Source organism: Rhodococcus sp. IEGM 1372, from assembly GCF_030056835.1.
Classification (GTDB): Bacteria; Actinomycetota; Actinomycetes; order Mycobacteriales; family Mycobacteriaceae; genus Rhodococcoides.
Genome location: NZ_JASHKS010000018.1, coordinates 1 through 83,391, shown reverse-complemented (window position 1 = coordinate 83,391; position 83,391 = coordinate 1). Strand labels below are relative to the sequence as shown.

General features: G+C 64.5%; 84 protein-coding genes, 1 tRNA gene and 1 riboswitch. Of the genes, 31 read left to right on the top strand and 54 right to left on the bottom strand.

The genetic code is table 11. The features are described 5' to 3' along the window. Positions 1-609: 609 nt before the first annotated feature. Positions 610-1,305 (bottom strand): pyridoxamine 5'-phosphate oxidase family protein, encoded by a 696-nt coding sequence (locus tag QM590_RS15875; RefSeq protein WP_269595652.1) that lies wholly within the window; start codon positions 1,303-1,305, stop codon positions 610-612. A gap of 100 nt (positions 1,306-1,405) precedes the next feature. On the opposite strand from QM590_RS15875, the gene pdxR reads away from it, so the two are divergent. Next, on the top strand, positions 1,406-2,803 hold the full coding sequence (gene pdxR / locus QM590_RS15870; RefSeq protein ID WP_269595651.1) for a MocR-like pyridoxine biosynthesis transcription factor PdxR: 1,398 nt from the start codon (positions 1,406-1,408) through the stop codon (positions 2,801-2,803). On the opposite strand, the gene murA is transcribed toward pdxR, so the two are convergent. Then, positions 2,796-4,049: a UDP-N-acetylglucosamine 1-carboxyvinyltransferase gene (gene murA / locus QM590_RS15865; protein WP_094614651.1), complete on the bottom strand. Its 1,254-nt coding sequence runs from the start codon at positions 4,047-4,049 to the stop codon at positions 2,796-2,798. The two genes, pdxR and murA, sit on opposite strands and share 8 nt — an antisense overlap. Before the next feature lie 54 nt (positions 4,050-4,103). Between murA and QM590_RS15860 the strand changes: the two genes are divergently transcribed. Further along, positions 4,104-4,706 carry a cob(I)yrinic acid a,c-diamide adenosyltransferase gene (locus QM590_RS15860; protein ID WP_269595650.1) on the top strand — a complete coding sequence of 201 codons (603 nt, stop codon included), beginning with the start codon at positions 4,104-4,106 and terminating at the stop codon, positions 4,704-4,706. On the opposite strand, the gene QM590_RS15855 is transcribed toward QM590_RS15860, so the two are convergent. The 22 genes from QM590_RS15855 to argS all read right to left on the bottom strand — a co-directional run bounded on the left by QM590_RS15855 (position 4,707) and on the right by argS (position 27,414). Then, the gene (locus QM590_RS15855; protein ID WP_068048245.1) at positions 4,707-5,144 is read right to left on the bottom strand and encodes a DUF2550 domain-containing protein; all 438 of its coding nucleotides are present in this window, start codon (positions 5,142-5,144) and stop codon (positions 4,707-4,709) included. It lies immediately after the preceding gene. A gap of 29 nt (positions 5,145-5,173) precedes the next feature. Further along, positions 5,174-5,533 carry a F0F1 ATP synthase subunit epsilon gene (locus QM590_RS15850; RefSeq protein ID WP_037193376.1) on the bottom strand — a complete coding sequence of 120 codons (360 nt, stop codon included), beginning with the start codon at positions 5,531-5,533 and terminating at the stop codon, positions 5,174-5,176. Positions 5,534-5,563: 30 nt separating this feature from the next. Beyond that, on the bottom strand, positions 5,564-7,012 hold the full coding sequence (gene atpD, locus QM590_RS15845; protein ID WP_094638681.1) for a F0F1 ATP synthase subunit beta: 1,449 nt from the start codon (positions 7,010-7,012) through the stop codon (positions 5,564-5,566). 3 nt (positions 7,013-7,015) lie between these two features. Continuing rightward, positions 7,016-7,987 (bottom strand): F0F1 ATP synthase subunit gamma, encoded by a 972-nt coding sequence (locus QM590_RS15840; RefSeq protein WP_094638680.1) that lies wholly within the window; start codon positions 7,985-7,987, stop codon positions 7,016-7,018. Positions 7,988-8,039: 52 nt separating this feature from the next. Continuing rightward, complete coding sequence (gene atpA / locus QM590_RS15835; protein WP_037193380.1) at positions 8,040-9,683, bottom strand: F0F1 ATP synthase subunit alpha; 1,644 nt, start codon at positions 9,681-9,683, stop codon at positions 8,040-8,042. A gap of 88 nt (positions 9,684-9,771) precedes the next feature. Then, complete coding sequence (locus tag QM590_RS15830; protein ID WP_269595649.1) at positions 9,772-10,599, bottom strand: F0F1 ATP synthase subunit delta; 828 nt, start codon at positions 10,597-10,599, stop codon at positions 9,772-9,774. Between the two features lie 8 nt (positions 10,600-10,607). After that, a complete protein-coding gene (locus QM590_RS15825; protein ID WP_032393521.1) occupies positions 10,608-11,168 on the bottom strand; it encodes a F0F1 ATP synthase subunit B in 561 nt (186 codons plus the stop codon). A gap of 7 nt (positions 11,169-11,175) precedes the next feature. Then, positions 11,176-11,415: an ATP synthase F0 subunit C gene (locus QM590_RS15820; RefSeq protein ID WP_008715092.1), complete on the bottom strand. Its 240-nt coding sequence runs from the start codon at positions 11,413-11,415 to the stop codon at positions 11,176-11,178. Positions 11,416-11,493: 78 nt separating this feature from the next. Next, the gene (atpB, locus tag QM590_RS15815) at positions 11,494-12,270 is read right to left on the bottom strand and encodes a F0F1 ATP synthase subunit A (RefSeq protein WP_094632788.1); all 777 of its coding nucleotides are present in this window, start codon (positions 12,268-12,270) and stop codon (positions 11,494-11,496) included. 390 nt (positions 12,271-12,660) lie between these two features. Beyond that, positions 12,661-13,092, bottom strand: coding sequence for a Cg1360 family ATP-synthase-associated protein (locus QM590_RS15810; RefSeq protein ID WP_188078865.1), 432 nt, complete (start codon positions 13,090-13,092; stop codon positions 12,661-12,663). Between the two features lie 66 nt (positions 13,093-13,158). Next, entirely contained in the window at positions 13,159-14,400 is a 1,242-nt protein-coding gene (locus QM590_RS15805; RefSeq protein ID WP_269595648.1) for a glycosyltransferase family 4 protein, read from the bottom strand. 30 nt (positions 14,401-14,430) lie between these two features. Continuing rightward, a complete protein-coding gene (locus tag QM590_RS15800) occupies positions 14,431-15,093 on the bottom strand; it encodes an L-threonylcarbamoyladenylate synthase (protein ID WP_068048275.1) in 663 nt (220 codons plus the stop codon). A 66-nt stretch (positions 15,094-15,159) separates the two neighbouring features. After that, entirely contained in the window at positions 15,160-16,044 is an 885-nt protein-coding gene (gene prmC / locus QM590_RS15795) for a peptide chain release factor N(5)-glutamine methyltransferase (protein ID WP_269595647.1), read from the bottom strand. A 34-nt stretch (positions 16,045-16,078) separates the two neighbouring features. Beyond that, positions 16,079-16,897: an SHOCT domain-containing protein gene (locus QM590_RS15790; RefSeq protein WP_269595646.1), complete on the bottom strand. Its 819-nt coding sequence runs from the start codon at positions 16,895-16,897 to the stop codon at positions 16,079-16,081. A 106-nt stretch (positions 16,898-17,003) separates the two neighbouring features. Continuing rightward, positions 17,004-18,080, bottom strand: a complete 1,077-nt coding sequence (prfA, locus tag QM590_RS15785; RefSeq protein ID WP_068048269.1) for a peptide chain release factor 1 — start codon at positions 18,078-18,080, stop codon at positions 17,004-17,006. Positions 18,081-18,177: 97 nt separating this feature from the next. Further along, a complete protein-coding gene (gene rpmE, locus QM590_RS15780) occupies positions 18,178-18,411 on the bottom strand; it encodes a 50S ribosomal protein L31 (protein WP_008715081.1) in 234 nt (77 codons plus the stop codon). A gap of 198 nt (positions 18,412-18,609) precedes the next feature. Beyond that, a complete protein-coding gene (gene rho / locus QM590_RS15775; RefSeq protein WP_269595645.1) occupies positions 18,610-20,721 on the bottom strand; it encodes a transcription termination factor Rho in 2,112 nt (703 codons plus the stop codon). 308 nt (positions 20,722-21,029) lie between these two features. Continuing rightward, positions 21,030-21,962, bottom strand: coding sequence for a homoserine kinase (thrB, locus tag QM590_RS15770; RefSeq protein ID WP_068048282.1), 933 nt, complete (start codon positions 21,960-21,962; stop codon positions 21,030-21,032). A gap of 19 nt (positions 21,963-21,981) precedes the next feature. Continuing rightward, entirely contained in the window at positions 21,982-23,049 is a 1,068-nt protein-coding gene (thrC, locus tag QM590_RS15765; RefSeq protein WP_269595644.1) for a threonine synthase, read from the bottom strand. Next, on the bottom strand, positions 23,046-24,347 hold the full coding sequence (locus tag QM590_RS15760; protein WP_094669089.1) for a homoserine dehydrogenase: 1,302 nt from the start codon (positions 24,345-24,347) through the stop codon (positions 23,046-23,048). Before QM590_RS15760 ends, thrC begins: the two co-directional genes overlap by 4 nt. Further along, on the bottom strand, positions 24,344-25,765 hold the full coding sequence (gene lysA / locus QM590_RS15755) for a diaminopimelate decarboxylase (RefSeq protein WP_269595643.1): 1,422 nt from the start codon (positions 25,763-25,765) through the stop codon (positions 24,344-24,346). The genes QM590_RS15760 and lysA overlap by 4 nt, the downstream gene beginning before the upstream one ends. Continuing rightward, complete coding sequence (argS, locus tag QM590_RS15750) at positions 25,762-27,414, bottom strand: arginine--tRNA ligase (RefSeq protein WP_269595642.1); 1,653 nt, start codon at positions 27,412-27,414, stop codon at positions 25,762-25,764. The genes lysA and argS overlap by 4 nt, the downstream gene beginning before the upstream one ends. 231 nt (positions 27,415-27,645) lie before the next feature. On the opposite strand from argS, the gene QM590_RS15745 reads away from it, so the two are divergent. The 8 genes from QM590_RS15745 to QM590_RS15710 all read left to right on the top strand — a co-directional run bounded on the left by QM590_RS15745 (position 27,646) and on the right by QM590_RS15710 (position 33,851). Beyond that, positions 27,646-28,527, top strand: a complete 882-nt coding sequence (locus QM590_RS15745; protein WP_068048298.1) for a thioredoxin-like domain-containing protein — start codon at positions 27,646-27,648, stop codon at positions 28,525-28,527. Continuing rightward, a complete protein-coding gene (locus QM590_RS15740; RefSeq protein WP_269595641.1) occupies positions 28,527-29,249 on the top strand; it encodes a DUF305 domain-containing protein in 723 nt (240 codons plus the stop codon). Before QM590_RS15745 ends, QM590_RS15740 begins: the two co-directional genes overlap by 1 nt. A gap of 68 nt (positions 29,250-29,317) precedes the next feature. Continuing rightward, a tRNA-Arg gene (locus QM590_RS15735) sits at positions 29,318-29,390 on the top strand. Positions 29,391-29,450: 60 nt separating this feature from the next. Beyond that, a complete protein-coding gene (locus QM590_RS15730; RefSeq protein ID WP_269595640.1) occupies positions 29,451-30,332 on the top strand; it encodes a hypothetical protein in 882 nt (293 codons plus the stop codon). 14 nt (positions 30,333-30,346) lie between these two features. Continuing rightward, a complete protein-coding gene (locus tag QM590_RS15725; protein ID WP_269595639.1) occupies positions 30,347-30,934 on the top strand; it encodes a class I SAM-dependent DNA methyltransferase in 588 nt (195 codons plus the stop codon). A 71-nt stretch (positions 30,935-31,005) separates the two neighbouring features. Continuing rightward, positions 31,006-32,355 (top strand): DUF2254 domain-containing protein, encoded by a 1,350-nt coding sequence (locus QM590_RS15720; RefSeq protein ID WP_269595638.1) that lies wholly within the window; start codon positions 31,006-31,008, stop codon positions 32,353-32,355. Positions 32,356-32,390: 35 nt separating this feature from the next. Further along, positions 32,391-32,924 carry a MarR family winged helix-turn-helix transcriptional regulator gene (locus QM590_RS15715; protein WP_269595637.1) on the top strand — a complete coding sequence of 178 codons (534 nt, stop codon included), beginning with the start codon at positions 32,391-32,393 and terminating at the stop codon, positions 32,922-32,924. Positions 32,925-33,026: 102 nt separating this feature from the next. Next, positions 33,027-33,851: a DUF7159 family protein gene (locus tag QM590_RS15710; RefSeq protein ID WP_068048313.1), complete on the top strand. Its 825-nt coding sequence runs from the start codon at positions 33,027-33,029 to the stop codon at positions 33,849-33,851. An 11-nt stretch (positions 33,852-33,862) separates the two neighbouring features. On the opposite strand, the gene QM590_RS15705 is transcribed toward QM590_RS15710, so the two are convergent. The 7 genes from QM590_RS15705 to QM590_RS15675 all read right to left on the bottom strand — a co-directional run bounded on the left by QM590_RS15705 (position 33,863) and on the right by QM590_RS15675 (position 42,913). After that, on the bottom strand, positions 33,863-34,639 hold the full coding sequence (locus QM590_RS15705; protein ID WP_269595636.1) for an enoyl-CoA hydratase: 777 nt from the start codon (positions 34,637-34,639) through the stop codon (positions 33,863-33,865). Continuing rightward, positions 34,636-35,544 (bottom strand): 3-hydroxyisobutyrate dehydrogenase, encoded by a 909-nt coding sequence (gene mmsB, locus QM590_RS15700; protein WP_094638583.1) that lies wholly within the window; start codon positions 35,542-35,544, stop codon positions 34,636-34,638. The genes QM590_RS15705 and mmsB overlap by 4 nt, the downstream gene beginning before the upstream one ends. Continuing rightward, positions 35,541-36,599 carry an enoyl-CoA hydratase/isomerase family protein gene (locus QM590_RS15695; RefSeq protein WP_269595635.1) on the bottom strand — a complete coding sequence of 353 codons (1,059 nt, stop codon included), beginning with the start codon at positions 36,597-36,599 and terminating at the stop codon, positions 35,541-35,543. The genes mmsB and QM590_RS15695 overlap by 4 nt, the downstream gene beginning before the upstream one ends. Continuing rightward, the gene (locus QM590_RS15690; protein WP_269595634.1) at positions 36,596-37,735 is read right to left on the bottom strand and encodes an isobutyryl-CoA dehydrogenase; all 1,140 of its coding nucleotides are present in this window, start codon (positions 37,733-37,735) and stop codon (positions 36,596-36,598) included. The genes QM590_RS15695 and QM590_RS15690 overlap by 4 nt, the downstream gene beginning before the upstream one ends. Before the next feature lie 7 nt (positions 37,736-37,742). Continuing rightward, positions 37,743-39,251, bottom strand: a complete 1,509-nt coding sequence (locus QM590_RS15685; RefSeq protein WP_269595633.1) for a CoA-acylating methylmalonate-semialdehyde dehydrogenase — start codon at positions 39,249-39,251, stop codon at positions 37,743-37,745. Positions 39,252-39,329: 78 nt separating this feature from the next. After that, the gene (locus QM590_RS15680) at positions 39,330-40,082 is read right to left on the bottom strand and encodes an SWIM zinc finger family protein (RefSeq protein WP_269595632.1); all 753 of its coding nucleotides are present in this window, start codon (positions 40,080-40,082) and stop codon (positions 39,330-39,332) included. Then, on the bottom strand, positions 40,082-42,913 hold the full coding sequence (locus tag QM590_RS15675; RefSeq protein WP_269595630.1) for a DEAD/DEAH box helicase: 2,832 nt from the start codon (positions 42,911-42,913) through the stop codon (positions 40,082-40,084). The genes QM590_RS15680 and QM590_RS15675 overlap by 1 nt, the downstream gene beginning before the upstream one ends. An 80-nt stretch (positions 42,914-42,993) precedes the next feature. Here QM590_RS15675 and QM590_RS15670 point away from each other — a divergent pair, with 80 nt between their 5' ends. From QM590_RS15670 to QM590_RS15660, 3 genes are all read left to right on the top strand, one after another. Continuing rightward, on the top strand, positions 42,994-43,899 hold the full coding sequence (locus QM590_RS15670) for an NADP-dependent oxidoreductase (RefSeq protein ID WP_269595629.1): 906 nt from the start codon (positions 42,994-42,996) through the stop codon (positions 43,897-43,899). Between the two features lie 145 nt (positions 43,900-44,044). Beyond that, the gene (locus tag QM590_RS15665; protein ID WP_269595654.1) at positions 44,045-44,719 is read left to right on the top strand and encodes an HNH endonuclease family protein; all 675 of its coding nucleotides are present in this window, start codon (positions 44,045-44,047) and stop codon (positions 44,717-44,719) included. A 10-nt stretch (positions 44,720-44,729) separates the two neighbouring features. Continuing rightward, positions 44,730-45,557, top strand: coding sequence for a shikimate 5-dehydrogenase (locus tag QM590_RS15660; protein WP_269595628.1), 828 nt, complete (start codon positions 44,730-44,732; stop codon positions 45,555-45,557). 1 nt (position 45,558) lies between these two features. Here the strand turns inward: QM590_RS15660 and nagB are convergent, their stop codons facing one another. From nagB to QM590_RS15645, 3 genes are read right to left on the bottom strand one after another with little or no spacing between them, the layout of a single operon-like run. After that, on the bottom strand, positions 45,559-46,341 hold the full coding sequence (gene nagB, locus QM590_RS15655) for a glucosamine-6-phosphate deaminase (protein ID WP_269595627.1): 783 nt from the start codon (positions 46,339-46,341) through the stop codon (positions 45,559-45,561). Next, on the bottom strand, positions 46,342-47,526 hold the full coding sequence (locus QM590_RS15650) for an N-acetylglucosamine-6-phosphate deacetylase (protein ID WP_269595626.1): 1,185 nt from the start codon (positions 47,524-47,526) through the stop codon (positions 46,342-46,344). Next, the gene (locus QM590_RS15645; RefSeq protein WP_068048343.1) at positions 47,523-48,770 is read right to left on the bottom strand and encodes a PTS transporter subunit EIIC; all 1,248 of its coding nucleotides are present in this window, start codon (positions 48,768-48,770) and stop codon (positions 47,523-47,525) included. Before QM590_RS15645 ends, QM590_RS15650 begins: the two co-directional genes overlap by 4 nt. 175 nt (positions 48,771-48,945) lie before the next feature. Here QM590_RS15645 and QM590_RS15640 point away from each other — a divergent pair, with 175 nt between their 5' ends. Beyond that, a complete protein-coding gene (locus QM590_RS15640) occupies positions 48,946-49,176 on the top strand; it encodes a PTS sugar transporter subunit IIB (protein WP_032393491.1) in 231 nt (76 codons plus the stop codon). Further along, positions 49,173-49,634 (top strand): PTS sugar transporter subunit IIA, encoded by a 462-nt coding sequence (locus QM590_RS15635; protein WP_094638592.1) that lies wholly within the window; start codon positions 49,173-49,175, stop codon positions 49,632-49,634. The genes QM590_RS15640 and QM590_RS15635 overlap by 4 nt, the downstream gene beginning before the upstream one ends. A gap of 2 nt (positions 49,635-49,636) precedes the next feature. Here the strand turns inward: QM590_RS15635 and QM590_RS15630 are convergent, their stop codons facing one another. After that, positions 49,637-50,380: a GntR family transcriptional regulator gene (locus tag QM590_RS15630; protein ID WP_411741351.1), complete on the bottom strand. Its 744-nt coding sequence runs from the start codon at positions 50,378-50,380 to the stop codon at positions 49,637-49,639. 182 nt (positions 50,381-50,562) lie between these two features. Here QM590_RS15630 and QM590_RS15625 point away from each other — a divergent pair, with 182 nt between their 5' ends. Then, a complete protein-coding gene (locus tag QM590_RS15625; RefSeq protein ID WP_269595625.1) occupies positions 50,563-51,780 on the top strand; it encodes a benzoate/H(+) symporter BenE family transporter in 1,218 nt (405 codons plus the stop codon). A 10-nt stretch (positions 51,781-51,790) separates the two neighbouring features. Then, positions 51,791-52,264 (top strand): acyl-CoA thioesterase, encoded by a 474-nt coding sequence (locus QM590_RS15620; RefSeq protein ID WP_149408053.1) that lies wholly within the window; start codon positions 51,791-51,793, stop codon positions 52,262-52,264. 4 nt (positions 52,265-52,268) lie between these two features. Here QM590_RS15620 and QM590_RS15615 read toward each other — a convergent pair whose 3' ends face one another. Together QM590_RS15615 and QM590_RS15610 are read right to left on the bottom strand one after the other, a co-directional pair. Further along, positions 52,269-53,294, bottom strand: coding sequence for a phosphotransferase family protein (locus tag QM590_RS15615; protein WP_094669475.1), 1,026 nt, complete (start codon positions 53,292-53,294; stop codon positions 52,269-52,271). A gap of 114 nt (positions 53,295-53,408) precedes the next feature. After that, on the bottom strand, positions 53,409-53,732 hold the full coding sequence (locus QM590_RS15610) for a hypothetical protein (RefSeq protein ID WP_269595624.1): 324 nt from the start codon (positions 53,730-53,732) through the stop codon (positions 53,409-53,411). A gap of 593 nt (positions 53,733-54,325) precedes the next feature. Between QM590_RS15610 and QM590_RS15605 the strand changes: the two genes are divergently transcribed. Further along, positions 54,326-55,039: a hypothetical protein gene (locus tag QM590_RS15605; RefSeq protein ID WP_269595623.1), complete on the top strand. Its 714-nt coding sequence runs from the start codon at positions 54,326-54,328 to the stop codon at positions 55,037-55,039. 43 nt (positions 55,040-55,082) lie between these two features. Here QM590_RS15605 and QM590_RS15600 read toward each other — a convergent pair whose 3' ends face one another. From QM590_RS15600 to QM590_RS15590, 3 genes are read right to left on the bottom strand one after another with little or no spacing between them, the layout of a single operon-like run. Further along, entirely contained in the window at positions 55,083-56,504 is a 1,422-nt protein-coding gene (locus tag QM590_RS15600) for an NAD(P)(+) transhydrogenase (Re/Si-specific) subunit beta (protein WP_269595622.1), read from the bottom strand. Beyond that, a complete protein-coding gene (locus QM590_RS15595) occupies positions 56,504-56,827 on the bottom strand; it encodes an NAD(P) transhydrogenase subunit alpha part 2 (RefSeq protein ID WP_068048360.1) in 324 nt (107 codons plus the stop codon). The genes QM590_RS15600 and QM590_RS15595 overlap by 1 nt, the downstream gene beginning before the upstream one ends. After that, complete coding sequence (locus QM590_RS15590) at positions 56,827-57,945, bottom strand: Re/Si-specific NAD(P)(+) transhydrogenase subunit alpha (RefSeq protein WP_269595618.1); 1,119 nt, start codon at positions 57,943-57,945, stop codon at positions 56,827-56,829. The genes QM590_RS15595 and QM590_RS15590 overlap by 1 nt, the downstream gene beginning before the upstream one ends. Before the next feature lie 245 nt (positions 57,946-58,190). On the opposite strand from QM590_RS15590, the gene QM590_RS15585 reads away from it, so the two are divergent. Together QM590_RS15585 and QM590_RS15580 are read left to right on the top strand one after the other, a co-directional pair. Continuing rightward, positions 58,191-58,640: an HIT family protein gene (locus QM590_RS15585; RefSeq protein WP_394855348.1), complete on the top strand. Its 450-nt coding sequence runs from the start codon at positions 58,191-58,193 to the stop codon at positions 58,638-58,640. After that, a complete protein-coding gene (locus QM590_RS15580; RefSeq protein ID WP_269595615.1) occupies positions 58,637-59,281 on the top strand; it encodes a Type 1 glutamine amidotransferase-like domain-containing protein in 645 nt (214 codons plus the stop codon). Before QM590_RS15585 ends, QM590_RS15580 begins: the two co-directional genes overlap by 4 nt. A gap of 24 nt (positions 59,282-59,305) precedes the next feature. On the opposite strand, the gene QM590_RS15575 is transcribed toward QM590_RS15580, so the two are convergent. Further along, entirely contained in the window at positions 59,306-59,617 is a 312-nt protein-coding gene (locus QM590_RS15575; protein ID WP_068048371.1) for a hypothetical protein, read from the bottom strand. Between the two features lie 192 nt (positions 59,618-59,809). Here QM590_RS15575 and QM590_RS15570 point away from each other — a divergent pair, with 192 nt between their 5' ends. From QM590_RS15570 to QM590_RS15560, 3 genes are all read left to right on the top strand, one after another. Next, entirely contained in the window at positions 59,810-60,325 is a 516-nt protein-coding gene (locus QM590_RS15570) for a DUF3558 domain-containing protein (RefSeq protein WP_269595613.1), read from the top strand. Between the two features lie 4 nt (positions 60,326-60,329). Further along, entirely contained in the window at positions 60,330-60,866 is a 537-nt protein-coding gene (locus QM590_RS15565; RefSeq protein ID WP_269595612.1) for a DUF3558 domain-containing protein, read from the top strand. A gap of 90 nt (positions 60,867-60,956) precedes the next feature. Next, entirely contained in the window at positions 60,957-62,339 is a 1,383-nt protein-coding gene (locus tag QM590_RS15560; protein ID WP_269595611.1) for an FAD-binding oxidoreductase, read from the top strand. Here QM590_RS15560 and QM590_RS15555 read toward each other — a convergent pair whose 3' ends face one another. The 10 genes from QM590_RS15555 to QM590_RS15510 all read right to left on the bottom strand — a co-directional run bounded on the left by QM590_RS15555 (position 62,340) and on the right by QM590_RS15510 (position 73,947). Next, positions 62,340-63,650: an aspartate aminotransferase family protein gene (locus QM590_RS15555; RefSeq protein ID WP_269595610.1), complete on the bottom strand. Its 1,311-nt coding sequence runs from the start codon at positions 63,648-63,650 to the stop codon at positions 62,340-62,342. Then, positions 63,651-64,787 (bottom strand): ABC transporter substrate-binding protein, encoded by a 1,137-nt coding sequence (locus tag QM590_RS15550; protein WP_269595609.1) that lies wholly within the window; start codon positions 64,785-64,787, stop codon positions 63,651-63,653. Continuing rightward, positions 64,784-65,542, bottom strand: coding sequence for an ABC transporter permease (locus tag QM590_RS15545; protein ID WP_269595608.1), 759 nt, complete (start codon positions 65,540-65,542; stop codon positions 64,784-64,786). The genes QM590_RS15550 and QM590_RS15545 overlap by 4 nt, the downstream gene beginning before the upstream one ends. Beyond that, the gene (locus tag QM590_RS15540) at positions 65,539-66,318 is read right to left on the bottom strand and encodes an ABC transporter ATP-binding protein (protein WP_269595607.1); all 780 of its coding nucleotides are present in this window, start codon (positions 66,316-66,318) and stop codon (positions 65,539-65,541) included. The genes QM590_RS15545 and QM590_RS15540 overlap by 4 nt, the downstream gene beginning before the upstream one ends. Then, positions 66,315-67,250: an ABC transporter permease gene (locus tag QM590_RS15535; protein WP_149408065.1), complete on the bottom strand. Its 936-nt coding sequence runs from the start codon at positions 67,248-67,250 to the stop codon at positions 66,315-66,317. The genes QM590_RS15540 and QM590_RS15535 overlap by 4 nt, the downstream gene beginning before the upstream one ends. Beyond that, positions 67,247-68,278, bottom strand: a complete 1,032-nt coding sequence (locus QM590_RS15530; protein ID WP_094615603.1) for a TIGR03842 family LLM class F420-dependent oxidoreductase — start codon at positions 68,276-68,278, stop codon at positions 67,247-67,249. The genes QM590_RS15535 and QM590_RS15530 overlap by 4 nt, the downstream gene beginning before the upstream one ends. Before the next feature lie 3 nt (positions 68,279-68,281). Then, positions 68,282-69,703, bottom strand: a complete 1,422-nt coding sequence (hydA, locus tag QM590_RS15525; protein ID WP_269595604.1) for a dihydropyrimidinase — start codon at positions 69,701-69,703, stop codon at positions 68,282-68,284. Beyond that, positions 69,703-70,542, bottom strand: coding sequence for a nitrilase-related carbon-nitrogen hydrolase (locus QM590_RS15520; protein ID WP_197477958.1), 840 nt, complete (start codon positions 70,540-70,542; stop codon positions 69,703-69,705). The genes hydA and QM590_RS15520 overlap by 1 nt, the downstream gene beginning before the upstream one ends. 104 nt (positions 70,543-70,646) lie before the next feature. Further along, complete coding sequence (locus tag QM590_RS15515; protein WP_269595603.1) at positions 70,647-72,161, bottom strand: ATP-dependent DNA ligase; 1,515 nt, start codon at positions 72,159-72,161, stop codon at positions 70,647-70,649. A gap of 208 nt (positions 72,162-72,369) precedes the next feature. Next, a complete protein-coding gene (locus QM590_RS15510; protein WP_269595602.1) occupies positions 72,370-73,947 on the bottom strand; it encodes a carboxylesterase/lipase family protein in 1,578 nt (525 codons plus the stop codon). Between the two features lie 98 nt (positions 73,948-74,045). Between QM590_RS15510 and QM590_RS15505 the strand changes: the two genes are divergently transcribed. The 6 genes from QM590_RS15505 to QM590_RS15480 all read left to right on the top strand — a co-directional run bounded on the left by QM590_RS15505 (position 74,046) and on the right by QM590_RS15480 (position 79,640). Next, positions 74,046-74,816 carry a hypothetical protein gene (locus tag QM590_RS15505; protein ID WP_269595601.1) on the top strand — a complete coding sequence of 257 codons (771 nt, stop codon included), beginning with the start codon at positions 74,046-74,048 and terminating at the stop codon, positions 74,814-74,816. After that, the gene (locus QM590_RS15500) at positions 74,813-76,210 is read left to right on the top strand and encodes a sugar porter family MFS transporter (protein ID WP_269595600.1); all 1,398 of its coding nucleotides are present in this window, start codon (positions 74,813-74,815) and stop codon (positions 76,208-76,210) included. The genes QM590_RS15505 and QM590_RS15500 overlap by 4 nt, the downstream gene beginning before the upstream one ends. A 63-nt stretch (positions 76,211-76,273) precedes the next feature. Further along, positions 76,274-76,373: riboswitch (TPP riboswitch) on the top strand. Then, a complete protein-coding gene (locus tag QM590_RS15495) occupies positions 76,367-77,089 on the top strand; it encodes a TenA family protein (RefSeq protein ID WP_269595599.1) in 723 nt (240 codons plus the stop codon). (Overlaps the previous riboswitch by 7 nt.) Continuing rightward, positions 77,086-78,099 carry an ABC transporter substrate-binding protein gene (locus QM590_RS15490; protein ID WP_269595598.1) on the top strand — a complete coding sequence of 338 codons (1,014 nt, stop codon included), beginning with the start codon at positions 77,086-77,088 and terminating at the stop codon, positions 78,097-78,099. Before QM590_RS15495 ends, QM590_RS15490 begins: the two co-directional genes overlap by 4 nt. Next, complete coding sequence (locus tag QM590_RS15485; RefSeq protein WP_269595597.1) at positions 78,077-78,913, top strand: ABC transporter permease; 837 nt, start codon at positions 78,077-78,079, stop codon at positions 78,911-78,913. The genes QM590_RS15490 and QM590_RS15485 overlap by 23 nt, the downstream gene beginning before the upstream one ends. Then, entirely contained in the window at positions 78,906-79,640 is a 735-nt protein-coding gene (locus tag QM590_RS15480) for an ABC transporter ATP-binding protein (protein WP_269595596.1), read from the top strand. Before QM590_RS15485 ends, QM590_RS15480 begins: the two co-directional genes overlap by 8 nt. A 75-nt stretch (positions 79,641-79,715) precedes the next feature. On the opposite strand, the gene QM590_RS15475 is transcribed toward QM590_RS15480, so the two are convergent. Beyond that, entirely contained in the window at positions 79,716-80,372 is a 657-nt protein-coding gene (locus tag QM590_RS15475) for an FMN-dependent NADH-azoreductase (protein ID WP_269595595.1), read from the bottom strand. Between the two features lie 73 nt (positions 80,373-80,445). On the opposite strand from QM590_RS15475, the gene QM590_RS15470 reads away from it, so the two are divergent. After that, entirely contained in the window at positions 80,446-80,808 is a 363-nt protein-coding gene (locus tag QM590_RS15470) for a helix-turn-helix domain-containing protein (protein ID WP_269595594.1), read from the top strand. Between the two features lie 15 nt (positions 80,809-80,823). Here the strand turns inward: QM590_RS15470 and QM590_RS15465 are convergent, their stop codons facing one another. Together QM590_RS15465 and QM590_RS15460 are read right to left on the bottom strand one after the other, a co-directional pair. After that, positions 80,824-81,144 carry a homoserine dehydrogenase gene (locus tag QM590_RS15465; RefSeq protein WP_068048442.1) on the bottom strand — a complete coding sequence of 107 codons (321 nt, stop codon included), beginning with the start codon at positions 81,142-81,144 and terminating at the stop codon, positions 80,824-80,826. Positions 81,145-81,374: 230 nt separating this feature from the next. Continuing rightward, positions 81,375-82,145, bottom strand: a complete 771-nt coding sequence (locus tag QM590_RS15460; RefSeq protein WP_269595593.1) for a hypothetical protein — start codon at positions 82,143-82,145, stop codon at positions 81,375-81,377. A 187-nt stretch (positions 82,146-82,332) separates the two neighbouring features. Between QM590_RS15460 and QM590_RS15455 the strand changes: the two genes are divergently transcribed. Further along, positions 82,333-82,617: a GNAT family N-acetyltransferase gene (locus tag QM590_RS15455; protein ID WP_269595592.1), complete on the top strand. Its 285-nt coding sequence runs from the start codon at positions 82,333-82,335 to the stop codon at positions 82,615-82,617. Positions 82,618-83,391 lie beyond the last annotated feature (774 nt).

The window sequence follows — 83,391 nt, the reverse complement described above, 5'->3', positions numbered from 1 at the left end:
TTAAGCACGCCGCCAGCGTTCGTCCTGAGCCAGGATCAAACTCTCCGTAAAAGACCTGCGAAACAACGATCCCCAAAAGAACCGCGAATCAGTCAAAGACATCAAGTCAAATCACTAGCAGAAAAACTCAACTAGCATTTCAAACAACACCCGATAACAACCACCACAAGCGGATGGCTGATACATCGAATGCTTTCACCAAAACAAAATATTTCGGCACTGACATTCATCGACACACTGTTGAGTTCTCAAAGAACACGCACACACTCTCGACCCACAGACACACAGTCCGTCGGCCCCAAGGGCAACTGCTCCAGCCTATCCCAGCTTGGTCTCGGACACAAGGACCGACTCTTGGGGGATAAAACCTGCCAGGCCACACGTCCAACCTCGTTCACCCAGTCCGTGAAGACCGGGTCGGTGTCCGTCGCTCTGACTCGACAAAAGTTACGCCACCAACCACACCAACGCAAATCGGCAGGTCGACCCATGCTCTCGGGGCATTCGCGCAGTTCGGCCCCGGGGCGTCGGGTCATCGCGCCCACTACACGCTGCAGGGTGCGCGTGTGATGCCAGCCACAGTCCGAACCTTCACTGCGGCAACATCGTTCACCCCCGAGTCGCGTTCCGGCGCACACCGTCCACGTGCTCCGGCACCGCAATGTCCCCCGCGAGATCTGGGGCAGGTTCGGCGTCGCCGAGCGCCTCCCACACCGGAACAACTCCGGCCCATACGTCTCCCCGCTCGATGTCGAGGTCGTCGTCGACCGGTCCACCTGTCCGCGACTTCACCGATGCCTCGTACATCGAAAGCGCCAGTACCGCGGTGGCTGCAAGCTCTTTCCGCGTATGCGCACGCAGATGAACGCTTCTTCCCGGGACCACCTGGTCGACTATCGCGTCCAATGCTCGAATCCGTTCGTCGGCGTCCTCCACTCGCCGAGGTCGTCCGACCACAACGGCGCTTCGATAGTTCATCGAATGATGGAATGCAGACCGAGCCAGGACGAGCCCGTCGACGACAGTCGTAGTGACGCAGATGTCCTGATCCGGAGCGTCGATCATGCTGCGTGACGCCACTGATCCATGCAGATACAGCGTGCCTTCCCTGTCCGGACCGGCGGGATCCACGCCGAACACGGTAGGTACGACGCGAGGCACTCCATCCACGATCACGCCGATGTGGCATATGCGCGCTGAGCGCAGTACGTCGAGCAACGCTGCGCGTTCGAGGCCGGCGCGATGCCTCCCCCGCATCACTACCGTTCGCGCTGTCGGGGAAAGAGGCACGTCGTCGACTGTCATGGTTTCCAGGATGCGGGACGAGTGGCCTTTCGTCATGGTCCAATAGAGCTGCTTTTGTTCAGGCCACTTCGACGCGGATACCGAAAGAGACCACAACCCCATGCTCCCGATCTCCCTGTCGATCACCCTCGATCGCGCCGACGCTCGGACGTTGCCCGTCCAACTGGCGGATCGCATCCGGTCCGCAATCGACGACGGAGACCTGCAGCCCGATTCTCGATTACCCAGCACCCGAGCACTTTCCGTCGATCTGGGCATCGCGCGTGCAGTCGTGGAGAAGGCTTACGAACAGCTTGTCGCAGAAGGTTGGCTCGATGCCCGACGCGGTTCGGGTAACTATGTTCGACACATCCCCCGCGCACCTCGATCGATTGCGATGGCGTCGAGCGCACACACCACACCACGAACACCCCCGCGGATATCTCTCCGTCCGGGAATCCCGTGGACTCCGCCCTCGACATCCGATGCCTGGAAGCGCGCGTGGCGCGACGTCGGCAACACACCGCCTCCCGGCGACTATCCCGATTCCACCGGCACGCTCGAACTGAGGACTCGCGTCGCCGATCTACTCCGCCGCGCACGCGGACTGCACACCACACCGGGGTCGATCGTGATCACGACGGGCAGCATTCACGGCCTCGACCTGGCCCTGGGTGCGCTTTCCGCTGCCGAATCGGTCGAACACGTTCTGGCACTGGAGAATCCAGGCTACAAATCCGCCGCTGCGCTCGCGACACATCGCGGGTGGTCCTTGCACGACGTCCCCGTCGACCGCGATGGCCTGATCGTCGAACAACTCGACTCGACTCCCCCACGAACACCGGCCGTGTACGTCACGCCGTCGCATCAATATCCGACCGGCGCATTCATGCCCATCGGCCGTCGACGTGCGCTGGCGGACTGGGCTCACAGCAACGATTCCATGATCATCGAGGACGACTACGACTCCGAATTCCGTTACAGCGTAGCACCTTTGCCCACCGTGGCCGAACTCGCACCCGACCGGACCGTGTACCTCGGCACCGTATCCAAGACCCTCGGCGCCGGGGTTCGTCTCGGCTGGATGGTGGCACCTGAGTCGATGGTCGACCGCATCTCGACAACGCGCCGCGCGATCGGCGATCATCCCTCGGTTCCCGTCCAGCATGCGATGACGTCCATCTTGCGCGACGGCGAATGGGACAGAGCCGTCCGAACGGCCCGGCGGCTCTATCGAGCCCGCGACCGCCTGGTCGCGGCCGCGCTGGCCAGGTTCGGCGAACTTCGCGGAGTCGGAGCCGGCCTGCATACCGTGTTGATACTCGACACTGCCGCAGCGCGCGACGTCGCTACCTCATGCGCCGCGAGGGGCGTGGACGTACCGACGCTCGAACACTCGACCCGCTCGCACACAGCCCGGGGCGGAATCGTCGTCGGGTACGGATCCGTCTCCGACGACGAATTGGACTATGCGATAAGCATATTGGTCGAGGCGCTGGAAGCTACGCTGCTCAGCTGACCCGCTCGATACTGCCACCGAGTGCACTCAAGTTCTCGACGAATCGCGGATAGCCGCGATCGATGTGAAATACGTCGTGCACCTCCGTCGTACCGTCGGCCACCAGTCCCGCGAGAACCAAGCCGGCCCCGGCCCGAATATCGGAGGACCACACCGGTGCGCTGGACAGCTGTGGCACACCGCGAACCACGGCGTGGTGGCCGTCGGTGCGCGCGTCGGCCCCGAGCCTGATCATCTCCTCTACGAACCGGAATCGTGCCTCGAAGACGTTTTCGGTGATCATCGACGTACCGTCCGCGACTGTCGCAAGTCCGATGGCCATCGGCTGCAGGTCGGTCGGGAACCCCGGATACGGAAGCGTCGCAAAATTCACCGCGCGCGGTCGCTCGTGTTGCACGACGCGGAAGCCGTCGGGCTCGCTGGTGACCTCGGCGCCTGCGGACCTCAATTTGTCCAGCACCAACGACAGGTGCTTGGGGTTCACACCGCGGACTCGCACGTCCCCACGAGTCATGGCAGCGGCGATTCCCCACGTGGCGGCGACGATGCGATCGCCGATCACCCGATGGGTCGTCGGCTTCAGCGCGCTCACACCACGAATGGTCAAAGTCGAGGTGCCTGCACCGCGGACGTCGGCACCCATCTCGTTCAGCATGTTGCATACGTCGACGATGTCCGGCTCACGCGCGGCGTTGTCGATCACCGTCTCCCCGGTGGCCAGGACTGCGGCCATCAAGATGTTCTCGGTGGCACCGACGGACGGAAACGCCAGTCTGATGTTCGCGCCGCGCAATTCGTCTGCTTCCGCAACGACACATCCGTGTTGGATCTCGCTGCGTGCCCCGAGCAATTGAAGACCGGACTGATGCATGTCGAGGGGACGCGACCCGATCGCGTCTCCGCCCGGCAGTGCGACGACAGCTCTCTTGCACCGCGCAACCAGCGGCCCCAGCACGCACACCGAAGCTCGGAACTGGCGAACCGCCGCGAAATCGGCGTGATACTTCGGCATGGCCGGAGTGGTGATGTGAACGACCGATCCCTCCAACTCGACCTCACAGCCGAGCCCGCGCAACACCTCTGCCATCAGTGGCACGTCCAGGATGTCGGGGCAGTTGGTGATCGTGCTGGTGCCCTCTGCCAGCAGCGCTGCCGCCATCAATTTGAGGACGCTGTTCTTCGCACCACCGACCGCCACCTCACCGACGAGGCGATTTCCACCGTTGACCAAAAAGCGTTCACTCACCTCGACAGCGTAGCCAGCGGGACCGGCCGACACCCGCGCGGTACCGTAGCGCGCATGGCCGTCCACCTCACCCGCATCTATACGAGAACCGGCGACGACGGGACCACCGGGCTGAGTGATTTCTCGAGGGTGTCCAAGAACGACGAACGACTCATTGCCTACGCGGACTGCGACGAGACCAACGCGAGTCTCGGTGTGGTTCTCGCCCTCGGCAACCCGCCCGAATCGGTTCATTCCGTGATCCGCACCATCCAGAGCGATCTCTTCGACGCGGGGGCCGATCTGTCGACTCCGGTCGTCGAGAATCCGCAGTACCCGCCTCTGCGCATCGATCAGAGCTACGTCGACCGGCTCGAAGGCTGGTGCGACGAGTTCAACGAGGATCTCCCCGCACTGACGTCGTTCATTCTGCCGGGCGGAACGCCGCTGGGAGCGTTGCTACACGTGTCGCGAACGGTGGCCCGACGGGCGGAGCGGTCGGCATGGGCTGCGGTGCACGCGAGCCCGGAAACAACAAGTGCATTGCCGGCGAAATACCTCAACCGGCTCTCGGATCTGCTGTTCATTCTGAGCCGATACGCCAACCCCGAGGGCGACGTCCAGTGGGTTCCCGGGTCGAGCCGCGCCTCGAGCGACCCGACTACCGGCGACAGCTGATCAGGCCGCCGGTCGGCGGCGACGCGATCGGCCGGAGGGACGTGATTCGACCCAGGACAGGAAAGCGGTCAACGCACTTCTGTCGAGGGCGATCTCGAAATACTTTCCATTGTCGGACAGTTCCAACACGGCGATGTCCGGAGTCATGATGTCGAACTCGGTGTCTCGTGGGGCTCGTCGATCACCCACGTGAATGTCCTGCCTACCCAGCCGATGATCGGGGCCGGGGCGAAGACTGGACAGCTTGAAGAATACGAGAGTGTTGTCTCCGTACCGAATGATGCCGTGACGCCAACCGGCACCACCGTCCGTCGGCAACACCCGCATGATCGCGGCGGTTCCCCCGCGCCGTAGAACCATCAGACGGTACGCAAAAGCCGCGACGAGCCCTGCGAGCAGCACAACCAGAATGATCAGAACAATCAATCCGTAGTGCATCGCAGGTCTCGTCGCGGCTTCTCGTGAACCTAGGACCGCTCGACAGCGCGGACACGACCCTTGGCCACAGCAATGGCCTCGAGGTCGTCGCCGTTCTCTGCCACTACAGCCCGTGCCGCCTCGACATCGATGTCGTCGGCGAAATCGGCCGATTCTGCCAGCACGGTGACCGTCTTGCCGGTCACCGACAGGAATCCACCGTGGACGGCTGCGATGAGCTTCTCGCCGTCCGTGGTCGTGATCGACACCGTGCCGCCCTCGATCAACTGCCCGAGGACAGGCTCGTGGCCCAGCATGATGCCGATCTCACCTTCGGTGGTCTGAGCGCTGACGATGGTCGCGGTACCGGACCACAGCTTTTGCTCCACAGCGACCAGGGAGACCTCCATGCCGCTCTTCTCGGAAGAAGTCACGTCGGTCTACTTTCCGGCCATCTTCTTCGCGGCTGCCTCGACATCGTCGAGACCACCACAGCTGTTGAAGGCCTGCTCGGGAAGGTGGTCGTACTCACCCTTGGTGACCTTGTCGAATGCCTCGATGGTGTCGGAGAGCGACACGACCGAACCGGCCTCGCCGGTGAACTTCTCGGCAACGATGAAGTTCTGGCCGAGGAACTTCTGGAGGCGGCGTGCACGGCCGACCAGAACCTTGTCCTCTTCCTGAAGCTCGTCCATACCGAGGATGGCGATGATGTCCTGCAGCTCCTTGTACTTCTGCAGGATCCGCTTGACCTCGTTGGCGACGCGGAAGTGCTCCGCACCGACGATGCCGGGCTCGAGGATGCGCGAGGTTGAGCTCAGCGGGTCCACAGCGGGGTAGATACCCATCTGCGAAATCGGACGCGAGAGCTCGGTCGTCGCATCGAGGTGCGCGAACGTCGTGGCCGGAGCCGGGTCGGTGTAGTCGTCGGCGGGAACGTAGATCGCCTGCAGCGAGGTGATCGAGCGTCCACGGGTCGAGGTGATGCGCTCCTGGAGCTCACCCATCTCGTCCGCCAGCGTGGGCTGGTAACCGACGGCCGACGGCATACGACCGAGAAGGGTCGACACCTCCGAACCTGCCTGCGTGAAGCGGAAGATGTTGTCGATGAACAGAAGAACGTCCTGTCCCTGAACATCGCGGAAGTACTCCGCCATGGTCAGTGCCGACAACGCCACGCGCATACGCGTGCCGGGCGGCTCGTCCATCTGGCCGAAGACGAGGGCGGTGTCCTGGAGGACGCCCATCTCTTCCATCTCGAGGTGAAGGTCGGTGCCTTCACGGGTGCGCTCGCCGACTCCCGCGAACACCGAGGTGCCCGAGAACTCGCGTGCGATACGGGTGATCATTTCCTGGATCAGAACGGTCTTGCCGACACCGGCACCACCGAACAGACCGATCTTTCCGCCCTTGACGTACGGGGTCAGGAGGTCGATGACCTTGATGCCGGTCTCGAGGATCTCGGTCTTGCCCTCGAGCTGATCGAAGGCTGGTGGCTTGCGGTGGATGCCCCACTGCTCGCCGTCGCGGCCGAGTCCGGGGGTGTCCAGGCAGTCACCGAGGGCGTTGAACACGTGGCCCTTGACGACGTCACCGACGGGAACCGAGATCGGCTTGCCCGAGTCGATGACTGCAGTACCGCGGACGAGTCCGTCGGTGGGCTGCATCGAGATGGTGCGAACCAAGTTGTCGCCGAGGTGCTGTGCGACCTCGAGCGTCAGGGTCTTGGCCACGGTCGGCAGAGTGATCTCTGCGTTGAGGGCGTTGAACAGTGCGGGAATCGAGCCGCGCGGGAACTCGACGTCCACAACGGGGCCGATGACCCGAACGACACGGCCGGACTGAGTGTCCGCTCCGCTCGCGTTCTCTTGGGCTACTGCTGCGGTCATTGCTTAGTCACTTCCTGCGCTGTCGGCCAACGCGTTGGCGCCACCGACGATTTCGCTGATTTCCTGGGTGATCTGGGCCTGCCGAGCCTGGTTGGCCTGACGGCTCAAGGTCTCGACCAATTCGTTCGCGTTGTCCGTCGCTGCCTTCATGGCGGTACGACGCGCCGCGGACTCCGACGCTGCTGCATCGAGCAACGACGCATAGATCCTGGTGCTGATGTACTTGGGCAGCAGCGCCGAGAGCAGAGTTCCCGCTTCCGGCTCGAACTCGTACTGTGCCTGCACATCTGCGGTCGGTGAGTCGCTCAGCGCATCCGCACCCATCTCGAATTCCTCGTCTGTGTACGAGATTTCGAGCGGTGCCATACGGCGAACTTCGGGCTTCTGCGTGAGCATCGACACGAAGCGGGTGTAGACGATGTGCAACTCGTCCACGCCCTCGACGGTGCCTTCACCGTTGGGAGCCTCGACCTCGGTGCCCGAGCCGGCCATGAACAGTTCGACCAGGTGCCTACTGGCCTTGGCCGCGTCGGCGTATCCGGGCTCCTGAGAGAAGCCCGTCCAGGCACCCTTCACGTCCCGCTCACGGAATGTGTAGTAGCCCAGGCCTTTTGCGCCGAGGACATAGATGACCGGATCCTTGCCCTCGGAGCGGAGCAGCTGGAACAGCTCCTCCGTCTCCTTGAGCACGTTGGAGTTGTAGCCGCCGCACATACCGCGGTCGCTGGTCACGACCAGAACCGCGGCACGCTTGGGCTCGGGTCGCTCGTTGAGCAGCGGGTGATCGAGCGAGCTCGATGCACTTGCCAACGCGGAGAGCACCTTGGTGATCTCTTCCGCATACGGCTTCGATGCGGCAACGCGGGCCTGAGCCTTGGTGATTCGCGATGTCGCGATCAACTCTTGTGCCTTGGTGATCTTCTTGGTCGAGTTGACCGACTTGATGCGGGAGCGAAGCTCGAGAATGCTTGCCATCTAGCTGTTCACGCTCCCTTCTGTGCTCGTCTTGGCATCTGTCATCGCAGGCCTACTTGCTGACTGTCTTGCGAGTGACGTTGACCTGCTCCTGGCTGACCTCGTCGGCGTTCAGAGTGTCTGCCTCGGCCTCGTTGACGACGCGGTTGCCGTCCGAGTCGACGAATCCGGCCTTGAACTTCTCGGTCGCCTCGGTCAGTGCCTTCTGGTTGTCCTCGTCGAGAGCCTTGCCACCGGCAATGCTGTCGTAGACGCCGCTGGCGTTGCGGTGCAGGTCCTCGAGCAGCTCGGTCTCGAAGCGACGCACGTCGCCGACGGGAACCGAGTCGTACGTTCCCTGCCCTGCGAGCCAGATCGAGACGATCTGATCTTCGACGGCAACCGGGGCGTACTGATCCTGCTTGAGCAGCTCGACCAGACGTGCGCCGCGTTCGAGCTGAGCCTTGGAGGCCGCGTCGAGGTCGGACGCGAACGCAGAGAAGGCTTCCAGCTCGCGGAACTGAGCGAGCTCGAGGCGAAGAGATCCGGAGACCTTCTTCATGCCCTTGGTCTGTGCCGCGCCGCCGACTCGGGACACCGAGATACCGACGTTGATCGCGGGACGGACACCCTTGTTGAACAGGTCCGACTCCAGGAAGACCTGGCCGTCGGTGATGGAGATGACGTTGGTCGGGATGTATGCCGAGACGTCGTTGGCCTTGGTCTCGATGATCGGCAGAGCCGTCAACGATCCGCCACCGAGCTCGTCGGACAGCTTCGCCGAACGCTCCAGCAGACGGGAGTGCAAGTAGAAGACGTCACCGGGGTATGCCTCGCGGCCCGGCGGACGACGCAGCAGCAGCGAGATGGCGCGGTACGCCTCGGCCTGCTTGGTCAGGTCGTCGAACACGATGAGGACGTGCTTGCCCTGGTACATCCAGTGCTGGCCGATGGCCGAGCCGGTGTACGGGGCGAGCCACTTGAAGCCGGCCGAATCGGACGCGGGAGCCGCGACGATGGTCGTGTATTCGAGTGCGCCCTGCTCTTCGAGTGCAGCCTTGACGCCTGCGATCGTCGAGCCCTTCTGGCCGATGGCGACGTAGATGCAGCGAACCTGCTTCTTCTCGTCGCCGCTCTCCCAGTTGGCCTTCTGGTTCAGGATCGCGTCGATGCAGACCGCGGTCTTGCCGGTCTTGCGGTCGCCGATGATGAGCTGACGCTGGCCGCGGCCGATCGGGGTCATGGCGTCGATCGCCTTGATACCGGTCTGCAGCGGCTCCTCGACGGGCTGACGCTCGAGCACCGAGGCAGCCTGCAGTTCGAGGGCGCGGGTCTCGGAGGACTCGATGTCGCCGAGGCCGTCGATGGGCTTGCCCAGGGGGTCCACGACGCGGCCGAGGTAGCCGTCGCCCACGGGGACCGACAGCACGTCTCCGGTGCGCTTGACTTCCTGGCCTTCTTCGATGTGCTCGTAGTCACCGAGGATGACGGCACCGATTTCGGTGGCATCCAGGTTCAGCGCGACACCGAGGACTCCGCCGGGGAATTCCAGGAGTTCGTTGGACATCGCCGACGGCAATCCGGACACGTGAGCGATTCCGTCGCTCGTGTCCGTAACCGTGCCGACCTCCTCGCGGGAAGACTCCGGTGAGTAGCTCGCGGTGAAGTTATCGATCGCGCTACGGATCTCGTCGGAGGAGATCGTCAGCTCCGCCATAGTGTTTCCTGCTCTTCCTTCAAATGATCGCGGGGTGAAATGTCTCGAAAGTCGAGACGCTTCTTCTCGTTACTGTGTCCGTGTCGGACTATTTGAGCGTCTTTCGCAATGCAGCGAGGCGGCCTGCCCCGCTACCGTCGATGACCTCGTCGCCGATACGAACGACAAGTCCGCTGAGCAGTTCGGTATCGACCTCTACATGCACCGTGACCTGCTTGCCGTACGTGCGGGTCAAGGTGGCCGTCAGCTTCTCGAGCTGACTGTCGCTCAGTGGTGCTGCGCTGCGGACGTGGGCAACCGCGCGGTCGCGCTGCTCGGCGGCCAGATCGGCCAGTCCGTTCAGTACGTCGGCGGGAGCAGCCTTTCGCGGACGCGTCACAGCCTGAACTGCAAGCGCCTCGGTGACCGCGGTGACCTTGCCGTAGAGCAGGCGACCGAGCAGTTCACGCTTGGCCTGAGCGGGCTTCGAGCGATCCGAGAGGGCCTGCTCGAGCTGCGGGTTTCCTGCCACGATCCGCCCGAGGCGGAACAGCTCGTCCTCGACCGTGTCCAACTGATCCTGATCGGCCGCGGCGCGAAGCAGAGCTTCGCGTCCCAGCTCGACCAGCGAGTTCAGCAGGTCGCGAGCGGTGGACCAGCTTTCGCCGGCAGCGGCCTTGACGATCGTCGCCGTTGCACTCGACACCTGGCCGGAGAAGACCTCTCCGGCCAGATCGCTTCGCCGAACGCCCCCGACCGACGAGTCGGCGAGAGCGGTACGCAACGTGCGCTGCGCGTCGAGGGTCTCGACGACGGCGAACAACTCGGCACCGGTCTGAGCAGCGACGGCTGTTGCCTCGCCTGCCGACGCGGACCCCAGAGCTTCGTGGGCAACCGACCGCGTGCGGGCGAGTGCCTCACGAGAAGTTGCGTACATGGTTCGACTCACTTTCCGGATGCGGAGTCCGCGGTGACGGAATCCAACTCGTTGAGGAAGCGATCGATCGAACTGGAACGCTTCGCGTCGTCGGACAACTGCTCTCCGATGACCTTCTCAGCGAGTTCGACGGCCGTGCGTCCCAGATCTCCCCGAAGTTCGGTGACGATCTGCTGACGCTGAGCAACGAGCTGATTGTGACCTGCGGCCACGATCCGGTCGCTTTCTTCCTGCGCCTTTTCCTTCATCTCGGCGAGAATCGCCTGCCCCTGGGTGCGCGCTTCCTCGCGGATCTGCGCGGCCTCGGAACGGGCGTCGGCCAGCTGAGCGTGGTACTGCTCGAGAGCAGCCTTGGCTTCTGCCTGTGCCTCTTCGGCCTTCTTGATTCCGCCTTCGATGAGCTCGGAACGCTCAGCGAGAACCTTGGTGAAGCGCGGCACCACGTACTTCCAGAAGAGGAAGCCGATTGCCGCGACACAGACGATCGACCAAACGATGTCGTAGGTTGCGGGCAGAAGAGGGTTGTATTCCTCCCCCTCCGCCGCCAGCAACGTAATCGCGTTTGTCATCGCGCTCTCAGAGAATGAAGCCGGCGACGAGGCCGATCAGGGCGAGGGACTCGGTGAATGCGATGCCGAGGAACATGGTGGTACGGAGCTGACCGGCCAGCTCGGGCTGACGAGCGGTTGCTTCCATGTTCTTGGCGACGACGAGGCCGAGGCCGATGCCGCCGCCGATGGCTGCGAGGCCGTAGCCGATGGCGCCGTATCCGCTTGCGGTGATTTCCTGCGCCTGGGCCAGAACTTCAAGGCTCATTGGGTTTTCCGTTCCCTTTCTTCGGTCCACATCCGGGTGTCGGAGGTGGCGGTGTAGCTGGTTCGGTCAGTTGGTCGGTCAGTGCGAGTCGGCGTGCAGCGACAGATCGATGTAGATCGCCGTGAGCAGCGCGAAGATGTAGGCCTGGAGGAAGATCACCAGCATCTCGAACATCGTGAACAGGAAGCCCATGATGAGCGAGGGTGCTGCGAAGATCTTCAGCCCGGCCGACGCCTCGAAGAGGAAGAACTGGGTCGCGCTGAAGAACAGCACGAGCATGATGTGGCCGGCCAGCATGTTGGCGAGCAGACGCACCGTCAGTGTGAACGGACGGAGTACGAAGTTCGAGACGAACTCCAGCGGGATCAGCAGCACGTGCATCGCCGGCGGAATGCCCGGGATGACGATGGTGCCCTTGACGAACTTCCCGACACCGAACTTCTTGACACCTGCGTAGATGAACGCGACGTACGCGACCGCAGCGAGCACGATCGGTAGACCGATGCGGGCATTCGACGAGATGTTCAGAAACGGAATGACGGCGCTCGCGTTCACCGCGAACACCGTGAAGAAGATGGTCATGATGACGGGCAGGAATCGACGACCCTGTTCTTTACCGAGCACATCTTCTGCGACGTGGATCCGAACGAAATCGAGAGCGATCTCGCCGACGTTCTGAAGACCACGCGGAACGATCTTCGGGCTGCGGAGGGCAACCACCATGAAGATGATCAGAATCGCCGACATCAGGATGCGGATGAGCATCAGCCTGTCGAGCTCGAACGGGGTCCCCTCGAACAGCACCGCGGGAGGAAAGAAATCGGATAGTGACGGCGGACTGTATTCCGCAGCCAGGGTGGTGACGCTCAGCGGTCTCTCCCGTGTTCGGGCCGCAGCCGGGTAACGACTGCGGTTCGATCGGACAATGACGATCTATCAAGTCGACGAAAATCGGCTCGCAATCGTCAGAGGCTGAGGCCCGGTCTTCATCGGCCAAGCGTCTGTCGGGTGTCGGCGACTCACGTCGACTCGGCAACTCTCAGGGCGGAACCTTACGTTGCCGAAGTCGTTGACTCCGGGCCTACTGTAAGGAAGCTCACGCTGACTGCTACCTGCGGGGGTCCAGTCCGGGGAAAAAGTCTCTTTCGTCCCAGTCTTGCCCACCGCTTGATGCAAACTTTATCAACAGAACTACGACGTTGTGTAGGCGGCCCTCAGCTTAACCGATTACGACAGCCTGTCGTACTACCGATCGTCGGTCTTGTCCTCGGTGGGAACGCTGTCCACGTAGGCGACTTTCGTCTTGACGACCCCGAAGACCTCCGCACCGAGCACGACCACGAGCGCTCCCAGAATCGTCAGCCCCAACGAGTACCGGTTGTAGAAGTCGGCGTCCTTGAGTGCGACAAGCACGATCAGCGCGATCACCATCTTCACCAACCAACCGCCGAGAAGCAGTGCTCCGACTGCCGAGGCCGGAAAACGCGTGGTGAGCGCCACCGACAACGCCGTCGTGATGACGAAGCCTCCGCCGATGGCAACACCGATGAGGGATCCCCACAGACCAGGCGTTCCGGCCGCCGCGACGGCGATTCCGACGCTCACCACCGTGAGCACCACCAGTCCGATGAGTCCGTATCGAACCGCGGCGCGAAGCGGGGCGAATTGGTCGGGCATGGACTGCGGAGTGAAGGTCACAGTTGTCGAGGGTACCCAGCACGCGTCCGCGAACAGCCGACGGGATCAGCCGCCCCGTCGAGCGCTTCGCGGTTCCGAGCCCTGCGATCGGTCCACCCGCAGCGTCGGCACAGCAGTGACGACCAGCGCGAACACCAGACCTGCGGCAACCAGAAGCACCACTATTCGGCGGTCCAGCAGAGACGACCCGACCGCCCCGAAGGCGAGGACACCGACCCACAGGTAGATCACCAGCACCACCCGGCGATGCGAATGTCCGATCTGCAGCAACCGATGATGCAGGTGCATCTTGTCGGGGCTGAAAGGACTCCGTCCGGCCCGGGTCCGGCGAATGACAGCCAGCAGCAGGTCGAGGATCGGAATGAGCATCACGGCTCCGACCAGCAGAAGCGGCGACAGCAGACCCAGCAGATCGCGTGGGCCGTACGCCGTCAACGGGATCCGCCCGGAGGCGCTGGTCGAGATGGTGGCAAGCGTCAGACCGATGAGCATCGATCCCGAATCGCCCATGAAGATGCGAGCGGGCTGAAAGTTGTGCGGCAGAAACCCCAGGCACGCGCCTGCCAATGCCGCCGCGATCAGCGCCGGTGGGTAGACACCGACGTCGCCGCCCTGCTCCTGCAGCAACCCCACCGAGAAGATGCAGATCGCCACCGAGGAGATGAGCCCCAGACCGGCCGCCAGCCCGTCGAGTCCGTCGACGAAGTTCATCGCATTGACGATCACGACGGTGATCAGAACGGTCACCAGTCCGGCTTGCAGTTGGTCGAGCACCAGGGTGCTGCCGGGTTGACCGGGCTCGCCTCCCCACGGCTGGTACAGCACGACCCAGCTCACGCCCATGATGACGAGGACCCCGGCCGCCGTCACCTGGCCGACGAACTTGGTCAGGGCATCCAGACCCCATCGGTCGTCGATGACGCCGACCAGCACGATCACGAAGCCGGCAACCAGTGCGGCCGGAATGTCGCGGTTGTAGGCGACGTCGAATCCGCGAGCCAGTGCAGGCAGCTGTGACGCGAAGAGCAACGCAGCCAGCATCCCCACGTAGATGCCCACTCCCCCGAGCCTCGGGGTGGCCTGCACGTGGACGTCACGATCACGAGGAACCGCGACGGCACCGAACTTGACGGCCGCCACACGAACACCGCCGGTGGCGAAGAACGTGACCACCGCTGCGGTGAGGAACACCAGGAGCAGTTCGCGAATCGGTACGCCTGCACCCAGATTCGACTGAGCGAGCACGTCGACACTTTCGTCAAGGATGCCTCCCCGAGTGACGCTCATGCGCGGAGGCGTGCGGGATGGACAGCCATGTCAGGACGCTCCCGGGACCAGGCTTTCGGCGGTGACACCGAGAACCTCGGCAATCTTCTCGGTGGGAATGGCACCGACCCGCAGAATTCGTGCTCGATCACTGGTCAGATCGATGATGGTCGACGCCACCGCGTGGTCGGCCGGTCCCCCGTCCAGGTACACCGCGGCCGAGCCGCCGAGTTGATCCCGAGCCTCCGTCACGGTGGTGGCGGGTGGACTGCCGGAGATGTTGGCGCTGGACACTGCGAGGGGGCCGACCTCGCGCAACAGCTCTAGCGCAACCGGGTGCAGCGGCATCCGCAGCATGACGGTGCCCTGGGCGTCGCCCAGATCCCAGGCCAAGGACGGAGCCTGCTGCACGACGATGCTCAGCGCACCGGGCCAGAAGGCGCGAATCAAATCTCGGGTGCGTGGCCGGACACTCTGAACCAGGCCGTCGATGGTGTTCCAGGAACCGACGAGCACGGGAACCGGCATATCGCGGCCCCTGCCCTTGGCGCGCAGCAGATCCGTGACAGCGCTGCCGTCGAATGCATCGGCTGCGATTCCGTACAGGGTGTCGGTAGGCATGACGACCAGTCGGCCGGATTTGAGGGCACCGCGGGCAGCGGTCAATCCAGCAGTGCGCGCGTCGGCTTCACGGCAGTCGTAGACGGTACTCACGGCACCTATCCTTCCACCTTCGATAACGAAGTGATGTCAGGTGTCGCCCGCCTGCCGTTCCCGTCGTCAGGCCTGGGCCGGGTGCGCCCGTGCGGCGACGACGAACCGGGGCCTACCCGCCAGATCCGGATGCGCGGTGACCTCGGTGAACACTCGTCGCCGAGACAGCAGCGCCGCCACCTCGCCGCCATTGGAGTCGTCGTGTTCGATAGCGACGCCGCCGCCGATCCGAAGCCAGCGGGCGATGTTGCCGATCATCGGTTCGATGACGGACAGTCCGTCCGAACCGCCGAACAGCGCCATGTGCGGATCGTGATCGATCACTTCGGGATCGAGGTCTGCCCCCTCCGGGATATAGGGCGGGTTTGCGACGATCATGTCGACAGCGCCGTCGAGTTCGGTCAACAGATCTCGTGCCGTGACGTCGCCGTGGTGCAGCGTGATCGGGGTATCGCCGTGGCCGCTGCACAGGTCGGCATTGCGCCGGGCCCATGCCAACGCCGACGGGTCGAGCTCGACGGCATGGACGACGGCATCGGGCCGGGCGTTGGCGATCGACAGTGCCAGTGCCCCCGAGCCCGTGCACAGATCGAGAATCACCGGCGGGTGGTGGTCGACGTTTTCGAGAAACGCGAGTGCCCAGGCCAACAACAGTTCGGTTTCCGGCCGGGGTACGAACACGCCCGGCCCTACTTCGACGTCGATGTTGCCCAGCGAGGTAGTTCCCGTGATGTATTGCAGCGGAATACGTTTCGCGCGCTGCTCGACGGTTCGGAAGTACGCCTCGACGACCTCGGGTTCGACGAGAGGAACCAGACCGAGACGGCCGCGGTCCACGCCGACGAGGTGTGCGGCGAGCAGCTCCGCATCGACCCGTGGGCTCGGCACACCGGCAGCGTCGAGCATCGACGTTGCTTCGAGGATGGCCAGGCGTAACGGCTTGCGGCTCATTCGAACAGCCTGCCACGAGGCACCGACAACCCGATCACACGCGTCCCAGCAACTCCGACTTCTTGGCGTGGAACTCGTCGTCGGTGAGGAAGCCCTTCGCGTGCAGACCCGCGAGAGCCTCGATCGCAGCCGTGATGTCGGAGATGTCCACACCTGACGGGATGCCCTGAGGCGAATGGTTCGAGGACTGCGAAGACTGGTGCGACGAGGACGGTTGCGCGTAGGTCTGCGGAGCGGGTTGCGGCGTCGACTGGTTCTGCGAGTTCGTCCCGCCCGACTGCTGATCGACTCGAGGCAGGCTGCCAGCAGTGAACGTGCCGTACTGGCTGGTGAACTCCAGCGAGCCCGGTCCACCGCCCTGCTGTTGCTGGACTCCGCCGATGGAGTGATCGAGAGTGTCGTACACGGCCAGTTCGCCGCCGACCAACACCGCGAGGCGTCGAGATCCCGGGAACACTGCGTACTGCGAGCCGTTCTGGCCACCGCTCGAGCTCGGCGCACCGAGGTCCGACGGCCACCACGAGCCGCCGCCGAACGAGTTGCCACCGAACGAGCTGCTGCCGGTCCCCCTGGGCGGGTACACCTGATGCTGCGACAGCACCGCCGACAGGTCTCGGCAGAGGCCGTCGACCCGGCTCTTGAGTCCGTGGTCGAACATGTTGCCCACCATGGTCATTCCGCCGCGCATCCACTGCCCACTGCCGCCGAGCTCGGGGATGTTGAACTGAGCCATGCTGCCGCGGCCGTTGTTGACGGCGTCGAGCATCGTGCGGACGGCATCGGTCGAGATGCCGTAGCGCGAGGACAGCTCGGACACGGCGTTCTCGCCTGCGGGGGTCAGGGCCTGGTTCATGTCTGGTGTGCCTCTCGGGCGCTGTTGCGGGGTCGAACCTGGCCGCCAGGGTATCGCACCTTTCGGTGCAGCAGCCCGGCGAAATCTGTAAAGCTATGTGCCGCAGCTACTCTGCTTGCATGCGCGCGTCGCGGTCCGCCTTGGCCAGCGCGTCGAGCAACGCATCCATCTCGCCGTCCAGAAGTGAGTCGAGGTTGTGTGCCTTGAAGCCGATCCGGTGGTCCGTGATGCGGTTCTCGGGGAAGTTGTAGGTTCTGATCCGCTCCGAGCGGTCGACGGTGCGCACCTGGCTGGCCCTGCCTGCCGATGCTTCTTCGTCGGCCGCTTCTTCTGCGGCTGCCTGCAGGCGAGCTGCAAGTACCTGCATCGCGCGTGCCTTGTTCTGCAGCTGAGACCGCTCGTTCTGACAGGTCACCACGATGCCGGTCGGCAGGTGCGTGATTCGGACTGCGGAGTCGGTGGTGTTGACGCCCTGGCCACCTTTGCCGGACGAGCGGTAGACGTCGATGCGCAGATCGGTCTCGTCGATCTGAACCTCTTCCACCTCATCGGGTTCGGGGTACACCAGGATGCCGGCCGCGGACGTGTGCACGCGCCCCTGCGATTCGGTCACCGGTACCCGTTGCACGCGGTGGACGCCGCCCTCGAACTTCAGCCGGGCCCAGACGCCGTCGAGGGGATCCCTGGTCTTGATCGACAGCGTCGCGTCCTTGTATCCGCCCAGATCCGAGACGTTCGCGTCGAGCACCTCGACCCGCCACCCGCGGCGTTCGGCGTAGCGCACGTACATCCGCGCGAGATCGGCCGCGAAGAGCGCCGATTCCTCGCCGCCCTCCCCCGACTTGACCTCCATCACGATGTCGTCGCCGTCGTGCGGGTCGCGTGGTGCGAGCAGGTCGGTGAGGGTCTGCTCGAGGTGCAACACGGTCGCCTCCAGCTCGGGAATCTCGGACGCGAACGAGGAATCGTCGGCGGCGAGCTCACGCGCGGCTTCGAGGTCGTCCTGCGCGGAGGTCAGCTTGGTGTGCGCGGACATGATGGGGGCCAGTTCGGCGAACCTCTTGCCTGCTCTGCGGGCCGCGGACGGGTCGTTGTGCAGAGCTGGGTCGGCGAGTTGCTGCTCGAGTCCGGAGTGTTCGGCGAGGATGTCGTCGATGGCCGAAGGCTTGTCTGTTCTCGCCATGTTGATGACTCACTCTCGAACGCCGGTGCAACTGAATGTGGACACAAAAAAGCCGACGCCCGTCCTGTGATGCACAGGACGGGCGTCGGCGAAACAGCTAGCTGTCTGCGTCGGCCTTCTTGCCGGCGCGCTTGCCGTAGCGAGCCTCGAAGCGAGCGACGCGACCGCCGGTGTCGAGAATCTTCTGCTTGCCGGTGTAGAAGGGGTGGCACTGCGAGCAGACCTCGACGCTGATGCGCTCTTTGTCGGTGGTGCTTCGGGTCTCGAAAGTATTGCCGCAACCACAGACGACTGTCGTCAGTGTGTAGTCGGGGTGAATTCCTGCCTTCATGGTGTCCTTACCGTTCTCTCTAGTGGTCGCCGGGTCGTCTTCGCCGATCGAAGACGTGAACCGGAACCGGACTCGGCCGTTGATTATGCCAGAGCGTGCATCTGACCTGCTAATCGCCGGTACTTCTGTGCCGACAGATGCTTACAACGCGCGCACCTGTCGGCTTGTTCCCCGGACGAAAGATCCGGGAAACAATTGTCAGTCGTTCGCCCCGCCCGGCGCAGTCTTGGAGACTTCCATCAGGAACTCGAGGTTGTTCTTGCTCTTCTTCAGACGGTCGACCAGCAGGTCGATGGCCTGGTGCGAGTCCAGTCCGGACAGCACGCGCCGCAACTTGTGTACGACGGCGGCCTCGTCGGGAGCAAGGAGCAACTCGTCGTGGCGGGTGCTCGACGGGTTGATGTCCACTGCCGGGAACACGCGGCGTTCGGCGATCTTGCGATCGAGCTTGAGCTCGGCGTTGCCGGTGCCCTTGAACTCCTCGAAGATCACGGTGTCACCGGTGGATCCGGTCTCGACCATGGCCGTGGCGATGATCGTCAACGAACCACCGTGTTCGATGTTGCGAGCCGCGCCGAGGAACCGCTTCGGCGGGTACAGAGCGGTCGAGTCGACACCACCGGACAGGATTCGGCCCGATGCAGGCGAGCTGTTGTTGTACGCACGTCCCAAACGGGTGATCGAGTCGAGCAGAACCACCACGTCCTGGCCGGCTTCGACCAGACGCTTGGCCCGTTCGATCGCCAGCTCGGCCACCGCGGTGTGGTCGCCCGGCGGCCGGTCGAACGTCGACGCGATGACCTCGCCCTTGACGGAGCGCTGCATGTCCGTCACTTCCTCGGGACGCTCGTCGACGAGGATGACCATCAGGTAGCACTCGGGATTGTTGATGGCGATCGCGTTGGCGATGGCCTGCAGGACGCTCGTTTTGCCTGCCTTGGGCGGGCTGACGATGAGTGCGCGCTGACCCTTGCCGATCGGCATCACCAGGTCGATGATGCGCGTGGTCAGGATGTTCTGCTGAGTCTCGAGACGCAACCGTTGATTGGGGTACAGCGGGGTGAGCTTGCCGAACTCCGGACGCTTGCGCGCGGCCTCGACCTCTCCCCCGTTGACGGTGTCCAGACGCACGAGCGGGTTGAACTTCTGCCGCTGGCTGGACTGCTCGCCCTCGCGTGCCACCCGAACCGCACCGGTCACCGCGTCGCCGCGGCGAAGGCCGTTCTTGCGAACCAGGTTCATCGACACGTAAACGTCATTGGGTCCGGCGAGGTAGCCGGAGGTACGGACGAACGCGTAGTTGTCGAGAACATCGAGGATGCCGGCTACCGGCTGAAGAACATCGTCCTCGCGAATCTCGGTATCGCGCTCGCGGCCACCGCCACCGTCGTTGCCTTCGCCACGGTCGCGTCCGCGACGGCGCTCACGGAACCGACGTCCCCGACGTCCGCGGCCTTCGCCGTCGTCGTCCTGGTTGTTGTCGCGGTTGTCGCGCGGACCGTTGTTGCGATCCTCGTTGCGGTTGTCGTTGCGACCGTCGCCCTGGTTGCGATTGCGTCCGCCCTGGTTACGACCGCCACCGTCGCGGTTGTCGCGGTCACCCTGATTGCGGTTTCCGTTGTCACGGTTGCCGTTCTCGCGGTTGGAGCCGTCCCGGTCGCCTTGATTGCGGCTTCCGGAGTCGCGGTTCGCGTTGTCGCGGTTGCCGTCGGCGTCACGGGGTTCGCGTTCCGACCCGTCCTGGCGGTTGCGGTCGCCGCGACTACGGCGTGGGCGCTCGGCGGCGGCGCTGTCGCCGGTCTCGTCCGGCTTCTCCGCCTGCGGCGCGACTGCGGGCGAATCGGTCGCCGCGGGAGCGGATCCGGCCGAATCGTTGCTGTCGTCGAGTGGGAGCTGTTCGGGAGCACCGGCTCGCCGACCTGCGGCACGACGTCCGCGTGTTCGGCGGCCCGTCTCGGGTGCGGCATCGGCAGAATCGCCCGATTGCGTCGCCGGCGCGTCCGAGGACGGCGCTTCTGGAGCCGACTGCTTCGGTGCCGCCTCGGCTGCGGGCCGATCTTCGACGACCGGCGCGGATGCAGCGGCGCGACGCGACTTGGGTGCGTCGGATTTCGGTGCGTCCGTCTTGGCCGGTGCGCTACCCGATTGACGCTCGGAAATCGCAGCGATCAGATCGCCCTTGCGCATCCCGGAAACGCTCTTGATACCGAGTTCACCAGCGAGGCTGCGGAGCTCGGTGAGAACCATTCCGGACAGGCCAGCACGTCGGCGTGACGTTTCGGGCGCAGAGATAAGTTCCGTATCGGTCACGGAGGTCCTTTCCTTCCCTCGCTCGCTCGATGCGCAGCCGAGGGTTCGTTCCGCAGTTCGGCGTTCTGCCGAGCTCGGATATTGCCGTTCATGTTCGACGCACCCCGTCGACGACACCATCGATCCGGACCGCAGAGAACCACGGGAAGGATCGAGTCAGGAGCGTCACATCACTCGGACGTTTGAATCCCCCGAATACAGCGACCTGAATGCCCTGACGAAACCGGCGTCTGAAGCGCACGATGTACGGACAGGGTTCACCATAGCGCCGTTGTCCCCACTCGGCAAGAACCCTACTGCCGCGTTTGTCACGCGACGGTGACTCCGTCGGCCACGTCCAGGTCGAGCACCCGCCACCCCTCGGCCGATGCGGCCTCGCGCAGATCGGCCGGAAACTCCTCGGTGCACAGCGCCATGACCGTCGGTCCCGCACCGGACACCACGGCCGCGATGGACCGCGCGCGCAAGGTGGTTATCCAGCGAGTCGTGTCGGGTAACGCCTGGGCGCGCTGACCTTGATGCAGCAGGTCCTCCGTCGCGGACATCAACAGATCCGGGCGCTCGGTCAGCGCCACGACCGCGAGTGCACTGCGGCTGACGTTGAACGCCGCATCACGGTGGGGCACCAACTCGGGCAACAGTCCCCGCGTGTGCGACGTCGACGAGCGTTCGGACGGTACGAGCACGACGACCTTGATGCTCGGGTGCACCTCCAGCCGCACGGCTGCGTACTTCCGCGCCGTGACACTGGCATTGGGCGGTTCGCTCCACGACACCACCGCACCGCCGAGGCAACTCGCCGACGCATTGTCGGGATGACCCTCGAATTCCGATGACAGCTGGACCAGCTGACCCTCCGACAGCGCGAGCGACCGATCCACTTTCGCGGCCAGTGCGTTGGCGGCAGCAAGGCCCCCGACCACAGCCGACGCCGAGGAACCGAGTCCCCTGGAGTGAGGAATCACGTTGCGGCAGTGGACATCCAGGCCGTCGGCCCACACTCCGGCAGCTTCGAGTCCCCGCTCGATGGCGCGTACGACCAGATGCGTCGGTCCCCACGGCACGTCCGCCGAACCCTCACCGTCGACGTGAATCCGCAGTCCCGACGCGGTGGTCGTGACCTCGATCTCGTCGTACAGCCCCAAAGCGATTCCGAGACTGTCGAATCCGGGTCCGATGTTGGCACTGGACGCCGGGACGCGCGCGGTGACCGTGAGCCCGATGGGGAGTGTCGTCGTCATGGCCGGAGATTCCGTCAACTCAGGCCAGCTCGAGCGCAGCCGCGACAGCGACGGGATCGACCGAAATGGGTTCTACGACAGGCATTCCCGACAGCGCCGTATCGGGATCCTTGAGGCCGTTTCCGGTGACCGTGCACACGACGGTCAGGCCCGGTTCGAGCCAGCCTTCCTTTCGAGCTGCGAGGAGCCCGGCGACACTGGCGGCGGAGGCGGGCTCGACGAACACGCCCTCGGTCTTGGCGATCAGCCGGTACGCCTCGAGGATCTCCTCGTCGGTCGCGGCGCGGAATGCTCCGTTCGATTCTTCCTTGGCGTTGACGGCGCCGTTCCAGGATGCGGGCGAGCCGATCCGGATCGCGGTGGCGATGGTTTCCGGATCCTTCACCGGCTCACCGTGAACCAGCGGAGCAGCGCCCGCGGCCTGGACTCCGAGCATCCGCGGCTTGCGCGTGGTGAGACCGTCACGGAAGTACTCCGAGTAACCGCGCCAGTACGCGGTGATGTTGCCTGCGTTGCCGACCGGCAGTACGTGGATGTCCGGTGCGTCGCCGAGGGCGTCGCAGATCTCGAAGGCCGCGGTCTTCTGGCCTTCGATGCGGACGGGGTTGACGGAGTTGACCAGACCGATGGTCGGGAACTCAGCCGTGGTCTTGCGGGCCAGTTCGAGGCAATCGTCGAAGTTGCCTTGCACCTGAATGATCTTGGCTCCGTGCATGACTGCCTGAGCGAGCTTGCCCATGGCGATCTTGCCCTGCGGAACCAGGACGGCACAGCTCATTCCGGCCTTGGCCGCGTAGGCAGCTGCGGAGGCCGAGGTGTTGCCGGTCGAGGCGCAGAGAACGGCCTCCTGACCTCGGGCGAGCGCGTCGGTGACGGCCATGGTCATCCCGCGGTCCTTGAAGGAGCCGGTGGGGTTGAGTCCCTCGACCTTGAGATGCACTGTGCACCCGGTCAGTTCGGACAGGTGCCCGGCCGGCAACAGCGGGGTGCCGCCCTCGCGCAGCGTGACGGTCTTCCAATCCGGGCCGATCGCCAGACGCGAACGGTATGCCTCGATCAGACCGGGCCAGGGGGTGTGGACGCTCATACGGTGGTGCCTTCCAATCGGAGAACGCTGGCGACGTGAACGACGACGTCGAGCTGCTCGAGGGATGCAACGGTGTCGGACAGTGCGGAGTCGGCCGCGAGGTGCGTGACGACGACGAGCCTGGCTCCGTCACCCGAGCCCTGCTGACGCACCGTGGAGATGCTGACGTCACGCTTGGAGAACTCGGCCGCCACGGTGGCGAGAACGCCGGGCTTGTCGGCCACCTGCATGCTGACGTAGTAGCGAGTGAGGATGTCACCCATGGGGGCCACCTTGAGCTTGGCGTACTTGGATTCGAGTGGGCCCCGTCCGCCGTAGAACTTGTTGCGAGCGGCCATCACCAGGTCGCCGAGTACTGCGGACGCGGTCGGCGCTCCGCCAGCACCCTGGCCGTAGAACATCAGGCGGCCGGCGGCCTCTGCTTCGACGACCACGGCGTTGAACGCACCGTTCACCGACGCCAACGGGTGGTTCAGCGGAACGAGCGCGGGGTAGACCCGAGCAGAGATTCGCTCCTTGCCCTTGGGCGTGACGATCCGCTCGCAGATGGCCAGCAGCTTGATGGTGCAGTCCAGGGATTTCGCGGTTTCGAGATCATCCGAGGTGATCTTGCTGATGCCCTCGCGGTAGACGTCACCGGCAGTGACCCGCGTGTGGAATGCGATGGACGCCAGGATGGCGGCCTTCGATGCAGCGTCGTAGCCTTCGACGTCGGCGGTCGGGTCGGCCTCGGCGTAGCCCAGACGCCCTGCCTCGGCGAGGGTTTCGGCGTAGTCCGCGCCCGTCTCGTCCATGGCCGAGAGGATGAAGTTGGTGGTGCCGTTGACGATGCCGGCAACCTTGTTCACACGGTCACCCGCGAGAGACTGCATCAGCGGGCGGACCACGGGAATGGCTCCGGCCACGGCGGCCTCGAAATACAGGTCGGCACGCGACTTCTCGGCCGCGTCGGCCAGTTCCCCGGTGTACTCGGCCAGCAGAGCCTTGTTCGCCGTGATGACGGACTTGCCCTTCTCCAGGGCAGAGAGCACCAGCTTGCGGGGAATGTCGATGCCGCCGAGAACCTCGACGACGATGTCGACGTCGTCGCGGCCCACGAGCTCGGCCGGATCGTCGGTGAGCAGCTCGGCCGGAACTCCACGATCGCCGTCGACCCGACGCACAGCGATGCCCCGAATCTCCAGTGGCGCACCTACTCTCGCCTCGAAGTCGTCAGCGTTCTCGGTGAGGATTCGAACGACCTCGCTGCCGACGTTTCCGAGTCCGAGTACGGCGACGCCTATCGGCTTCGATGTCATGGCTGAACCTCCAAGCTGAGCAGATCTTCGATGGTTTCCCGCCGCAGGATCAGGCGTGAGTGCCCGTCCTTGACCGCAACCACAGCGGGCCGCGTCAGCAGGTTGTAGCGACTGGACATGGAGTAGCAGTAGGCCCCGGTGGCCGCTACCGCGAGCAGGTCACCCGGCCCGACGTCTGCCGGCATCCATGTGTTCTTGATGACGATGTCGCCGCTCTCGCAATGCTTTCCGACAACCCGAGCCACGACGGCCTCGGCATCGCTCGTGCGCGAGACCAGCCGACAGTCGTATTCGGCCTGATACAGCGAGGTTCGGATGTTGTCGCTCATGCCGCCGTCGACGCTGATGTAGCGCCTACGCGTCGACTTGTCGACGGTGACGTCCTTGATCGTGCCGACCTCGTAGAGCGTGACGGTGCCCGGTCCGGCGATGGCGCGGCCCGGCTCGACGGCAATCGTCGGGACCGGTAGACCCACTGCGGCGGACTCGGTCTCCACGATGGTGGTCAACTTCGCCGCGAGCTGCTCCACCGGCGGCGGATCGTCACTCGGCACGTACGAAATACCCATGCCGCCACCGAGGTCCAGTGTCGAGATCTGCGCGGTCTTGTCGACGCCGAACTCCGAGACTATGTCTCGCAGCAGACCGATGACCTTGTGCGCTGCCAACTCGAAGCCGTCGACCTCGAATATCTGCGAACCGATGTGACTGTGCAGTCCGACGAGGCGAAGGTTGTCGGCAGCGAACACGCGCCGGACGGCGTCGAGCGCAGAGCCGTCGGCGAGCGAGAATCCGAACTTCTGATCCTCGTGCGCGGTGGCGATGAACTCGTGGGTATGCGCCTCGACACCGACGGTGATGCGAATGAGAACGTCCTGCACCACACCGGCCGCACCGGCGACGCCGTCGAGACGGTCGATCTCGATGTTGGAATCGAGTACCACATGTTCGACGCCTGCGCGCACGCCCGCCTCGAGCTCGGCTACCGATTTGTTGTTGCCGTGCATGGCAATTCGGTCGGCCGGGAATCCGGCAGCCAACGCGATGGCCAGCTCGCCGCCGGAGCAGATGTCGAGTGAGAGCCCTTCGTCGGCCACCCAGCGTGCGATCTCGCCGCACAGGAAAGCCTTGGAGGCGTAGTGAACTCGTTCGGGTGCCCCGAATGCGGCGGCCATCTCACGGCAGCGCGAACGGAAGTCGTCCTCGTCGATGACGAACAACGGTGTGCCGTACTGCTCCGCGAGATCGGTGACCGACACTCCGGCGAGGCGGACGGTTCCGTCCTCACCACGCTCGGCGTTGCGGGGCCACACCTGCTCGGGCAGCGTCGTCATCTCCGACGCGTCGGCCGGGCGATGGGACATCGACTGCTTCGCGGGGGCGTCGGCATGCTTGGGTCCTGCCGGATGTGCGCTCACATGCGCTCCGGTGCGCTGACCCCGAGCAGTTCGAGGCCGTTGGCCAGGACCTGCCGGGTCGCGTTACTCAACGCCAGTCGTGCGGTGTTCACAGGTCCGGGCTCCTCGTCTCCTTGTGGAAGTACTCGACACGCACCGTAGAAGCGGTGGTAAGCACCCGCCAGCTCTTCGAGGTAGCGGGCGATCCGGTGTGGTTCGCGTAGTTCGGCAGCGCTGGACACCACGCGCGGGTACTCGCCGATCGTCCTGATCAGCTCGCCTTCCTGCTCGTGGGTGAGCAGGCTCAGATCCGGTTCATCAGCAACGATTCCCAGTTCGGCGGCATTGCGCGCGAGTGAGGCCAGGCGGGCGTGGGCGTACTGGACGTAGTACACCGGGTTCTCGTTGCTGGCGCTCGCCCACAGAGCGAGGTCGATGTCGATGCTGGAGTCGACGGACGACCGGATCATGACGTACCGGGAGGCGTCGACGCCGATGGCTTCGACCAGGTCGTCGAGGGTGATGACGGTTCCGGCACGCTTGCTCATCTTCACGGCCACGCCGTCGCGCACCAGGTTGACCATCTGGCCGATCAGCACCTCGACGGTCGCGGGGTCGTCTCCGAACGCAGCTGCGGCCGCCTTGAGCCGTCCGATGTATCCGTGGTGGTCCGCTCCGAGCATGTAGATGCACAGATCGAAGCCGCGCTGCCGCTTGTTCTGGAAGTAGGCGATGTCGCCGGCGATATAGGCGGCGTTGCCGTCGCTCTTGATGACGACACGATCCTTGTCGTCGCCGTACTCGGTGGACCGTAGCCACCAGGCACCGTCCTCCTCGTAGAGGCTCCCCGAGCTCTTGAGGTACTCGACCGACTTCTCGACCTCACCCGAGTCGAACAGCGAATTCTCGTGGAAGTAGACATCGAAGTCGACACCGAACTCGTGCAGATTGGCCTTGATCCGATCGAACATCAGCTGGGTGCCGATGGCTCGGAACGTCTCTTCCTGGGGTTCGGGGGCCAGCGCGAGCGCTTCCGGCTCCTGCACCAGGACCTGCTCGGCGATCTCGGCGATGTACTCGCCTGCGTAGCCGTTCTCCGGAGCGGGTTCACCCTTGGCCGCGGCGATCAGGGATCGGCTGAAGCGGGCGATCTGTGCGCCGTGATCGTTGAAGTAGTACTCGCGAGTGACCTCCGCACCATGGGCGGTCAGGATGCGACCGAGCGCATCGCCGACGGCTGCCCACCGGGTACCTCCGAGGTGCACCGGACCGGTCGGGTTGGCCGAGACGAACTCGAGATTGACCTTCTTGCCCGTCATCGAGGAACCGCTGCCGAAGGCCGCGCCTTCGGCGAGCACGCGGGCAACGATTTCGCCCTGCGCTGCAGCGGCCAGCCTGATGTTCAGGAATCCGGGGCCTGCGACGTCGGCGTCGGCGATGGCTGCGTCGGCGGCGAGAGCCTCCGCGAGCCAGCCGGCGAAGTCGCGGGGGTTGGCTCCGGCCTTCTTCGCGACCTGGAGTGCCACGTTGGTCGCGTAGTCGCCGTGCTCGGGATTGCGAGGACGCTCGACGGTCAGCTTCGCAGGGAGGACTGATGCATCCAGGCCGCGGTCGGCAAGCACCTTCGCGGCGGTCGCGTGAAGCAGTTCGGCAAGATCGGCGGGAGTCACAGGTAGCTATCCTATTGGCTGGTGCGCGGCGTCCTCGCATCCACTGCCCGTCTGCCGGCGAGCAACCTCGGACTGCGCGGTCCGCGCAGGCTCTGAGCACGCTCTCAGGCAGAGAACGTACAGTGAGGGCGCTCTGCGCTGATGGTCATCGGACGATGCTGTCACCAGCAGATACGCATCACCAGCGCAACCGAACACCACCTTTCCTCGACTGAGAGAGCAACTACAGCGATGCCAACGGGTCCCGACAAAGGCAGTCAGAACAAGTCGGCTGCGAAGGCAGACAAAGCCATCAATGCAGCCAACAAGAAGTCAGCTCGCAAGAAGAAGGGCGGCGTGCCCACCGCGACGGGCAGGCAGATTCCCTGGCTGACAGTTGCCGGTGTCGTTGTCGTCGTCGGTCTCGTTGCGGGCCTCGGGATCAATCTGTATCCGAAGTACCAGGACCGCGCCGAGGCGCAGAAGTTCGCGCCGAGCGAGGCCAATCAGGATCCGTCGACCGGCATCGAGGGTGTCGCGATCCAGGAGTACCCCGCGGCTCTGCACGTCGGGCGCACACAGCGGGTCGCCTACGACCAGTCGCCGCCGTTCGGTGGACCGCACGATGCCGTGTGGGCCACCTGCACGGGAATCGTGTACCCCGAGGCCATTCGTACCGAGAATGCCGTGCACTCGCTCGAGCACGGTGCCGTCTGGGTCACCTACAACCCCGACGATCTGAACGAGGACCAGGTCCAGTCGCTGGCCGATCGCGTCGACGGTGAAACGCAGATGATGATGTCGCCGTACCCCGGCCTCGATTCCCCGGTCTCGCTGCAGTCCTGGGGCCACCAGCTCAAGTTGGACAGTGTGGACGACGAACGCATCGGCCAGTTCATCTCCGCCCTGCGCCTCAACCGTTTCGCCTACCCCGAGGTCGGGGCCAGCTGCGCATCGGTGCCTGGAACCGGTGACAACGCATTCGATCCGGACAACCCGCCCCTGTTCGACGCCTCTGCACCCGGCGCGGACGCGGTACCGATGGACGGTGCAGGCATCACCCCCGACGCAAGCGAGACCGGCGGGACCGGCGGAGTTCAGCTGCCGAGCGATCTTCAGGTCCCCACCAACTGATGACCGAGCCGACGACAACCGACAGCGCGGACGCCACCGCGTCCGCCACCAAGCCGAGCCAGCGCACCGCGCTGGTTGCGCTGGCGCTGATCGCCGTGTTGGCGATCGGTTTCGCGCTGGGCTTTCTGGTGCAGAGTCCGTTCCGGGACGACGACACCGCACCCGCTGCGGATTCGGTGGACGTCGGCTTCGCGCAGGACATGACCGTGCACCACAACCAGGCGATCGAGATGGCGGCGGTGGCGTTGACCAACGCGCCGGATCAGGCCGTCAAGAGCCTGGCGTTCGACATGCTCACCTCGCAGCAGAACCAGGTGGGACAGATGCAGGGCTGGTTGGCCCTGTGGGACCGAGCGCCGATCTCGACCGACGGCTACATGACCTGGATGGCCGAGGACGACTCTCACGCTCACTCGATGGGCGGGATGTCCATGGATCCCGGATCCTCGGATCCCACCAGGGCCATGCCCGGCATGGCCAGTTCCGCTGAACTCGCCGCGCTTCGCCAAGCCACCGGCTCGGACGTCGACGTGATGTTCCTGCAACTCATGCTGCGCCACCACGAAGGCGGCCTGGCGATGATGGAGTACGCGCAGACTCACGCGCAGTCGCCGGCGGTGATCAATCTGGCGAACTCCATGGTCGCCACCCAGACCAGCGAGTCGACGCTGATGAAGCAAATGCTCGCCGAGAAGGGTGCGCAGCCGCTGCCCGAGGGGTGATTTCGGCTCGGGCAGCGGATGCGCTAGTCTTTCGTACAGCCCAACAGGCACACCGGTTCGTCCGGTGCGCCCCCGTAGCTCAGGGGATAGAGCGTTCGCCTCCGGAGCGAAAGGCCGCAGGTTCGAATCCTGCCGGGGGCACACATCTTTCACGCACGTCATCGTCGTACGGTGGCTGCTCGAACGAGACGGTGGACTTCGATGTCCGAGAATCTCCCCCGAGTCGAGACCGTCGTCGACGACCTGTACTCACTCCCTCCCGCTGATTTCGTCTCGCATCGTGCGGCATACGTCACCCGGTTCAAGAAAGCCGGCGACAAATCCGGTGCCACCCGAATCGCTGCCCTGCGCAAACCCACGGTCGTGGCGTGGTTGGTGAACACCCTGGCTCGCCGAGACGAATCGGCTCTGGCGGAACTGTTCGATCTGGGTGAGCAACTCGAACGAGCCCAGCAGCGCGGCGACGGCCCCCGACTGCGTGAATTGTCCACTGCCCGAAGCACTTCGATACGCGCCCTGACCGATCGAGCAGTCTCGCTTGGACGTCACCTCGGGGCGACCGTCGGCGACAACGCTGCCCGCGAGGTCTCCAACACCCTGAGCGCGGCGATGGCCGACGCCGAGATACGCGACCGCGTCCGCACGGGCAGAACCGTGGTGGCCGAAACGTACAGCGGCTTCGGGCCTGCGCTGCTCTCGATCGTTCCGGACTCTCCCGACGATGACGCCGACGATGACAACCCGGTTTCTCCCGAGGTCGAGGACGACCGGGAGAAAACCGACGAAGCCGAACGGAACCGACTGCTCGCCGAACTCGAGTCGGCCGAATCCGATCTCGATACCGCGCGAACCGAAGTCGACGAAGCCCAAGCGGACACCGAACGAAAAGCGTCCGAACTGCGCAGCGCTGCAGAAGAAGTCGAGCGAATCGAGACCGAGCTGAAGGCTGCCGGAGCCCGCGCGCAGGCTGCGCGAGAAGCACACGAGGCCAGTGTCGAACAGGCGGAGTCGACGGCGGCGGCACTCGAGGCGGCCCGTATCCGCGTGGCCGAAGCCCGGTCGGCCCTCGACTCCCTGACCTGACCTACCCTGGCGGGGTGACCACACGCTGGCAAGCAGAGAACTCCGCAGACGATTCCGCGCGGTACATCGAGCGATTCGACCGCCTGGCCGAACGCGGCGTGGATCTGCACGGCGAGGCCCGCATGGTCGACGCGGTGGCCTCGCCCGCGTCGAGCATTCTCGATGCCGGATGCGGGACCGGCCGCCTCGGTGTCGAGTTGGCCCGACGCGGACATCGTGTGACCGCAGTGGATCTCGATCCCGTTCTGGCCGAGGCCGCGCGAGCGCATCCCGAACTCGACGTCCACGTCGCCGATCTGACGACGCTCGATCTGGGCCGGACGTTCGACGCGGCCGTGGCAGCGGGCAACGTACTCGTCTTCATGAAGCCCGGTACCGAACGCACTGCGCTCCAACGCATCTGGGCACACCTGACCGAAGGCGGAGTGTTCGTCACCGGATTCGCCACCGATCGGGAGTACACCGTGGACATGCTCGACGAGGATCTGGCGGCGGTCGGCTTCGTCCTCGAGCACCGATTCTCGACGTGGGATCTGCGGCCGTGGCGCACCGACGCGGACTGGGCGGTCACCGTGGCACGAAAGCCGGCCCTGCTGGTCTGACACGGCATCGATCGAGCGACGGGATTCGATACCGAGGGTTGATTCGGACGCCTACGGGAAGACTGTGCGTCATGAAGGAACACATGGCGAAGCTGCGGGAGTCGTTCTGGTTCATTCCCGCTGTCCTCGGGGTTGTCGCACTCGTCCTCGCGCAGGCTCTGGTGAGTCTCGATCGCTATCTGCTCGATACCCGGGTCGATCTGACGGGCTCGTTGCTCTACCACGTGGGTGCCAGTGGCAGCCGAGACATCCTCGGTGCCATCGGCGGGTCCATGCTCGGCGTGGCTGCGACGTCGTTCTCCATCACCATCTCCGTCCTCGCCACCGCCAGTTCCTCGTACGGCCCCCGCCTGGTGCGCAACTTCATGGCCGATCGCGGCAATCAGGTGGTGCTCGGCATCTTCGGTGCCACGTTCCTGTACTCGCTGATGGTGCTGCGGTCGATTCGCTCGATCGAATCCGACGGCTCGGTCTTCGTGCCGGATATCGCCGTCAACGTTGCCGTCGCACTCGCGGTGGTCGACGTGGGTGTGCTCGTCTACTTCATTCATCACATCGCACAGTCGATCCAGGTGGCGACGCTGTCCGGCCGCGTCCGAGACGAACTGTCGGCGTCCGTCGACGCGCTCTACCCGCCCGAGCAGCCCGCCGATGCGGCGTCGGCAGAGGGCATCGTCAAGCCGCCCGTCTACACGACGGTGCTGGCCGAGGAGTCCGGGGTGATCATCGACATCGACGAAGACGCAGTGCTGAACATCGCTGGCGACACCGACACCGACACCGTGATCGATGTTCATCGAGTGCCCGGTGAACACGTCGTTGCCGGTGAACCGCTCGCCGATGTTCTGGCCGATCGATCGGCGAACATCTCAGCCGACGCGGTCGGACGGGTTCGAGGGTCGTTCACCATCGGCACCAGTCGAACACCGCGGCACGACATCGCTTTCGCCGTCGAGCAGATGACCGAAATGGCTGTGCGTGCCCTGTCGACGGGCGTCAACGACCCGTACACGGCACGCAACGCCATCGACGATCTCACGGTCGGACTGGTCGCGGTCGTCCAGCGTCCCAGGCCCTCCCGTGCTCGGTGCGGCTCCGACGGCACCGTGCGGGTGATCACCCGCCGCGTCGCGGTTCCGTCACTGATCGACCATGCCCTCGATGCGGTGCGGATCTACGGCACCGGCAGCCCCATGGTGGTGCAGGCCGGAATTCGCCTCGCCGAGCGAGTGGGTCGTGCGGCACACGATTCCGAGAACGTCGACGCCGTACTGACTCAACTGGATTTGCTGGACCGCGCGTTGGCCTCCGGCGACACCGATACCGCCCGCACAGCCGAAGCCCGCGAGCAGATCTCGCTTGCCCGCGCCGCGATCACGGATCGGGTTCCGCTCGCAGTACCTCGCGTCGTCATTCGGTAGACGCCGCAACCGGACACCGTGGGAGGATGGTCGGTATGCCAGCACCGTCTCCGCTTCCCCTCGATCCCATTGCAGAGGCACACCGCCAGTGGACCAAACACGGATGGTCCGACGCCGCCGACGGTATGGCCGCAGTGACCTCGTTGATGCGCGCGCAGCAGATCATGCTCGCCCGAGTCGAGGAAGCGTTGAAGCCGACGGGACTGACCTTTTCGCGATACGAGCTGCTGACGTTGTTGACCTTCACCAAGAACGGGGCTCTGCCGATGGCGAAGGCGAGCGCACGTCTGCAGGTGCATCCCACGAGCGTGACCAACGCTGTCGATCGTCTCGAGTCCGTGGGATACGTTCGACGCATCCCACATCCGAGCGATCGGCGCACCACACTGGTCGAAATCACCGAGCAGGGACGCACATTGGCAGTCGAGGCCACCGAGCGGTTGAACTCACTGGTATTCGCACGCCCCGGTCTGGCACGGGACAAATTACTGGCGCTCGTTCGGATCTTGGCGGAACTCCGTTCGGATGCAGGCGATTTCGACAGTGACGAGATCACTACATCGTTCTGAGTTCGATCGTGACTCGTCACAAGACAATGGCACACCCGTACCGTTCGTGGTGCAATTGCTCCAGGAACAGGTCGGAGCCGATCTGCTGAAGGGCGGGGCGGGGTGCTGGTTTTGGGGGTCGGGGCGGGTGCGCACGGCGCACGCGCAATTCTGACGTATCTGGACAGCCCCCACCGCACACCCATCGTGTCCAGGACGGTGCGCCGAGCCCCGGGTCAGTCGCTGTCCACCACGATCGCCACCGGCGTCGACGCCATCCACTCCATCGCCGCGACGATGTCGCTCCCGGTTCAGTTCTCCGCCATCGCCTATCGGGTTGCCACCGATCCCGGTTCGGTCGCCACCAGCGGTACGGCCCGCACGGCCTCGCTCGTTCCGGAAACCGCTGCGCAGGTGCGCTATCTGCGTTTCATCGGGCTGGTGCCCAATCACGGCGTCACCGTGTTGTGCGATATCGGAAGCACCGGAACCACTGTCACCGTCATCGACCTGGCGTCCACTCGCACGCTCATGACGCGGCGAACGGCCACGTTCTGCGGCGACGATCTCGATCACTCGGTTCGGCGGCTACTTTCGTCCAACGGTGTTCGTATCGGAATCGACGCCAGCCGGTCCATCAAGGAGCAGCTGAGCGTCGACTCCGTCGTCAGCACCACCGATCCATCCGGTGCCGCGCGGCATGTGCTGACCCGACGTGACTTCGACGATCTGATCGCCGGACCGGTGCGGTACGCGGGCATGTTGGTGGAGCAGACCATCGAATTGTCCGGTGCCAGACCGCAGTCCATCGTCGTGGTGGGCGGCGGCGCGAACATCACCTCGATCGCGCGGTCTCTCGAGCTGCGAACCGGCCTGACGACGCTGGTGCCGTCGATGCCGGAGTTGGTCTCGGCACGCGGGGCCGCCCTCCTGTCCCCCGACAGGTAGGGTCGCCGGCCCTACCGGTGCTGGAAGTTCGGCGTTCTCTTCTCGATGAAGGCCGACATGCCTTCCTTCTGGTCCTCGGTGGCGAAGGTCGAGTGAAACACGCGCCGCTCGAACAGAACACCCTCGCGAAGGCTCGACTCGAACGATCGGTTCACTGCTTCCTTGGCCATCATGGCGACCGGGAGCGACATCTCGGCGATGGTGGTGGCGGTCGCGATGGCGTCGTCGAGGAGATCCGCGACCGGCACGATGCGCGAGACCAGCCCTGCTCGCTCGGCTTCCTCGACCTTCATGTTGCGACCGGTCAAGCACATCTCCATGGCCTTGGCCTTGCCCACTGCACGCGTCAGGCGCTGCGACCCGCCGATTCCTGGAATGACGCCCAGCTTGATCTCGGGTTGCCCGAATACCGCGGTGTCCGAGGCGATCAGAACGTCGCACAGCATGGCGAGTTCGCATCCACCGCCGAGTGCGTAACCGGACACCGCCGCGATCAACGGCGTTCGAGCCGATGCCAGTCGGTCCCAGGCGGCGAAGAAGTCGTCGAGATACACGTCCATGTAGGACTTGGGCTGCATCTCCTTGATGTCGGCCCCGGCCGCGAAGGCCCGTTCGGAACCGGTGATGAGAATTGCACCGATGTCGGAGTCCGCGTCGAGTTCATCGACCACCGAGACGACCTCGCGCATCAACTGGGAATTGAGTGCGTTCAACGCCTTGGGACGGTTGAGCGCGATGATGCCGACGCGTCCCCGACGTTCGAGCAGAATGGTCTCGTAGTCACTCACAGGTCTGCTCCGTTCGAGCGCTCGCGGATGTCGTTGATGATGCCGGAGAAGTCGACATCGGTGCCGCCCCCGGTTGTTTCCTTGAAGCGAGCGTACAACTCGGCCGCCCGTAGGCCCAGAACACCCTCGACACCGTTGTCGCGCAGTGCATTGGCGGCCAGGCCCAGATCCTTGTCCATGAGCGCCGCGGCGAAGCCGGGCTTGTACTCGTTGTTGGCGGGGCTCGTCGGTACGGGACCGGGCACCGGGCAATTGGTCGTCAGCGCCCAGCATTGACCGGATGCAGTCGAGGCCACGTCGAACAACGCCTGGTTGCTCAGGCCGAGTTTCTCTCCCAACACGAACGCCTCGCTGATGGCGATCATGGACACTCCGAGAATCATGTTGTTGCAGATCTTGGCGGCCTGGCCGTTGCCCGCTGCGCCGCAGTGCACCACCTTGCGACCCATCACGTCGAGAACTGCTGCCGCAGAGGCGAAGTCCTCTTCGGATCCGCCCACCATGAATGTCAACGTTCCCGCGGCCGCTCCCCCGACACCACCGGAGACCGGTGCGTCCAGACTGCGGTGGCCTGCCTCGTGCACCAGCTTGTGCGCGGTGTGCGCGTCGGCGACGTCGATGGTCGAGGAGTCGATGAACAACGTGCCCGGCGCGGCGGCAGGCAGCAGGTCCGCGTACAACCCGAGTACCAGTGTGCCGTTGGGCAGCATCGTGATGACGATGTCGGCATCGGTGACGGCGGCCACGGCCGATTCGACCACGGTGACGCCGTCCTTCGTGGCCTGCTCGAGCGCGGCGGGCACCAGATCGAAGCCTTGCACCGTGTAGCCGGCCGCAGCCAGATTGGCGGCCATCGGTCCACCCATGTGGCCGAGGCCGATGAAGCCGATCGTCTTCTCGCTCATGACTGCTCACCTTCTGTGTGTGCGTTCGACAGGCCCAGTTCCGCGTCCCCGAGAGGTGCGAAGTACCGGTCGACGTCCTCGGGCGTGACGTCGGCCGACGTACGCGGTTGCCATTGCGGGTTGCGGTCCTTCTCGACCACCTGTGCTCGAATTCCTTCGACGAGGTCGTGACTGCTCAGGGATGCGACCGACACGCGGTACTCCTCGTCGAGCACTGCCTCCAGCGTCGGCAGCGTGGCTGCCCGGCGCAGCGACCTCAGCGTCACGGCCAGCGACACAGGCGATTTGGACGCGATGTCCTCCGCGGACTTCTGCGCCTCCGGCACCGTGCTGGCTGCCAGGGCGTCGACGATGCCCTGGACGTCGTCGCCGGCGTAGCACTCGTCGATCCATCCCTGCTGACCGGCAATCGTGGACTCCGGTGCCGGCTCGCTGAACGTCGCGACGGCCTCTCCGACGCTGACCGTCTCGAGTGCCGAGTAGAAGTCTTCCAGCTTGTCGGACGGGATGTAGTGATCGGCGAAGCCGACTGCGATGGCGTCGCCGGCATTCATCCGCGCCGTGGTGAGCGCGAAGTGGGTGCCGATCTCGCCCGGAGCACGCGAAAGTAGGTACGTACCACCCACATCCGGAACGAAACCGATTCCGACCTCGGGCATCGCGATCTTCGATCGCTCGGTGACGATGCGAGTGTTGGCATGTGCCGACAGCCCGACGCCTCCGCCCATGACGATGCCGTCCATGATGGCGACGAACGGCTTGGGGAATCGAGCGATCGCGGCGTTGAGGATGTACTCCTCGCGCCAGAAATCCTTGCTGCCGCTGCCACCGTCCTTGGCGTCGTGGTAGATGGAGACGATGTCTCCGCCTGCGCACAGTCCTCGCTCACCGGCTCCGGTCAGAAGGACGACATCGACAGCGTCGTCGGTTGCCCACTGCGCCAACGCCGGCGCGATCTCACGCACCATCGCATGATCGAGCGCATTGATCGCTTTGGGGCGGTTCAGGGTGATCCGACCGATTCCGCCGGAGACCTCGAGGATGACGTCGCTCATGCGGCACCCACGATCGAACGCGCCACAACCACTCGCATGATCTCGTTGGTCCCTTCCAGAATCTGGTGCACTCGAAGGTCACGAACGATCTTCTCGACGCCGTACTCGCTGAGGTAGCCGTACCCACCCAGCAGCTGCAACGCGCCGTTGGCGACCTCGAAACCGGTGTCGGTTCCGAAACGCTTCGCCATCGCGCACATCTCGACCTTGTCCGCAGCGTCGTTCTGCAACGCGTCCGCGGCCCGCCACAGCAGCGTGCGGGCGGCTTCGAGTTCGGTCTTGAAATCGGCCAGTCGGAACTGGAGCGCCTGTGCATCGAGCAACCGTGCCCCGAACGCCTTGCGCTCGGCGAGGTACGCAACGGCCTTGTCGAGGGCGGACTGCGCTCCGCCGATCGAGCACGCGGCGATGTTGATGCGTCCGCCGTTGAGTCCGTTCATGGCGATACGGAACCCGTCGCCCTCGTTGCCGAGCAGATTCTCGGCCGGAATGCGGACTCCTTCGAGAACGACCTGCCGGGTGGGTTGAGCGTTCCACCCCATCTTCTTCTCGTTGGCTCCGAAGGAGAGGCCCGCCGAGTCCTTCGGCACGATGAACGCGGAGATGCCACGGGGGCCCGGTGCACCGGTGCGCGCCATGACGACGTACACCTCGGAAGTGCCTGCGCCGGAGATGAATTGCTTGACGCCGTCCAACACGTATTCGTCACCGTCGCGCACCGCCTTGGTGCCGAGCATCGCGGCATCCGATCCCGCGCCTGGCTCGGTGAGGCAGTAGCTGCCCAACTGATCCATCGTGCACAGGCCCGGCAGCCAACGCTGCCTCTGCTCGTCGGTTCCGTAGGTGTCGATCATCCAGGCGACCATGTTGTGAATGGAGATGTATGCCGCGATGGACGGGTCACCGGTGGCCAGCTGCTCGAAGATCCGCACCGAATCGACTCTGGTCAGACCCGATCCGCCCACGTCCTCGCGAATGTAGATGCCGCCCATTCCCAGTCCCGCTGCCTTGCGCAGCACGTCCACGGGGAAATGCTTGCTCTGGTCCCATTCGATCGCGTTCGGAGCCAGAAACTCGTCGGCGAATTCACGAGCGGTGTCGTTGATCGCCCGCTCGTCCTCGTTCAATGTGAACATCGCCGAATCAGTCCATGTTCGGAATGACGAAGTGATTCTGTGCCGCAGCCTCTTTGGTGCCCGACGGCCAGCGCTGGGTGACGGTCTTGGTCTTGGTGTAGAAGCGGATCGAATCGGGTCCGTGCTGGTTCAGATCACCGAATCCCGAACGCTTCCAACCGCCGAACGTGTGGTACGCGATCGGTACCGGAATCGGCACGTTGACCCCGACCATGCCCACCTGGACGCGGGAGCAGAAATCGCGAGCAGTGTCGCCGTCACGGGTGAAGATGGACACGCCGTTGCCGTATTCGTGCTCGGTGGGCAGGCGCAGCGCATCCTCGTAGTCCTTCGCACGAACGACGATCAGGACGGGTCCGAAGATCTCTTCCTTGTAGATCCGCATGTCGGTCGTCACTTTGTCGAACAGTGTTGCGCCCGCGAAGAATCCACCCTCGTGGCCTTCGAGGCTGAAACCGCGCCCGTCGACGACCAACTCGGCACCCTCGTCGACACCGATCTGGGTGTAATCGTTGACCCGCTTCAACGCATCGCTACCCACGAGCGGGCCGAAATCCGCGTCCTCGTCGTCGGAGCGACCGATCTTCAGCTTCGCAACCCGCTCGGTGAGCTTGGCGACGAGCGCATCCGCGGTCTCTTCACCCACCGGAACCGCGACGGAAATGGCCATGCAACGCTCGCCCGCGGAACCGTAGGCGGCACCGAGAAGGGCGTCGGCGACCTCGTCGAGATCGGCGTCGGGCATCACCAGGGCGTGGTTCTTGGCTCCACCGAAGCACTGTGCACGCTTGCCGTGCTTCGCTGCGGTCTCGTAGATGTACTGCGCGATGGGAGTCGAGCCGACGAAGCCGATCGCCTTGACCCGGTCGTCGGTGAGCAGTACGTCGACGGCGGTCTTGTCACCGTTGACGACGTTGAACACACCCGGCGGGAGTCCTGCTTCGAGGAAGAGCTCGGCGAGCTTGAGCGGGACGGACGGGTCACGCTCGGAGGGCTTCAGGATGAATGCGTTTCCGCAGGCGATGGCCGGGCCGGCCTTCCACAGGGGAATCATCGCGGGGAAGTTGAACGGGGTGATTCCGGCTACGACGCCGAGCGGCTGACGCATCGAGTACACGTCGATCCCACCGCCTGCACCCTCGGTGTACTCACCCTTGAGCAGATGCGGGACGCCGACGGCGAACTCCACGACCTCGACGCCGCGTTGAATGTCGCCCTTGGCGTCGGCAATCGTCTTGCCGTGCTCGGAGGACAGCAGGCGGGCCAGTTCCTCGGTGTCGCGAGTGACGAGCGCCAGGAACTTCATCAGGACTCGCGCTCGGCGCTGCGGGTTCCACTTGGCCCATTCACGTTGGGCCTGTTCGGCATCGGCGATGACGGCCTCGACCTCGGATACGTCGGCCAGCGGCACACGGGCCTGAACCTCGCCGGTGTTGGGGTCGAACACGTCCCCGAAGTTTCCGGAGGTGCCGGCGACATGCTTGCCGCCGATGAAGTGCGTGAGTTCGCGAGCCATGGAGTTTGTCCGTCCTCGAGCGTGGAAAGTGAAGTACGCCCATCCTATAGTCGGATGTCCACGTAAGTCCAGAAGTCGTCACATTCGGTCGTAGAACTGCCTCAGATCGGCACCGGCGCGACTGACCTCGGCCTCGGAGGAGCCGTCGGCGCGGAAGATTCGACGCAGGATCAACGGATCGAGATCGTCCAACGCGGGAGCGAACGACACCTGAGGAAGTTCGGGGAACGACGCGCGATCGCCGAACCAGTCATCGGGGTCGAACTCGTCGTCCCCGTCGCCGACGCCCTCGATCAGTTGATCGAGATCGACTCCACGCAGCGTCAGGATGGTGGCGGCGGATGCGTCGATGTGCTCGGCGGCGATGTACATCAGAGCCGCCGCGTGTTTGCAGGGCCACCCGTCGTCGGGGCACGTGCAGTCGAAATCGAGCTGCCCCTTGTCGTGCGGCAGCAACACCGACGCCAGCGCCTGCGGGATCGCGTTGGAGGCCAACTCGGCCAGCATCCCAGGATTCGATCGCACCCGATCGACGAGCGCGGCAACCTCACCCTTCGTCAGTGGATCCACGGTGACCGAGGCCGAGAACGGCTCGAGCTGACTGCCCTGCACCTCGCCGTATATCTGCCCGCGCTCGACCCCGAGAGTGAGCACCTGCCCCTGGCGCGCATACGTTCTACCCCGAGCGATCCGGCCCGGATCCGCGAGGTCTTCCATGGCCGCCACGAAATGCCTGCCCCACCACGTCTGCCCGAAGGCGCCGCGCTTGTTTCTGGACTCGATGCCGCCCTTGGCTTTTCGACGCTTGCCGTACTGCGAGAAGTCGACCATCACTCCCCCACCGCATCCTCACTGAGGCGGAACAGCTCCTGCAGCTCCGCGGTGTCCATCTCGGTCACCCAGTTCTCGCCGGTGCCGACCGCCAGATTCGCCAGGTCCTGCTTGGAGACCAGCATCGAGTCGATCCGTTCCTCCACGGTGCCCACGCACAGCAGTTTGCGCACCTCGACGTTCTTACGCTGCCCGATGCGGAAGGCCCGGTCCGTCGCTTGATTCTCCACCGCCGGATTCCACCAACGATCGAGATGAACAACATGGTTGGCGGCCGTGAGGTTCAACCCGGTGCCGCCGGCCTTGAGCGAGAGCATCATGATCGGCGGACCGTCGTCGCTCTGGAACTTCTCCACCATCTCGTCGCGCTTGGCCTTGCTCACCCCGCCGTGGAGGAACGGCACCTCGGTGCCGAACCGTTCGGCGAAGTAGGGTGCCACGAGCTCACCGAACTCCCGAAACTGTGTGAACAACAACGCTTTCTCGTTGTCGCCGAGAATCGAGTCGAGCATGTCCTCGACCAAGCCGATCTTGCCGGAACGATGCTGCCCCCTCTTGAGCACCGGCGAGCCGTCGGACAGGAAATGGGCAGGGTGATTGCACACCTGTTTGAGGCGAGTCAGCGCGGACAGCACCGCGCCCTTGCGCTTCATGCCCTTCGCGTCGGCGATCTGCGCCATCATCTCGTCGACGACCGCCTTGTACAGCGCAGCCTGCTCGGCCGTGAGGTTGGCGCGCACGGTCATCTCGTTCTTCTCGGGCAGATCCGAGATGACCGTCGGATCGGTCTTGACACGGCGCAGAATGAACGGCGACGTGATGGCGCGCAGACGGGAAACCGCGTTCTCGTCGTTCTCGCGCTCGATCGGAACCGAGAATCGCTTGCGGAAATCCGACGGCCTACCGAGCATGCCCGGATTGGCGAAGTCGAGAATGGACCTCAGCTCGTCGAGACGATTCTCGACCGGCGTTCCGGTGAGCGCCAGCTTGTGATCCGCGGGGATCGCGAGCGCCGCCTTGGCCTGCACGGTGCCCGAGTTCTTGATGTGTTGCGCCTCGTCGAGGACCACACGACGCCACGTCTGCTCCGCCAGCTGCGCGCGATCCTTGGCCATCAGCGCGTACGTGGTGACGATCAGATCGTGCTCGGCGATCGCCCGATCGAGCTCCTCGTCGCGTAGTCGCGTCGGACCGTGGTGTACCAGAACCCGCAGTGCCGGAGTGAATTTCGCCGCCTCACGCTGCCAGTTTCCGACCACCGACATCGGTGCCACCAGCAGCGTCGGCGTCGAACTCTTCTCGTGCGCGAGCAGCGTGAGCACCTGCAGAGTCTTGCCCAGTCCCATGTCGTCGGCGAGCACGGCACCGAGACCGAGCCGGCTCATGAACGCGAGCCAGTCGAGTCCGCGTTGCTGGTAGGGCCGCAGAGTCGCGTTCACACCGTCGGGCACCGGGATGGTTTCCGGAACCGCCCCGGGTTCGAGCAACGTTGCCGCCCAGCCGGTGGCGCGGATGTCCTGGACCGGAGCAGGTGGCGGATCGGCCAACGTCATCTCGCGCATCAGCGTGCTGAGCGCAGTCCCGTCACCGTGATGCTCGGCGACGTACTTGGCGGCTCGCGCGAGCTGACCGCCGTCCGCGAGCACCCACTGACCGCGGAGCCGCACGAGATCGCCCTTCGAGACGGCGAGCCTGTTCATCTCCGCCTCGGTGAGCACCATGTCGCCGAGTTGGAGTTGCCAGTCGTAGGACACCAGTTCGTCCATGCCGACCGCCCGATCGGCTGCCGCTTTCGTCACCGCCGGTGAATCGACGCGCAATCTCATCGACGGATCGAGCCTCGTCCACGCCCGGGGAAGCAGAACCGTGGTTCCGGTGGCCTGCAGTGCCGTCGCACCGTGTTCGACGAGATCGATGACCACCGACGTCGGAAGCAACAGATCCAGGGTGCCTTCCTGCGACGGCAGATCGCGCAGTCTCGGGTACGCCGCCACGGCCTCACCGAGCTTGCGGACAGCGATGGAGAGCAGCGTGGCATCGACCTTGCGGCTCATCGGAACCGGTCGCGGCGCTTCGCCGTCCGCGCGCAGACACACCTGCAGCGTCCAGTACGAGTCCACCGCTTCCTCGGAGGAACTGTCGACGGCGTCGTCGTCATCGGGTTCGAGCAGCCGGAGCACCAGTGAGGGTTCGTCGACGGTGAGGCTTCCGCGCCACTTCTCGAGCAACGTCGACATCTGTTGAGTGCCATCGGCATACGGGTCGTCGCGAACCAGAGCCGACAACAGTGGATGCTCCGAGTCGGGTCTACCCAGAACCGATCTGACGATCGGATCGGTGAGCTCCTCCACCATGTCGTCGAGGATCTTCTTGGGCCGCTCACCTGCGCGCTGCACCGACGGCATTGCGACGGCGAGTTCGCTGAGCCAGGCACGTTGACGTTCGCCCCCGACCAGACGCCACCGTGGCCACCACTGCCCGTCCATCAACTTCAGGGCCGGAACGACGCGACCGCCGCGGACCCAACGTTCGATTCCGCGGGCGACATGCGCCAGGTAGCGGAGGTCACCGGAGATCGCCGCGTGGTCCGGCGGCGTCCGCAACAGCAGATCGGCGCCGTCGTGCGGAGCCAGTGCGATGGCCGGAACCTGTACCGGGGCCTGCGCGGTGGCAGTGCGCCCGGGTGCCGGAAACCACACCGCAGCACGGTGCCGAAACGTTCTGGTGAGCACGTGCGCGTGGGTCGGCGGCAAGTCGGGCTCGTCGCCAGTGGTGATCTCGTCGTCCCACAGCATCAGCCCAGCACCGGGAGACCAGAGACCGTGCAGCATCGGTCCATCCAATCAGCAAGCACCGACAGACTTCAGGTGAGGCGCTTCGAGTGAGTCGCTGAGTGAGGCACAGTATGTACATGATCGCGTACGGCTTCAGTGAATACGGCGGGCCCGACACCGAATACCTTCTGGACCTACCCGTCGCCGAGCCGGGACCTGGCCAGATTCTCGTCGCGGTCCACGCCGCCGGCGTCAATCCCGCGGATTGGAAGGTGCGGGCGGGCAATCGCAAGGACACCGTGCCGATCACCCTGCCTGCGGTTCTCGGCCGGGAAGTATCGGGCACGGTCGTGTCGGCCGGTGCCGGTGTGGCCGACTTCTCGGTGGGCGACCACGTGTTCGGAGCCACCGCGTCGGGATACGGAGGCTATGCGCAGTACACCGTGCTCAACGCGTCGAGCACAGCCCACAAGCCCGAATCCGTGTCCTGGGCGGCCGCAGCCACTCTGCCGGTGGCCGCCGGGACCGCATACGACGCGCTGGCGCGGCTCGCCGTGGGCGCGGGTGATTCCATCCTGGTGCTCGGCGCGGGCGGCGGCGTCGGTTCGACCGTTCTGCAACTCGCGCGAGCCGACGGTATCGACGTTCTCGCAGTCGCTAGTGCTGGCAAGCTGGAGTGGATCGAGAGCCTCGGGGCCGAATTTCTCGCATCCGAACCCGGTTTCGTCGACTCGTTGTCGCGACCGGTGAACGGCGTCGTCGATCTCGTCGGGGGCGAGAGCTTGCGCGCCGCGGCGACCGCTGTGACGGCGGGGATACCGATCGTCAGCGTTGCCGACCCGGTGCTCGCGGCGCAGTGGGGTGGTTCCGGTGTCGATCGCAATCGCACCACCGCGGCATTCGCGCGGCTGGCGGACCTGACCGCGTCGGGCATCATTCGTCCGCGTATCGGCCATGTGTTCCCGCTCGAGCGTGCGGGTGAGGCTCTCGCTTTGGTAGAGGACGGGCACGTGCTCGGCAAGGTCGTGGTCGAGGTTCGCTGATGCCGGGTTGGCGTGAGCGGAGAACTGTCGGTGTCTTCCGGCACACTGCTGACGCAAGGAACGACAACCGAGGACCGAGATCGACGATGGGGCGTGCGTGAGAAAGCTGTGGGTGACGGTACTGCTGGTGATCGCTGCGGCCGTGATGGCTGTGTTCGGCTCGTGCGACCGGCCCGTCATCCCCGGTTTCTCCCCCGCCGAACCCGCTCCGGGTAGTCCCACTCGCACTCAGGTCGAGCAATTGCTCGCGCAGGTTCGCGTGGTCGCCGCCAGGCCCGACGCCCTCGGCTACGAGCGCGGATGCAAGAGCGGCGAAGGGTGTGTGTTCGGCCCGGCGTGGACGGACGACTACGACGGGCCGGGTGGTCACGACGGCTGCGGTACCCGCGACAACGTCCTGGCGCTGTCGATGACGGAAGTCGAATTCCGCGCCGGCACCCGCGACTGCGTCGTGCTGTCGGGTTCGCTCGCAGATCCGTACTCCGGTGAGCCGATGCAGTTCACCAAGGCCGATGCCGGAAAGATTCAGATCGATCACGTCTACCCCCTGTCCGCGGCGTGGGACATGGGCGCGAACACGTGGTTGCCCGACAAGCGAATTCGGTTCGCCAACGACGTGGCGTTCAATCTGCTCGCGGTCAATGGAGCCGACAATCAGAGCAAGAGCGACAAGACACCCTCGCAATGGTTACCGCCGAACGAGGCCTACCACTGCTTCTACGCGGGCAAATACCTGTCGGTCGCCGCCCAGTACGAGTTGCCGATCACCCAGGCCGATCAGGGTGTTCTCGCTTCGGTCGCCTCTACGTGCGCGGCGTAAAGTCTCAGCGATGGCACCAGTACACGCGCGCAGCTTCCTCGACCGTGAGACACAGCTCTGCATGTCCCTGTCCGGCCGACCGAGCAACATCGGAACACGCTTTCACAACTATCTCTACGACGAGTTGGACCTGAACTTCGTCTACAAGGCGTTCACCACCACCGACCTCGCCGCAGCGGTGGGAGGCGTTCGCGCGCTGGGCATTCGAGGCTGCGCCGTCTCCATGCCGTTCAAGGAAGATGTCATCGAATTGGTCGACGTGATGCACGAGTCCGCCAGCGCGATCGAATCCGTCAACACGATCGTCAACGAGAACGGCGTCCTGCACGCATACAACACCGACTACCAGGCCGTCGCGAGCCTACTCGGCGCGAGTGGCTTCTCCAACGATTACTCGGTGGCGGTCACCGGCAGCGGCGGTATGGCGAAAGCTGTCGTTGCCGCGCTGCGGGATTCGGGTTACACCCGGGGTACCGTCGTCGCCCGCAACTCGAACACCGGCCCTGCCGTCGCCGAGACCTACGACTACGACTGGTCCGCCGAAGCGGTGGGCGCAGACCTGCTGGTGAACGTGACCCCGGTGGGTATGGCCGGTGGACCGGACGCTGATTCGGCACCGTTCACCGACGAGCAGATCGACGCGGCGAAAGCCGTGTTCGACGTCGTCGCCATGCCGTCGGAGACGCCGCTGATCGTCGCCGCTCGGGCCGCCGACAAACCCGTGATCACCGGCGCTCAGGTCATCGCCCTGCAGGCAGCAGAACAGTTCGTCCTCTACACCGGAGTCCGGCCGTCGGACGAACAGATCGCGCGCGCATCGGAGTTCTCGCGCAGGTGACTCACAGGTGCTGCCACCGGGGCTTGTTGGCGTAGGCGTACCGGTAGTACTCCGCGAGTGCGAGCGACGACGCCGCGGCCTCGTCCAACAGCACCGTTGCGTGCGGGTGCCATTGAATGGCCGACGCCGGACAGTACGCCGACAGCGGTCCCTCGACGGCCGCCGCCACCGCGTCCGCTTTCGACTCCCCCGTTGCGATCAACACGAGGTGGCGCGCCTCGTCGATGGTGCCCAGCCCCTGCGTCAGTACGTGATGCGGTACGTCCTCGGGAGAATCGAAGAACCGGGCATTGTCGACGCGCGTCTGTTCGGTCAGCGTCTTCACCCGCGTCCGTGATTTCAGTGAAGATCCGGGCTCGTTGAAGCCGATGTGCCCGTCGGTGCCGATTCCGAGGATCTGGACATCGACGCCACCTGCGGCCGCGATCGCGGCGTCGTACCGCTGCGCCTCTGCCGCTATGTCGTCCGCTTCGCCGTCGGGCGAGAAGACCGCGGCGTCGTCCAGGTCGACGTGGTCGACGAAGTTGTCTCGAATGAACGAGAAGTACGACTGCTCAGCGGCTTTCGCCAGTCCGATGTACTCGTCGAGGAGGAAGGCGCGACAGTGCGCGAACGACAGGCCGTCCTCCCGATGCCGCCGCGCCAATTCGCGATACGTGCCCACCGGGGTCGACCCGGTTGCCAGGCCCAATACAGGACTGGAGCCGACTCGTACTACTCGTTCGACGATGTCGGCGGCCGTTCGATCCACTGCGTCGACCCCCTCTAGGATCACTACCTCCATCTAGCTGTCCTCTCCGATTGCAGTTCCGCCTCTGATCACCTGCAGTGGCTCGAACGCCGCGTCGACCACCAGGACGTCAGCTCTCATGCCCTGTTCGAGGCAACCGATCTCGGAGTCGAGGCCGATCGAGGCCGCCGGAGTCGACGATGCAGCCCGCACGGCCTCGACCAGGGGCACGCCGGCGTCCAGCACGGCTCGGCGCACCAGGTCCAGCACGGTAGCGGTTCCGCCCGCAATCGGAGCGGTCTCGTTGTCTGCGTCGCGGGACAACCGTGCAACCGCGTGGCGGACGGTCACATCCAGTGGTCCGAGTCGATAGCGACCGTCCGGCATGCCGGCTGCGGCCATCGCGTCGGACACCAGCGCGATCCGTGCGCCGCCGACGAGATCGAACACCGCACGCACGGTCTCGTCGGCGAGATGCACTCCGTCACCGATCAATTCGAGCACCATCACGCTGCGTGCCGCGGCCGCCAGGCACTCGCTCACCGGGCCCGGCGACCGATGATGCCAGGTCGGCATTCCGTTGAACAGGTGCGTTGCAGTCATGGGGCCGTTCCCCAACGACTCGATACCGCGTCGGGTGGTGAGCGCGTCGGCGTCCGTGTGCCCGATGCTCGGCAGTATTCCGTTCTCCCGCAACATCTTTGCGATGACCGCGAACCCGTCGATCTCGGGTGCCAGGGTCATCGACCGCACCGCGCCGCGGCCCGCGTCCAGTAGGTCGCGGAGCAGTCCGGGATCTCCGCTGCGCAGCGAGGCCGGATCCTGTGCGCCGCAGCGTGCGACGGCGAGAAACGGCCCCTCGAGGTGGACGCCTGCGATGTCACCGGATTCGTACAGATCGGCCAACAGCGACGTCTGCGCGATCAGCCGATCCGGCGGTGCCGACACCAGTGACGCGAGCATCGTCGTGGTCCCGCGAGAGCGGTGATGCCGTACCGCCGTCATGAGATCGACGGCCGGTGAATCCGGAAACGACGCCCCAGCTCCACCGTGGCAGTGCAGATCGACCAACCCGGGGAGGATCGTCGAATTCGTTTGCGGTACGGCCGCACCGGGCCACGCCGATGTCGGCCCGACCCACGAGATCCGGTCTCCCGTCGATGCGACGACGCCGTCCTCGATCACTCGGTCGCGCGTGACGACCCGTCCGCGGTGCGTCGTCGCAGTGGATGCGGTCATGCTCGATCGGGTTCGAGCACGGCGTCGTCCTCACGTCCGGGGGTGCGCAGGTTCCACTTCTTGATGACGAAGCTGAACAGGAAGTAGTAGATCACCGCGTACACCAGGCCGATCGGAATGAGCAGCCATGCCTTGGTGGCGATTCCGTAGTTCAGCAGGTAGTCGATGCCACCGGCGGAGAAGAAGAAGCCGTCGTGGATTCCGAGGGCATTGGTCAACGCCATCGAGGTTCCGGTCAACACTGCGTGGATGATGTAGAGCGGCCAGGCCACGAACATGAACGAGTATTCGAGCGGCTCGGTGATTCCGGTGACGAAGGCAGTCAGGCCGGTGGACAACATGATTCCGCCGACGATCTTCTTCTGCGACGGCTTGGCGTTGCGGTAGATCGCGAATGCCGCAGCGGGGAGGGCGAACATCATGATCGGGAAGAATCCGGTCATGAACACTCCGGCGGACGGGTCGCCGGCGAAGAACCGGTTCAGATCGCCGCGGACCAATTGACCGCTTGCATCCTGGTAGTCCCCCACCAGGAACCAGACGACGGAGTTCAGAATGTGGTGCAGCCCGGTGGGAATGAGCATGCGGTTGGCGAAGCCGTAGATTCCGCTGCCCACCACGCTGTGGTCGGCGACGGTGTTGCCCACCCATTGGAGAGCGCTGTAGAAGAGTGGGTACACGAACGACATGATCACGGCGACGACGAGTCCGGTGATCGCCGTCATGATCGGCACCAGACGACGGCCGCTGAAGAAGCCGAGATAGTCCGGCAGCTTCTGGCGATAGAAACGCTGCCAGAGAATTGCCGAGAGCAGTCCGATGACGATTCCTGCCAACACGCCGTAGTCGATCACGGCCGGGTCACCGTTGGCATCGACCTCTCCGTCGAGCACGACCGGCGACATTGCCGTGAAGACGCCGTTCATCACCATGTAGCCGACCACCGCTGCGAGCGCGGTCGAACCATCGGACTTCTTGGCCCAGCCGATGGCGATACCGACCGCGAAGATGAGGGGAAGCCAGGTGAAAACCGACTGACCGGCGGCGGAGATGACCGCAGCAGTGGTCTCCAGTGCGCTGAATCTCCCCAGCAGGTCGTCCTGACCGAGCCGCAGGAGAATTCCGGCGGCAGGCAGAACAGCGATCGGCAGCATGAGGCTGCGACCGAACCGCTGCAGCCCGGCCAATGATCGTGATTCCTTCTTCGGCTCGGTATCGATCGAGTCCGTCTTCTTCGGGGTCATGGCGACCTTCTCTTCGAGGCTGGTCCTTCGAGGGCGATTTCGCTGTTGTGACCGGATGCCATCAGGGGTACTGTCCGGTCATTACCAGTTGTAGTTTGGCCAGGTGGCAGGCTCGTGTCAACCCGGCCGTGTGATCCACCCGACAGATACAAGCCGACAGAAAGCGAGAATCCACATGTCCAAAGCGGACGCGATCGTCGAAGGCCTCGGCGGTGCCGACAACATCGTCGAGATCGAAGCGTGCATCACTCGGCTGCGCACCGAGGTGAAGGACGGGTCGTTGGTGAACGAGGCGGCGCTCAAGGCGGCAGGTGCCCACGGCGTATTTCACAAGGGAACCGCCGTTCAGGTCATCGTCGGCCCCGAAGCGGACACGCTCGCAGAAGACATCGGCGACATCCTGTGAGCGCACGGGCGATCCTCAGCCCGGTTGCCGGGCAGGTCATCTCGCTCGCCGATGTGCCGGACCCGGTGTTCTCGGCGCAGATGGTCGGCTCCGGTGTCGCGCTACGCCCGGCTCCGAGCGACGGGGCCGTCGAGGTTCGTTCACCGGTCGCGGGCACGATCCTCAAACTCCATCCGCACGCGTTCGTCGTCTTCACCGAGGACAAGGCGGGCGTGTTGGTGCACATCGGCATCGACACCGTGAAGATGAAGGGCGCGGGCTTCGAACTCGTTGCAGCAGAGGGTGATCGAATCCAGGCCGGCGACCTCGTCGTCACCTACGATCCCGCAGCGATCGCGGCGGCAGGCTACTCGGATGTCGTTCCGGTGGTACTGATGGACTCGAAGCCGGATTCGGTCACGAGTGCGAGCATCGACAACACCGTGGCAGTGGGCGATCTTCTGTTCGAGCTGCCCTGATCTCACCGACGCTGCGGGGTGCGTCGCCCGCCTTCGACTTCCATCGACAGTTGATACCGATCGCAGCGGTACCAGCTCTCGGTGTGTTCGAGCGGCTCGTCGCCGCTGAAGGAGACGCGGTCGAAATACAGCACGGGGGTGCCGCGCTTGGTGCCGAGCAGAGTGGCGGTATCGCTGTCGGCCGCAGTGGCTTTGACGGTCTGCTCAGCCCGGTCGATGGTCAATCCGTAATGGATCTGCACGGCCTCGTACACCGATTTGCTCAGGTCGTGCTCGATGAGGCCGGGGAGCAGGGAAGCCCGGTACCACGCGTCGTCGACGCTGACCGGTTCAGCGTCGGCCAGTCGTAGACGCTTGACGTGGTAGGTCTGTTCTCCGTCGGCCAGGCCGAGTGCACGAGTCGTTGCCGCCGAAGGGCTTTCGAGCCGTGCGAACAGCACCACCGTGGTAGGCGTCAATCCTTGCGCGCGCATCTCCTCCGAGAACGACGCCAGGTGCAAACGAGACTGCACGGTGCGACTGGCCACGAACGTGCCCTTGCCACGCACCCGAACCAGGTGTCCGTCGTTGACGAGCTGGCCGATGGCCTCGCGGACGGTGATGCGGCTGACGCCGTAGTCCTCCATCAGTTTTCGCTCGCTGGGCATGAGATCGCCGGGTTGCAACTCCTTGGTGCAGCGGTGCAACAGAATCGCGCGAAGCTGTTCGTGCTTCGGAACCTGACTGTCCCTCAGATGTACGGGCATCACCACTGCGCCGGCCTTTCCGTCACTCGCCGACCCAGCGGTACGGACTGGTCCGGTCCAACCCAAAGACTACGTCACGTCGACCGTGCCCCGACAGCGTTCGGCCACCGACTCGGAGCGCCGACCCGGCTCGACGGGAAACGACGCGACAGGCGACGGCCCACAGTGCATCATCGTCAGTCGTGACCACTGCCGACGCCGCCGACAGACCGACGCCGCTCTCGACCCCCGTCAGCGCGGGAATCGTGGCATCACTGGTCGGCTTCACCAGCTCGTTCGCCGTCGTGCTGACGGGCCTGCGGGCGGTAGGGGCCAGTCCGACCGAGGCGGCCTCCGGATTGCTGGCGCTGTGTGTCACCCAGGCCGTGGGCATGATGTGGCTCGCGCGCAGATACAGACAGCCCATCACGCTGGCGTGGTCGACGCCGGGCGCTGCGCTGCTCGCCGGAACCGGCATGGTGGTCGGAGGGTGGCCCGCCGCAGTGGGTTCGTTCGTCACTGTTGGGGTGCTGATCGTCCTGACCGGCCTGTGGCCACGACTCGGCGCCGCGGTCTCGAAGATCCCGATACCACTCGCTCAGGCGATGTTGGCCGGAGTGCTGCTACCGCTGTGCGCGGCACCGGTCGTTGCATTTGCCGACTCACCCGCCCGGATAGCTCCGGTGGTACTCGTCTGGCTCCTGGTACTTCGATTCAACGCGCGATGGGCGGTTCCCGCTGCGTTCCTCGCGGCGGCTGCAGTCATCGCAGCGGACTTGATCGGCGGCGGCACACCCATCGCGGCGTCCGATCTGATTCCTCGGATCGACTGGACGATTCCGCACTGGACGTGGCAGGCGACCGTCGGTATCGCGGTGCCGCTGTACATCGTCACCATGGCGTCGCAGAACATCCCGGGCACCACCGTCATGGCGTCGTTCGGCTACCGAATTCCTTGGCGTGCGTCGATGACCGTCACCGGAACCGGAACCGTCCTCGGGGCTTTCGCGGGTGGGCACACGATCAACCTCGCCGCGATCAGCGCTGCGCTCGCGGCGAATCCCGGTGCCCATCCGGACCCGAAGCGGCGTTGGGTCGCGGCTTTCTCCGCGGGCTCCTCGTATCTGGTGTTGGCGCTGCTGTCCGCGGCACTGGCAACCCTGGTTGCCGCAGCGCCTGCAGGCGTGGTCGAAACCGTTGCCGGACTTGCCTTGTTGGCAACTCTCGCGGCGTCGTTGTTCGGTGCACTCGAACATGCATCGGACAGGGAGGCGACCGTTCTGACGTTCCTCGTCGCCGCTTCCGGCCTGACGTTCGCAGGAATCGGCTCCGCATTCTGGGCACTGGTGGTCGGGCTGGTGGTCCGTGCGATCCTGCGTCGTCGGTCCCCGGCGACGCCCGCTCCCGACGCCACTGGTTAGGGTCACGTTCATGACCGATCAGGTGAACCCAGGGCCGGAGTTGTCGCACGCATCGGACTTTCCGGCTCTGTGGCCCGTGACGACGCGATGGGACGACAACGACCACTACGGCCACGTCAACAACGTCACCTACTACGCGTATTTCGATACCGCCGTCAACGGTTGGTTGATGGAGACGACGGGACTCGATATCCGGACGCTGCCGGCGATCGGTGTCGTCGCCGAAACCTCGTGCCGTTACCTGTCCGAGTTGAGCTTCCCGGATCGCCTTCAGGTGGGCTTGGCCGTCGAGAAGCTGGGCACCCGTAGCATCGTGTACTCGCTCGGGTTGTTCCGCGAGGCCGGCGACGATGCGTTGGAGCTGGCGGCGAGGGGTCGATTCGTACACGTGTACGTCGATGGGGTCACCCGTAAGCCGGTGGCGATTCCGCCCGAAATCGAGAGCGCAGCGCGCACTTTGGTGATCGGGACCGCGTCGAGCTGACCGACTAGAGGCCGATCTCGTCGGCCGTACGCAGTGCCCTGGTGACGATGTCGTCGATGAGCGTCGTGGTCGGCCCGCCTGCCACGGCCCGGTTTCGCGAGTCGGCTTCCATCCGCCGCATGACGCCTTCGGCGATGATCGAGAGCTTCCACAGCGCCAACACCTGCCAGAATCCGACGTCGGAGACGTCGCGCCCGGTGTGCTGCGCATACGACTCGACAAGCTCGGCCCTGGTGGGAAAGCCCGGCAGAGTCGACGCCATGAACGGACCGGCGACCCCGTCGTCGGCTTGCGGCCAGTAGGCCAGCAGACCGCCGAGGTCCGCCAACGGATCTCCGAGTGTGCACAGCTCCCAGTCGACGACCGCCGCGACACGGCCGTCTTCGCGGGCCGTGATGACGTTGCTGAGGTGGAAGTCGCCGTGCACCAGGGTCACCTCGTGCTGCGGAGGAATCCCCGCTGCCAATCGAGTTGCCAGCGAATCGATACCGGGTACGTCGCGAGTGCGCGAGGATTGCCACTGCTTCGTCCACCGGGCGAGTTGGCGAGCGGCGTACGGTTTGTGACTGGCCAGATCTGCCAGACCCGCGGAGTCGAGATCGACGCGGTGGATGTCGGACAGCGCCACCGTGAGGCCGAGTCCGATGCGGCGTCGGTGATCGGGGTCGAGTTGCTCGGCTGCCGCCACCGAGTCGACGACGATCCCGTCGACGAAACTCATCAGCACGAGCGGGACCTCGGACACCGAAGGATCCTCGGTGATCGCAATCATCTTCGGAACCGGCACCGCCGTGTTCTGCAGGCCGGACAGAATTCGATGTTCGCGCACGACATCGTGTGCGGAGGCCAGCAGATGCCCCAGTGGTGGACGTCGAAGCACCCAGTTACTGCCACCGGCGTCGCGGACGGCGTAGGTGAGATTGGACTGACCGTTGCCGATCCGCTGAAAGGTGAGGGGCGAGGTTGCGCCTATCCCCAATCCTGCGATCCAGGTCGATACTGCGTCTTCGTCCAGTCCCACTGCGCCCATACAGAACCCTCACTTCGCCGCGCGACACCGTTGTCGACTGCCGTCATCGGAATTCGACCGATAGTAGCGAAGCGGAACCTGCCCTGGTGCGAAAGACTCCGGGCTCGGGACGAGTCAGCTGGCGCGCACGAACGCGGGGACCAGCTCCGGTGCGGCAGGTGCTGCGGCCGGCACCGCTGCGCCGCGCTTGACGGCGATTTCGTCCACTTCACCGATCAGCATTGCGACCAACGTCTCCGGTTCGGCCGCCCACACCGAGGAGATGTTGCGCACCTCGGTCGGAGCGAAGAGGCCGCTGTTGGTCAGTGCATCGATCCACTCGGCGACGGCCTCGGCGGTGGGCTCGGGCACCGTGGATCGATCGAGGGAGTCCGCCTCGAACTCGTTGCAAAAGAAGGCGCGGACCATGTCGAGCTGTCCCTGAGACATTGCGGTCATGTTCTTCTCCTTCGAGTGTCCGGCGTCCGTAGTTGTCGAATACCCCGTGCCGACGGGTTACGACGGGTAGCACGGTCCGTTTCCAGATCGTTATCGTTTGGGCTGTAACGGTCGAATGCGGGTTTCCGATGCGGCTGAAACTACGCCCTTCCGGTGGGTCTCGCCCAGGGTGAACTGGACTATGTGAGTATCGTCACACAGATTTACCCATCCGATCAACGCTTTGCAACGAAGTCATAGTTCGCTTTACGAACTGCTGTGACGGGGAACAATGCGAGTACAAACGCCCAGCTGAGAGGGCCGAGGGCCGACCCGGGGTGCTGCTCGGCACTCGGACATGAGCACCACCGAATCGAATCCACTCCGCTCCGTTGCAGGTCAGAGGATTGTTCGGACACATGAAAACATGCTCGTGCACCTGCATTTGACGCTGAAACAAACTTCGAGAATTTGACGAGGCGGGCTCTGCTCCTCGACGATTCATGGTTCCGCACACGCGACCCGGTGTGATCGAATCGTTACCAGAGCAATGATCAGCCCGTTCCCAAGTTCCTCACATCCTCCGTTCAGCAGGTTCTGGCACCGTGGCACCCATGCCACCACCGAGCCTGGACTCCGGACCGATTCGCGCGTCGACCGACGCAGAGACGACTGCGCTGCCGTCCAGCACCTCGAGCCGCAGACGCAGGCGAGCCGTCATCGCGCGCTCGGCCGTGTCAGGCGCCTCTGCGGTCCTGCTGCTGATCTTCCTGATGTGGGCACCGCACATCGCAACCACGACCACCTGGGAATCGACCCCGGCCGCGGCACTGGCCGCTCATCTACTCGATGCGATCGATGTGACCGCGGTGTTGATCGCCGTAGCCGCGCTCGCCGTCGTGGCGCTGATACGCAAGCTGCCGTACGGAATCGGGGTGGTGATCGCCTGCACCGTCGGTGCCGTCGTGACCAGTGCGATCGCTCGCGAGATCATGGGAGCGTCGATGCCGTCCGCAGACCTTCCGAGCGGTCAACTCGTCGCCGTGGCCTCGCTGCTCGGAGCTGCATCCATGGTGGCGTCCGCGGCGTGGCGGCCCGTGATCCTCGGTCTGGGAACCGTCGCAACACTCGCAGTGGCGGCGGCCGCCCTGGTCGTCGGATCCGCGTCCGTCACCGGCATCGTGAGCGCCGCATCCATCGTGTTCGTGTGGTGGCCGGCGTGCTCGATCGTCATGCTCTTCTCGCCCGATGCAGCTGCCCGGGAAGCCCGCAATCCGATCGATACGGCCGCTCTGGCCGTTCGACGCAAGACGGGGCGCTCCCGGTGAAAAACAACCGGAGCGCCCCATCGGTACTGCTGACTGCCCGTGACTAGAGAGCCTTGAGCTCCTCGGTCACCTCCGAAACCGATTTCTTCGCGTCGCCGAACAGCATCGAGGTGCCCTCGGCGAAGAACAACGGGTTCTCGATGCCTGCGAATCCGGACGACATCGACCGCTTGAGAACGATGACCGACTTCGACTGATCGACGTTCAGGATCGGCATCCCGTGAATCGGGCTCGACGGATCGTTGCGCGCCGCCGGATTGGTCACGTCGTTCGCGCCGATGACCAACGTGACGTCGGTACGGGCGAACTCGTCGTTGATGTCGTCCATCTCCTTCATCGCGTCGTACGCGACGTCGGCTTCGGCAAGGAGCACGTTCATGTGCCCGGGCATGCGACCGGCGACGGGGTGAATGGCGTACTTGACCTCGACGCCCTTCGACTCCAGCAGCTTGGCCATGTCCTTGACCGCGTGCTGCGCCTGCGCAACGGCGAGGCCGTATCCGGGAACGACGATGACCTGGTTGGCGTACGCCATCTGGATGGCAGCGTCAGCTGCGGAGGTGGCCTTCGCCGTTCCGCCGCCTGCACCCGCAGGACCTGCAGCAGCGTCGCCCCCGCCGAATCCACCGGCGACGATCGCCGGAATGGAACGGTTCATGGCCTTGGCCATCAGGTTGGTCAGGATCGTGCCGGACGCGCCGACGATCATGCCGGCGACGATCATCGCAGTGTTGTTGAGCGCCAGGCCTGCGGCCGCCGCAGACAGACCGGTCAGAGCGTTGAGCAGCGAGATGACGACCGGCATGTCCGCACCGCCGATGGGCAGCACGACCGTCAGACCGAGAATTCCGGCGAGTACGAGAACCGCTACGATCCACCACTGCGACACCCCGCCGCCCGGAGTGGCGTTGATGCCGATGACCACGGCGGCGCCCACAGCACCGACCAGCAGCAGAGCATTGAGCGGCTGCTGCAACTTGCCGATGGTGATGGGCGAGCCGGGCAGGGTCTCCTGCAGCTTGAGGAACGCGATCAGCGATCCCCAGAACGAGATCGACCCGATGATGGCCGCGAACAGCGACCCGATGACGATGTGGACCGTCGGCGATTCACCGTGCTTGAAGTTCGAGAATCCCGACGTGTCGAGGAATTCCGCCCACGCGATCAGCGCAACCGTTCCACCGCCGACGCCGTTGAACAGGGCCACCAACTGTGGCATCGCGGTCATCTTCACTCGGCGAGCAGGCGGGATACCGAGCGCGACGCCGACGACCAGGCCGACGACGATCAGAATCCAGTTTTCGGTATCGCGAACAGAGATCAACGTCGCCACGACGGCGAGGAACATGCCGACAGCGGCGATCTGGTTGCCACGCACGGCTGTCTTCGGTCCGGTCAGACCCATCAGTCCGTAGATGAACATGCCGAAGGCGACGATGTAGAGAATGTTGACGAGATTGTCCATCAGGAGTCAGCACCCTTCGTGGCCTTGGCAGGAACGGGCTTGGACTTGAACATGCCGAGCATGCGGTCGGTGACCACGAATCCACCGATGACGTTGACCGTTCCGAACACGAGAGCGACGAACAGGATGACCTGCAGGCCGATGGACGGATCCTCGACCTTGCCGAGCACCACCAGGGCACCGAGCACGACGATGCCGTGGATGGCATTGGTTCCCGACATCAACGGGGTGTGCAAGGTGTTGGGCACCTTGGAGATCACCGCGAAGCCGACGAACCCGGACAGCACCAGGATCGCGATGTTCGCGAGCAGCGGGGTGTACATCAGTTCTCCTTCTCACGTGTCACGCAGGCACCGGCGAGAACCTCGTCCGAGAAATCCGGAGCGAGCTTGCCGTCGACCAACATGAGTTCGAGCAATGCCGAGATGTTCTTCGAGTACAGCTCGCTGGCGTGCTCGGGCATCGAGGCCGGCAGGTTCAACGGGGAGCAGATGGTGACGTCGTGCTTGACGACGGTCTCGCCGGGCTCGGTGAGTTCACAGTTGCCACCGGTTTCCCCTGCGAGGTCGACCACGACGCTGCCCGGCTTCATGCCCTCGACGGCCGCGGCCGTGACCAATCGCGGGGCAGGGCGTCCGGGAACCAACGCGGTCGTGATGACCACGTCGAATCCCTTGATGGCCTCTTCGAGAGCCTTCTGCTGTTGCACCCGCTCGTCTTCGGTCAGCTCACGCGCGTATCCGCCCTCGCCAGCGGCGTCGATCCCCAGATCCAGCCACTGCGCGCCGACGGATCGAACCTGATCTGCCACCTCCGGACGCACGTCGTATCCGGTGGGGCGGCCGCCGAGACGCTTCGCGGTGGCGAGCGCCTGCAGACCTGCCACGCCGACGCCCAGCACCAGCACGGTAGCGGGCTTGACGGTGCCCGCAGCGGTGGTGAGCATCGGGAAGAACCGGGTGGACTCCGACGCTGCCAACAGCACGGCCTTGTAGCCGGCGACGTTGGCCTGAGAGGACAGTGCGTCCATCACCTGCGCCCGTGAGATCCGCGGGATCGCCTCGACGGCGAAAGCCTGTACTCCGGCCGCCTTCAACGCCCCGATGCTGTTCTCCGCGTTGCGCGGTGCCAGAAATCCGATGAGCGTCGAACCCGACGTCAGCTTGGCGATCTCGGCGTCGGACGGCGGCGCGACCTTCACCACGACGTCGGCCGACCATGGATCACCGATGGTCGCTCCGGCGGCGACGTACAACTCGTCGGGAATCAGAGCGCCGAGACCGGCGCCGGACTCGACGACGATCTCGACGCCCTTGCCCGCCAGGGAGGCAACGATCTTGGGCACCAGAGCGACACGACGTTCGCCCTCCCCCGATTCCCGAATCACACCGACGACAGTCGTGGATCCCGAACCCTTCTCAGTGCTCTGCGATGTATCCAAATCTCCGTCTTCCTGCGTTGAATGGTGTCCACGAATCGACCAACGGCTCCGAGCCTGCGACGAGCGGACGAACCCATGCGACAAGGCACAAGGTCCCTGATAGTAGCCAGAGGAGACAGACCGCGGGTAGCCCGGAACACAGTCCGATTCGTTCTGAATCGAGTCCGTTTCGACATTCCTCGGCCACGGGGAGCGCAATTGTGATGCGCGCCATATGGGTCTATCGGTGATGAACGGACCCTACAGTGACAACCGTGGAACCTTGCATCTTCTGTGCCATCGTCGCGGGCGACGCTCCCGCGCATCGCGTGTTCGAGAACGACCATGCTGTCGCGTTTCTCGACATTCGGCCGGTCACTCGCGGCCACCTGCTCGTCGTTCCGCGCGAGCACGCCACCGATCTGAATGCGACCCACCCGGACGCGGCCGCAGACGTGTTTCGCGTCGGGCACACGCTGGCGCGCGCGGTCCGGCACTCGGACCTGCGCGCCGACGGAGCCAATCTCGTGATCAACGACGGTAAGGCCGCATTTCAGACGGTCTTCCACCTGCATCTGCACGTGGTGCCTCGTTGGCATCGGGACCGCTTCCGGTTCGCGGCCGGCTTCGTGACACGTCGTCTGAGTGAGCCCGAGCGTGTCGCGGACGCCGTTCGTGTCGGGTTGGCCCGGCTCGATGGCGAACCGACGGCATGAAGCTGTTCCTGTCGTCGTACCGATTCGGTGGCCACTCCGACGCTTTCGTCGAGCTCACCGGCCCACCGTCCGATCTCGCCGTGATTGCGAACGCATCGGACGCGTGGCCGCGCGCCGCTCGCGAATCCTCGCTCACAAGCGAGTTCGTTCCGCTGCGGGCGCTCGGGTATCGGCCTGCCGAGCTGGATCTGCGCGAGTACGTGGGTCGGTCCGCTGCTCTCGAGCGCGCACTCGACGACTTCGGCGCAGTGTGGGTTCGCGGGGGCAATACGTTCGTCCTGCGCGCTCAACTCGCCCGCTCGGGCGCAGACGAGGTCATCGCCGAGCGTGTTCGGCGAGGATCGATCGTGTACGGCGGATACAGCGCGGGCGCGTGTGTTGCCGCACCGTCGTTGATCGGCGTCGAGGACGCGGACGACCCCGGCGAGGTTCGGCCCGCAACAGGTGTCGATCCGGTGTGGACCGGACTGGGCCTGGTCGGTTTCTCGATCGTCCCGCACCTGAATTCCGTTCTGGACGAGAACGATTCGGGGCAAGCAACGATGCAGCGCCTGCGCAGGGACGGCATCGACTGCCGTGGGTTGACCGACGAACAGGCCATCGTCGTCGATGCGTCGGGAACGCGTGTGCTCGGTAGTTGACCGTCCGTCGGCCCGGGCGAGTCTTCAGCCCAGGCGAGCAAGTGGAGCGAGTCGGTCCAGCGAGGACCACGCCAGCGAGCACCGTCTGGCGGTCATTTCGTCCGCATCGAGCACCAGCATGTCGAACAACTGGCGAGGGGCCTGATGCCACGAGTCGGCAATCTGCGCGATGGCTGCTCGATCGAAGAGCCCCGACTGTGTCAACGCCTGAACCCACTCGTCGATCTCGCCTCGGTGAATGCGCTCGATGGTGTCGTATTCGATTCCGCCCCCGAGAAATTCGTACGAGAACATCGCGGCCACGTAGTTCCAGGAGTCACTTCCGGGATCGATCATGGTGCAGCCTCCTTGTCGACTCGCACCGCGTGGAGTGCGAGGTTCGCTGCGCTGGACGCTAGCGTGGCGAACTACAAATTTACGTGTCGACGACGCATCGATCTGGTAACGCCTGAGGCTGGTGTTACTGATGTGACTCACTTCCATCAAACGCTCACCCTCTCCCCGACGGGGTGGGTAAAGTCCGAGTTCGTGCGCACCCGAGCCGTTGCAGCCTTGATCGCTGCGGTCGCATGCGGGCTGTTCGGATGCTCGAACACGCCGGCCACCGAGGCCGGTCCGGATACGTCCGAGACGGCCGACCGACCCATCACCGAAGAACTCTTCGTCGGTGAATGCGGCTCGATGGACGACGCAGAAGTGCAGGAACTCACGGCCGTATCCGACCTGACGGCGGTGTCCGAGAACGCCATTCGTTGCCGCTGGGAATCCACGAGCGGCGCGTACGCGATGTTCACCTGGTACCGCGGCAGCCCCATCGACCGAGAGAGTTCCGTGGCCGAGGCCGTCGGTCGCACCATCGAGCGCATCGATGTGGACGGTCACCCTGGATTCACCGCCGCGGCGTCGGGAGCGTCGTGCGAGGCCGGAGTCGAGAACGGGGACGGCTTCGTGCACTGGTCCGTCAACTTCGTGGTCGACGGCCCCCGCGATTCCTGCGACGTCGTCGAGGATCTGGCCAGAATCACGATCTCGAAGGCGAAGTAGCCCGATGTCGACATTCCGCTCCGCCGATTCCACCCGCCGCGTCGTCGCCGCTGTCCTCGTCACTGCGGCCGTCGGTACCGGATGCACCACCACCGTGACCGGTACGGCCGTGCCCGCTCGATCCGGCGGCAGTGGGCAGTTCGACAAGCTGCTCGAGGAGTGCATCGCCGTCCCCGATCCCACCATCGCCGAAACAGTGGGTGCCGACCTCGTCGAGCAGTACTTCTACGGTGCAGTGTGCATGTGGACCGGCATCGGCGGCGGCGGACTCATCGATGTGACTTTCGCCTGGTTCGAGAACGATGCACTACCGCGCGAGCGAGACCTGGCCGATCGGCTCGGCTACGCGACCGAAGACGTCGCCGTTGCCGGCACCACGGCGTTCCTGTCACGACGGCCGGACGATCCGTCGTCGTGCGGAATCAGCGCGGCGTACTCGGGTGTCATCACTTGGTGGGTGCAGTACCGAGGCGCCAGTCCGGCCGACCCGTGCGCCGCCGCCACCGAACTCGCAGAACTGACGCTGCAACGCAATCAGTGACCGAGCGCCGACCGGCCCCGACTCCACCGCACACGCGGCCGTGACACACTCGAGTGGCGACGGTCACAACTTCGATGTGAGGAGACCGAGATGTCGGTGACGACCGATACAGATGCCCGCCTGAGCGAGCTCGAATCCCTGCTGTCACCCGGCGCGGTGGTCACCGACCCGGACATCACCGAGGGCTACCGACGCGACTGGGCGAAGGATCCCGACGCCGGCACCCCACTGGCCGTCGTGCGCGCACAATCCACCGAGGACGTTCGTGCCGTCATGCGGTGGGCCACCGAGCACAACGTGGCGGTCGTCCCACGCGGCGCCGGGTCGGGCCTGTCCGGTGGTGCCACCGCCGTGGACGGCGGAATCGTGCTCACCACCGAGTTGATGCGTGAGATCGCCGTCGACCCGGTGACCCGCATCGCCGTTGTACAACCCGGGCTGCTCAACGTCGAGGTCAAGAAGGCCGTCGCAGAACACGGCCTCTGGTACCCACCGGACCCGTCCTCGTTCGAGATGTGCTCCATCGGAGGCAATGCGGCCACCAATGCGGGCGGCCTGTGCTGTGTGAAGTACGGCGTCACCACCGATTACGTTCTCGGTCTCGAGGTCGTCCTGGCCGACGGTACCGCCGTCCGACTGGGTGGGCCACGCCTGAAAGATGTTGCGGGCCTGTCCCTTGCGAAGCTGTTCGTCGGCTCCGAGGGCACGCTGGGCATCATCACCGAGATCACTCTTCGACTGATCCCGGCGCAACCTCCCGCCAGTACGGTGGTCGCGTCGTTCGCGTCGGTGCACGACGCGACCGCCGCAATTCTGGCCATCACCCGGAACCTGCGGCCGTCGATGCTCGAGTTCATGGACCGCGCGTCCATCGGTGCCGTCGAAGATGCCATGAACATGGGACTCGATCGCGAGGCGGCAGCGATGCTCATTGCTCGGTCCGACTCCCCCGGCGCCGACCGAGGTCGCGAGATCGAGATCATGGCGGCCGCGTGCACCGAGGCCGGCGCATCGGATGTCTTCACCACCGACGACCCCGACGAGGGTGAGGCCTTCGCTGCCGCACGGCGATTCGCCATTCCCGCGGTCGAGCGACTCGGCAGCCTGCTGCTCGAGGACGTCGGCGTTCCACTGCCCGCACTTCCGGCCCTCGTCGGCGGAATCGCCGAGCTGTCCACGAAATACGATGTGCTGGTGGCGGTCATCGCCCACGCCGGTGACGGCAACACCCACCCCTTGATCGTCTTCGACCCCGAGGACGCCGACATGACACGGCGCGCCAACATCGCCTTCGGCGCGATCATGGATCTGGCGATTTCGTTGGGCGGCACCATCACCGGCGAACACGGCGTCGGTCGCCTCAAGAAGGCCTGGCTGCCCGATCAGGTCGGTGAGGACGTCATGGAACTCACCCGCAGGATCAAGACTGCCCTCGATCCAGCGGGCATCCTCAACCCCGGTGCGGTGCTGTGATCACCCGTCGACGGTGAACCCGTCCGCCACCGTCAACACCTCGTCGAGGATTTCCAGTCCCTGACGAATCTCGTCCTCGGACGTCGTCAGCGGCGGCGCGATCTGGAGGCGATTGCCCGATACGAAGGGCCACAGACCGCGGGACTTCGCCGCTGCGGTCACCGTGCCCATGACCGCCGCGTCCTTGCCCGACGCGGCGAACGGCACCAACGGTTCCCTCGTCCGGCCGTCCTTGACCAATTCGACTGCCCAGAAGAATCCCTTGCCGCGCACCTCGCCCACGCTCGGATGAGATTCGGCCAGCTTCGACAGGCCCGCCCCGAGTACGTCCTCGCCGACGTGACGCACGTGCGGAAGAATCTTGTCGCGCTCGAACACTCCGATGGATGCCACGCCGGCCGCGCACCCGAGCACGTGACCGGAATAGGTCAACCCGCCGGGATAGGGCTTGTGATCGAACTGCGAGGCGATCTTCTCCGAGATGACCACCCCGCCCAGAGGCACGTACCCGGAGTTGACGCCCTTGGCGAACGTGATCAGATCCGGTGTCACATCCCAGGCCTGGCATGCGAACCATTCGCCGATTCGCCCGAACCCGACCATCACTTCGTCGGCGATGTAGACGATTCCGTACTTGTCGCACAGCGCCCGAACGCCGGCCAGATATCCGGGCGGCGGGATCAGCACACCGTTGGTGCCGATGACCGATTCGAGGATCAGTCCGGCGATGTTCTGCGCACCCTCGAGCACGATGACCTGTTCGAGGTGTGCCAGTGCTGCGGCCGTTTCGTCCTCGGGAGTCGTTGTCCCCCATGGTGACCGGTAGGGATACGGCCCGAAGAACCGGACGACGTCGACGTTGGTGGGTTCGGTGCCCCAACGCCTCGGCTCACCGGTGAGACCGATCGCAACTCCGGTTCCACCGTGGTACGAGCGGTACGCCGCAAGCATCTTCGTGCGTCCGGTGTGCTGTCGCGCCAGCCGCACCGCGTGCTCGACGGCTTCTGCGCCACCGGTCGTGAAGAACACTCGGTTCAGATCACCCGGCGCACGTTCGGCGATCAACGCCGCGAGTTCACTGCGCTTGTTGTTGGCCACGGTCGGAGAGATGGTCGTCAGAACCTGGGCCTGTTCGACGATGGCGGCGACGACGTCAGGGTGTTGATGTCCGAGGTTGACGTTGACCAACTGTGACGAGAAGTCCAGGTATCGCTTGCCCTTGTCGTCCCAGAACCACGATCCCTCCGCACCCTCGACGGTGATCGGATTCAGTTCGGCCTGCGCCGACCAGGAGTAGAACACGTGATCCATCTACTTGCCGCCTTCCTCCAGTGTGACCTCCATCGGAGCGTACGACTCTCCGGTCACGTCCACACCGTCGGCCTTCAACAAATCCAAAGCCTCGGTGACGTACTCGTTGGTGTACGCCTCGGCGTCGGGGTCGGCCGTCAGCACGGTCGATCCCTCGGCATTCCGGGTGGACTTCGCGATGTCGACCGTCTGCTGCCAGGCCGCCTCGTCGATCATTCCGATCCCGTCCGAGGACGGCCAGATCAGTTTGTTGACTTCGTTGACCTGCCACAACTGATGACTCGCGCCGAGTGTCGAGCCCGCAGCGACGGTGATGTCGCGGCACGTCTCGACGTTGTCGCGGCAGAATATCCAGCCCTTCAACGATGCCGCCAAGAATTTGACGGTCTGCTCCCGGTACGCCTCGTCGGAGAGCTTGTCGGTATTGGCCCAGATCGCGTCCTGCAGCATCGCGACGCCGTCGTCGTTCCAGTTCAGCGACGTGAAATCGTCCTCGGTGTAGAGCGCACCGGTTGCGGGGTTCACGGTCTCGAGCAACTGGGCGTACTCGTTGTAGGACATCGCCTGGGCTGCGGCGATATCTCCGGACAGAAGGCCGTTCATGTCGAACTGCTGCTGCACCAACGTCACGTCGGAGGGACTGACCCCGGCCTTGGTCATACCGGCGAACAGCTCGAATTCGTTGCCGTAGCCCCAGTTTCCGACGGTCTTGCCCTGGAGGTCGGCCGGTGTGGCGATGTTCTGATCCTTGAACGAGACCTGCAATGTGCCCGACTTCTGATAGATCTGGGCCACGTCGGTGATGCCGGCTCCGGCCTCACGGGATGCGAGCGCCTTGGGTACCCACGCGACGGCGTAATCGGCCTGCCCCTGGGCGAGCACGGTTTGCGGAACGATATCCGTTCCACCGTCGAGGATTTCGACGTCCAGCCCCTGTTCCGCATAGAAACCCTGATCGACGGCGGCGAGGTAGCCCGCGAACTGGCCCTGTTTGAACCACTGCAGTTGCAGCTTGATCGTGGTGTTCCCGTCGGCCGCGGTGTCGGTGTCGGTCGTGGTGGTGCTGCAGGCCGAGGCGACCACCGCCAGAGCCATGACGACGGCGAGAAGGGGTCGGGGGGTTCGAGTGATGTTCATATCCATCTTTCCTGGGGACGACGCCGGGACACGAGTTTCTCGAGCAACAGAACAACCACGAAGAAGAGCAAACCGACTGCGATGGCACCCATCACGTAGGCCCACGCCCGGGGGTAGGCCGTGTTCGCCGCGGCGGAGGTGATCCGCGACCCCAAACCGTTCTGCAGTCCACCGAAGTACTCGCAGATGATGGCAGCAATGACAGCATTGGGAGCGGCAACCCGCAACCCGGTGAAGATGTGCGGAACGGCGGATGGGAGGCGAACGATGCGGGTGAACTGCCAACCGCCGACGGCATACGATGCCATCAGGTCGTGGTGCACGGCCGAGACCTGCCGCAATCCTTTTGCCGCGCTGACGAATACCGGGAAGAACACGACGATGGTCACCACGAGTCGCCGCGGTAGGTCGGTGGTCGAGGAGAACATCGAGTTGAACACCGGCGCAAGAGCGACGATGGGAACGGCTGCGGCACCCGCCGCCAACGGGGTGAGCAGTTCGTCGACGATCCGCAGGCGAACCGCGGCCATTGCTGCGAGGAGACCCAGGACCGAACCTGCAATCAACCCCACGAGAGCATTGGTTCCCGTTGCCAGACTTGCCGATCCGATGTTGCCGAGGTTGCGCACGAATTGCTCGGCGATGGCGCTCGGCGACGGCAGCAGGAACGACGGAACCCCCGCGACGACCGTGAGCAACTGCCACAGTGCGAGCGCCGCCGCCCCGAACACCACCGGTGGCAGCCAGAGCTTCATCGCAGATCCGCACTGCGAACCGTACGGCCGTGCAATGCGTCACGAACCGCGGTGATGGACGCGAAGAACTCCGCCGATTCGCGTGGATCCCCGTTCGCATCGAAACTGTCGATCGTGAGTGTGTCGACGATCCGTCCCGGCCGAGGGGACATGACAACCACCCGATCGGACAGGTACACCGCTTCGGGAATCGAGTGGGTCACGAACACCACTGCTGCGCTGGACTCCTCGGCGATGCGGAGTAGGTCGTTCTGCATCTTCTCGCGGGTCATCTCGTCCAGGGCCCCGAACGGTTCGTCCATCAACAACAGTCCCGGCGTTCGAGCCAGCGCCCGCGCGATCGCCACTCGTTGCTGCATCCCACCGGACAGCTGGCTGGGAAATTTCTCTGCGAAATCGGTGAGTCCGACGAGGTTCAGCAACTCGCGAACCCGTTCTGCCCGCTGACGTTTGGGAACCTTGTGCAGTTCCAGCGGCAATGCGACGTTCGATTGCACTGTGCGCCAATCGAGCAGCCCTGCCTGTTGAAAGGCGATGCCGTACTTCTGTTCGACACGGGCTCGGCGAGCGGACAGGCCGAACACCGATACCGAACCGGACGTCGGTTGCTCGAGATCGGCCACGATGCGGAGCAACGTCGACTTACCGCACCCCGAAGGCCCGATCAGCGAGACGAATTCACCGGGGTTGATCGCGAGCGATACATCCTCCAGCGCAGTCACTCCCCCGTCGAACGTCTTCCCCACGCCCTCGACGAGTACCGCATACTCGGTCATGACCGATCCTTTCGACCGGGCGAGCGGCCCGCATAACGGCCGAGCGCGATATCGAGCAGCGATACCAGTGCGGTCACCACCAACCCGAGCACCGCTGCGCCGAGAACAGCGGCGTACAGGCGGGACGCGTCTCCAGTTGCCTGCTGCGAGAACACGATGATCTGCCTACCGATACCGCCGGTCGTTCCGGTGGAGATTTCGGCGACCACGGCACCGATCACGGCTGCGGCTGCAGCCAGACGCAGCGCCGGAATCAGATGCGGCACAGAGGCGGGCAGGCGAAGTCGAACGAGGGTGCTCCACCATCCGGCCGCGTAACTGTGCATCAGATCGAGTGCTGCCCGATCGGGTGCACGCAGGCCGCGCAGCATTCCCACCGCCACCGGGAAGAACGCGAGATACGACGCGATGACGGTGATGCTCATCCACGGCTGCCAGGCGTAACCGCCGATGGCGATCTTCCCGCCCCAGCCCGCGACGAGCGGTGCCAACGCGATCAGCGGAACCGTCTGCGAGACGATCACATACGGCAACACGGACCGCTCGACCCACACGAACCGTTGCATCGTCACGGCCAGCAACAGCCCGACCACCGTCCCCAGCGCGAACCCGAGTACGGCGAGCCCGAACGTGAACAGTCCACTGGACACGATTGCGGCACCGACACTGCGAGCGCCGGCGACGTTCACCTCGGGCTCGGTCAGCGCCGCCAACACCGACCACACGTGCGGTAGTGCACCGTCGTCGGTACGCGGCAGCACCCGCACTCCGGCGACACTCACCCCGTTCTCGGGGACGAGCACTTTCACCAGCTCCCAGACCGCCAGCAACGAGCCGACGGCCACCATTGCCATCACCGGACGCCGCACTCCTCGATTCGCACCGGCGGAAGTGGGTGCCACCACCGCAGCCTGATCGAGCAGACTCGTCACGACGTTGCCGTCACGCTCGGGCGGATCTGCGGAATGATGCTCTCTCCGTAGGCCTCGAGTGTCGCGGCCTTGGCGTCGTGCTGCAGGTACACCGAGAACTGGTCGACGCCGAGAGTTTCCAGCTCTTTCAGCTTGGCGATGTGATCGGCCGGGGTGCCCAGTAGGCAGAACCTGTCGATCACCTCGTTCGGAACGAATTCTGCGTGCGAGTTTCCTGCTCGACCGTGCTCGTTGTAGTCGTACCCTTTGCGCGCTGCGATGTAGTCGGTGAGAGCCTGCGGAACACCACCGCCATCGCCGCCGTATCGCGAGACGATATCGGCGACGTGGTTGCCGACCATCCCGCCGAACCAACGACACTGATCTCGGGCGTGTTCGAGCCCTGCGTCGGTACCGTCGGTCACGTAGGCGGGAGCTGCAACGCAGATCGAGATCGAATCCGGGTCGCGACCCGCCTGCTCGGCCGCAGCGCGGACCCGGCCGATCGTCCAAGCCGCGATATCGGGATCGGCGAGCTGCAGTATGAACCCGTCCGCCACCTGCCCGGTGAGCTCGAGGGCTTTGGGTCCGTACGCCGCAACCCATACCTCGAGCCGGGACCGCTCCGCCCACGGGAACTGCACCGTCGTCTCACCGACGCGGGCGCTGCGCCCGTTGGCCAGGCTTCGGATCACCTCTATCGATTCCCGCAGCGTTGCAAGGGTTGTCGGCTTGCCGCCGAGGGCACGGACCGCCGAATCACCGCGGCCGATGCCACAGACAGTCCGATTGCCGAACATGTCGTTGAGCGTCGCGAACGTCGATGCCGTCACCGTCCAGTCACGGGTGGCGGGATTGGTGACCATCGGGCCGACGGTCACCCGTCTCGTCGCGGCCAGAATTTGGCTGTAGATGACGTACGGTTCCTGCCACAGCAGGTGCGAATCGAATGTCCACACGTGCGAGAAACCATGTGTCTCGGCCTGTCTGGCCAGGTCGACCACACGGGACGCAGGCGGATTGCACTGGAGCACTACCCCGATGTCCATGGCTCAGATCAGATTCTGAGACAGGTCGCGTAGGACGAATCGGCCGTGTCCCGCAGTGCCGGAATAGGATCCACCGTCGACGATGATCCGGCCTCGCGAGATCACGGTATCGACGTGACCGTCGATCTCGAAACCTTCGTATGCCGAGTAGTCCATGTTCATGTGGTGGGTCTTGTCGACGCCGATGCTGGTGTGTCCGTTCGGGTCGTAGATCACGATGTCAGCGTCGGCACCCGGGGTGATGACGCCTTTCCTCGGATACATCCCGAACATCCTGGCCGGAGTGGTGCAGCAGACGTCGACCCATTTCTCCAGCGTGATCTTGCCGCTCTTGACGCCCTGGAACATCAGATCGATGCGGTGTTCCACCGAACCGATCCCGTTGGGAATCTTGGAGAAATCGCCGATACCCATCTCCTTCTGGTCCTTCATACAGAACGGGCAGTGATCGGTACTGACGGTCGATACGTCACCGGTGCGCAGGTACCGCCACAACTCGTCCTGATGCCCCTCGGCTCGCGACCGCAGTGGCGTCGAGCAGACCCACTTGGCACCTTCGAAGCCCAGTGCACCGAGTTGTTCCTCGAGCGAGAGATAGAGGTACTGCGGACATGTCTCGGCAAACACGTTCTGCCCGTTACCCCGGGCCTGCGCGATCTGTTCCAGAGCCTGCTTGGCCGAGACGTGCACGACGTAGAGCGGTGCACCGGTGACGTCGGCCAACATGATGGCTCGATGCGTCGCCTCCTCTTCGAGCTGCCACGGCCGCGACGTGCCGTGGAAGTACGGGGCCGTGTCTCCACGCGCGATCGATTGAGCGACGAGTACATCGATCGCGATGCCGTTCTCCGCGTGCATCATCAGCAGTGCACCCGTTTCGGCGGCGGACTGCATCGCGCGCAGGATCTTGCCGTCGTCGGAGTAGAACACGCCCGGATAGGCCATGAACAGCTTGAAACTGGTGACGCCCTCGGATACCAACTCGCTCATGGCTTTCAGCGAATCGTCGGTGACATCGCCGATGATCTGATGGAAGCCGTAATCGACGGCGCATTGCCCCGCGGCCTTGTCGTGCCATTGCGCGAGAGTGTCCTGGACACGCTGACCGGGTGTCTGAATTGCGAAGTCCACGATCGTCGTCGTGCCACCCCAAGCGGCTGCGCGCGTTCCGGTTTCGAAGGTGTCGGAGGCGAACGTACCGCCGAACGGCATCTCCATGTGCGTGTGTCCGTCGACCCCACCGGGAATGACGTATTTGCCGGTCGCGTCGACGACGACGTCCGCCGAAGTCTTCAGGTCCGCGGCCAGGGAGACCGATCCTGGTGCCAGCACGGCGACGATGCTCTCACCGTCGATGAGCACATCCAATTTCTGTGCGCCGGTGGTGGATACCACGGTTCCGCCGTGCACGAAGGTGGTGGCCATCAGGGTTGCACCAGCGGTCCGTATGCGTCGGGCCTGCGGTCACGATAGAAGGCCCACCGGTCGCGTACCACCTTGAGCAGGTCCATGTCGAGGTCACGCACGATTATTTCGGGTTCCGTATCCGACGCCACTTCGCCGACGAATTTGCCCTCGGGGTCCACGAAATAGCTGGTCCCGTAGAAGTCGTCGTCACCGTATTCGGATTCGATTCCGACTCGATTGATCGCGCCCACGTAGTACTCGTTGGCGACGGCCGACGCGGGCTGTTCGAGCTTCCACAGATAGTTCGACAATCCTCGCGAGGTGGCCGACGGATTGAAGACGATTTCGGCACCGGCAAGACCGAGCGCCCGCCAACCTTCCGGAAAATGCCTGTCGTAGCAGATGTAGACACCGATACGCCCGACCGCGGTGTCGAACACCGGCCACCCCAGATTGCCGGGGCGAAAGTAGAACTTCTCCCAGAATCCGTTCACGTGGGGGATGTGGTGTTTTCGATACTTGCCGAGATAGGTGCCGTCGGCGTCCACCACGGCAGCGGTGTTGTACAGAAGTCCGGGCTGTTCCTGCTCGTACACGGGCAGAATCATCACGATGCCGAGTTCTTTGGCCAACGCGGCGAAACGGTCGACGGTAGGCCCAGGTACCGATTCGGCATATTCGTAGAATTTCGCGTCCTGCAATTGGCAGAAGTACGGACCGTAGAAAAGTTCTTGGAAACAGACGACTTTCGCGCCCTGCTCGGCGGCGGACCGAGCAAACCCCTCGTGTGCCGCGATCATCGATTCTTTGTCACCGGTCCACTTGCTTTGGACCAGAGCAGCTCGAACTGTGGACATCATTGGCACTCCATCTCTCGCTGGCTTGCACCCTCGAGAATATTTTGCGCCGTGTTACGGGGTCGTTCGGCCGGTTTCGTATGTATTAATCGTCGGGACTGTTTTCACGAGTGTGGAAGGAGTGCCCGCACGGCGTCGATGGAGTCCGCGGTGGCGAGGTCCTTGTCGGGGCGATACCGCAGTACTCGCGCGAATCGCAGGGCCACGCCGCCCGGGTAGCGCGGGCTGACCTGCACACCGTCGAGTTCGATTTCGACGATCAGTTCGGGACGCAGGTACACCGTGTGCTCGTCGCGTTCGCGCTCGTGTTTCGGGAATTCCTCGGTCTGCCACTGCAACAGAACGTCGGTCAGGCCTTTGAAGGTCTTACCGACCATGATCGGCTCACCGCCGTCGGGATCGCGAGCTCCGAGATGCAGATTGGACAGGTAGCCGGTGCGGCGCCCGTATCCCCACTCGGCTCCGAGGACGACGAGGTCGAGCGTGTGTTCGGGTTTGACCTTCTGCCAGCTCTTTCCGCGGCGGCCCGCGGCGTACGGCGCACCGAGCGCTTTGAGCATGACCCCTTCGTGCCCGGCGTCGAGTGCAGCGTCGAAGTGGGCCGCTGCTGCGTCCGCATCGGGCCGAACGGCACTGGGAATTCGGTGCCCTGGCGCTACCCGGTCCAGTGCGGCCAGGCGCTGCTCCAGCGGGGCATCGAGCAGGTCAACGCCGTCGAGGTGCAGGCAGTCGAAGAAGTAGGGCTGCAGCAGCAGCTCGTGTGCACTCTCGGCACCGAATCGACTCATCGTTTCCTGGAACGGTCTCGGCCGTCCGCTGTCTTCGAGCGCGAGGGTCTCCCCGTCCAGGACCACCGAATCACACGGCAGCTCGAGAACCAGTTCCACCAGCTCGGGCACACTTGCAGTGATGTCGCGCAGGGTTCGCGTGAAGATGCTCACGTCGGTTCCGGAGCGGTGCACCTGAATTCGCGCACCGTCGAGCTTGTATTCCACGGTGAGGTCGCCGGACAACTGTTCCCAGGCAGCGTGTAGAGACTCTGCGGGTGAGGCAAGCATCGGCCGGACCGGGCGACCGACCTCGAGCCGGAATGCATCCAACGCGTCGACGCCACCGCTGATGGCGGCAATGGCCGTCGCAGTCAAACGACCCGAGAGCATGAATGCGCGACGCACCGGTGCCTGCGGCAGGTTCGTGGCCGCGGCAACAGCGTCGACCATGATTCCTTCGAGCGCGCCCTGACGCAGCTCGCCGGTGACGAGCCGGATCAGAAACCTACGCTCCTCGGCTGTGCTGCGGGAGAACAGGTCGGTCAGTATCGCTACCCGCCGCGCAGCAGAACCGGCTCCCGACGTCGCCGCGACCGATGATACCGCCTCGTCCACCTCGGCAACCGTCAGCGTCGAATCGGCAGCGGCCGCCACGTCGAGATCGGCCAGGGTGCGCCAGCCGACTCCTATCCGCCCCTGCGGCAATTCTCCCGACAGCCACGACACAGCGGGCTCGATGTCGTCGGTCTCGGCCTCGGCGAGCAGGGCAGCGATCTGCCCGATCTTGATCTTGCGCGAACGCGTCGCCGACACTGCACGGGACGTTTCGACGATCCTCGACATCAACACACATCGAACATAACCGCCCCCACCGACAGACCCGCCTGATCAGGTCATTCCGCAGGCTCCAGTCCCGCGCGCTGACATCCAATTGTTACCGGTGTGACTCGAGCGACCACTGTTCTTGCTGTTACGTTCGATTCATGTCAGCCACGTCCGTGCGACAGAATGCGCAGGAGTGGAGCCTGTGGAACGACTCCGTTGCATCGACGACGTGTCAGCTGAACCCGAGAACGCGGTCGCCCCACGCCGCGCGCATGTCGCCGTCGGGGTCGTCGACGAGAGTGTCGGATGCATCGATCACCAGCGTCCAGCGCGTCTTCTCGGTGTACGGAGCCCAATGCTTGGACGCATCGAGCGCGGCGGGGACACCGTACCGCGCGAAAGCGAGCCAGCGTCTCTGCATCCGCGCGGACACCGCCATTGCGGGCTTTCGGCCACCGAGCCAGAAGGTGGGGTCTCGGTTGAGCGTTCCGAAATTGCCGAAGACGTACGGCAGCTCGGTCGCATGTCCCGCTCCCACCCGTGCGGCCTTGAGCATCGGCGTCGCATGATCGAATCGGTACATCCATGTCGGCGAATGCCTGCTGTGCGCGTCGGCGATCCACAGACTGGGCATGAGAAATCCTGCGTCCCGCGAAATGGCTTGTGCGCCAGCGGGTTTGTCCCTGTCCGGATACGCCGCCATGATTTCGGCGACACGATAGGCCGGCAGATCCGCGTGGTCGTGCGCGATGGCGCGGAACATCTCGGAGACGGTGTCCGAGGTGATCGGCATCAACGGAGACTTCATGAATCGGAAGATCGAGGGCTCGTCGTGGTTGGTGCCGATGATCAACGGTATCTTGTGCGAGAGCCCCTTCTGGAAGGCAGCCACGGGATAACGCGGAACGATATCGCCGTCGACGACCGGCGAAAGACCAAGTGTCCCAGGAACTGTCGTTGGGATCTCGTAACAGAGCGTGTCGCCGGCGGTGACCAGCCTTGTGAAATGCATGTCGAACAATTCGCCGATGTCTTTCCGGTCGACGCCCACCAATTCGAGGAATCTCGACGCCACCGCGGCTCCGCGGTCGGGGCCGTACACCGAGGTCGCAGGCGCGCTCTGCACGATCGCGCGCTGGAACAGCCCCTCGGCCTTGGGAGAAGTCATCAACGTGGTGACCGACGCTCCCCCGGAGGATTCACCGAACACCGTCACCTGATCGGGATCGCCGCCGAACGCAGAGATGCACTCGCGGACCCACTGCAGTGCGGCAATCTGATCTCGCAGCCCCAAATTGGTCTCGAACGTGTGCTCGTCGGTGGAGAACGAGGAAAGGTCGAGGAACCCGAACGGGCCCAGCCGGAAATTGATGGTCACCACCACCACGTCGCCGTTCTCGCTGAGGTTCCTCCCGTCGTAGACCCGCTGGGCGGACGATCCGAGCGAGTACGCACCGCCGTGGATCCAGACCAGCACCGGCCGCAGTTCCGCGCCGGGACGGGGAGCCCAGATGTTGAGCGTGAGACAGTCCTCGGAAATCGACAGCGACGGATCGATCGGCACCGGACTGTCGCGACCCTGCGGAGCCATCGCACCGAACTCGAGGCCGTCGAGCACCCCCGACCAGGGCTGCAACGGACGCGGCGCACGGAACCGGAGCTTGCCCACCGGAGGCGTCGCGTAGGGAATACCCCTCCAGGCCACGATCGGCGACGCATCGGCAGCGACCGGATAGCCGAGAACGTCGCCGTAGGGCGTGCTCACGAGCACGGTGGAATCGGACGCAGCGGAGTCAGACGCGGTGTCCATGGAACCTCCCCTTCGGTCGTTGCCCAACGTACCAACATCAACCATCCCCTCGGCGACGATACGCACAGCGTCGACGCCCGCGAGCGAAGGAACCGACGATGAAGACAATCGGATGTGCCGCAGTGGCAATCGTCGGGGCGTGCCTGCTCGGAGGCTGCGGCTCGAGCGGGGAAGGCAACGGTCCGATGGCGACCGTGATCACCGACCGCCCCACCCCGATCACCACGGCTCCCTCCGTCACCTCCGCCGCGCCGGCATCACCGTCCACCCCAACGACGACCACGCCGACGTCCACCACGGCGGCACCGACGAGTCCTGTTGCAGCCCAGGCAAAACCGCAGGACTACGCGGGCAAAGCACCCGGCTGGTACTACTTCACGAGCCCGAGCGGAAAATTCGAGTGCGGTATCGCCGTGCTCGAGTCCTCGATCGCCGGATGCCACGGGTCACTGCCTGACTCGGCACCCGAGGTTCCCGGCAGCGGGGCGTCGGGAACGGCGGTGAAACCCAACGCTGTGCAGCTGATTGCCGGGTCTGCGGCGAAGTTCGAGAGCTTGGGTGATCCCAAGTTCCATCGTTTCGACGGCCCTGCGACGGCCTTGCCGTACGGCGAAGTGCTCACAATCCCCGGAAGTGGCTCCACCAACGGCCTCCAGTGCAGCGTCGACGAGCAGACCCGGGGTCACGTGCACCGATCAGGTAGGCCACGGTTTCACCGTCTCGGACGACGATTTCGACCTTCGTTGACGGTCTCGTTCGCGCGGCAAACAACCAGGCGTAATGTCCGGGGACGGTACGACAATCCCTGCCGTACGGTCTCCCCAGCGGCCGACGCCTGTGCGCGCGGCCGGAAGGTGCATCACTCATGAATCAGACCTCGGACCGCCACACAGCGAAGGTCATCGGCGTCAGCATCGCCGCTGCTGTGGGCGGATTCCTGTTCGGCTTCGACAGCTCGGTCATCAACGGCGCTGTCGACTCGATCGAAGATCACTTCCTCCTCGGTTCGTTCACCACAGGCTTCGTGGTCGCGATCGCGCTCATCGGGTGCGCAGTGGGTGCCTGGTTCGCCGGCAGCCTCGCAGACCGCTGGGGACGCAAGAAAGTCATGCTGCTGGGCTCGGCCCTGTTCGTCATTTCCTCGATCGGTTCGGGATTGGCCTTCAGCGTCCCCGACCTCATGCTCTGGCGCGTACTCGGTGGCCTCGGAATCGGCATCGCCTCGGTGATCGCCCCGGCCTACATCGCCGAGATCGCTCCGGCCAAATGGCGCGGCTCCTTGGCCTCGCTCCAGCAATTGGCCATCACCATCGGCATTTTCGCCGCTCTACTGTCCGACGCCCTTCTCGCCGGCGCAGCCGACGGCGCGTCCAACGACCTGTGGTTCGGCATCGAGGCATGGCGCTGGATGTTCCTGGTCGGCGTGGTTCCCGCTCTCGTGTACGGGTTGCTGGCCACCCTGATCCCGGAGTCTCCGCGTTACCTCGTCGGTCAGCATCTCGACGAGGAAGCAGCCCGAGTCCTCGCCGAGATCACCGGGGAACTGCACCCGGACGAGCGCATCCACGAGATCAGGCTGACGCTGCGCAAGGAGTCGCGTTCGTCGTTCGCCGACATTCGCGGTCCGAAGTTCGGCCTGCAACCCATCGTCTGGGTGGGCATCGCCATGGCTGTGCTGCAGCAGCTGGTCGGCATCAATGCGATCTTCTACTACTCGACGACTCTGTGGCGTTCGGTCGGTTTCACCGAGGATCAGTCGTTCACCACCTCCGTCATCACCGCGGTGATCAACGTCGTCATGACGTTCGTGGCGATCCTGTTCGTCGACCGTATCGGTAGGCGCAAACTGCTGATGGCCGGCTCGATCGGCATGTTCGGCGGACTGGTCATGGCGTCGGTGGCGTTCTCGCAAGCGACCGGCAGCGGCGACAACGTCACCTTGCCCGCTCCGTGGGGTGCGATCGCCTTGGTCGGGGCCAATCTGTTCGTCATCTTCTTCGCCTCGACCTGGGGTCCGATCATGTGGGTCATGCTCGGTGAGATGTTCCCCAACCGCATGCGCGCCATGGCACTCGGCATCGGTACCGCAGCCAACTGGATGGCCAACTTCGCTGTCACGCTTGCTTTCCCGCCGCTGACGTCGTCTGTGGGTCTGTGGGTGATCTACGCAGGGTTCGCGTTGTTCGCCGCGCTCTCGTTCTTCTTCGTCAAGGCCAAGATCCGGGAGACCAAGGGTGTGGAGCTAGAAGACATGCTGGGGTGATGCCGGACCGCAGATACAGGGGCAACAGCAGCACCATCGAGTGACCGGTGTTACTGTCACTGTCGTTCTGACACGGGGTGTGTCCGCCGATGCGGATGCTGAGATCAAACCCGCCGAACCTGATGCAGGTAATGCTGACGAAGGGATGTCAAGGCGATGACGCCTGTTGTATCTGCGGACCCGGTCCGCTTCACCGATCTACTGTGGGATGCGTCCGAGAACATTCGACGGGCGATCGACGACCTCGAATTTCTTCGGCTCCTCGGGGCGGGGACGCTTCCGCTCGATGCGTTCCGTCGGTACCTCGAACAGGACTCGCTCTATCTGGGCGGATACGTCAAATCGCTGTCACTGCTGGCAGCGCACGCACCGAACCCGGCCGTCGGCGCGTTCTGGGCAAGCGCCGCCGCGAGTGCGATGGACGAAGCCGCATCGCACGAAGCGATGCTGAACGGTGGAGCACTGCCCCCGTCGCCCCGGACGCCCGAGCCCTCACCGGCATGCCTGGGCTACACGTCCTACCTGACCGCGACGGCGGCGACCGAACCGTATCCTGTTGCGGCAGCAGCTATTCTGCCGTGCTTCTGGATCTACGCCGACGTCGGTCGCTCACTCGCCAGTGCAGCGAAGGCTGTTCTCGATCGAGATCCCGAGCATCCGTACGCGCAGTGGGTTGCCGCGTACGATGCGCCGGAATTCCATGCCATCGTCGACGCCGCCAGAGCCTTCGTCGATGACGCCGCAGCGGCCGCGACGCCGACGCAGCGCGAACAGATGATCGACGCCTTCGTCGTGGCATCGAGATACGAATTGATGTTCTGGGACAGCGCTTTACATCCCACCCCATGGCCCCTGGCCGAGAGTGCGGTGTACGCATGAGAAGCACTCGAATTCTCGCCGCGTTGGCGGCGGCCGTCGTTGCCACGACCGGCCTGGCGGGGTGCTCGGACTCGACGGACTCGAACACCATTCGGTTCGCCCTCGACTGGACGCCGAACACCAACCACACCGGCCTGTACGTGGCCCTGCAAGAGGGCTATTTCGCAGACGCAGGCCTGGACGTGGAAATCCTCCCGTACAACAACACCGCGGCAGATACTCTCGTCGATGCCGGAAACGCCGAGTTCGGAATCAGCACACAGAGTTCGGGCGTCTTCGCCACCTCCGCAGGCGCGCAGACCGTCTCGGTCCTCGCGCCGCTCCAACACTGGGCGACCGGTATCGGAGTTCGTGCAGACAGAGACGACATCCCGAGCCCGAAAGCACTAGACGGCAAGGTCTATGCCGGCTTCGGTGAGTCCGGCGAACAGGCCGGCCTGCAACAGGTCATCAAGAACGACGGCGGCACAGGCGAATACGAGACGGTGGTACTGGGCACATCGGCGTACGAGGCGGTCTACTCCGGTACCGCAGACTTCACCGTCTCCTACTTCGCGTGGGAAGGCATCGAGGCCGAGCACAGCGGAACTCCGATGAAGTACTTCGACTACACCGACTACGGATTTCCCGACGCCTACGCCATCACGATCAGCGGCAACGAACCGTGGCTCGACGCCCACCCGGACGAGGCGAGGAAGTTCGTGCAGGCACTGCAGCGCGGCTACCAGCTCGCTGCCGACGATCCGGACAAGGCCGCACAGGATCTGATCGACGCCAACCCGGGAACCTTCACCGACGAATCGCTCGTCTTCGAGAGCCAGGAGATGCTCGCCGCGAAGTACATGAAGGACTCCAACGGCGAGGTGGGACGACAGAGCCTCGACAAGTGGGCCGCCTACTCGAAATTCCTCTACGACAGCGGTGTGCTGGCCGATCAGAACGGCGCGCCTCTGACTGCGGAGCCGGACTGGTCGACGTACTTCACCAATGACTACCTCGGCGATCGATGAGTCGGTAGCCGGTGACCGAGGTTCCTACTCGTTCAGCGGTATCCGAGCCTCGCTGCGGTGGGCGTGGCCCGCGCTGACCGTCGTCGTCCTACTCATCGCCGCCTGGCAGATCTATGTCGAGATCAGCGGCATCCGGCCGCAGGTGCTGCCGTCCCCCAGGCGCGTGGTGGTCCAGGGTTGGGCGCAGCGCGACGCGATCGCCGAGAACGCGGCGGCGACCCTGCAGGTGACCCTCGTCGGCTTCGCGGTCTCCCTCGCCCTGGCGTGGTTGCTGGCCATCGCGGTGGATTTCTCGCCGTGGCTGCGGCGCGCGTTCGTTCCCCTCTTCGTCGTATCGCAGACGCTCCCGATCATCGCGATCGCGCCGCTGCTGATCATCTGGTTCGGCTTCGGGCTGCTTCCGAAGATCCTGGTGATCGCACTGGCCACGTTCTTCCCGATGGCCATCGGGCTCATCGAGGGTTTCGCGGCGGCCGATCGAGACGCACGATCGCTGCTGGCCAGCATGGGAGCATCGCGCTGGCAACAGTTTCGATACGTGCGGCTACCGTCGGCGCTTCCGCGGTTCTTCACCTCTCTTCGCATCGGAATCACCTACGCCGTGGTCGGCGCGATCTTTGCCGAATATGCCGGAGCCAGTGCAGGGCTCGGCATCTACATGAGTCAACAGAAGAACTCGTTTCGTACCGATCTGGTTCTCGCCGCGGTTGCCGTGACGGCCGTGATCAGTGTGGTCCTGTTCGTCTCCACCTTTGTGGTGGAGCGGTTCGTCGCGCCTTGGGCGCGTCACGATTCGGCGGGTCTTCATGTCTGATCCCACCTACATCGACGTCCATGACCTGACGAAGTCGTTCGGCGAAAAGCTTGTGCTCAACGGTATTTCGTTCGGTGTTCGGCCTGGTGAGTTCGTATCGATCATCGGTCCCAGTGGCTCGGGCAAGAGCACTGTGTTCAACATGCTCGCCGGGCTCGACCGACCCGATTCCGGCACGGTTCGCGTACCGCCGTGCGCCTACATGCCGCAGAAGGATCTGCTGTTTCCGTGGCGTTCGGTGTTGGACAACACCACCCTCGGTCTCGAAGTGCAGGGCGTCGCCAAGAAGGAGGCGCGTGCGCGGGCACGCGAGCTGTTTCCGGTGTTCGGACTGGACGGGTACGAGTCGGCCAGGCCGTTCGAGCTCTCCGGCGGTATGCGCCAGCGTGCGGCGCTGTTGCGCACGGTGGTTCAGGGTCGATCGGTACTGCTGCTCGATGAGCCCTTCGGGGCGCTGGACTCGTTGACGCGAAGCGACATGCAGGCCTGGTTGCAGCAGGTCTGGTCGGAGTTTCGATGGACGGTACTGATGATCACGCACGACATCCGTGAAGCGGTCTACCTCTCCGATCGCGTGGTCGTCCTCTCCCCCAGACCCGCCCACGTTCGACGCCAGGTCGAGGTGACGCTACCCCGCCCACGCGGGCTCGAGATCGTCACGACGCCGCAGTTCGCAGCGGTCGAGAAGCAGCTGATGGACGTTCTGCTCAGCGCGTCGACGCTCTGACCGACATAACGACGCCGACCTCGGGTGGTGTCGTTGTCTGGCCGTTCGGGCGGACTTCGCCAGGCTACTGGGCCCTCACCTGGCAGTTGTCCCACCCAATCGCAGCGCGAGATCGTCGACGGCGGAGAACGCCGCCTCGAGATTGGCTTGCGCCTTGGGAATCTGCGGCGCGAGTGCCGGCACCCGCTCAGCGAGCGTCAAGTCGACCGGAACGAAGTGAACCTCCATTCCCAGCGCAACTCCGAGCACCTGACGCAGTTGCGCGGTGGTGTGATCGGCGGACGCGTTGTCCGTACCGGGGGTGTAGTCGTTTCCCCGGCTGGTCACCACGACGACGGGCTTGCCGACGAGGGGTGCGGTGTCACTGTCGAACGGCACGGTGATGCCCGGAACGTGTACGTAGTCGATCCAGGCTTTCAGGGTCGACGGAATCGACCAGTTGTACATCGGCGCACCGATCAGCACTACGTCCGCAGAGATCAATTCCTCGATCAGTTCGACCTGAAGCGCCTCGGCTGCAGGCTCCACGGTTTCGTCTGCGGTTCGCAGATGAGGTGCCCAATGCAGCGCGGAGGTGGGAAGGTGCGGCAGCGGACTCGTGTGCAGGTCTCGATGGATCACCGAGTGGTCCGTGCCGATCCCATGCCAGGCGTCCGAAAAGCGGGCCGTGACCCGACGGCTTGTCGAGCGGACCGGATCGGCGGACGAATCGAGGTGCAACAACTGCGGCACTGAACGCTCCTCACATGATGGGTGCTTCGAGCCTATGCGTACCGCCGCGTTCGCTCGCTCCTATCCTGGACGAATGGACTTCCGATTCGTCATGCCTGCCCTCGATTCGCGATCGGCCACCTCGCTGGCGGCGGTCGTTCACGAGCGCAGTGGAGCAGACGTCGACATCAGAATCGGCGGTTCGGAGGTCCGACTCGACGACGCGACACGCAGCGCGGTGTTGGAACTTCTCACCCAGCTCGCGACCGGCCGGGCGGTGGCCGTCGGTACCGTCGACGAGTTGCTGACCACCTCGCACGCTGCCGAGGTGCTCGGTGTTTCGGACACCTATGTCAGACGGTTGGCCGATGCGGGCGATCTACCGATCGAAATGCGCGGCACGCACAGGCGATTTCGGCTCGAAGACCTTCTGCGGCATCGTGATCGATTCCGGTGACGATGACGGTTGCCGTCACCCGGCCTCGCGCTCGAAGTGCTCGGACTGGACCGTCATGAGATCACGGAACGCCTGTCCGGCGGCCAGCCAGAGCTGTTCGGAGTCTATGTAGTCCACCCCTCGGACCTCGACGTCGCCCAGGTACGCGCCGACGTCGACCGACAGCATTCCGATGACCGAAGAGACGTCGGCATCGAGATACGTGGATTGGGTGTTCTGCAGCTCGCGGAACTGAGCCGAGAAGAACTCGGCTGGGATCCTGCGATCGACGAACTGGGCGATCAGGAACAGGAAGCGGGACGCATGGGCGGAGCCCGTCCGGAAGGAATGTTCCATGGTGAAGACCTCTCCCCACGGTCGACAGCACCCCTCGCACTGTCGACCGTTGAGCTCGCTGGTACCCGAATTTCGATGATCGGACGAACTCTCGAACATCGATTCGACCCAGGGGCTAAAACAGGGAGCTCGTCCTACCAGGGCCAGATTAATCGGACCTTTCTCCGGTTTTGACCGGAAAAGGCGATTTGATGAGGAGTCACAACTACACAGTCCCGAGCTGTGGTTCTCTACTGAAACGATCCCAGCGGAGCACGGTCCGGAGTGTCCAGTTGCCAGAACTGCCAGCCGTCCCGCTCTTCGACGTCACCACTGATATGTGTTGCTACCGCACTGGCAGCGACGGAAGGATTGTCGAACCGTCGGCCTTCCATCGGTCCTGCGGTGATCTCGAGTCGCTGCGTTTCGGGATCGTAGCGTCCGCTCAGCCGATAGCCCTCGCAATCGGCGACCACGCGTACTCGATTGTCGATCACTTCTTCTTCCAAGGCCGCCTTGGCCGACTTACGAGGTGTTTTCACCCGGGGAGTACGTACCCACGTCTGTTCGGGGCCGACATCGATCGTCGTGTCCAGCGTCGAGCTCAGACCAAGCAGGTCCCAACGCTCGCTGCCGTGCAGCACTCGGTCCACCGCGATTGCGTGATGCCCGGTCCTCGTGCGCAGCGGCGAATCCTGGACCCAGAGGTCGACCTCTCCGCGAATGTCGGTGGCCATCTCTTCCGACGACACCATGTAGAAACGCGGCTCTTCGTTCGCGAGATCGACGAACACCCAGTACGAGGACCCGGTGTCGTCACTCTCGAGCGATTCGTCCTGCCTGCGGGCCTTCCAATCACCCGTCACCTTCGATCGAACTCGAACTATGCACGACGACGTGCCGTCCATCGACCAGACCTGCACGGGATTTCGACGCGACGTTGTCAGCCGCTCCGCACGTCCACCGCGCTGAGCGACGGTTCGAATGAATGCCTTGATTCCCCGGTCGGATGTGTCTTCCACGGATTGCCACCTTCAGCCTCGAGAGCGACCCGTACTTATGAAGAGCGGTGTTGCGACGGGTGGCGCTGGCACGACTCGGTTTCCCTCACCCTACTGCGTCGATGCCTGCTCGAGTAACCGCAGAACGCCCCAGCGGAGGAGTGCCGGTTACCGTGGTGGCACCGAAACTCGGCCAGGAGGTACCACCATGCCGGTCAAGATCACCCACGACACTGTTGACCACAGGTTCGAGATCCATGTCGATTCCGAGCTGGCAGGCTACTCGGAGTACCTCGAATCGGACGGATCGCGAACGTTTCATCACACCGTGACGCTTCCGCAGTTTCGCGGCCGAGGACTTGCCGCCGCCCTCACCGAATACGCGCTCGACGACACCAGCACGCAGGGTCTGCGCGTTGTCCCTACGTGCTGGTTCGTTCGCGACTTCATCGCAGCCGCGGGCGATCGCTATTCACATCTGACCGTCATCTGACCGTCAGCGACGGGACGACATCACCTCGAAGCTGATCTCGGATTCCGATTCGCAGTCCTTCGAAGCCATGTCCTCCGCAGCCTCACCGTCACATGAAATGTCCTCTGCAACAGTTGCTTCGGCAGCTCTCCCCGCCGCGACCCGACGCCGTTCGTAGTTCTGCGCACCCCGCGCGACGCGTTGTCGATGTTCGTTCAGGATCTGTTCGTAGTGGTACATCTGTTCTCCTACAACAAGAGTGGACGCCGAGCACAGAGCATTGCTGTGCGGCGAAGTATTGGATCGATTGCTGCATGTCGTCGGCATGAACCGACCGATTCTGCCGAAGGCTCACTCAGAGAGCATGATCGGCAACCATGGCAAGCCGCGTATAGACGAATCGACGGCCCACGGAATTCGCGTCTGCTGCCATTGTCCACCTCCACGGTCTCTGCGATGTGCCTGTGCCACGATCATGCACGGCTGCAGCGACGAACTCCACCGATTAAATTCAGCGGGTGACGACGAAGGGGTTGTTGTCCACCAATCCTCCTGGCGCGCGGGTGATTCGCGTCGACTTTGCTCTCTCTGCGATGCCGCGAGACCCACACAGTGACGACGCCTCGAACCGCCCCCTGACGCTGCCCGGCAACACTCGTACGTAGTGTCCGTCCCCTGAGTCGAGGTGATGATTGCGAGCCCGCAACCGCGCGCCGGCACCTGGCTCTGGCCTCGCTCTTGGGACTGTCTGAATAACGGTTGATCCGGTCCTTGGTTCGACACGCCGAGCTCAGC

Coding starts and splice junctions, on each gene's coding strand:
- hydA (WP_269595604.1), bottom strand. CDS start 69,703: ATGGCCACCACCTTCGTGCACGGCGGAACCGTGGTATCCACCACCGGC.
- QM590_RS15505 (WP_269595601.1), top strand. CDS start 74,046: ATGAAGACAATCGGATGTGCCGCAGTGGCAATCGTCGGGGCGTGCCTG.
- QM590_RS15575 (WP_068048371.1), bottom strand. CDS start 59,617: ATGATCGATCCCGGAAGTGACTCCTGGAACTACGTGGCCGCGATGTTC.
- QM590_RS15730 (WP_269595640.1), top strand. CDS start 29,451: ATGTCCGAGAATCTCCCCCGAGTCGAGACCGTCGTCGACGACCTGTAC.
- QM590_RS15810 (WP_188078865.1), bottom strand. CDS start 13,092: ATGCCCGACCAATTCGCCCCGCTTCGCGCCGCGGTTCGATACGGACTC.
- QM590_RS15580 (WP_269595615.1), top strand. CDS start 58,637: ATGAAGCTGTTCCTGTCGTCGTACCGATTCGGTGGCCACTCCGACGCT.
- QM590_RS15720 (WP_269595638.1), top strand. CDS start 31,006: ATGAAGGAACACATGGCGAAGCTGCGGGAGTCGTTCTGGTTCATTCCC.
- QM590_RS15875 (WP_269595652.1), bottom strand. CDS start 1,305: ATGACAGTCGACGACGTGCCTCTTTCCCCGACAGCGCGAACGGTAGTG.
- thrC (WP_269595644.1), bottom strand. CDS start 23,049: ATGAGCGTCCACACCCCCTGGCCCGGTCTGATCGAGGCATACCGTTCG.
- QM590_RS15605 (WP_269595623.1), top strand. CDS start 54,326: ATGCCACCACCGAGCCTGGACTCCGGACCGATTCGCGCGTCGACCGAC.
- QM590_RS15665 (WP_269595654.1), top strand. CDS start 44,045: ATGGCTGTGTTCGGCTCGTGCGACCGGCCCGTCATCCCCGGTTTCTCC.
- QM590_RS15480 (WP_269595596.1), top strand. CDS start 78,906: ATGTCTGATCCCACCTACATCGACGTCCATGACCTGACGAAGTCGTTC.
- QM590_RS15615 (WP_094669475.1), bottom strand. CDS start 53,294: ATGGGCGCAGTGGGACTGGACGAAGACGCAGTATCGACCTGGATCGCA.
- QM590_RS15790 (WP_269595646.1), bottom strand. CDS start 16,897: ATGAACCAGGCCCTGACCCCCGCAGGCGAGAACGCCGTGTCCGAGCTG.
- QM590_RS15650 (WP_269595626.1), bottom strand. CDS start 47,526: ATGACCGCATCCACTGCGACGACGCACCGCGGACGGGTCGTCACGCGC.
- QM590_RS15740 (WP_269595641.1), top strand. CDS start 28,527: ATGACCGAGCCGACGACAACCGACAGCGCGGACGCCACCGCGTCCGCC.
- QM590_RS15495 (WP_269595599.1), top strand. CDS start 76,367: ATGACGCCTGTTGTATCTGCGGACCCGGTCCGCTTCACCGATCTACTG.
- prmC (WP_269595647.1), bottom strand. CDS start 16,044: ATGAGCCGCAAGCCGTTACGCCTGGCCATCCTCGAAGCAACGTCGATG.
- QM590_RS15715 (WP_269595637.1), top strand. CDS start 32,391: ATGCCAGCACCGTCTCCGCTTCCCCTCGATCCCATTGCAGAGGCACAC.
- QM590_RS15485 (WP_269595597.1), top strand. CDS start 78,077: ATGACTACCTCGGCGATCGATGAGTCGGTAGCCGGTGACCGAGGTTCC.
- QM590_RS15500 (WP_269595600.1), top strand. CDS start 74,813: ATGAATCAGACCTCGGACCGCCACACAGCGAAGGTCATCGGCGTCAGC.
- QM590_RS15840 (WP_094638680.1), bottom strand. CDS start 7,987: ATGGCAAGCATTCTCGAGCTTCGCTCCCGCATCAAGTCGGTCAACTCG.
- QM590_RS15620 (WP_149408053.1), top strand. CDS start 51,791: ATGACCGATCAGGTGAACCCAGGGCCGGAGTTGTCGCACGCATCGGAC.
- nagB (WP_269595627.1), bottom strand. CDS start 46,341: ATGGAGGTAGTGATCCTAGAGGGGGTCGACGCAGTGGATCGAACGGCC.
- QM590_RS15675 (WP_269595630.1), bottom strand. CDS start 42,913: ATGCTGCACGGTCTCTGGTCTCCCGGTGCTGGGCTGATGCTGTGGGAC.
- QM590_RS15455 (WP_269595592.1), top strand. CDS start 82,333: ATGCCGGTCAAGATCACCCACGACACTGTTGACCACAGGTTCGAGATC.
- prfA (WP_068048269.1), bottom strand. CDS start 18,080: ATGGCGAGAACAGACAAGCCTTCGGCCATCGACGACATCCTCGCCGAA.
- QM590_RS15645 (WP_068048343.1), bottom strand. CDS start 48,770: ATGACCCCGAAGAAGACGGACTCGATCGATACCGAGCCGAAGAAGGAA.
- QM590_RS15630 (WP_411741351.1), bottom strand. CDS start 50,380: ATGCCCGTACATCTGAGGGACAGTCAGGTTCCGAAGCACGAACAGCTT.
- QM590_RS15555 (WP_269595610.1), bottom strand. CDS start 63,650: ATGGATCACGTGTTCTACTCCTGGTCGGCGCAGGCCGAACTGAATCCG.
- QM590_RS15520 (WP_197477958.1), bottom strand. CDS start 70,542: ATGTCCACAGTTCGAGCTGCTCTGGTCCAAAGCAAGTGGACCGGTGAC.
- QM590_RS15470 (WP_269595594.1), top strand. CDS start 80,446: ATGGACTTCCGATTCGTCATGCCTGCCCTCGATTCGCGATCGGCCACC.
- pdxR (WP_269595651.1), top strand. CDS start 1,406: ATGCTCCCGATCTCCCTGTCGATCACCCTCGATCGCGCCGACGCTCGG.
- QM590_RS15685 (WP_269595633.1), bottom strand. CDS start 39,251: ATGGCTCGCGAACTCACGCACTTCATCGGCGGCAAGCATGTCGCCGGC.
- thrB (WP_068048282.1), bottom strand. CDS start 21,962: ATGACGACGACACTCCCCATCGGGCTCACGGTCACCGCGCGCGTCCCG.
- QM590_RS15465 (WP_068048442.1), bottom strand. CDS start 81,144: ATGGAACATTCCTTCCGGACGGGCTCCGCCCATGCGTCCCGCTTCCTG.
- QM590_RS15545 (WP_269595608.1), bottom strand. CDS start 65,542: ATGAAGCTCTGGCTGCCACCGGTGGTGTTCGGGGCGGCGGCGCTCGCA.
- QM590_RS15850 (WP_037193376.1), bottom strand. CDS start 5,533: ATGGAGGTCTCCCTGGTCGCTGTGGAGCAAAAGCTGTGGTCCGGTACC.
- atpA (WP_037193380.1), bottom strand. CDS start 9,683: ATGGCGGAGCTGACGATCTCCTCCGACGAGATCCGTAGCGCGATCGAT.
- QM590_RS15660 (WP_269595628.1), top strand. CDS start 44,730: ATGGCACCAGTACACGCGCGCAGCTTCCTCGACCGTGAGACACAGCTC.
- QM590_RS15860 (WP_269595650.1), top strand. CDS start 4,104: ATGGCCGTCCACCTCACCCGCATCTATACGAGAACCGGCGACGACGGG.
- QM590_RS15600 (WP_269595622.1), bottom strand. CDS start 56,504: ATGGACAATCTCGTCAACATTCTCTACATCGTCGCCTTCGGCATGTTC.
- QM590_RS15855 (WP_068048245.1), bottom strand. CDS start 5,144: ATGCACTACGGATTGATTGTTCTGATCATTCTGGTTGTGCTGCTCGCA.
- QM590_RS15695 (WP_269595635.1), bottom strand. CDS start 36,599: ATGAGCGACGTCATCCTCGAGGTCTCCGGCGGAATCGGTCGGATCACC.
- QM590_RS15560 (WP_269595611.1), top strand. CDS start 60,957: ATGTCGGTGACGACCGATACAGATGCCCGCCTGAGCGAGCTCGAATCC.
- QM590_RS15540 (WP_269595607.1), bottom strand. CDS start 66,318: ATGACCGAGTATGCGGTACTCGTCGAGGGCGTGGGGAAGACGTTCGAC.
- QM590_RS15680 (WP_269595632.1), bottom strand. CDS start 40,082: ATGGTCGACTTCTCGCAGTACGGCAAGCGTCGAAAAGCCAAGGGCGGC.
- atpD (WP_094638681.1), bottom strand. CDS start 7,012: ATGACCGCAGCAGTAGCCCAAGAGAACGCGAGCGGAGCGGACACTCAG.
- QM590_RS15530 (WP_094615603.1), bottom strand. CDS start 68,278: ATGGACATCGGGGTAGTGCTCCAGTGCAATCCGCCTGCGTCCCGTGTG.
- QM590_RS15805 (WP_269595648.1), bottom strand. CDS start 14,400: ATGAGCGTCACTCGGGGAGGCATCCTTGACGAAAGTGTCGACGTGCTC.
- QM590_RS15670 (WP_269595629.1), top strand. CDS start 42,994: ATGATCGCGTACGGCTTCAGTGAATACGGCGGGCCCGACACCGAATAC.
- QM590_RS15760 (WP_094669089.1), bottom strand. CDS start 24,347: ATGACATCGAAGCCGATAGGCGTCGCCGTACTCGGACTCGGAAACGTC.
- QM590_RS15595 (WP_068048360.1), bottom strand. CDS start 56,827: ATGTACACCCCGCTGCTCGCGAACATCGCGATCCTGGTGCTGTCCGGG.
- QM590_RS15825 (WP_032393521.1), bottom strand. CDS start 11,168: ATGACAAACGCGATTACGTTGCTGGCGGCGGAGGGGGAGGAATACAAC.
- QM590_RS15550 (WP_269595609.1), bottom strand. CDS start 64,787: ATGAACATCACTCGAACCCCCCGACCCCTTCTCGCCGTCGTCATGGCT.
- rpmE (WP_008715081.1), bottom strand. CDS start 18,411: ATGAAGGCAGGAATTCACCCCGACTACACACTGACGACAGTCGTCTGT.
- QM590_RS15820 (WP_008715092.1), bottom strand. CDS start 11,415: ATGAGCCTTGAAGTTCTGGCCCAGGCGCAGGAAATCACCGCAAGCGGA.
- QM590_RS15610 (WP_269595624.1), bottom strand. CDS start 53,732: ATGACCGCAATGTCTCAGGGACAGCTCGACATGGTCCGCGCCTTCTTT.
- QM590_RS15510 (WP_269595602.1), bottom strand. CDS start 73,947: ATGGACACCGCGTCTGACTCCGCTGCGTCCGATTCCACCGTGCTCGTG.
- QM590_RS15490 (WP_269595598.1), top strand. CDS start 77,086: ATGAGAAGCACTCGAATTCTCGCCGCGTTGGCGGCGGCCGTCGTTGCC.
- mmsB (WP_094638583.1), bottom strand. CDS start 35,544: ATGAGCGAGAAGACGATCGGCTTCATCGGCCTCGGCCACATGGGTGGA.
- QM590_RS15640 (WP_032393491.1), top strand. CDS start 48,946: ATGTCCAAAGCGGACGCGATCGTCGAAGGCCTCGGCGGTGCCGACAAC.
- QM590_RS15565 (WP_269595612.1), top strand. CDS start 60,330: ATGTCGACATTCCGCTCCGCCGATTCCACCCGCCGCGTCGTCGCCGCT.
- QM590_RS15745 (WP_068048298.1), top strand. CDS start 27,646: ATGCCAACGGGTCCCGACAAAGGCAGTCAGAACAAGTCGGCTGCGAAG.
- QM590_RS15690 (WP_269595634.1), bottom strand. CDS start 37,735: ATGTTCACATTGAACGAGGACGAGCGGGCGATCAACGACACCGCTCGT.
- QM590_RS15830 (WP_269595649.1), bottom strand. CDS start 10,599: ATGTACGCAACTTCTCGTGAGGCACTCGCCCGCACGCGGTCGGTTGCC.